Origin of the sequence: Filimonas lacunae, assembly GCF_002355595.1 — a bacterium.
Taxonomy (GTDB): domain Bacteria; phylum Bacteroidota; class Bacteroidia; order Chitinophagales; family Chitinophagaceae; genus Filimonas; species Filimonas lacunae.
Genome location: NZ_AP017422.1, coordinates 519043 through 634385, shown reverse-complemented (window position 1 = coordinate 634385; position 115343 = coordinate 519043). Strand labels below are relative to the sequence as shown.

Genomic DNA, 115343 nt, shown 5'->3' with positions numbered 1-115343 from the left:
TGCTGGGTAATTTATATTTAGTAATAGTACGTAGCGTATCAGTACCATTTACCACGTAAGAAGTCCAGTTAGCCTTCCGCAAATCAGCTGTATCAAATGAGCTGTATACAGCTTTGTTCAGATACCAGGGCGGTAAAGTAGTGGTAGTAAGTGTTACATAATTATATCCAACGGTAGAATAACCGTAATAAGACGGTATTTGCCAGATAGTTTCTGTACTTGCATTTTTAAACACCTTGGTCAGATCCTTCATAAAAGAATAAGTGCTGGTTTGCCCTATTACAGAAGCAGCCTGCGCCTCAGCATTAGCATAATCTTTCTGGTACAGGTATAAACGGGCCAGTAAAGCCGAAGCCACCGCCTTATTTACACGTCCTCTCAGCGTTCCGGTGTAGGCTACCGGCAATAAGCTTTGTGCCTCTGTAAGATCGGCAAAAATTTGCTTGAACATAGTAGCAGAGTCTGTTCTTGGCATGTACTTATTAGTCTCAGCGTCATTGGCACCTGCACTTACAATTAATGGCACGGGACCAAATGTATTATACATACTAAAGTATATATAAGCACGCCAGAATTTTAACTCACCCAGTAACAGGCTTTTAGTGCTGGCAGTAATACCGGTAGAGTTGGTTACGCCATCAATAGCCAGGTTTATCTGAGCCATTACATAGTAGGCATTTTTCCAGTGTGGAAGAAGTACTGTATTGCCTACTGTAAGGTTATTAACCGAAAACTCAGCATACGCTGCATCTGTAGTAGCAGATGACATGGTATACATTAACTCATCAGAAGAAAGTCCTGTCTGAATAGTCTGTGCCTTTAAAAACTCATATGTATAAGAGTAGCTGTATATAGCCATTACTGCTGAAGTAGCGGAGTTATCAGAAGTAAATACTGCATCACCACCTATTGATCCATTAGGAATACCCGGATCAAGGCTTTTAGAGCAGGAAGCCAGCAATACTACCCCGGCCAGCGCCATCGCCTGCATTTTTATTGAACGAACTGAATATGTAATAAACTTCATGTTACTTTTTTGTTTTAGAATGAACAACGAATACCAGCCACCATAGTTCTTAAAGGTGGCACAGCCATAGTACCGGCGCCCAGGCCAGGAGCTGCGCCCACAATAGAAGTTTCAGGATCTAACAGGTATTTTTGTTTAGACCAGGTATATACATTCTGTACCTGTACGTAAATGCTGCATGACGACATTTTCAGCTTTTGAATCCACAACTGTGGCAGCTGATAAGTAAGGTTGATGTTTTTAAATCTCAGGAAAGATGCATCACCCCAGAAAGCAGTAGATGTGTTTATTAAAGAAGCATTGAGTCCACCCGGTCCACTGGTAGAAGTAGTTGCTTTTCCTAACACGGTATTATCTCCCTCCTTTTGCCACCTGTTTACAACAGATGTATTCTGGTTGTACATGGAACCACCTATAGGACCAATAATATTGTTAGTATAGCCATAGCGATGTGCAAACTGGAAGAAGAAGCCTAACTGGAAGCCTTTATAAGTAAAGGTGTTGTTTAAACCTCCGAAATAAGGAGTACCCACTTTGGCATACTGACGGTCAGATACATAGTTAATAGTACCATCACTGTTTTTATCTTCAAAACGATAGCCACCGGTTTGAGGATCTACGCCCAGGTAATTATAAATCCAGATTAGATCTGCTGGTTGACCTATTGCATAAGATGACTCATAAGAAGAACCTTTTAAACCGGGGAATTTAGTAAGCCTGTTTTTGGTAATAGAAATATTGAAGGAAGAGGTCCATTCAAAATCCTTTTTACGAATGTTGGTAGTATTTAACTCCAGCTCCCATCCCTGGTTTACCACAGTAGCCGGGAAGTTACCCAGGTAAGAATCGGTACCCACCTGCGCCGGCAGGTTCACATTCAGCAGTTGGTTGCTGGCAACGTTTCTATAGTAAGTAGCATTAAATACAATACGGTTTTCTATAAAGCCCAGTTCCAGGCCTAACTCTGCTTTTTTGTTGCTTTCCCATCTTAAATCATTGTTAGGATATACACTGGAAACCGTAGGATAAGTCACTACTCCTCCCTGATAGTTGTAACCAGAACCTGCTACATTGTACAAGGTCATGTACTTATAGTTAGGTATCTGATCATTACCGGTAATGCCAAAGCTTCCTCTTAACTTACCAAAACTCAGGAGAGGCAATGCCTGCTTCACAAATTTTTCTTCAGAGAATATCCACGCTGCACCGCCGGCTCCAAAATTACCATGCGCATAGTTGGCGCCAAAACGGGAAGAACCATCCCTTCTGAAAGTAGCATTAACAATGTATTTACCCAGTATGTTATAGTTTAAACGGCCAAAACCTGAGTTAAACTTATAGATATAATTAGTGTTGCTGCTAACTGCAAAAGCGGCAGCACTGATAAGGCTTGTTAACAATGCATCATTGGTATACCCTGTACCAGTAATGCTGGAACCACTGGAAGTGGCTTTTTGAAAGGTACTTCCTACCAATGCCTGCAATTTACCTTTCCACACTTTTGTAGTGTATTCGAGCTGAGGCTCAGCTACCAATGTTTCGTTACGATTGTTAGTAAAAACCGATCTGCCGGTAGTGGTGGAAGCCGGGTTATAGGACGACATTGGCTGACGGCCATTCTGATTTAAAGTAACTACGTTATAACCACCGGTTACTTTGAAGAATAAACTTTTATAGATATTATACTTCAGGCTAAAGTTAGCCAGGAGGTTGGTGGTTTTACTCTCATTCACTTTAGCCTCATATGCTTTAGGGTTTGTGCTGGCATACGTAACAGGCGCCCAATATAATGAACCAGTGCTGGCATACATAGGGTAGTTAGGTGGTAAATTATAGAAGTTTGAACCGGCATCATACATAGGCAATATGGTGTTGTCGGTAGAATAACTTATATCCATACTAATGTTCAGTTTCTGATCGCGTGTGGTATGATCGAGATTTAACCTGTTAGAGAAACGATTGGAATGAAAATCGCCCTGGAACACTGTACCATTATGTGTATAGTTACTATTAAACAGGAAACGTGTACCACCGTTACCGCCACTTACTGTAGCATTAGCGCTGGTCATAGCTGCACTACCACCTATCAGGTATTTTTGCCAGTCGGTAGTTTTAGTGCTGTCCCATACCAGTAAATCAGGGGCATTAGTGGCTGTAGGAGTAGTGCCGGCATTCGCAAATGCTTCTCTGCGCATTTGTAAATACTGGTGAATGTCCATCATAGGCACAAATCTCCCTACCTTGCCTGCGCCCGAGCTAACATTTGCATCCAGCTTGGTTGTACCTGCCCTGCCTTTTTTGGTAGTGATCAAGATTACACCATTAGACCCACGTGCACCATAAATAGCGGTAGCATCCGCATCTTTCAGCACATCAATACGCTCAATATCGTTAGGGTTAATGTTGTAAAAAGGACTGATAGCACCGGCAGATGTGGTAGTTCCATTCAATGCCAGGTTATCAGAAGCTGGTTGACCGCCGTTAAAACCACTGAAAGTAACCCCATCAATTACATACAATGGCATGTTACCAGTAGTGCTGATATCTAATGAAGTTCGTCCGCGAATTTGCACAGTAGTCTGACTACCTGGTATACCGTTGCCTTGTGTCAGCTGCAAGCCTGCTATCCTGCCCTGTAAAGCATTCAACGGGTTATCTATAGGCTGGCTTTGAATTACTTCCGCTTTAACTGTTCCAACAGAACTGGTGTTGTAGCGTTTAGTGGTAGTACCATAAGCAATTACCACAGTTTCATCCAACTGATTTTGTTGAGTAACCAGCACAAAGCTCACTATTACCTGTTTGCCTTTTACAGTTAATTTTCTTTCCTGCTTTTTAAAACCAATCATGGTTACTTCTACCGTGTAGGTTCCTTCAGCAATATCGGCAAAGCTAAAAGCACCTTTGTTATTGGTTTGAGTGTTCAGGTTCAGTTCTTTTATTACCACACTGGCACCTTCTACCAGATTGCCCTTATCATCTGTTACATTGCCCGAAACAGCAGACACCACCGGTGGCTGAAAAGCCGCCTGCAACACCTGCTGTTGCTGCACTTCCTTTACCTTCACAATTACTGCATTATCCACAATATTGTATACCAACGGCTGATTTTTAAAACATTCGTCCAACGCCTGCTTCAAGCTTACGTTAGACAATGCCATATCCACCTTACCGGCTTTCTGCAGCATGGGATAGGTATATAAGAAAGTATAGCCTGTTTGCTTTTTAATAGCCGCAAACACTTCTTCCAGGGAAGCATCTTTTACATGTATCGATACCTGCTGGCTAAAGCCGCGGGCGTGAAGCTGTAACATACCTGCTAAAAGAAATACTATGGTCAGTTTCATCACTAACAGCTTTTGTTTAGAAAATAACTTCTCAGGTGGCATAGCATTGCCACGTACGAATAGATTCATACTTTTATACCGTTTGGTTTTGTTGATTAAGTGGTTAAGTCAATATCTCGCTTATCGCTAAACCTTTCTTCCGGGGGTGTTCGCAGCACTCCCGGTTTTTGTTTAGCCTGGCATCCGTAGTCTGCTCTCTCTAACTCTACATTGCTAAAAGGGGTTAAAAGGTGAAAAAAGTTTTTTGATCGTTATGGCTTTACAATCACTTTCCTGTCTTCCAATCTAAAATGCACAATACCGGTCAGCTCCAGCATTTTCAATACTTTCGACAGGTTTTCACTACAAGGTATTTCACCGCCAAAATCTTCATCACTTATCTTCCCTTCGTAAACTATTTCTACATTATACCAGCGTGCAATCTGGCGCATGACTTCTTTTATGTTCTGGTGGTGAAAGGCAAAGCGGCCATTTTTCCAGGCTACCGCCCCTTCTGTATCGGCGTTCTTCACCAGCAGTTGCTGTGAATAAAGGTCCAACGCCGCTGCCTGTCCGGGAGCTATACATTTGCTCTGGCTGCCAATACCTACTACAACCGAGCCTTCCAGCAGTGTAGTGTTCACTTGCTGCTCTTCCTCATAAGCATTGATATTGAAATGGGTACCCAACACTTTTACATCCATTTTACGCTCGCCTGCTCTTTTCACCGGCACTATTACGTGAAAAGGCTTGGCTGAATTTCTGGCTACTTCAAAATAACCCTCGCCTGTTAATTCCACTTCGCGGGTGGCGCCATTAAAAGCAGTAGGATAACGTAAGGAACTGGAAGAATTTAGCCATACCGTGGTGCCATCAGATAAGGTTACCTGGTAGCGCCCGCCTAAAGGAGTAGACAGCAGGTTGTATTGCATGACTAAAGCACTGGCAACGCTATCCTGCTGGTAAGCAATTTTGCCATCACTGGCTTTAATAACACTGAAATTATTTTGTGAGGTAAGTTTCCCGTTACCGGCATTGTCCAATACAATTACTGACCCATCCGCCAGGGTAAGGGTGGCTTTGTTTCCACCTGGTGCAACATCCTGCTGAGCGGTTGCGGTATGTTTGTTGTCTGTGTGCTGCGATGCTATGTAGATAGCCGTGCCCGTTGCCAGTAATAGTACGGCAGCGGCTATTTTAAACAGGCTACGTTTGTATAAAGGCACAACAGGAACCACGGGCGTGCTTTCCTGCTCAATTTGCAGGTTGATGCGTTGCAGCAGGTTATTTTCCAGTTGTTGTTTGTGATCGTTGTTCCATTGGGCAGATGCCTTCTCCTGTGTGTGAAAGTGCTGATAGTATTGTTCAATAAAATCCTTTTCGGCAGGAGTAGCAGTTCCCTCCTGGTATTTTTTTACCAGCTTAAGCAGTTCAGTTGGATTTACCGGTAACATAAATGTTGCGTGTGTCTGTTTTATAGTATGTCACACGAACCGGAAAAACTCCCAAAAAAAATTTAACTTTTTTTATTTGAGGGTGGAAGTCAGTAATATCAGCAGTGGTAATACACCTGCGCGCAGGTCCTGTAAGGTAGTTCCCAGCTGGTTTTGCACTGTTTTTTGAGAAATATCGAGCATATCGGCTATTTCGCGGGTAGAAAGTCGTTCGTGAAAGTACAGTTGAAATATTTTGCGCCGTTTGTCAGGTAAAGCGGCTTCGTAGGCAGCGAGTAAGGCGCTGAGTTCTTTTTCCAGCAATTTATCATCGGCGTTTGCCGGGCTGGCAAGGGATTGGAAAGGTTCTAAAAAACTATGTGCAGCCCCCCGCTGCACATAGTTGAAAACTTTAAAACGAACAGCTGTATGTAAATACCCCGTTACGTTGTCTATATTAAGAGAAGCACGGCGTGTCCACAAACTGGTAAACACATCCTGTACTATATCTTCCGCCTGGGCATCGTTTTTTAAACGTTGATAAGCAGTATCATACATCTCTACCCATAATCGCCGATACAATATTTCAAAGGCCATCCGGTCATCCTGCTGTATCAGCTGAACCAGTGCTTCGTTACTATATGTAGGATATTCGGACAATAGGGTATGCTTATCTAACAGCGGGCGAAATTAGCCAAAAAAAGATAATTCCACCAATCTTATCGCCTATCTCCTATATCTGCTTTCCTGGATATATTATTGGCTTCTTTTACCAGCCCTATAAATTCAGTACGGTATTTTTCTTTGTCTTCACCCTTGGCTTTTTCTGCTATTTCGGCAATTTCTTTATAAGAGATACTACCGGCATATTTCGATTCTCTCAGCTTCATGCCAAACGCAGCTACTGCGGCGGCAAAGCGTAAATTTTCAGAAGCCTTTTCAAATGATAACTGGTTATCCAATACCGGCTTTTCCAGTAAACGGCTGGTGTTGCCATCGGGTTGTTTGTAACGCAGTTTGATGTTCAATACTTCGCCGGATACTGTTGCAGGTGTGCTGTTGGCAGCAGCAGCCACTACAGGCTGATAACGCAGTTTGTCAACGCTGTCCAGCTCTGGTGCATCCACGCCGATTGGGATAATTTCATATAAAGCCGTTACCGTGTGGCCGCTGCCTAATTCACCGGCATCTTTTTTATCGTTGTTAAAGTCTTCTTTTGCCAGTACCCTGTTTTCATACCCGATTAAACGGTACCCTTTTACTTTAGCGGGATTGAATTCCACCTGCAGCTTTACATCTTTGGCAATGGTAAACAGTGTACCTCCAAACTCATGTACCAGCACTTTTTGCGCTTCGCTGATGCCATCTATATATGCATGGTTGCCGTTGCCTTTATCGGCCAGCTGTTGCATTTTACTATCCTGGTAGTTGCCCATGCCATAACCCAGCACAGTTAAGAAAATACCTTTCTCTCTTTCTTTTTCAATGAGCTTGATTAAATCGCCTTCGCTGCTGGCGCCTACGTTAAAGTCGCCATCGGTACATAAGATAATACGGTTGTTGCCTTCTTTTACCAGGTTTGCCATCGCTACTTTATAAGCCAGTTCAATACCCTGGCCACCTGCGGTAGAGCCACCGGCACTCATGTTTTTAATAGCCTTTTTAATGGTAAGCTTGTCATCACCGCTGGTAGAGGGTAACACCAGGCCTGCATTACCAGCATAGGTTACAATGGCAACTTTATCCTGTGGTCTTAATTTATCGGTTAACAGTTCCAGGGAAGATTTTACCAGTGGCAGTTTGTTATCATCTTCCATGCTACCGCTTACATCTATTAAAAACACCAGGTTCGAAGCAGGCAGTTTATCTTCTGCCATCAGTTTACCCTGCAGGCCAATTAAAGCCAGCCTGTGCTTGCTGTTCCAGGGACAAGTAGCTATTTCGGTGTTTACGCTAAAAGGATGCGCATCGGCGGGCTGTGGATAATGATAAGTAAAATAGTTAATCATTTCTTCTACGCGAACTGCATCTGTAGGTGGCATCATGCCATCGGTAATGAACCTGCGTATATTGCTATAGGAAGCGGCATCTACATCAATCGAGAAAGTAGACAACGGATTATCACCTGTTTTCAGGAAATCGTTTTCTTTCATAGCGCTGTATCCTTCACCGTTGGTGTCGTATGCTTGTGGCGCGGGGTTGTACCATACATTTTCTTTATCGGCAACCGGCGATGTAGCAAAACTTTTTATTGCAAAATAACTGGCAGTACCTGCCGCTGCCTCTACTTTTAAACCCGGCACGCGACCTTGCAGCCTTTGTATAGATCCCTTAACATCTTTCTTCACCTGAGGTTGACGTTCTACCACAACCACTTCATCCAGCGCAGCTTCTGCTGGCTGCATTACAACCGTGATGCTCTTTTTACTGGTAACAGCTACTTCCTGGGTGACATAACCGATGTATGAAAAAATTACGGTTGGTTTTTCAACAGAGGTGGTAATGGCAAAAGCGCCTATATTATCTGTAAGCACCGTTTTCTTTGATCCTTTAATGCTTACACTAACGCCAGTCAATGGCTTGCCGGCAGCGTCCGTAACTTTACCACTTAACTTCCATGTGTCCTGCTGTTTAAAGGCAAACAGTAACAGCAGTATTAATAACAGGGGTGATGCGTATTTCATAAAACTACATTTGCTATAAGGATGCGGCTACGCTTTTGATTACATAAGAAAGAAAGTATTTTTTATGCTATTTCTTTTGCGATCATCTTCTTTTTCTTTTGCCGTGAAAAATCCGATGCCATAGAGAAGGCTTTTTAGAATAGACTACTACTCCCATGTAATCTATTTCTTCCAGTTTGCCTTGCAATTGTTCCTCCACTGTAACATTTTTGATTACAGGTAGTTTATTTTGCAACACCAACGTAACGGATGTATATAGCTGCGGATGTATGGTTTGTGTTACCGCAGCTGCTCCTGCACTTGCCATCAGTGTAACACTGTCTGCTATGCTATATAAATGAAGGGTAAATGCACCGTCAGCATTGGTAAAATCGGTGGCGCAGCTATCGGCTGTTGTAATAAAAGCATACTGCACAGGCTCGCCCAGGTTATTACGTACTATGCCTTTGATGGTGCCCCCTCCTATTCCGGGAATAAAAGTGGTATGCCCACCTTTAGGGGGATACGCCATTACTACAACTGGTGGTAAGTTATCATTCTCTTTCAAAGGTTGCTTTTGTGTAGTGCTATCTGTTCTTTTAGCAGGCATTTGTGCGGTTGCGCGATTCCACCAAAGCATCAAAGGCATAGTACACATCAGCCACCACTTTGCTTTAGGTGGCACTGGCATAGGCTGTAGCTCCCTTCCTGATTGGCTTTCACGTATACGGGCACAAATACCCCCTTTTGAATGTGATAAAAAATCCAATATCTGCTGATCGGTCATGCTGCTAAAATCCACTACCGTTTTGCTACAGGCGTTACAAAAGCGGCCATGCTGTACAGGCTGCATGCCCTGCCAGCTTTCGTTACAAGGGTTTTCAATGCCAATTCTTACTCCACTCATAATACTATTAATTTGTTGGTATATTGTTTTTGGGTTTGCATGTCTACCATACGCACGTAATACAGGCCTGGTATGCAGTTGGAGGGAAGTGTTATTTGCTGTGTTATTCCTTTAGCGGCTTTATAGGTTTGTGTATACATCACTACTCCACTGTTATTAATCACCTGTAGTGAATAGTTATCCAGGTCTTTTACATATACATTTACCTGCTGATGCCTTTGTACCGGATTAGGGGCTACTGTAAAACGGGGTTGTTTTACCAGTCTGGCAATGGTATCTTTTGTACGCATCAGTAAAGTGTCTACTTTCATCACACTTACACCGCCCATTACTAAACGGCCCACCACTTTTCCATAGCTTGCTACTGTAACCGGCTTCAGTGTGTTTACGTTTTCCTCTAATACTACATCTTTTGTTACACGGTTGTCAAGCGCAATAGTCTGGCGGTTGTTAAAGTATCCAAGGCTGCTTACTTCCAGTACAACCGAATCGGCCCAGGTAGCCAATTGTATGCTGTATTCGCCCTGTTCGTTGGTAGTGGTTCCATCCTGTGTAGTGGAAATGGAAAGTACTGCATAGGCTATAGGTGCGCCCTGTGCATCGGTTACTTTACCCGAAAGCTGCACCTTGCGGGGAGCCATTTTCCCCATTTTCAGTGTACGTTTTTCAGGCGCTTGCTGCTGGTCGGTGGCTGCCTTCGCTTTTATAGTTGACTGGGCTATGCTTCTATTAAAGAATAACAATAAAGGCATTGCCAGCGCCATCCACCATTTGGTTTTAGGCGGTATAGGCATTGGCTGTATATCACGTAGTAATTGAGTATTGTTTACCCTCCCGCAGGTACTGCCTGCTGCTTTTGCCAGGTGATCCAGAATCTGCTGGTCGGTCATAATACTAAAATCTACCACGGCCTTGTTACAAGCATTACAAAAACGACCCTGTTCCACAGGCGTCATTTCGTTCCAGTTTTCGTGGCAGGGCGTAGGAATTTGCAATCGTATAGTTGGCTTCATAAGCTGGTTTTTACAGCCAGATGCTTAAAAAATGGGGATTACATAAAAAAGGGGTTAAAAAAAGTCCACAATTCCTATGGGTTTGCTTGCCGGTTATGGATAATTCTCTAATTTGGTGTTCGCACATGAGAGTTATGCACGTGGAAAATACAGCACCCCGCAGCGATGAAGAATTGCTGACTGCTTTTCGCCATACCGGCGACCAGCAAGTGCTGGCCACACTTTACCTACGCTATGCCGATCTGGTGTATGGTGTTTGTTTTAAATACCTGAACGACGCAGAATCATCCAAAGATGCCGTAATGAACATTTACCAGGAACTGCTGGTAAAACTGCCTAATCACGAGGTAGACAATTTTAAAGGCTGGCTGTATGTGGTAGCTAAAAACCACTGTCTCATGCAGTTACGCAAAATGAAGCAAACTATTACCGTTTCTTTTGACGTCAACCTTGTGCAATCGGAAGATTTTTCGCATCTGGATAGTGTATTGGATAAAGAACAGGAATTTAAAAAACTGGAATCGTGCCTGGAAACGCTTCCGGAAGCACAGAAACAGGCGGTACAACTCTTTTACCTTCAAAACAAATGTTATAACGAAATAACCGGCATTACCGGTAACGACTGGAACAAGGTGCGAAGCCTGATTCAAAACGGCAGAAGAAACCTAAAAAATTGCATGGAAAGCAATGGCTGATCAAAATGCACATATCAATTATTCTCTTTCTGACATCGAAAGGTACCTATCCGGCAAAATGCTGCCGGGTGAGATGCACGATATGGAGAAAGCCGCCCTGCAGGACCCCTTCCTGGCAGATGCCCTGGAAGGCTATTCACACGCTCCCCTGCAGCTGGCAGCCAAACATCTGAACCAGATTGCCGCTTCTTTGCAACAGTCGAAAGAAGAGGCTATAATAACCCCTATTGCCCGCACCAGCTGGCAATGGTGGAAAGTTGCCGCACTAGTGATTGTGATTGCCGGCGCAGGTGCTATCAGCTACCAGATTCTGCAACCTTCTTATACACCGGATAGCCAGGCCAGTCGCGAACTGGCACAAAACCAGCCACAACAGCCTGCAGCTTCCACTGCTCCTGCCCCGCTGGTAACTCCTAAAATAGTTCCGGTAGTGGGCGATACTATCAAGCCCAGCCGGGAAACAGTAAAAAGGACACAAAAACTGCCTACACTTTCCAATAGCACAGCGGTTGAAGTACAAAGCATGGCCCCCAAAAAACAGCTATTGCCTTCTGAACAGAAGAAAGAAGAAGCTGCCGCGCCGCTGCTTTCGCTCACACCCGCTGCTATACCACCTCAAACTGTGACCTCAACATGGGCCGATACCATAGGTATAGGTGCGTATAAAGATAAGCTCAACGAGGTAGTGGTAACGGGCTATGCCGCCAACAATCAACGTGTAGCAGCTGCCTTACAAAACCGCACCGCTGGTGTTAGTGTTGAGAAAAGTGTAGCAGCCGCCGCGCCTGCTTCTTATAAATTATCAGGCACCATTACTGACCAACATGGCAAAGCCCTGGCAGGTGCTACTGTAAAAGCAGTAAACGGACATGCCTTTTCTATTACAGATGACAAAGGCCGCTTTGCTGTAAAAGCAATGGACTCTACCGGCAAGGTGGAAATTGCTTCGGTAGGTTACGAAACCACTGTAGCCAGCGTATCTGCTTCTAAAAGCAATGTTATTTCACTGGAAGAAGAAGGCGAATCATTGTCTGATATGGTAGTAACAGAATTACATACCCGCAGCAAAGCCAAAGAAACCGCTAAAAAATCAGGCACAGATAGCTTGTATCCCGATGGTGGCTGGCAATCGTTCCAGGAATATGTATATAAAAAGATACACCAGGAAATGGATACCACCGGCTCCAGCCAAAAGATAACCGGTGAAATAGAATTGGAATTTGCTATTGACGCTAATGGCAACCCTTACGATATGAAAGTGCTGAAATCGTTCAATAACTCCATGAATGATAAAGCTATTTCCGCTTTGGAAAATGGTCCTAAATGGATTGGGAATAAGAAGAAGAAAGGGCGCGTGATTGTAAGGTTTTAAAGGGTGTTACGCTACAAACTCAGGCTCCAGCCTGTTATTTACTTTGCCCTCCTGATTCAACAAAAACGACCCGCCAACAGGCAGGCCGCTTTACACGTTAAAACGCTATCTCTACTACGCTTATGAACGTCTTCCAAAACCATTGTTTCCCTTGTTGTCATTACCACGTTGTGGCTGACGGTCAGGTTGTTGATGGTTAAACTTTTCATTGGCATTATTATAAGCATTCCTGTTTTCAGCATGGTGCATATACGGTGCCTCCTGTCCTTTAATACCAATTACTCTTTTATTACGGAAGTCAAAGTTTTTGAAACGACCAGGTAACTGAGGCGCTTTTCTCCAGTTAGCCCCATCGCGGTATACATACATTTTTTCGTTAACGGAATAGTAGCAATCGGCATCAGGTATATAGTAATAATCCGCATCACGCGTGTTACTGTTATTTACCCAGGTAGGCTGAGCACCTACATTTATGCTTACATTGAATCGAACCTGAGCGTTAGCTGAATGGCTAAATACCAGGCTGCTGATGACTACTGCTGAGAGAACGATTACCTTTTTCATATTGTTTGCTTTTATACTGTACATATTTCAAAGCAAATGCCAGCCATCGTTAAATACAAAATGCTGCTACGCAGCCAGGGTATGTGTGTACCAAATGGTGAAATATTGCGATAAACAGGCAGAATTACCGCAAAAAGAAAAGCCGCATCCTTTAACAGAAGCGGCTTTCTTGTATCATTCAGCTAATAAACCCTGATTATAATTCTACTGGTTTGTGTGCAGGCACTAAAGCCTTCATAATCACCCATGCCAGTAAATAAGCAATGGCACAAAATGCAAACATGATAGTATATCCTGTTTCAATGTGTCCTACTTTTTTGTAATGATCAAACAGTGCTCCACCTACTTTAGAAATCAGCACACCACCTAAACCACCGGCCATACCACCAATACCCACAATAGAGCCTACGGCTTTTTTAGGGAACATGTCTGATACGGTAGTGAAGATGTTAGCACTCCATGCCTGGTGGGCAGCGGTTCCAATACCTATTAACAATACAGGAACCCAGAAGCTGATATAGCCTAAAGGCTGCGCCAATAACACCAGCAATGGCACCAGGGCTATTACCAGCATAGCGCGTCTGCGGCCTGCAAATGGGCTTAATCCTTTGTTGATGAAATAAACGGGGAACCATCCGCCACTGATACTGCCAATCATAGAAAGGCTGTATAAGATAGCCAGCGGCATAGAAATGGCCTGTCCGGTAAGACCATAGGCTGCTTTTAGGTAGGCAGGTAACCAGAACAGGAAAAACCACCATACACCATCTGTTAAAAACTTACCTACTACAAAAGCCCAGGTTTGATTATAACCTAACAGTTTTGTCCATGATATCTTTTGTTGAACGGCCACATCTTCAGAAGGGGCAACATGTACCGCTTCATCGCTATTAATATAAGCCAGTTCTTCCGGCGACAGTCTTTTTTGCTTCTCTGGTTTTTCATAGAAAAACAGCCAGAAGCCCAACCATAAAAATCCAAACAAACCTACTATCACAAAAGCCGCTTCCCATCCCCATGCTGCCTGAATAGCAGGAATGGAAATAGGCGCAATGATAGCGCCGATATTAGCCCCGGAGTTAAATATACCTGTAGCCAGGGAACGCTCTTTTTGCGGGAAGTATTCGGCTGTAGCTTTAATAGCTGCCGGAAAGTTACCAGCTTCGCCCAGGGCCAGCACCATACGGGAAAACATAAAGCCTAATACAGAGGCACTCCAGACAGTAATACCTAATAATTGAAGTATATTGGCAATACCTGATCCTATCGGGAAAGAAAATGCGTGCACTAAAGCGCCAATCGACCATATGGTAATAGCAAGGCCATATCCCCATTTAGTTCCTACTTTATCAATTACCCTGCCTGCAAATAACATGGCAATGGCATAGAAAAGCTGGAAAGCAGCAGTAATATCGGCATAGTCGCTGTTTGTCCAGTGGTATATTTCCTCCAGGTGTGGCTGCAATAAGCTTAGTACCTGCCTGTCTAAATAGTTAACGGTAGTGGCGGCAAACAACAGTGTACAGATCGTCCACCTGTATTTGCCGATTTTGGTTGAAGACATGCGAATCGTTTTAGCGGTTTTTCGTTAAATGGATTTTAAAGTATGCAGGGTTGTAGCAGTGGCTGCTGTAATAGCTGCTGCATAATCGGCCTGTGCCAATACTTTCTTATTAATCAGCTTGCTACCTAAACCTACTGCGTTTACACCTGCGGTAAACCAGCTACGTAAATTAGCTTCGTCCAGCTCTACACCGCCTGTTGGCATAAAGTACATAGCCGGGAACAGGGTGCGGATGGCTTCTACAAAACCAGGACCCAGTACGTTGCCCGGGAACAGTTTTACAAAACGGATACCCGCATTTTCTGCTGTGATAATTTCGGTAGGCGTCATACAACCCGGCACATACAGTAAACCAAATTCGTTGGCTACTTCCAGTACCTCAGGCACATAACCGGGGCTGATTAAAAAGTCTACACCGGCTGCCACAAAAGCACGTGCATCGGCTGCATTTTTAATAGTACCAATTCCTATTTCCAGGCCAGGCAGTTCTGCATCACGCAGCTGCTTCATGGCTTTAAAGTTATCCAGTGCTGCAGCGCCACGGTTGGTATATTCTACCGCGCGAATACCGGCTGCATATAAGGCTTTCAATACTTCCAGTGACACAGTAGTGTCGGCTTCAAAATACAAAGGCAGTATGCGTTGTTGCAATACGGCCTGTAACGAACTATCTTTTTTGCTCATAACGTTGAATAGTAGATTGAACAGCCGCAACATCCTGCCGTGTAGCATCGCCTACTTCCTGCAACTTACCAAAGGCTGCTGCTGCTGCATAATTAATAATATCCTGGGGCTGGTGGCTATTGTACATGCTGTAAATAAGACCACCCATAAAACAATCGCCGCTACCTACTTTATCTACTATTTTATCAATAGTAAAGGTGGGCGATACATATTGCCGGCCACCTGTTTGCAGGGCCGCATAGTATAAAATGCCACCGCCTTCTTTATCAAAACGGAAGGTGTTAGCTACTGTATGACAGGTAGGAAAATGCTGCATAATCGCATTAGAGGTTTCTACAGCGTGCTGTAGGTACTCGGTACTGTTATCAGCCGCCACCAGGGTTTCGTTCAAAGGCATGCCTAGTAAATTAGCGGCAGCCCAGATGTTGCCCATAATTACATGGCAGTATTTAGCCAGCGCAGGCATTACTTCTACCGGCTTTTTACCGTACTGCCATAATTTGGCGCGGTAGTTCAAGTCAACAGAAATAGTTAAACCTAAGCGGGTAGCAGCCTGTAGTGCTTCTTCCAATACGGCAACTGCATCTGTATTCAAAGCAGGACTAATAGCGCTGAAATGAAACCAGTTGGCATCTTTCAGGGTTTCGTCCCAGTTAATCATACCGGGTTTTAAAGAAGCGAAAGAAGAATAGGCGCGGTCGTAGATAACACCAGCGTTCTTTAAATCAGCTCCCTGTGGCAGGTAGTAAGTGCCAATGCGTTCACCGGAAAAGTGTACGCGGCTCATGTCCACATGCTTCTCGCTGATTAAATCGCATATTTCCTGCGATAAATAATTCTGTGGCAAAGCGGTACAATACTGTACCGGCACCTGCCAGCCGGCTAAAGCCTGCGCTACGTTTAACTCAGCGCCACCCACAAATACAGGCAGCACATTGGTTTTTAACCACTGCTGACCTAATACGGGCGACATACGTAACAACAACTCGCCAAAACAAAATACTTTCTTCATGTTTATCAATCTGGGGGTTAAAGGGCTTAGCGCATATCAGCTAACGGAGCAGGGTCCATATCGCTGTAAGTATAGTTTTCACCGGCCATGCCCCATATAAAGCCGTAGCTGGCAGTACCGCAACCAGAGTGTATGCTCCATGGCGGAGAAATAATAGCTTCGTTGTTGGCCACCAGCAGGTGACGTGTTTCAGTGGGCTCGCCCATGAAATGGAACACGCGCTGATCGGCTTTTACATCAAAGTAGTAATAAGCTTCCATACGGCGGGTATGGGTGTGTGATGGCATGGTATTCCAAACACTACCTTCTTCCAGTATGGTTAAGCCCATTACCAGCTGACAGCTTTGAATGCCATCGGCATGTATGTAACGGTAAATAGTTCTTTTATTGGCGGTAGCCTGGCTACCCATATCGCCACCAGACGCCTGGTCTTTGCTATACTTAACGGTAGGATAAGTAGCGTGTGCGGGAGCAGACAACAGGTAAAAAATAGCGGCATCGTTTGCGTTTACGCTGGCAAAAGAAACTTCTTTTACCCCTTTGCCTAAGTACAGGCATTCCAGTTTATTTAACTCATAAGTAACGCCATCGGCCACTACTTTTCCGGCGCCGGCAACGTTGATGATACCCAGTTCTCTTCTTTCCAGGAAATAATCAGCCCTTAATTCGGAATGCGCTTCCAGTTTCAACACCTGGTTCACTGGTTTGGCACCGCCCACAATCACGCGATCGTAGTGCGAGTATACCAGGTTCAGCTTGTCATCCTGCATTAAGTTCTCGATCAAAAAATTGCTACGCAGTTCCTGCGTATTCATCTGGCTGGTTTCCTTTGGACTTTGCTGAAATCTAACTTCCATCATTCTATATTTTAATCGGCCTGTAAGGGCCTAAAACTATTTACAATTTTCGTATTCACTATCCTACTCTATCTGCCCATCCATCCACCATCTACCGTAAGGATAGTTCCCTGTACGTAACTTCCGGCATCGGATGCCAGGAATACGGCAGGACCTTTAAAATCTTCCGGCTCGCCCCAACGGCCCGCTGGAATTCTGTCGAGGATTGACTTGCTACGGGTCGGATCGTTACGCAGCGCTTCCGTGTTATCAGTGGCAATGTAACCTGGTGCAATACCATTTACATTAATGCCTTTGCCAGCCCACTCGTTGGCCAGTGCTTTCACCAGGCTGCTTAATGCGCCTTTGCTGGCTGCATAACCAGGTACGTTAATACCGCCCTGGAAGCTTAACAACGAGCAGGTAAAGATAATTTTACCGCTGCCGCGCTGTAACATGTGTTTACCAATTTCCCTGGCCAGCACAAACGGCGCATCCAGGTTTAAAGACAGCACACTATCCCAATACTCATCAGGGTGTTCAGCTGCAGGCTTACGCATAATAGTGCCTGCGTTGTTTACCAGGATATCGATGTTCGGGTTTTCAGCCAGCAGTTTTGTAATAAACTCATACAGCTTTTCCCGGTCGCCCAGGTTAGCCTGATAAGCCTTGAACTTGCGTCCCAGGGCAGTTACTTCCTTTTCAATATCGCTGCCTTGTAAGGCTACCGATCCTGAAACCACGAGAATATCTGCACCGGCTTCCGCCAGCCCTACTGCCATTCCTTTACCAATTCCTTTGTTACCACCGGTAACCAATGCTGTTTTTCCTGTAAGATCGAATAGTGCTTTGCTCATTCTGCTTTATTAGAAGCAAGGCCAATGTTGCCACCGGCCTTGCTTTGTTTATCTTAAAATATGTAGTTCCTGCTTAAAGAATTACAGATGTTTTCGCTGATGATGTCGTTAAATAACTGTGTATTGGCATCTGTCAGCTTGGTAGCCACCAGTGAACGGATGGAGAAAGAACGTAAAGCGTCTTCTACAGACAAAGTGCCTTCCGCGCTATCTTTTCTACCGGTGAATGGAAATACGTCCGGACCACGCTGGCACTGACAGTTGATATTCACACGGCTTACCTGGTTCATCAATGGATCGATGAGGGAAGCTACTTCATTTTTATCATAACTGAAAATACTCACCTGCTGGCCATGCGTAGAGTCGATCAGGTATTGAATCGGCGTTTCCAGATCGTCGTAAGGCACCACTGGAATCACTGGTCCAAACTGCTCTTCGCGGTATACTTTCATCTGATCGTTCACGGGGAATAATACCGCCGGATATACCAGAGATTCTACCGTAGCACCACCATTTTCATTCATGATTTTAGCTCCGAACGATACTGCATCGTCAATGATATCTTTCAGATAAGCAGGCTTGCCCGGCTCTGGTAATGGCGTTAACGCCACACCTGGCTCCCATGGCATACCTACTTTCAATTTGTTCACCTCTTCGCTTAACGCTTTAGAGAACGCATGGGCGATAGAACGGTGTACGAAAATGATTTTCAGTGCAGTGCAACGCTGACCGTTGAAAGAAAGCGCACCCAGTACGGTTTCAGAAACGGCTTGCTTTAAATCGGCTTTAGCGGTAATGATAGCTGCGTTTTTAGCATCCAGCCCCAGTATCGCGCGCAGGCGGTTTACTTTCGGGTGCAGTTTTTTCAGCTCATTGGCCACACGGCTGCTACCAATTAAGGTAAGCACGTCAATTTTACCGGATTGCATTAAACCGGGAACAATACTGTTACCACGTCCGTAAATGGTATTTACCACACCTTTAGGGAAAGAATCGCGGAAAGCTTCCAGTAAAGGATAGTGCAATAAGGTACCATGCTTCGGAGGTTTGAACAACAGGGTGTTGCCCATGATAATAGCCGGTATTAAGGTGGTAAAGGTTTCGTTTAACGGGTAGTTAAACGGCCCCATACACAATACCACGCCTAAAGGCGAACGGCGCACCTGCGCCACAATGCCCTGCTCATCTTCAAAAGTAGAAGACTTACGGTCAATGCCTTTTAACGCTTTAATGGTAGCATCAATATATTCTACAGTTCTGTCAAATTCCTTTACAGAATCGGCATATGATTTACCAATTTCCCACATAATCAGCTTTACCACTATGTCTTTCTTCTCTTTCATTTTCTGCGTAAACTTCTTTACACAGTCAATGCGTTGAGCTACGCTCATAGTAGGCCATTCGCCGCGTCCGTTATCGTAAGCTTTTACAGCTGCGTCTAATGCTTCTGCTGCTTCTGCTTCGGTACAAATGGGGTACGAGCCAATGAGCTTACGCTCCAGGCCGTTAGGTGTTTGCACACACACAGGAGAATATACCGGGTGAACGGTACCATTCCACTGTTTCATTTCACCATTGCAGAGGTATTCACGCTGGTTTATTTCACCAGGCAAAGCAAAGCCCTCCGGAATGGCGTCTGCTGCCACAAATTTGCTGTGTAGCAGCTCCTCAAAAGTCAATTTAGTTTCTACCATCTTGTATAAAGGGTTATTTAATCAATTGCGCGTTAGCAGCACTTGTTTCCGGCGTTCTTAAATACTGCCAGTTAAAGTATTGCTTTGCATTGTTATAGCAGATGTCTTGTACCACCTGGCCAATCCATGCAACATCGTTTGGCAATTCACCATTTTCCACTTCTTTACCAAACAGGTTACATAATAACCTGCGGAAATATTCGTGGCGTGGGAACGACAGGAAGCTGCGAGAATCGGTAAGCATACCGATAAATCTGCTTATTAAGCCCATGTTAGATAAAGCGTTCATCTGGCGGGTCATACCATCTTTCTGATCCAAAAACCACCAGCCACTGCCAAACTGCACTTTGCCGGCAATAGAGCCGTCGTTGAAGTTACCAATCATGGTAGCCATCAGTTCGTTATCGGCAGGGTTCAGGTTGTATATAATGGTTTTAGCCAGTTTGTTGCCATCATCCAGTTTGCCCAGGAACTTTGCCAGTGCGCGGCCCTGTTGGAAATCGCCAATAGAATCCCAGCCGGTATCTGGTCCTAACTCACGCATTCTGCGCAGGTTGTTGTTACGCAATGCACCCAGGTGATATTGCTGTACCCAGCCTCTTTCCCAATCCCACTCAGCAAAGTATACCAGCATGGCCGATTTAAACTGTCTGCGTTCTTCCAGTGTCAGTTGACCGCCTGCCATTACTTTTTTGAATATCTCTGCTACACCAGCTTCGGTATAGTCTTCAGCATAGATCTCTTCCAAACCGTGGTCACTTACGCCGCAACCATTGGCAGCAAAGTAGTCGTGACGGCTTTTTAACGCATCCAGGTAGCTTTTGAAATCGGTAACGCTTACGTTAGCGGCTTTCTCAATACGACCTACATACTTAATGAAATTCTCTGTATTATCTACGTTCATTGCAGCATCCGGACGGAAGGCTGGTAATACAGGTGTTTCAAAGCTGTCTTTTGCTAAAAACTGGTGATCTTTTAAATCATCAGCCGGATCATCGGTAGTACAAACCATTGCCACGTTCATCTTGCGCAGCAGGTTACGAACGGTGAAGTCTGGTGTGCGCAGTTGCTCGCTACAGGTTTCGTAAATGCTTTTGGCAGTATCGGCGCTTAACAGCTCGTTTACACCAAAGTAACGCTGTAACTCCAGGTGTGTCCAGTGGTACAGGGGGTTACGTAAAGTATAAGGCACTGTTTTAGCCCATTGTTCAAATTTTTCATAATCAGGCTTGTTACCAGTGCAATAGCTTTCGTCTACTCCATTGGTACGCATAGCGCGCCATTTATAGTGATCGCCATACAACCACACCTGGGTCAGGTTCTGGAACTGATGATCAGTTGCTATTTGCGTTTGCGGCAAATGGCAGTGATAATCTATAATAGGCATATGTTTAGCAAAGTCGTGATACAGCTTTTCTGCGGTTTTATTTTCCAGCAGAAAGTTTTCATCTAAAAACTTCTTCATGATTATACGTATTCAAAAGTCAACATTACAGTTTCAACAAAGGATTATAGCGATACCCCTCTTTTCCATGGAATAAAATCATCCTGGTTTAACAACACCGCTTTAGGTATTATCTCACCGCTGGCTGCTTTGATACAATATTCCAGGATATCCTCACCCATTTCTTCAATGGTTTTCTCACCATCGATAACGGGACCGGTGTTGATATCAATTACATCACCCATTCTTTTTAACAGGGCTGTGTTGGTAGATACTTTAATAGTAGGACAAACGGGGTTACCGGTAGGTGTGCCCAGGCCTGTAGTAAACAGGATTAAGGTAGCGCCTGAAGCTGCTTTACCCGTGGTGGCTTCTACGTCGTTACCAGGCGTACATACCAGGTTTAAACCGGGCTTAACCGCAGGCTCGGTATAATCCAGTACATCTTCTACCACAGAGGTACCGCCTTTACGTGCTGCACCTGTGCTTTTGATAGCATCGGTAATTAAACCGTCTTTGATGTTACCGGGAGATGGGTTCATGTGAAAGCCGGAGCCTACTTTATGTGCCGCATCGTTATAGGCTGTCATCAGGTGAATAAACTTCTTGGCCGCATCTTCATTCCTGGTACGGTCAATCAGTTGTTGTTCTGCACCGCATAGCTCCGGAAACTCAGCCAGTAATACTTTACCGCCTAAAGCCACCAGTAAGTCGGAGGTGTAGCCTACAGCCGGGTTGGCTGAGATACCGCTGAAACCATCACTACCGCCACATTTCACCCCTAAGGTTAATTTGTCCAGCGTAGCAGGTTTGCGGGTGAACTTGTTTATTTCTATAAGGCCTTCAAATGTTTTGCGTATAGCATCAGCAACCAATTGCTCTTCACTTTGCGATTGCTGTTGCTCGAAAATGTATAAAGGCTTGTTGAAGTTAGGATTGCGCTGTTGCAGGTCGTTTTTAAAATCCTGTACCTGCAGGTTCTGACAGCCCAGGCTTAATACGGTTACACCTGCTACGTTTGGATGATCGGCATAAGCAGCCAGCAACTTGCTTAACACTGCCGCATCCTGACGAATGCCACCACAACCACCCTGGTGGTTCAGGAACTTAATACCATCCACGTTTTCAAACACACGCTTTTTGCGTGCTTCTTCTGAAGTTTGCGGGGCTAAGTTCAGGTTATGAATATCTTCTCCTTTTTTGTAAGCTTCCACCAGTTCGTGTGCGTAGCTTTTGTACTTCTGGGTAACAGCATAGCCTAATTCGTTATGTAAGGCTTCTTTAATTACATCCAGGTTTCTGTTTTCGCAAAACACAGTAGGGATAAACAGCCAGTAGTTGGCAGTACCTACGCGGCCATCTTCACGGTGGTAACCGTTAAAGGTTCTGCCTTTGAATTTATCAACGTTAGGTGCAGTCCATGTGTAATGGAAAGGCTTGTAGGTGAAAGGATCAGAAGCGTGTTTTACGTTGTCGGTGGTCATTAACCTGCCCTTCTCAATAAAATGCTGCGCCTTTCCTACCAGCACACCGTACATGATAATTTCATCACCGGTTTGTAAATCGGTAGTAAAAAATTTATGTTTAGCATGCACGTCATCGGCAAGAATATATTTTTCTCCGTCCAGCTCTACCTGCTGTCCTTTGTGTAAATCAGTCAGCGCCACTATCACATTGTCGGCTGGATTCACTTTTAAAACTATCTTTTTCATCTGGGGTTTATATTAAAGGTTATATCTATCCTATCACTTTCTTAGTATCCAAATCAGCCACAATACTGCTTACGGGTTGTGTGCTTAACACATCCAGGTAGTGTGCCACTGCGTCGGCAAAGCCGTTGAGTGCACTTAAATCGCTACCCCATAAAGCGGTATCGCTTAACACCTGCTGTACCAGCGACAGGCCGCTGAACTGCTGCCATTTTTCGTACAGGATGCCTGCTTTATCATCATTAATAATGTATGTTTTACCGTTGGCAGTGCCTTCAAACTTGCCTTCCGCATTTTTCTGGCTGCGCATAAACAGCAGGTAGGCTGCCATACCCAGGGCCATGTGTGCAGGTACGCTTTGTTTTTTCTCGTAGTACCAGTTGATGATAGGCACATTACGCATAGCCATTTTAGAGGTGTACTGCATGGTAATGCTCAACCACAGATGCTCGATATGCGGGTTTTTGAAACGGTCAATTACCTGGCTGGCAAACTTAGCAGCTGCTTCCGGGGTAATTACTTTGCTGGTAATAGCACCGGCAATTTCTTCCTGCATCAGTGTGCTTACATATTTTTCAAATGCGCTATCCTGCATGGCTGCTTTTACAGTTACAAAACCTGCCAGCACGGCTAAGCCGCAGCTAAAGGTGTGTGTGCCGTTTAAACAACGTAGTTTCAGTTCTTTAAACGCCAGGATATCATCTGCAATTACTACACCTTCGTCAACAGTGCTAAAGCTTAATGCTGCTTTGCTGCGTGCAGTTTTGGCTTCAATAGCCCACAGGCTGTAACACTCTGACATAATACCCAGGTCGTCTTTAAAGCCAAGTGCCGCTTCTGCTGCCGCCTGGTCTGCCGCAGGCAGTTTACCCGGTACAATACGGTCTACCAGTGAATTACAGAATTCGTTTTCTGTGCTTAACCACTGCAGGAAAGAAGGCTCCAGCTGGTTAAAGCCTGCCAGCTCTTCTATAATACCGCGCAGTTTGGTACCGTTATCGCTGATTAATTCCGTAGGTATAATTACCAGGCCCTTTCCGCCTTCTTTATAACGCTTGTATAATACCGCCAGCAGTTTACCAGGGAAAGAAGCAGGAACACCTTCTGTAACGCTTTCTTTTACCAGGGTAATACCCACTTCGGTAGTGTTGGATATCACCACTTCCAGTGCAGGGCTTCCAGCCAGCGCCAGAACTTCCTGCCACTGATCCTGCGCAGATAACACACGGCTAACGGAGCTGTTGATAACGGTTTCTTCTACCAGCTGACCGTTTACAATGCCTTTGATGTGATGGGTATATAAATTATCCTGTTGGGTAAACGCAGCCGAATCGCCACCCTGGCTGGTTGATTTCACAATCACCACCCTACCATTAAACACGCCCTGCCTGTTGGCTTTATCAATAAAATAATCAGGCAAACCACGCAGTAACACTCCCGTTCCAAACTGTAATACTTTTTCTGGTAAAGCAAATACGTTTGCAGGCGGCATAGATACGCCAGGCTGTGCCTTAATTGCCGGAAGAGTGGCTTTTGATAAAATCATATAAAAATTGCTTATGAAGTTGACTAATTGTTTTTGTTCTTTGTTTGTGTTAATGCCCATTTTACCAGGTCTTTGGCAGCCTGGTAGTTCTGATATTCTGCCGGCAGTTTTCTGCCATCTGTATATTCGTTATAAAACCATGGATCGCCTACTGCAAACACAGTACCCTTGCCATATTTAGCCGTAGCAATCAATACGTTTTTACCATCCGTTAAATTGGCTTTGGCACTACCGCTTAACTGTAATGTAGAAATTTCTTTGATATACACTTTGCGTGTAGTAGCGAAAACCGGGTTGCCTGCGGGGATAGTTAATGCCCCCATTTCAAACTGCTGGCCGGTAACTTTATTACGGCTGTCTTCATTGAAGTGAATACCAAATACATCAGACAGGGTAGTGAATTTTTTCAGCTCCGCATTGCCTGCATCGTTTGCCAGCAATACTAACACACCACCTGCTTTTACCCACTCTGCAATATTTTTCACCGATGTTTCATCCATATAATTAGGCTTCGCCGTTTCTTTTTCGGTGTCGGCATCCACTATAATGTATACATCGCTTTTCTTTAAATTGGCGGCAGTAGGCGCTTCGTACAGGGTGTTGGTTTTAGCACCTGCATAGTTAAACGCTTCCCTGAAAAACCAGAAACCGTTGTTATCACGCTCTTCCCATTTGTAGTGAAAAGAAGCCATCTGACCGGTAGCCGGCTCTTTATAAAATTCGTTGTTGAAGTAAGAATCCAGTGTTACGGTTTTGCCTTTGCCGGGTTTAGGCATAGCCGCTATTTCCATTTCGCTGCTGGCCAGTAAAAACGCACCCATGCCTTTAGCATCGTTGGTAATTACTTTTTCTTTTAAGTAATATTCATAGCTGCCATCGCGGTAAGGTTTGCCACCTAAACCAGCTACGGCTACCGTGCTTTTCAGGTTTACCCAGCCACTATCGTTAGGCTCTATAAATTCTTTTTTAATACCTGCATAACCTTGCTGTGCTACTTTGAAGAAGCTGGCAGGTAAGTATTCTTTACGCACGCCTTTGGCAATAGCATATACAAACATACAGGCGGCAGATGACTCGTGGTAGTTGCCTTTGCCCTGTGGCTTATCCAGCACCTGGTACCATAAACCGGAAGAAGCTTCCTGGTGCTTTTGTATAGCAGCGGCGGTACGGCCCAGGATGGCTAACAATGCGGCACGCTTAGGATGGTTCACCGGAAAATAATCCAGCACATCTACCAAGGCCATCGCATACCAGCCCATAGCCCTGCCCCAGAAGTTGGGAGAAAGACCGGTGGTTTTGTTAGCCCATTGCTCTTGTTTAGATTCGTCCCAGCCATGATACAGTAACCCTGTTTTGGCATCACGGGCGTGGTTTTCCATCCAGATAAACTGGTTGGCGATATCGTCAAATGCTTTTTCGTCGTTGATTAAAGCGGCGTACTCCGTGTAAAAAGGCTCACCCATGTACAAACCATCCAGCCACATCTGGTTAGGATAGATCTTCTTGTGCCAGAAGCCACCTTCCTTGGTGCGCGGCTGGCTTTGCAGCTGTTGCCATAAAGTGGTAGCGGCTTTCAGGTAGTTTTGCTTGCCGGTTACCTTGTACAGGGTTAACAGCGAGCGGCCATTCTTTACATTATCAATGTTGTAATCTTCCTGCTTGTAGGTGTTGATGTTGCCATCGGCATCAATGTAATGGTCCATACTTCTTTTAATGTAATCGAAGTATTTCTTGTCGGCAGTACGTTCCCAGATGGCATCGATACCTTCCAGTATAACCCCCTGGTCATACGACCATTTTACTTGTTTTCCAGGTGTAGTACCCATAGAGTCCTTCCAGGTACTCATTACAGTAGCAGCCAGCTTTTCTGAAAGCGATTGGGCACTTACTCCCGTAAGTGGTAATGCTGCAATGGCAAAAGCAATCTTAACGAAGTTCTTTTTCATAATACGTTTCAATTTCCAAATGTCCACCTTCTTTCACAAATCGCACTCCCCCCGTTTATCCATCCGGTAACCTTATTTAACCTGTTATTGAATATTAATTACGTTCGCTGCCACACCTTCTCCCAATTCCAGCTTTTTAGCAGCTTTATTGGTGTCGGTACCTGTAATGGTAATGCCACCGGCGTTAGCCCCACTTACATTTACCAGCACATCGGCCTTGTTATAGGTAATATTGGCAAGGTTAATTTTGTTGCCATTATTAATGCTGATTAACGGGGTGGTTTTGTCGGCTATCAACTGCACGCCTTTCATGTTAATGTTCTTTGCTTCCTGAATATCAATACCTTTCTCTGCTTTCAACACTAAATTCGACAGGTAAATATCGCTAATATTCATTTCCGGCAACCCCCTTATAAAAATGGCCTTGGAAGCGCCATCGCATACCACATCTTTTATGTAAAAGCCGCGGAACACGGGCGTAGCTTCTGTAACGGGTAATAATTGTACTTTAGGTGCATCGCGTTTTTCACCTGCCAAAGGCACGGGGTCCTGTGCTGCATAGTACATATCAAACAGGATGGCTTCACCAGGAATATCTTTCATCACAATGTTGCTGCAATAAATGTTCTCTACCACACCACCACGGCCACGGGTAGTTTTAAAACGCAGGCCAATATCAGTGCCGATGAAAGAACAATCAGATACATATATGTTACGGGCTCCGCCGCTCATTTCGCTACCTATTACAAAGCCACCGTGTGCATGATACACAGCACAATTGCGTACAATTACATTCTCGGTGGGCATACCGCGTTTACGGCCTGCTTCGTCACGGCCCGATTTAATACAAATGCCATCGTCGCCCACATCAAAGGTGCTGCCTTCTATTAACACATTTTTGCACGATTCCAGGTCAATACCATCCCCGTTTTGTGCATACCACGGGTTTTTAACATACACATTACGTAATGTTAAATCCTGGCACATTAAGGGGTGCAGATTCCAGGCCGGTGAATTTTGAAAGGTTACACCTTCCAGTAATATGGTTTTACAATTGGTGAACACCAACAGGTTGGGACGTAAAAAGTCTTTAATGCTTTGGTAAAATTCCGGCGTTTTATCGGCAGTGATTTCACCGGGGTTCTTCATTTTAGAAGCCTTCTGGTTCTGTTCTGAAGGATACCATATTCTATTGTCTTCGCTTACAACGCCACCAGAGGCCACCAGTTTTTTCCACTGTGTGTCGGTTAACTTGTCTTTTTTCACCTGGCGCCAGGCATCGCCACCGCCATCAATGATACCAGCACCGGTAATGGCAATGTTCTGCTGGTTATCAGCGCTTAAAGGCGATTGGTTACGCATTTGATCCAGTCCTTCCCAATTGCCTTTTACTAAAGGATATTGCGAAAAATCTTTGGTAAACTGTACCAGCGCATTGGCCTGCAGGTGCAGGTTTACGTTGTTTTTAAGTACAATAGGCCCCGTTAACCAAAAGCCACCGGGCACCACTACTACCCCACCGCCTTTTTTACTGCACGCATCAATAGCGCCGTTAATGGCCTGGGTGTTTAAAGTAACGCCATCGGGTTTGGCGCCGTAACGCGTAATGTTAAATGTGTCTTTTCTGAATGATACCTGCTTTACTTTAGGTAAGGGCTGAGCCTGCATAGTTGTATTACACAACACGCCTGCTAACAATGTGACTACGCAATAACCTTTTAAATTCATTACAATCGTTTTTACATAAACAAAAAGCTACACAGGACGAACCCGTGTAGCCATGCTTTCCAATAACAACCACTTTATTCTAAAACCAGTAAACCTTGAACACGTATTTAATGTTTGTCCCATCACCGCACCATTCAGATATTCCATGACAAGCGCTTTAGAAAGGGCAAGTGTAGGCATATATTCCTGAACATATCCAGTTATAAATCAATTTATTTGTGCAAACGTTACCGCAATCGATCCCGAAAGGGGTTTGATATATTATTCATTGAAAATCAACCAAATACAACTAGTCATCCAATTCCCTTATCTTTAAGCCGTGTTCAGGACCTGACTAAACTTCTTTATACCTGTTTGTTCGATATGAAATTTGAAGCGGTTACCATTAAGGATATTGCCAAAGCGCTGGGTTTATCAACTTCTACCGTGTCAAGGGCATTACGTGACAGTTATGAGATTAGTGAGGACACTAAAAAGCTGGTAAAAGAGTATGCCACCAGTATCAACTACAGACCCAACCCCATCGCTCTTAGCCTGAAGGAAAAGAGGAGCCGGAGTATTGGCGTAATTGTGTGCGAAATTGCCAACAGCTTTTTCTCGCAGATTATAAATGGTATAGAATCCATTGCCTACGACCAGGGCTATAATGTTACCATCTCCCAAAGCCACGAATCGTTTGAACGGGAGGTGCTGGATGTAAGCCACATGGCTTCCCGCTCTATTGACGGGTTGCTGATTTCCGTTTCGGCCGAAACCCAAAACTTCGACCACCTGAAAAAACTGCACGCCCAGGGCTTGCCGATTGTATTTTTTGATCGTATTGTACACGAAATAGCCACCCATAAAGTAACAACCAACAATGCGTCGGGCGCTTATGCAGCTACCACGCACCTGATTGAAAACGGTTACCGCCGTATTGCCAACCTGGCTGCGGCTGATTATATGACCATTACCCAGGAACGTTTAAGCGGCTACAGAAGCGCACTGGCCGACAAGGGCATTGCCTACGACGAGCGCCTGGTAAAACATTGCACCCACGGTGGTATGCTGGAGCAGGAGGTGCAAACTGCGCTGGACGATTTATTTGCCCAGCCGCAAAAACCCGATGCCATAGTTGCCAGCGCCGATAAACTCACCACCAACTGTTTGCGCTACCTGCACAAAAATGGCATTACCGTACCAGATGATATTGCCCTGGTAGGCTTTAGCAATTCAGACCTCACCGAACTGTTAAGTCCACCTTTAACTATTGTAAAGCAACCGGCCTTTGAAATTGGCCGCCAGGCTACTGAAATGTTATTGCAGTTAATAGAAGCGAAGCGTCCGGTAAAAGACTTTGAGCATACCGTATTGCCTGCCGAATTATTCATTCGCGAATCTTCTATAAGAAAAAAATAAACCCCACTTAAACAAGCAGGGTTTTCTTACCTAATATAACATACAAACAAAAAAACTTAGATTAATATCATTGTGGCAGGTTTAAACCGCCATTTTTATTCCCATTTGAAAGGCAAAAACCAATCTTTGGCTAATAAACGCGCACGGGTAGCAGCAGCACTGCCATTACCATCCTTCACCAGTTTATTATATACTTTATCTGCCACAAAAGCAGGCTCGTTTCTACGTATAGCTATGCGCAACAGATCGGCCCAACGGCTGCCTTCATATGCCAGCTCCAGGCCAGATTCGTCTACAATCATATTTTCAATAAGCGTAGTGCTATCAGCACCATTCACCGGCAACGCTTTTAAATGCGCCCGGCCCCTGATTCCTACGTTTCTGTGCCAGGGTGCGCGGAAGGTAGGGTTATCGCCATAACGGGCATCGAACTGGTAAGCAGTTTCCGGATCGAAGGTTTGTTGCGTGTTGGTAACATCGCGCTTGGTGCCTGCACCAGGGCTGTTGTCAAAATTGTAAGAAAGCCCGTTATTCACCAGCGCATAAGCAATTTTATGCCGGCCATCCCTGTTAGCAGCTTCTGCATAATGCAAATGCAGTTGGGCAGCACGATACAAAAACCATTTGCCGGGTTTGTTGAGTAAAGAAGTAGGCAGGTAGGTGGTTTCATCCACATAATTATACAGGTACTTCATAATTACAGGCTGGCCATCCAGGGTTTTATACGTTAGCCTTTTACGGGCATCGTAAGGAAAGTTATTATCTGATTGCACCTGTGCATCCCAGCCATCTATGGCAGCCTGTGAAGGCTTTACCAGGTAGCTGCCACCACGGTTGGAGAACAGATCGATAAAAGGATTTTCAGGGCTAAAGCTGGCATTGAAATACAACATCCAAATCCATTCCGTGTTATACAATGCATCCTGTCCCCTGGCAAAAATAGATCTCCAGCCATAGTCGTTATCATCCACCAGCATATTCTCGCTATACTGGTTTACACGACCATCGTTCCAGTAACCTACCGCAATATCATTATTGGTGGTTACTTCCGACCATTTGATGCGATAGGTATCATAATCGCCGTTACCACCGGTTTCCATTACCTGCTTGTAATAACCCGCAGCCAGTCTTGCATCTATATCAGACTTGGTAAAAGCAGAACGCCACAGGTATAAATCGCCCAACAGGCATTTTTTATTAATAAAGAATTTACCTGTGTTATAGCCATCAATGGTAGTTACCAGGCTCGAACCAGTTACATACACATCTTTATAAGGAATAGAGTCCGTTACTTTAATAAGCGTATCAATAAGCTTATCCAGGCTCAGGCGTGGAAACTTACTTTCATCTTTTACGTCATCAATGGTTTCCAAAGCACTGGTTACATAAGGAACGGTACCATATTGTATACCTGCCTGCAGGTATACCCACGAACGCAATGCTACCACATCGCCATAGCGTTGGTTGAATTCATCGCGGGTAAACTTTTTATTCGCTACCATGATCTGAAAATTCTTGATCACATCATTACAGTTCAGTATCACCTGGTAGTAAGCACGCGGATCGGCATAGGTGTTATTTGACGCTACGTTGTTAAGGGTTACCTGCTTTAGCGCGTCATTGGCGTTATCAGTAACATCCATTAAATCGGCACGCAGTTCGTTTAACACCACATGCTGTTTAGCCAGGTTCATCAGTTTACCATACAATCCCAATATAGCCGCATCGGCATCGTTCACGTTCCTGTACATCTGGGTTTGATCTACCACCTGTTCCGGCTTTACATCAAACATTTTTTTACAGGAAGCTGCCAGCAAGGCTACCACGGGCAGCAGCATTAATATCTTTATTCTATCTATCGTTAGTTTGTTCATATTCATATATTAAAGCGCATCCTGTTTATAAACCAATTTTTACACCTGCCTGTGCTGATTTGAATTGCGGCTGCAATCCCATGTCAACACCCTGTCCCAGCGGTGAATTAGTAACGCTGAATTCAGGATCGTAACCCAGGTATTTGGTAATAGTTAATAAATTGTTGGCTGCTGCATATACGGTCACATATCTTAAAAATCCGGGCTTCAACTTCAGGTTATAGCTTAGAGATATCGTTCTTAAACGGAAATAAGAACCATCTTCTATCCAACGGTCAGAGAAACGGCTGTTGCCTAAAGGATCGCCGTAAGTGGCTTTAGGCATGTTGGTTAACTGGCCTTCTGTTTTCCACCTGTTCAACATGCTTACTAACTGGTTGCTGTAATCGGCACCGGATTCCAGTTTGGCACGTGTATAGTTATATACGTCATTGCCTTTGCTGAAAGTAAACAGGGCATTCAGTGAAAAGCGTTTCCAGGTAAGTACCGTATTGATATTGCCGGTGTAGTCAGGGTTAGGATTACCAATTACCTGCTTATCCTTCTCATCAATAGCTTTATCTCCATTTACATCGGTGAACATCATATCGCCGCCGCCAAAAGAGCCCTGTGAGCCATCCGGACGGTTGGTAGTATACCCTTCTGCCACTGCCGCCGCCTGGGTAACATATACACCTCTGGTTTTATAACCATAGAACAGGTTAGCTGCCTGGCCTGGCGCAGTGATAATTTCGCCACCGGCAAAAGAAGTGATGATACGTGATTTAGGCAGGCTGGTGATCTTGTTGCGATAAGCAGCAATGCCCACGCCCAGATCCCACTTTAAATCGCGCTGGTTAATGATACGTGTATCTATGTTTAACTCCACACCATTGTTTTGCAAGCTGCCACTGTTGCTGTACAGCTTATCTACCCCAACAGCTACATTGGCATCTTCTATCACCAGCATATTGCGCGTTGTGTTATGGAATACATCTGCACTCACACGAATGCGATCGTCCCACACACCTACATCCACACCCAGGTTTAATTTTTTATGGCTTTCCCATTGTAAATGCGGGTTAGCAACATTACCTCTTACCAGCCCCTGCATACCATACAGGTTTTGTGATACATAATACTGACGGGCAGTGTAATCGCCTATATCGTCATTACCTGACAGGCTATAAGCCGCACGTACTTTTAACAGGCTAACAATAGGCAGTGAGCGCATAAACTGCTCTGACGAAATTTGCCAGGCCGCGGCCACATACGGTAACACCGCATAGTTGTTGCCATTGAAAGTAAATGCACCGGGAATATCATGTCCAAAACGGGACGATCCATCTGCGGTAAGGCCTGCTGTTACAAAAAAGCGGTTATCATAAGCGTAATCGCCATTGATATACGTATTCAGCCACCTGTTCCTGGCTTTATCGCCCCCTACTTCCCGTAAGGCAGCTGCACCATAACCAATGTTAATCAGCTCATCGGTGGCAGAGTTATAACCCAGCGCATAGTCCTGTTCAAAAGACTGTTGCTGATAACGAACACCTGCCTGCGCACTTATCACATGCTTTCTTTTGAAAGTTTCTTTATACTGCACCCAGGTATCGCTAAATACAGCCAGCAGGCGTTTTACATTACTACCTGAGCGGTTGTAAGCAATAGCCGATTGCAAAGTATCATGTACAATGCCTTTGCTGGGTACAAATGTATTTTCCCTTATTTTATCATTGGTAACACCAAAACGGGTGCTGATGGTAAAGCGGTTGTTTACCAGGTAATTGAACTGTAACGATCCCACAAAACGGTAGCTACTGTTTTTGGCAATGATCTTTTGCACCAGGCTTGCCGGGTTACCATATCCTAAAGTATCTACATCGGCCAGGTTGGGCGATACAGCACCTTTATCGCTGATGTCGTTTACCGCCATAAAGGGCGATTTTACCAGGGCATTGAATATAGGATTGAGTTTAGGAGAGATTCCTGTATGACGCAGCTTTTGTTGCGTATAGGTAAAAGACAGGTTACTATTGGCAGTAAGACGTTTGGTTAAATTTAAATCGGCATTGAAACGGGTGCCCAAACGGGAGAAATCCGTTTCTTTAATCACACCTTCGTTACGGGCATAGTTCATTGACAGGCCATAAGAAGCAATGTTATCACCACCACTGATTTTCAAAAACGCGTTATTGGATGCACTGTTATCGAATACCTGTTTTTGCCAATCGGTATTATAATGGTAACGGGCATATTGCGTGCTGTTCACATCATCTGTCATGTAAGGCTGGCTGGCAATTTCCTGCTGGCTCAGTCCCTGCGATTGCAGCACATCTGCCAGGTAAGGCCTGTACTGCTGCGCATTCATTACCGGTAAGTTCTTAGGCGCAAAGTTTACGCCGGTATATAAACCTACATCAATACGTGTTGCTTTTTCGGTAGCCCTTGAAGTAGTAATATAAATAACACCATTGGCGCCCTTGGTACCATAGGTAGAAGTGCCATCTTTAATAATAGAGATATCATCAATATCCTGCACATCCAGCCATTGCAATGCGTTGTGCTCGTAGCCTGAAATCAATGAACCTCCAAAATCCCTGGTTTCAAAAATAATTCCATCCACCACTATCAAAGGCATATTGGTAGTATACAGGGAGGAAATGCCACGCAGGAACATAGAAGCCCCCATGCCGGGTGTGCCGGATTTGCGCACAGTTCTTAAACCGCTGGCAATACCCTGCAGCAGGTTATCAGGCGTTTCCTGATTACGTGCCCAGGCTCCACCGGGACTTACGTAAGCCGCAGGTGCAGACACTTCGTTACGGGAACGGCTACCGGCAGGTAATGCAGAAGTAGCATAATAAGAATCGAACGATTCATCGTAGATGCGCACATTTACCACCGAATCGCCCCTTAAAGGCACCTGCCTTTTTTGAAAGCCATCGCTGCTGATAAACAGGGTAACATCTTTAGCAGGAATTTTAATACTGAACTTTCCTTTTTCGTCGGTAATAGCGGCTGAAAAGCCTGGTACAGATATATTCACACCCGCCAGTGGCTTACCGGTAGCTGCATCGGACACGGTGCCTGATGCACGGCTTACCACCACACTGTCTTTTACCACCTTTACTGTTGGCTGCTGTGCCGCTCCTTTTTGCATGCAACATCCAGCTATAGCGAGGAAGAGGAATATACGTTTTACTATATGTTTATGTAACTGCATGTTTATAATTAATACAATACTTTAATAATTTCCTATCGAACAGGTACCAGCCTTATATAATCCAGCAACAAGGCATTTAACGTGGTAGAAGTAATAGTTACATCAGCACTTACCAGAAACATATACACCATACCGTTTCTATACTGTGTTCGCTTATATTCGCCCAGGTACACCTCGTTATAATTATTAGGTGTAATAGCGGTGTAAGCAAACGTGGCAGAGTTGGCGGAGTCCATAGCCAGCTTCTGGTTATAAGGGTTGGCCAGCAAGGTGGTGCTGTTTACTGCACGCCAGTATACTTTATACGTAGTGGTATAAATTTCAGGCGCCCGGTAAATAACGTTAAACTTGTTAACATTGGGTTTATAAGCAAACAGGTCGGTAAACTTGCCGCCATTCAGCGAGTCGTATTGCTGACGGATAAACATACTGGCCGCACCACCACCAACACCCAGGTAAGATTCGCCCTGTATAATCTGTTCAGGAATTTTGCTGGTAAGGCTTACCGCCATTTCGTTCATTACATATACATATCCATTGCTCGTATGATAGGTAGCTACTATGGCCGATTTGTTCACCGCCACACGTACCCCTGTTTTCGCAGTGATACTATCCGGCAGTTGATCTGGTGCATAAGCACCTTCTACCGCCAGGTCTTTTACCACGCACCACTGCGACAAATCTTTTGTACTGTCGGCTGTAGTAGCTGTGTTAAAAGGCGCAAGCCGGTCGGTTTCTGTGCCAAAGGGTGTGTTAGCCAGCACAAACACCGTATATTCTTTCTCTTCTTTATTTACGTCATATACGCTATTGGTAAAACGGTTAAGGATAACCGAATCAGTACCTTCTTTATAAATGGCTTCGCCTGTTTCCGGATTTACCCCCACCTGCACTGCGTTGGTTAAATCACGTACTTTAAAGGTTTTGGTAAACAGATAGGCGGCCATTATGTTACCTTGCCTGCTTAACGAGTCAATGTAATTCCAGCAGTTGCCTACAGGCGCTGCACTGGCTGTAATAGCATGCAACACTCCGTTAGCTGCTACCCTGTCGAACAGGGTTATTGTAGCATTCTCAAACGCATCCGGGCTAAACCAGGCATATTTACCATCCAGCAACGCAACACGCTTAGCGCTATCGCGCACGCTGGCAATAAACCAGCTTTGCGTAGCTATATGGTGCGCTACAAACTGCTTTAAATTGGCAGCATTGTTTACAATGGCTGTATCCAGGTTTTTTAAAGCATTATTGGTAGGTGCCCATACGGTAAAGTTTTTAGAAAGGCTTAGGGTATCGGCATATCCTGTTTGCTTTAAATAGCCCGCAAACGTACTTAGTTCTGCATTGGCCGTTACCTGCTGAAAAAGGTTATTATCTACATATACTGCCTTGGCATCATGGTCTTCCCATTTACGCGTACATCCCATAGCCAGCAGCAATACGGCAGCAAAACTTATTTTTATGTTCCTCAACATTTTATTCTGTTATATCATCATTTGAATTAGTATACCATTGTGCCATCTATCGCAAAAGTGGGCGAGTATTGGTTCATATTCTCTGGTATAAAATGGATCATGTCAATAGTAACCGCACCGGCCGCATCACCTGTTGGCACAAATTTTACTATATGCCTTCCTGTGTTGGTAATGTCAATAGTACCAATCAGCTTGCTACACATAACGTTGTTATTGAAAGCAGCGGTAGCAGAATAACGTTTCCAGCCTTGCGCATGAATTTCATCATCTGTAAGATTCTGACCATAACGGTAATCGCCAAAGGTTACCAGTCGTGGCATCAGCACACCATCGATATAAGTTTGGGTAAGGTAGCCCCCGCCTGGCTTTGTGGCGGTACCACCACCACTTCTCCAGCAAATCCAGACTTTATACTTGCCCTTAATAATGATAGGCGATTTAAATTGTATCCAGTTAATGGTTTTACTTGCTGAGCTGGTTCTTAAAGATGGAATACTGAACAGGTCGTTATAATAGTAACAGTTTTTGCCATCAGAGGCAGAACATACGTATTTGATAGTGGCTTCATCCCAGGTTACATCTGCCAGATCACCCACGTTAAAATCCTGACTGGCACCTGTTTTACGGAATACAGAAGTTAATTTCCTGATCTCTGGCTGATCTGCCAGATCCCAATAAACCGGTGTGGGATAGCGCACTTTAATATAAATATTACCTGCCAGATCGTTCAACACACCATTGGTGGCCGACACATCACTGGTGGTACGGTTTACATCAATTCCTTTTTCAAAAACGCCAGCCATGGTTTCTTCGTTAATACGAACAGTATCGCCTCTCAGGGTAATAAGCAATACCTCCTGTGGAGCCAGCGTATTGTGAGAGGGAGAAGAAACCAGGTCGGCTACATATTTTAAACCATCCAGAATGTGATAAGCCATATACAAATGCAGGCTATCGGAAGCCAGCAATGGATTGCCCGTGTTGGAGTACTTTGCTTTCAAGGCATCAAAACTGCTGATACCAGCAGCCTGAAAAACAGCATTCTTCTGCGCCATTACCGAAAGCCAGCGCGGTGTGGTATCATTGATATACTTCAACGAGCTTAAAGTATCGTAGTAACCGGTAGCTTTCAGGGCTTGTGTAAATATGCTGTAATCGCTGTTTTCTTCCAGCAGTTGTGCCAGCGATTTAGTGCTGGGTACCAGCATATGATCAACAGTGTGCAATATACCATTCGCCACGCGGGTATCTGGCGTAAGCACCACCGAAGTACGGTTTACTACATACTTAGAAACACCATCAGTATTTACCACACCCATTACCAGGTATTCGCCATACATAGTAGGTACCGGCAGTTTACCATCGGTGAACGATGTAGAAGGAATGGTATCTTCCAGCAGGTGGTATTTCACCAGCTTCTTTGCTTCTTCTTCTGTTAAATCACTTGCAGAGGTTTTGCCCAGTGTTTTCATATAGGCATCTACTGCAGCGTTGTTAGGTGCAAATAAGGTATAGGCACCATAAGCATTTAAGTAAGAAGTGGTTTGGGCCTTATCCAATACTTTCAAAAAGTTGGAATAAGTGTCCGGATATCTTTCCATATATCCCACCAGGTTTACATCTTCTGTAGTGGTGGTTACTATATTAATCTTCTTGCAGGAAAACCAGCCGATTACTGCTACCAGCAGTAAGGCTACTTTAATGATATTGGCAATCGCTTTCATACGCAAGTTTTAGTGTTATTGATAGAATGGGTTTTGTACAAGTTTTTTATCGGTTTGCAGCTCGTAGTAATATATCGGGAAATAATGGCTGTTAAAGTCTTTATACTTATTGATGGCCGACTGCTGCCTGTCGGGAGATACCGTATTAATCACCATGGTTAACAGCACCGCCTGCAAACGCCTGTAATTATCTCTTTTAGCATTGCGCAGTAAATCATACCACCGTTTTCCTTCAAATGAAAACTCCCGGGCACGCTCTTCCAGTATAAAATCAGCCACGCCATCCTTATCATCCGGAGCCGGGCTTAGATCTGTTTGCTCCAGTGCATGCGCGCGTCTTCTAATCTGATATACAATATCCAGTGCATCCTGTCCTTTATCCAGCTGGTTTAATGCTTCTGCTTTCATCAGCAGCACATCGGCATAGCGATAGATAATCCAGTGGTTGAACGAGGCAGCAGAAGTAGCGTCCCACGCATATTTTCTGATGCCGTTGTTATTGGATTGTACCGCATAGTACCCCCTTACGTCTACACTATCTTCATTTACATAATCTACGGTGTATATTTCATCTATTACCCGTGGGGCTACCTGGTAGCGGCGGGTAGTATTGCTAAAGAGATTATAGAAAGGGTTTTGAGCCTGCGCATCATATTGAAACTCAAAAATGGCTTCATTGGAATTACCTCCGCCTGCAAACAGGTAATACATGCTTCCTGATGACAATAAACCAAACTGTCCTGCATTAATGATCTTATCACAGGCAGTTACCGATTCGGTGTATTTCTCCATCCACAAATACACATCGGCCTGTATGGCATTGATCGTGTACTTAGTAACACGGCCTTTATCATACGCTTTAGTGCCATAAGTAGTTACTGCCATAGGTTCGGCTTTGGTAAGATCGGCTACTACCTGGTCCAGTATCTCAGATTGTTTGCTTTTGGCCAGTTGCTCCACATTATCATCGCTGGTAACCGCTTTCAGCTGCAAAGGCACATCGCCAAAGCTGCGCGCCAGGTAAAAATACATCAGCGCTCTGATGGCATAGGCTTCTGAAAGGTTCGCATTCAGCTGATCCTGGGTAAGCGTAGGATCTTGCTCCAGCACACCAGGCCCCAGCTCTATTACCGTATTGCAATAGTTAATAGTGCGGTATACGCTGGCCCATTTTACCGTGGTGCTGGTAGGCAGCAGGTTTACATTATAAATGTCGTTATCGTCGTTACTGGCAGTACCTGTGGGAATAACCATATCGGCCCTTAACTCACCCCACATAAAAAGATACTCTGACAGTAATTTATCAGAAACTCCATCGGGTAAGCCTATCATAGAGGCATAAATACCTGTTACGGCTGCCGATAACTGCTCTTTTGTTTTCCAGTAGTTCTCTCCCACAATACCATCTACCGGCTTTAACTCCAGCCATTTGTTACAGCCACCCAAAGCAGCAGTAAACAACAGCACCAGTAAACTTCTATATATATATTTCAAATTCATTTCCTTCTTATTTACCATTTAGAATGTAGTGGTTAAACCAAATGTAAAAATCATGGGTGGCGGCGTCATACTGTAATCGGTAGCCACACGGAAAGGATCACTGCCTTTCAGCGTTACCTCAGGATCTTGCCCTGTGTATCTGGTGAAAGTGAGCAGGTTTTCTGCCGTGATGTAAGCGCTTAACGCTTTCAGATGCAGCTTACTTACTATATCCTGTGGCAGTGTATACCTGGCAGTTACTGTGCGTAAACGCACAAAAGACGCATCTTCCACATACCGGTCGCTACCCAGCCAGTTGTAGCCGGAAGCGTATAAAGCACGTGGCATATCGGTAACATCCCCTTCTTTCCTCCACCTTCTTAAGGTAGCAGTACTTTGGTTGCTGTAGCCATACATGTTGGTGGTGGTCATTTTAGTGCTGTTAATTACGTCAGCACCCATACGGTAGTTAAAGAAGGCCGTTATTTTGAGGTTGCGCTTTAATGTAAGCGTTGCACCAAAACCGCCACTGAACTTAGGGTTACCATTACCCAGATACACCACATCCATATAGTTAATAGTACCATCGTGGTTAACATCTTCATACATAGCATCGCCCGGCTGGAACACATAATCCGTTGAAGGATAGTTAAAGCGCATGTATACCGTTTGGCCATTAGGACCCACAATCGGCTTTCCACCTTTGTCTCTTGCAATGGTAGAAGCTTTGTCTTTATACACACCTTTGTAGCGATAACCATAGAAAGAACCAAACGGGTTACCTACCTGTAATATCGATTTATAAGAACCGTTGGCAGTAACACTACCGCTTTCTTTAGGGTAGAATTCTGAAATTTCGCGGATGACGTTATCGTTGTGGGATATGTTGAAATTCAGGTCCAGGGTAATATCCTTTTTCCTGATCACTGTTGCCGTTAAACCTAACTCCCATCCCTGGTTATCCATCGTACCTACGTTCATATCCACGGTATTAAACCCGGAATAAGTAGGTATTTGTAAATCGCTGTAGAACATGTCAGAAATACGGTTGCGGTAAAAATCCAGATCAACCATTATTCTGCGCTGAAACATCGACAGGTTAAAGCCAAGGTTCAAGCCTTTATTCACTTCCCAACGCAGATCGTTCAGGCGCATGGCAGAAGGGAACACAGCCGATTGCCCCAGGTAGGTAAAGTTATAAGAGCTATAGGTATTGTAAAAAGTATAATCATATTTAGGCGCCCGTCCGCTATGGCCGTAGCTTGCACGCACACTAAAGTCATCCATCCATTTAGCATGTGCTTTTGCCAGAAACGGTTCGTCAGCTGCCCTCCAACGGGTAGACACTGCCGGGAACAAACCGTAGCGGTGGTTAGGACCAAAACGGGAGTTACCATCGCCCCTGATACTACCATTGATGATATAACGCTTTTTATAATCGTACTGACCGCTAAACAACAAGCCTACTGTACGTGTTTGTGTTTGGCTGGAGCCAATAGCCAGACCTGTTCCGGAAGTACGGCCCGGCACAGAAGGATCCTGCGTTACAGAAGAAGCGATATTGGCTGTTTGCGACTGGTGCGATACATATTTATAATCACTCGTCATTAAAGAAGTAAAGAACGAGGCGGAATGATCTTCTGAAAGCTCCGGTGTATAGCTTAACGAGGTTTTGGTTTGCACGCTAAATGCATCGCCATCCCCATCGTATGCGCGGTTTACCGTAGTTTCTATCCAAGGGCGTCCGGTTGCTTCCTGTGGTAAAAACGTATTGTTTTTGGTATTATTAATATCAAACTGCACATCTGACACCAGCATCAGCCTTTTAGGCTTGATGTCGTATTGCAGATTAAAGTGGGGCACTATACGTTCACCTATAATTTTGTTAATAGCCGTTTCTGCCATCGCCAACGGGTTGTAGGTGCCTGGATAATAGCCTTGCGTATTAGCTACAGGCGATAAATAGTTAGGCGTAAGGTTGCCGTATTTATCATACTCGTAAATAGACATGTTGGGCATTTTCAGGTAAGCGATGTTACGGATACCATCAGAGCCATCTGTGTTATTTACATAGTTACGTGCCGTATTGCTATGGGTATAAGATAAATCGGAACGGAAGCGGATGCGGTCAGATACGTTATAATCGAGGTTAATACGCGCATTCATCCGGGTTAAGCCCGTTCCAATGGTAATACCTTTATAATCATAGTAACCTACCGAAGCATAATACTTTGCTTTTTGTCCACCACCTGACATAGACAGGTTATGATCCTGTACATAGCCCATGCGGGTAATAGCTTCTACCCAGTTCGTGTTATTGCTGTAATTATAATACCAGTAAGGATCGGTAGGATCGTAAGAAAATTCTTTTTGTGTTTGCGTGTTCAACGGTGATCCGTTACGGTTCATCACCATTTCGGGCATCAGGGTAGAATACTGATCGCCATTTAACATGGGAATAGCCTTTGGCGCAAAAGTGAGGGACGCCTTCATGGTATAAGTAAGAGAAGGACTGCCCATTGCACCACGCTTGGTATTGATGATTAACACCCCGCTGGCTGCCTGCGAACCCCATACCGCAGTAGCGGCCGCATCTTTCAGCACGGTAATATCTTTAATATCCGAAGGTGCAATATTCAGTAACGACGCGTAGCCTTGTTCATCAGCCGTACCAAAGTTAAAGTCAGAAGGCACTGATGTTTCGTAAGGCATACCATCTACTACAATCAACGGGTTATCGTTAGAGTTAATAGAAGCCGTACCACGTATTTTAATAGACATAGCCGCACCAGGGTCACCGGAAGCTGCTGTAATGTCCACACCTGGTAACCTTCCCTGCAAAGCCTGATCAATAGAGCTGGCCTGCATCTCTTCCATTTCTTTGGCGCTGATAGATGCCGCAGCTGTAGTACGGTATTTGTCGGATATCGACATCATACCATTGTTATTCTTTTTATCCGCTACCACAATTACCTCATCCATGTCTTTACCGGAATGCGTTAACTGGAAGTTGTGTACCGCCTTACCGCCTATTGACGAAACCTCCGATTTGTAGCCAATGAATGCTACCGAGATCCTGTTTTTAGGGTTAGATACTTTTAAAGCATAGTTACCTTCCAAATCGGTAGTTACGCCTTTAATAATCCGGTCGTCTTTATCAATTTCGGCCACCAGTGCGCCATCAATAGGCGTTTTATCTTTTGCATTAATTACCTTTCCACGTACCAGGGTTATGGGCTCGGCCGCATTCTGCGCATATATCCGTTGCACAGGCATAAAGCAGCACAGTAGCAGCAGTGTATAGATAACAGGAACAATTCTTTTCAACATATATATCATTTACCTGTATTATCAATTAGAATATTGTAGATAGTTTGATAAGGAATGGATCACCATCCTGTCGGCCAGGATATAGCTGTAAGCTGGGTTAATAGCGGCACTGCGGCCATTATCATCCTTGAAATACAGGTTGGCATCTCCTCCCGGATCCTGTATAGAAACATAACCAACCTTATCTGTAAGTAATGATCTGTATAACGATTCGCCTGTTTCTGCATTATTGGTACCGTTCGCTATTACCGCTTTCTTAATAATGTGATACTGTATAAACTTGGCAACCATGTCTTTTTCAGTAGCATCTGTTGGCGCAAAATTGGGCACTTTGTTAGGCGCTGTTCCTGTTCCGGGAAGTAAGCCAGCATTCACCGCTGCCACAATAGCCGCGTTGTCAGGAATTAAAAAGCTACCTATAAAGCCTAACGCAACACCACTGATAGCATAGGTGGCAGGTGTAAACAGTGTAGAGTTTTGTAAATACTGATAAAAATTATAATAAGGTGAACTCGCATCCGTTGCCAGGTCCGCTATCCGCTTGCCTACAGGTTTGGTACTGAAATAAAGCAGGCCATCGGTATAAAACACAGTACCATTGGTCATTACTTTAGAGCCTACCACATTCACAAAGCGGCTGCTATCAATGTTACCTGCGGCAAATACCTGCCCGTTGTTATAGCGTATCATTTCCCCGCCATATCCTTCTGCTATACCGCTGCCGGCAACACTTGTTAATTCTTCTCTTGCTTTAGGCACTATGCTCATGTTGAGTATGCGCAGTAAAGCACCTTTAGGATCGGAATAACCCAGTGATGCCAGGTTATTACATACCCAGCTGCTGGTTTGTGTGCTATAGTCAAAACCCAGCTCGTTCAATACCTTGTCGCTCATCATAAACACGGTGTAACGCATGTTTCTATTCGTGATTAGTGATTTCAGCTCTTCGTTCAGCAACCTCGTCATTAAAGTATATTTAGGATCGAGGTAAGGACGTGCATACACCGTTGAAAAAAGATCGGAGTTTTGCACCTTGCTGGTTCCGTAAAAAAATCCGTTACTTAAAATTTTCTTGTCAATAATATCAGCAGAAGCATCAAAGCGGGCATCTTCGTTCAGGAAGCTGGATGCTCCGGAAAACTTAGTAGGCCATACCGGTGTTTGAAACATATGCGCGTTTACAAAATCGGTGATGATTTGTGTAGGCAACAAACGCAGGTTGGCTGTATCATTATTGTAATGTTCCAGTATCACGCTTTTTAAATAATCAACCAGCGGTTCATTCTTAGGCGCAAAAAGCGTCCAGCAGTTGGCCTGGCCATCATTATCCTGTTGTTTCAGATAGTTTTCGTTGTTGGGCGAAAAGGCGAGACTGCCACTAAACAACTTTGCATATACTTTATCAGCACTGCCATACAATACATTATACCTGTCGGTAGCATCGGCATTCACCGTATAGTTTACCAGGAAACGTTCCATCAGGTTTCTGAATACACTGTACTCTGTTTTGGCAGCCAGGTATTTATCAATACTCGGCTGTGTAATCAGCACCTTATCCACTATATGTATAGTTCCATTTTCTGCGGCAATATCTGCCCCCGTAATAGTGGCGTCCATTACATTCAGGCCTGTAAAGGTGGTATTGGGATAGAAATAATTATAGTCTTTCGCTGTTAAACCAGCATAAGTGAAATAAGGAGTAGTGAAATAAGTGATATACTTATTGTTATTATCTGATGACAGATAATAACCATTTCTATTGGCAGCAATAGTTACCATTCTGTTGCCAGCTACATTTACGGTATCAAACAAATCGTAGTAAGCCGTTCTGCGACGAAAAGCAATATCTGCCTGCCAGCCGGTAGGCGCCTGGTAATCATCCAGGTTACTTTGATTAAAAGAATTGTATATCAAACAGTAACGCACTATCTGGCGTGCTGTTGCAGAATCCATTTTATCCACACCGGAAATGCCACTGGTGGTAAAATAAGTTTGGAAGGCTTCATCTGTTGGCGCAAACAAAGTCCAGTACCCCGCCGAACTTAATGTGCTTTTATATCCTGCTTTATCAATGCAGGAAAGCATATGATTAAAATTACCTTTTGACTGCAACACCTGGTAAATAGGGGATTCCAGTGAGTCGGGACGTTCGTAAAAATCGTCCCATGTCTTTTTTCGACAGTTCACCATCAGGCACAGCAATGCAGACAGAAATAGCAAGCGTTTAAGGAATCTGTTCATAATACAAACAGTGTGAGGTTGGGTTATTTTGATGAGTGTTTACAATACATTACCAGGACGGTATGAGCATACCCTCTGCACTTCGCACAACAATTCTATTCACCTATGGGTATAGCAATGTATAAACCAGCAGTTACCGGTTTACAGCATTAACAATACATACCGCAATGTGTAAATAGAAAAGATAAATGAGTTCGCTTACGCGATGCAATAATACCAGGTGGCTTTACGGGATAGAATGGCTTCGGTTTCATACAGCTAAAACAGTTGAAAAAGCAGTTAATAAAAATCGTCTTGTCGGAAAATCAGCAATCGGTTACATCCTCGTCAATTCTTTTAACATTTCCTTGACGCGGTAAAGATAGCTAGATTAACCCATCAACTGTCCTGCTGTATCCTGCTTTTATGGAGGAAATGTTTAAAATTCCACCATAGCTTTGATAACCCCGTTGGCGGGATTCATCCAGTTTTTAAATTCAGAAGCGGTTTGTGAAAACGTAACTCTATGAGTAATATAGGTTGCAGGATTTACCAGGCCATTTTTCATACTGGTAATCACGTGGTTAAAATCGGCACGGGTGGCATTGCGGCTGCTCATTAAAGTGGCTTCGCGTTTGTGAAATTCAGGATGGCTAAAACTGATCTCCCCTTTTTGCAAACCTACCAGCACATACCTGGCACCGTGTGCCATATATTGAAAAGCATTGTTGATGGCCTTTAAGCTACCAGTGGCATCTATTACCACGGTAGGCATATCGCCATGTGTTATTTGTTGTAACTGTGCAGTAACATCCGGTGCATTGGCCTGCACCACGTGTTGTATACCCAGCTTGTCTTTACAAAACTGTAAACGTTGTTCGTTAATATCCATTACTATTACATGAGCCCCGGCTATACGTGCAAACTCTGCAATACCCAGCCCTATTGGACCTGCACCTATTACCAGCACAAATTCACCAGGTTCAACCCCTGCCCTTCTTACACCATGTGCGCCTATCGCTAAAGGTTCTACCAGTGCCAGTTCATCGTACGACAAACCACCACCCTGTATTAAAGAAGCTGCCGGCACATTCAGGTATTCACGCATGCCCCCATCTACATGCACACCGCATACCTTTATACTGGTGCAGCAGTTGGGCTTGCCTCTGCGGCAGGCAATGCAATGACCGCAGTTAAAGTAAGGGATTAAGGTAACCTTATCGCCTGCTACCAAACCGGCAGCACCATTGACATCAGCAATATCTGCTGCCAGCTCGTGCCCCAATATACGCGGGTATTCAAAATAAGGCTGTGTACCTTCAAACGCATGCAAATCGGTACCACAAATACCTACACGTTTGATACGCAGCAATACATGGCCGGGTTCCGGCACAGGCATATCCATTTCCTTATATTCAAAACTACCCGGGGTAGTACAAACAAGCGCTTTCATTGTAACAAGCTATAGAGTAAGTAATAGAGAATTATTTTTATTATGCATTAGCCAGTGCCCTGTCTAAATGCACATAACCACCATCTACATGAATTAACTGGCCGGTGGTGTGGCTTGACCGTGGCGACAACAAAAAGGCCGTGGTATTGGCCAGCTCTTCTGCTGTGGTCATGCGGTTTTCCAAAGGAATTTTGCTATTGATCTCGTGTAATTTTTCTTCGGGATTATCCAGTGTTTTAATCCAGGTAGCATAGGCAGGTGTCCAGCATTCTGCTACTACTACCGCGTTTACACGAATACCATATTTCAACAGCTCTACTGCCCATTCGCGCGTTAAAGCATTACGACCGCCATTGGCTGCTGCATAAGCCGAAGTATTGCCCTGGCCTGTTTCGGCTGTTTTGGAAGTAATATTTACAATAGCACCTTTCGATTTTTTCAGTTCAGGTAAAGCAAAATGCGCCAGTAAATAGTAGTGTACTACATTCTTGTGCAGGCTGGCCATAAAACGTTCGTAGTTACCATGCTCCAACCCTACCCCATCGTTTACACCGGCATTGTTCACCAGCCCATCAATGCGGCCAAATGCTGCTTTTACCGCTTCTATCACTTTTTCGCATTCAGCGGGGTTGCTCAGCTCAGCAGCTACCTGAAAGGCTTTGCCGCCCGCAGCTTCTACCGCCTGCTGCACCACCTTATTATCACTTTCGTTTCTACCCACAATTACCGGTATAGCACCTTCGGCGGCCAGCACTTTTACAATGCCTTCCCCAATGCCTTTAGCTCCACCGCTTACTATAATTACTTTGTTTGTTAACTGCAAATCCATGGCGCGTTCGTTTAAGCAAGTTGATAAAAACGGGTGGCGTTTAACCCAAAAAATAACGCCTGCTCCTGTTGTGAAAAAGAAGCATAGTAATGCTGTACAATCGACAACATTTTTTCGTACGAACCAGCTACCTGGCAAACGGGCCAGTCCGATCCGTACATGAGCCTTTCCATGCCAAAGGCTTCGGTAACTACATCCAGGTAAGGGCGGAAGTCTTCTTCTTTCCAATTAGCCCAATCGGCTTCTGTTACCATACCGGATACTTTGCACCATACATTGGGACATTGCGCCAGCAGCTTCATATCTTTCTTCCACTGCGCAATGTCGCCCTTTTTAATGTAAGGTTTTGCTATATGATCTATCACTAATTTCTGCTGAGGAAATGCCTTAGCCAGCTCCGGTATATAAGGCAGCTGATCGGGAAAAATCAGAACATCGTATGTAAAGCCATACTGTTGCAATTGACTGATGCCATGCATAAAAGCCGGCTTTAACATCAGTTGCCTGTCAGTTTCGCCCTGCAGCACATGTCTGAAACCCTTTATCAGCGGGTAATGGCTAAAGTAAGCCAGCCTGTCTGCAATAGCAGCAGCCTGCAAATCCACCCACCCCACAATGCCTTTAATAAAAGGATGGCCGTTGGCCTGTTGCAACATAAAATGATTCTGTGCTTCAGACTGATCGGCCTGTACCAGCACACTGCCATCAAACCCGTTGGCTTCCAGCACAGGGGCCAGATGTTCTGCAAAAAAGTCGCGCTGAATCACCGACATATCATCGGTTATCCAGCTGTCGCGCACAGGATCAAACTGCCAGAAATGCTGGTGGGCATCAATTCGCGGTATAGGTGTAGCTACTGACATATACTATTTTTTCCAGGCTATTACATGTTGTGTAGCTTCGCCTAATCCATCAATACCCAGCGTTACCACATCACCTGCTTTCAGGTACACCTGTGGGTTCATACCCAGGCCAACACCTGCCGGAGTACCGGTTGAAATAACATCACCTGGCAGCAATGTCATAAACTGGCTTACATAAGAAACCAGGAAAGGTATTTTAAAGATGAAATCGGACGTGTTGCCATCCTGCATCTTTTTATCGTTTACCGTTAACCATAAACGCAGGTTATCTACATCCGCCACTTCATCTTTGGTTACCAGCCAGGGACCTATAGGCGCAAAGGTGTCGCAACCTTTCCCTTTATCCCAGGTGCCATTACGCTCTAACTGAAACTCGCGCTCGCTTACATCGTTGTGTAAAGCATAACCAGCCACATAATCCAACGCTTCTGCTTCTTCTACATAAGAAGCCTTCTTGCCTATTACTACTGCCAGTTCTACCTCCCAATCTGTTTTTACAGAATTGCGGGGTATCATAATATTATCAAAAGGTCCGCACAGTGCGGTGGTAGACTTCATAAACACTACCGGCTCAGGCGGTAAAGCGGCGCCTGTTTCCTTAGCATGGTTCGCATAGTTTAAACCAATACATACCAGCTTGGAAGGACGGGCAATAGGACTGCCTAAACGCGTACCTTCTGCTATTGCAGGCAGGTTGCCTTTATTGCTTTCTACAAAAGCCTGTAAGCGGCTTACACCACCGGTTTCAAAAAACTGTTCGTTATAATCTTCTCCTATAGCCGATACATCATAGGCTTTACCGTCTATTAACACGCCTGCTTTTTCCTTATTCAGTTCGCCAAATCTGATCAGTTTCATGGTATATTATTTTATCGCCGCTTAATTGTTGAGTTTAATAAATCCGCCGTCAATAGGATAATCGCAACCTGTTATAAAGGAAGCTTCATCTGAACACAGGTATAGTATCAGTCCGGCAATTTCTTCGGGCTTTGCCATACGGCCTATCGGTTGTGTTTGCGACAGCTTTTCAAACATCTCCTGCTCTTTACCAGGATAGTTTTTAGCCAGGAACCCATCCACAAATGGTGTATGCACCCGGGCAGGAGAAATAGAATTGCAACGGATACCTTCTTTTACATAATCTTTAGCCAGTGAAAGCGTCATAGCATATACCGCGCCTTTGCTCATAGAATAAGCAAACCTGTCTGGTATACCTACTACAGCTGCAATAGAAGCCATATTTAAAATAGCGCCGCCACCTGCTTTTTTCATTAACGGTACAGCCGCGTATAAACAATTATACGTGCCTTTTACGTTCACTTCGTATATACGGTCAAAATCTTCTTCAGGCGTATTTTCCAGCTTGCCTATATGCGATACACCCGCACTGTTTACCAGGATGTTGGGAGTAGCTATTTTTTCAAATACTGCTACCACTTCTTTCTGCCTGGCAACGTTTACCACATGCGCTGTGGCCTGGCCACCCGCCTGTTGTATTTCGTGTACTACGGTGTTAGCGTTTTCTTCGTTCAAGTCCAGCACGTGTACGTGTGCACCCTGACGGGCAAATAACAAAGCCACTGCTTTGCCTATGCCGCTTCCACCACCTGTAACTACCGCCGTTTTGCTTTGCAAACTAAAAATACTGCCTGCCATATATCATGTATTTTATACTACTTCTGTTTCCATTGAGATGCCAGTGAAAATATCCGGTTCATCCGGGTCCATTTTTCGCCGGGCAGTGCAGCGGGTATAGCCTGCTGATATTTGCCCATTAAGGTTTCCCACTCCTGCACCTTAGCATTGGCTGCATCGGCCGCTGCTTTTTCTATGGCATCAAACGTTTCACTTACCGTCATGATCATAAATAACCGGTTGCCTGCACGGTAAATTTCCATATCCGTAATTCCTGCCTGCGTAATACTTTGCAGTATTTCGGGCCACACCTGCTGATGATAGGCTTCGTATTCCGCTATTGCCTTTACATCATCTACCAGGTCCAGGGCAAAACATCGTTTATTATTCATACCGTAGGTTTTATACTACCCGCAACACCTAATGTGCCACTTGCACTTCACCTTCGTCTACTGCTTTTATTTTAAACTGGCTTATTGCAAAAAACAATATCACCACAAAGCAAACGATAGGTACACTGTAACATAACTGGAAGCTTTTTACATCAGCCACCTTAGCCATAATAGTAGGCACTACCGCACCACCTACAATAGCCATGATAATGAATGATGCCCCCCTTTTGCGCTTAGTGCCCAACCCGCGAATACCCAAAGAGAAAATGGTGGGGAACATAATGCTCATGAAAAACTGGGTAGCCATCAGGGCGTATAAACCCGGTTTACCACCTACCGTAAATGCTACTATCAGCAACACAATATTGGCAACACCATAGACTGCCAGTAACAAATGCGGTTTAATATATTTCATTAAGAAAGTACCAATGAATCTACCACCCACAAAACCTATCAGCGCTATTGATAACAGGTTAGCAGCATCTTTTTCACCAATGCCATTGGTTTCTTCGGCATACTTGATAAAAAAGCTGGCAATACCTACTTCTGCTCCTACGTAACAAAACTGGGCCAGCACGCTAAACATCAGGTTCTTTTCTTTGAAAATAGAGCCCTTCACTTCTAAATCGGCATCCGCCGCTTCGTTAATTTCAGGCAGTTTTATCATCGATAATAACAACGCTACCAGCAATACTACGCCACCGATAATGAGGTAAGGAATTTGAACGGTAGAAGCTTCTTTGTTAAGGTAAGCATCCCACTGTTCCGGTGTCATGTGGGCTTTATCTGTAGCGGTTAAATGCACTCCTGTTAAAATGAATAATCCCCCCAATTTAGGCGCTATGGTTTGCGCCAGGCCGTTGAACGACTGTGCAAAGTTTAAGCGCTGTGTAGCAGTTGCCGGATCGCCCAGTTCATTTACATAAGGGTTGGCTGCTGTTTCTAAAAAGGTTAACCCACAGGCAATAACAAACTGTGCCAGCAAAAAGAATTCAAAGCTGCGCACATTGGCCGCAGGATAGAATAAAAACGCGCCTGTTGCAAATAATAATAAACCTATTAAAATACCTCCTTTATACCCAATACGACCCATGATAAGGGAAGCAGGTATGGCCATAAGAAAGTAGGCCAGAAAGAAAGCAGAATCTATGAATGCTGACTGAAAATTAGTTAACTCACATGCCTTTCTTAAATGCGGCACCAGTATGGGATTAAACTTGTGCGCGATGCCCCATAAAAAGAAAAGGGACGTAATCAGTATGAATGGCAATAGATAGGGGTTCTTTTTTGTAGTATTCATATAGCAATGTTATAAAATCCTGATTACTTCTGTTGTAAATATGATCGCTGACAATGATATGGCCACAAATTAACAGCGAAACGGGGTGGGCCTATACCCGCTAATTAACCTGTCATTAAGCTTAATTGGCATTTTCTGGCTTCCAATCGCCCAATATCTGCTCTAAAGTGTATAAGCCTGCTTCGGAAGCAGTAAGCTGGTGGCTCCACGGCACTCTGGCACCGTTATTAGCTCCTGCTCCTGTGCTTTTATACTCGGCATAATACGTTGTTTTTTCGTTGTCTTTTTTGCCCCAGTTGTCCCAGCCTTCCGCCTTTACCTGGTTACCTAAGTTACAGGAAATATATACGGTTTTGGCATAAGGCCGCCAGGGACGACCCAGGAAATAGGAACCGGCAGGCGCATCGCCTTTAATAGTGCAATAGCGAAAAACGTAGCCATATTTTTTATTTTCAGGCGTAGAAGCAGCTGTTACATACCCTGCTTTTTTGCAAAAAATGGTGCAGCTATCAAACACGGCTGTGGAAGCGCCAAAAATAAAATCAACCGTCCCCTCTATATAGCAGCTGCGGTAATACTGGCGACTTTCTACCCCGTAGGTGTACAATGTATCCTGGAAACCTAAAAAACGGCAATTAGTAAACTTTACCCGGTCGCTCCCCACAAACACCGCTACCGCCTGCCCTACAGGACCGGCAGAGTTTTGAAAGGTGATATTGCTGGCAGAAAAATCTTTACCATAGATAAAGAAGCCGGAAGATCCAGAAGTGCCCATGGCTTCACCCAGTATATTCTTTTTACCGGCAAAATCGTCGTAAGTGATAATAGTACTATCAACATTCTCCCCAATAAAAGTGACCATGTTTTTAGATTCCGGCAGTACCAGTTTCTCTTTATACACCCCATTTTTAATGTAAATAACGGTTTCACTTTTACGCATGTCGGGGATAGCGTTAATAGCTTCCTGCACCGTAGTAAATTGCCCGCTGCCATCTTTAGCCACTACAAAATCGTATTGCTTTTTCTTCAGGTGCTTTACCAGGCTTTCGAGCTTTAACTCCTTAATCCCCTGCACGGCCAGTTCGGCCATGGCAGTTGCGCCAGCGGGGCTAAAATGCGTATTGTCTTTATTTCCTTTAGGATAGTTTACATGACCTGAATCAACGTAGTTGAATAATTTTTTAGAAGGTTCATCGCCCATGCCATTCAGCAGTGCTTCACTTTTCAGGTGCATGTCAATTAAAGGCACTTTCAGGCTGTCAGCCACGCGTCGTACCACGGGCGGATATTCTCCGTGCGTATCTTCCAACACGCCGTTTTTAAAGTTGCGGCGCATGATGGGCGTTAACAATACAGGGATGGCTTTTTTAGCCCTTACCTCCAGCACAAATTTTACCAGGTTGGCGCCATAAGCTGCCGGGTAAACCCCAACCCCGGGTTTATTTACCTTTTCATCGTTATGACCAAATTCAATAAACACATAATCCCCTTCTGTAGCACTGTCAATAATGGCCTGCCAGCGTTTTTCGTTGATGAAGGATAAAGTACTGCGGCCATTTTGCGCACGATTGGCTATAATAACGTCCTCATCAAAAAACTGCCCCAATGCCATCCCCCATCCTGTTTCGGGATAAGTCTTGGGCGATTTGTTGGCCATAGTGGAATCGCCGGCCATCCATATGGTTATCTTTTTGCGCTCCGGTGCCGCAAAAGCCAAAAGCGCTATACATAGAGCGCCTATCCAGTTTCTTTGCTTCATCAACATAAACTTGTTCTTTATTGTATCGTATGGTTATAAACACCATCGCCGGAGCAAGTGAATGTCCGGCGATGGTAAAGTTGTTATTTATTAACTATACATGCTGTTAAATTGCGAATCAAGCCTTTTAATAGCCGTAGTCTTGCTTCAAAATACCACTATATGAATCCAGCACTGTTTGCGGAATAGGCAACAGTTCGCTGTGATTGTTTTGAAAAGCTATAGCGTAGTAAGTAGAAATAGTAGTAGTGATGCTGGGGCTTAACCAGTTTACAGACGTGTAACCGCTAGGTGTAGTAGAACTTCCTGCATCATAAAAAGAACCTGCCCATAATAAAGAAGTAGACGCAGTTTTATAATACATTTTAGCCGGATAGTTATTCCATGGAGCTGCTCTGCCAGCCATAGCTGTTAATTGCGTTTTTACAGCAGCCAGCCTGGTAGAAAGCAGGTTCCAGCGTATCAGATCGTATTTGCGTATGCCTTCGCCGCCTAATTCCAAAGCTCTTTCTTTTACTATAGCATTAAAAAAGCCAGTGTAATCGGTGGGGGTAGTGCCTATCAGGCTGGCATTGCCTCCATAAGCACGGGTTCTCACTTTTTCCAAAGCCGCAATAGCCGTAGCACTTGGCGCACCACCCAATTCATTATCTGCCTCAGCATACATCAGCAACACATCTGAATAACGCAGGATAGGCCAGTTTACGCCAAAATACTGCGCAGCTGAATTCACCAGGTCTGTACCACTTAATATCCAGTCTCTTCTGAACTTACCATCCACTAACGACTGTCCCGCCCGGCCCGTATAAGTAAGGGTAGCACTTAAATCGTAAGGGGCAATCATTACATCCCTGCGGGTATCAGTAGAGTCGTACATATAGAAGTAACTAGGCAGTACGGTAAGAGCAGCATTGCCTTTACTATTGGTTCTTGGACCGTTGTAGTAACCCAGTTTACTATCGCCCAGCGCACTGGTGCCCCCATCCATAGACACTTCAAACAGCACTTCTCCGTTTGGTTCTATGGCCTTTGCACATATAGCATCTTTAAATACCGATCTGAAACTACTATTCAGCTTATGCTGATCTTCCCGTTGCATGATAGCAGCACATTCATCCTTCGCTATCTGGTAATAGGTTTTATAGTCAGCAGGACGTGCCATTGTTTGTCCATAAGAACTGCTGGCTCTTCTTAAAGAATATCCTCCTCTGAACAAGGCAATACGGGCACGCAAGCCACGTACTGCACCTTGGGTAATTCTTTCGTCTTTGGATACTTCTGTACGCCATGGCACCAATGTTTCAGCCAATGCCAAATCGTCCAGTAAATGATTATAGATAGAATCACGATCTGTTTTAGGCTGGTACAAATCGGCTACCTGGAAAGCAGGCTCATACTGAGCCGGCAAGTCGCCCCAGTTGCGCAACAATTCCAGGTAAAACTGTGCACGCAATGTCAACGCCTCGCCATGCAGCCTTTTCAGGTCTTTTTTCTGTTGCTCAGAACCGCTGGAGTACAGCGCCATTTTGGGAATATAATAGATACAGAGGTTGGCACGTTCTACTCCTGCATACAATTGTAAGAAAGGGGCTGCCAGCTGTGTATTACTGGCGGTTACATTATAGTGGGCAATATCCCTTCTTTCATTATCCGGATAGGGAGTAGAGCCCTGACCCATCATCAGGTCATCATCGTATGAGTAATACATACTGATACGAATGCCATATCCCTGATCGCCCGCCAGGCACGCGTAGGCCCCCAACACAGCTTTCTGCGCATTCACAACATCACTGAAAACATATTCCGGTGCAAACGAAGATACCGGGTCGTTGGTTAAATATTTTTTACAGGAAAACACACTGGTGAGCAGCACCAGCATGCATATCGGCTTAACGATGTTCTTATGTATAATAGATAATTTCATTTTGCAAGCTTTTGCTGTTACAGGGAAAGATTAATACCAACAATATAGGAACGGCTTCTGGGGTAAGCAGAGTAGTCAACCCCCGGCGTTTCGGGGTTACCACGTCTTACACTTACTTCCGGATCGTAACCTGAATAACCTGTTATCAGTGCCACATTGTTCACCGTAGCATATACGCGGGCTTTAGACACTTTTATTTTCTTCAGCAAAGCATCGGCAAAAGTGTACCCCACAGTAATGTTGCTGATACGAACAAATGAACCATTTTCTATAGCCCAGGAATGTACCGTAAAAGAGTTGGAAGCAGTACTTGGCGACCATATGGTAGCATTCTTATTTAACTCAGCCAAACCTGCCGGATCGGTAATGGTTTTGCCAGTGGCATCCACGTTACGCCAGCGGTTATTCATAACGGCCAGCATATTGGCATCGCCAGTATAGGCCGATGTAAATTCCAGCTTGTTGGCGTTGTATACATCATTACCAAACTGGTAGTTCACAAATACACTCAGATCAAAGTTTTTATAACTGAACTGTTGGTTTAAACCTCCTAAAAACTTAGGCTGTGCCACACCTATCACCGTTCTGTCATAGTCATTCACTATTCCATCAGGCTTACCATTAGGTCCGCTGAGATCCTTAAACTTTAACACACCAGGCTTGGGTGCAATAGCCGTAAGCGTTGTATTATCAGGTACGCCGGACTTTAAAGTATAAGCACCTGTACCAGAGTTGTAATCGAAATCGCTGATCTGATAAAATCCATCAGTTTGTAAACCCCAGATAGAGCCCACTGCATCTCCTACCCTGACAATATAATCGCTTGGACTGCTTGATAAGGCCCAACCTGAGTTTTTCAGGTAGTAGTTCTGGCGGCCACCCAGGCTTTTTACCACGTTTTTATTAGCGGATATATTGAAATTAGCCGTCCAGGAAAAATCTTTGGTTTTTAATGGCGTTGCATTTACCTGTAATTCCAAACCCTTGTTTTGTGTAGAACCTACATTCTGTACCTGGTAAGGATATCCCGAGGTTGGTGGAATGGGCACGTTTACCAGCAGGTCTTTAGTTGTGTTAATATATGCATCTATTGAAAATTGCAACCTTCCTTTTAATACTGTGGCATCAATACCTAAATTGCGTGAAATAGTACGTTCCCATTTCAAATCAGGATTCGCTAAAGTAGAACTGGCATAAGACGCTATTTGCTGACCCGCCAGGTAATACTGTGTAGAAGAAGCGTACAATGTTCTAAACAGATTGTCGGCAATACGGTTATTTCCTGACTGACCGTAGCTTACACGTAGTTTAAGATCTGTAAATGTTTTGCCTAACCCTTCCAGGAATTTTTCATTTAGCGGACGCCATGCAACGGATGCAGAAGGGAAATAGCCCCATTTTTTAGAAAGTTCTTCTCCAAACTTAGTAGAACCATCTGCACGTACAGTGGCAGTGAGTAGGTATTTCTTGTCAAAGCTGTAGTTTACACTGGTAAAGAAAGAAGCAGAGTGGTAATCTGTTTGATAAGAAGCAGGATAGTTAGTGGCATCCGTATAAAAAGTACCCAGGTTCATATTACCCAAAGCCTTGGTAGAAGAGATTCCATTTTGAAACAATTTTGCCAGCGTGTTCTGACCAGTAATTCTGGTTTGATAAATCTCCTGCCCCAGCAACCAGCTTATTTCATTGTGTTTATGAAAAGCTCCCTTCATTTTAGCGTTACTAAAAGTAAACACGTTGGAGTTATTCAATGTTACCGTTTTACTGGTGGCAATAGCAGCCATAGGCAAACTACTTCCGTTCAAACGGGAGTTATTGGTAAGGCTATCATCAAAAGAATCTTTACGCTGTGTGTTTACATCTACCCCTAAAGTAGACTTAAAGCTGAGGAAGGGAGTAAACGTAATGGTTACATAACCACTGAGGTTAATGATAGAAGTATTGCTTTTCCGGTAGCTTTGATCGTTCAGCAAAATAGGATTGATCAATGCCAGACTGCTACCATTGGTTTCATCCAGATATGACCTGTCAAAATCTGTAATGTTTTGTCCTGGCACCAACAATGGCCTGTAACGAATGGCCTGACGCAGGTTGTTGGTTGATGCAGAGCCTACACTGGAAGTACCAGCTCCATACACTATCGTATTGTTGTAACGGGTATTAAACCCAATTTTAACAGCAGGACTATAAGTATGCTCAAACTTAAAGCTGGCCAGCTTACGATCGAAACGGGAACCACTCATGATAGCATCTTCTGTGTTGGAAGTAAGGCTGAGGTTATATACATTTCCTCCACCCATGCCACTTAAGCTGATGTTATGGGTTTGGTTAAAGGCTGACCGGCCAAACATTTGATCCTGCCAGTCTACTGCCTGCGCATTTTTGTAATTACTTAATGTATCCCAGGTAGTACCATAGTTGTTGGCAAAGTTGGTACTGTCTGTAGCATTACCCCTGCTGCGCTCATATTGGAAAGTAACAAACTCATATGGGTTCATCACCTTCAGTTTACGGGCCAGTTTGTTGATACCTACAAAGCCATTATAGCTCAGCACCGATTTACCATTGCTGTTTTTACCGCTTTTGGTAGTGATGATCACCACGCCATTCGCACCACGGGCACCATAAATGGCCGTAGTAGACGCGTCTTTCAATACATCAATGGTTTCAATATCCTGTGGAGAAATGGCGTTTAAACCATTTTCTACCTGTATACCATCAATGATGTATAACGGGGAGTTGTCTTGTGTAATAGAACCGCCGCCCCTTACACGAATGGTTACAGCAGCATCAGGAGACCCTTCTGTTCCGGTAATTTGCACACCAGCCAAACGGCCAGCCAGTGCCTGTGCCGCTGAGTTCATAGGCACATCCTTTAATTGTTTGGCACCTACAGAAGATACAGAGCCAGTAAGATCTTTCCGCCTTACGGTTTGGTATCCCACCACAACAATGTCGTTCAGATCATTGGCATCCTTATCCAGCCTTACCGACACATCTTTGCCATCGGTTGACACGGTAATACTCTTGTAACCGGTATAGCTAAATACCAGTTCCACAGTACCTGCGGCAGTAGTATTTAATGTGAAAGTACCAGCATCATTGGTTTGTGTACCCACTTTTGCGCCTTTCAGCATTACACTTACTCCTCCAAGGGGAGCGCCTTTTTCGTCAGTAACTTTTCCCTGTAACGAACGCGTTTGTGCAAATAACGCGCACACTGATAGAATAAACGATACAAGCAAGGTCGTTTTTTTCATACAACAAGCGATTTATGATTTGTAGTTTCGGTTTAACAAGCAGCTTTTTCTATGGCAAGAAATTAGCGGCAACCTTATAGCATAATTAGCGATTTTATTAACATATCGTTAGTTTTTTTACGCAATCGTTACCGTTTGTTAGTTTTCTCCGGCAACCTCATAGATAAAGGATTGAAGTCCCTGTGAAACACTTTCCTCCCAGGGGAGCAACGCATTTCACTTAGCTAATTAAACTAATATATTCCATTATTGAAACAAAACTTACGCAATCGTTACCGTCTGAGATAGCTCTTTAAGAGCACTAAAAAAACAGTTGGCTACTAATAATCATCTTCATCCTCTTCTTCATCAATGTCATCCGGGTTAATAGTCGTGTTCAACAGTTTTTTCATTGCGGATGAAAATTCTTTCACTTCCGGTTTTAAACGACGATAAAAGGTTTTGATGTCACCACGGTTTAATCCGTATTTCTTAATCAGCAACATTACCTGCTGTGAAGCTTTTAGTGCAGGAGATAATTTAATAAAATAGCGGGCAGTTTCATGTTCGTCCAGTTCTTCGAAAAAAGGCTCCCAGCCTTCCATCAACTGGGCAGTAAGCAAAATCAGGTTTTCCAGGTGATCCTGGATATCCAGCATTACCGACGGGTCCTCATCTGCGTCTTCCACAATAGATTCCTCCGTTGCTTCGTAAGCAGCTACCAGTTGTTCTATAGTAATATCATTGATTTCAACGGACATGAGTACAAACAGTGCATTTGGTTTGGGTTGAACAGCTAAAATACTGTCAGGCCGGCAAGTTAAAGAGAATTATTCATTTGTTAATGCAATACCACAGCGCCTTCTACGCCAGCTACCTCATTTTTAATTTTCCTGCGCCCCAACAACAGTACTGCCAGTGCTAAAACTGCCGAACAAGCCATCAAAGCCACCATAGGCAACACATTTTTGGCTGTAAACAGGCTTAAACTTGCTGAAGCCAGCGCTCCCAGCCCCATTTGTATTGCCCCCATTAAGGCCGAAGCACTACCCGCATTTTTAGCAAAAGGCGCCAGGCTTAAAGCGGCAGTATTAGGATTTACAAAGCCCAAACAGCACAAAAACAGGAATAAAAGGATAAGCAGCACAGGCAAGGTTAATACACCTGCCAGGGCCGTTGTCACTAACAGCACCCCGGCTGCCGACTGGCACACCAGTGCTACCGGCACAATTTGCTGGCTGCGAAAACGCTTGAGTAACAATGTATTTACCTGGCTGGAGCCAATAAAACCAATGGAAAGGAAAGCAAAAATCCACCCATATACTTCCCCACTCAGCTGGTAAATATCCATAAATGCCTTGGGCGAGCCGGACACATATACAAACAACCCCGAAAAACCGAGGGCGCCGGTGGCCGCATAGGTATAAAACTGAGGCTCTTTCAGCACTTGCAGGAAATTAGTTACAATGGGACCCGGTTTTAAAGAATAAGAAGGATCGGGCTGATAGCTTTCCGGCAAGGATAACAACACAGCCACCAGTATTACTGCCCCCAGAATAGCCAGTATAATAAACACGGAATGCCATCCAAAAGCCTTGGTAATATATCCACCCGCAGTAGGCGCTATCATGGGCGAAGCCCCTACTACCAGCATTAATAATGCAAACACCTTGGCATTATCCTGTACCGGAAACAGGTCGCGCACCATAGCCATAGCCGCTACAGTAGCCGCACAACTGCCAATGGCCTGTATAAACCGTAACCAGATTAAACTTTGAATAGAAGTGGACAATACACAGCCAATGGTAGCTATAATATATACCAGCAGCCCCAGGTATAAGGGCTTTTTACGGCCATACTTATCCAGCAGGGGGCCATATAATAATTGACCGGCCGATATACCAATGAAAAAACTGGACAAAGACAAGCCCACCTCTTCTACGTTAGTATTCAAATCTTTGGCTATGGCACCAAAACCAGGTAAATACATGTCGATAGAAAAAGGAGCCAATGCGGTGAGGGAACCTAATATCAGGATCAGGAAAAAATACCTGCTTTTTGTATGCTGCATACTTGCTGTATGTGTTTATAAGGAACTGTTATATACTTCGGGGTTCACAATATTGGGTAAACGTTCGCCTTTTACCCCTGCAATAATATTCCGGGCCGCCAGGATAGCCATGGCACTCCGGGTTTCTACTGTAGCAGAGCCTATATGTGGCAACACAGCTACAGACGGCATTTGTAATAAAGGATTATCTGCGTGCATAGGCTCGGGATTGGTAACATCCAGCCCTGCACCCCAGATGGTTTCGTTTTGTAACGCTTCTATTAAATCGCCCTCGTTATGAATACCACCACGAGCCGTGTTGATAAAAATGGCGGAAGGTTTCATCAGGTTAAAAGCCGCTTTATTAAATTTCCCTTTGGTTTCACTGGTAAGCGCCGTGTGCACGCTTAGCACATCGCTCTGTTGCAACAGTTCTTCAAAAGACACTTTTACTGCTCCAAAAGCTTTTTCGGCCTCTTCATTCCGGTGGCGATTGTGATAAATCACCTTCATATCATAAGCGGCCACACATTTCTTAGCCAGCTCATAGCCAATTTTTCCTAATCCGTAAATACCCAGCGTTTTGCCTTGCAGCGAAATGCCCAGATCGGCAGTGGGTTCAGTAAAGCCCCACTGGCCATTCAAAATCTTTTTGTGCAGGTAAAAAGCCTTCCGTGCAGAAGATATCATTAATAAAAAAGCGGTTTCTGCGGTAGACTCGCTTAATACATCAGGAGTATTGCCAATGGGTATTTTTAGCCGGGTAGCTGCCGCTACATCCACATTATCATAACCTACGGAGTGCAGGGCGATGACTTTTAAGTGTTTACAGGCTTCCAGAAAAGGAGCATCTACGGTATTGCTTACACATAAAAATGCATCGTATTGTTGGCAAATATCTATCAGCTCCTGCCCTGCCAGTTTCCGTTTTTCTGTCCATTCTGTTATTTCCAGACCTGCTTCTTCCAACAGCCGGATACCCGGCTGAGGGATAATATTTGATACAAACACCCTCATTTTCCTGCTTTTTAACTGGTTTTTCACCGCAAAGGTAGGCCTACGTTCCCGGCCCCCGAAGTTCATTTTTCCGTAAAAGGTAAATTGTTTTCCCGCTTACACGCATGACATTTCTATGACAATTGTATCTTGGTACTGAATTTAATCACTGATGACCGAAAATACTTCTTCTAAAAAAAGCCGCATGGTGGCCTGGCTTAAACGTTTAGGCTTTTGGGGCTTCGTTTTCTTCCTGGTAAAAGGGTTGATATGGCTGGCCATTGGCTATTGGGTGGCCAAAAAATAGCACTTTTAAGATATTTGAACTACCTTTATAGTGGTTCCGTTTGCGTTAATAGGCATTTTTGATAGAGATTGTTAGCTAATCTGTTCATCCTTCTGCTTTTTACTTCAGTTTACCTGGTAGCATGATGTAGTGTACTGTGCAATAACACAACCGGTCCCAAACAACTTTGCATAAACTTAATAACCCAAATTGCAACATTTGCGTTTTCGGTTGTTATAATAAACACACAAATTGTAATCAGAAATATGGGAAAATCGCAGGAATCCTTTAACAAAAAAGAAAAAGAAAAGAAAAAACAACAGAAGCTACAGGAAAAGCAGGAGAAAAAAGCAGAAAGACAAGCTAACTCTTCCAAAGGCAAAGGCCTGGAAGACATGATGGCTTATATTGACGAAAACGGCAATATTACTAATACGCCACCCGATCCGAGCAAAAGAAAAGAAATAAGTCTGGAAGACGTGCAGATCAGCGTAAGCAGACAGCAGGAAACAGACGATGTGCCGGTAATAAGAACGGGAATAGTAACTCACTTTAATATGGGCAAGGGCTATGGCTTTATCCGGGATTTACAAACCCAGGAAAGCATATTTGTGCATATTAATGATGTGGTAGGCCGAATTCAGGAAGGAAGTAAGGTAAACTTCGAAACTACTATGGGCCATAAAGGACCACAGGCCATCCAGGTGAAATTAGCAGTATAACTACTGTAGTATTATATATTACCATTTCCGGAAAGGAGATATGTCCTTTTTTCCGGAAATGGCCTTTACTTCCTGTTAAGGCAGGAACTGATTTTTTATAGCCGAAACCTCATTATCGGCATTGAATGTCAGGATAAACACATAATCCTTCTTTGCCTTTTCCTTCAGCTGTTCCAGCGGTGTTTTATGGTTCACCTCCTCCTGCGGAGAAGCACTTACCGATATATACTTAAAATCTTTTGACAGCTTTAATTTGCGTACCTGCTTATTATCATTTACAATGTAATAATCGTCCATTACCGCCCAGGTAGTATCCCCATTTTTTACAATGGGCTCTGCATCGCCTTTTTTACGGGCAGCTGCTACCGCTTCTTCTCCCATTAAAAACTGGATATAATCTGCATCAATAAAACTGCTGTCTCCCACAGTGTAAACCTTATCAATATAACAATACTGTCCGGCTTCCGGCTTTTCCTGCGGCTGCACTTCTACATGCTCTACTGCATGCGAAGCCCCGGCCACTATACCACTGTCTTTGCTGGCTTCCGTATCTGTTTGCGATTCATTGCCAGTGTTGCAGGCTGTTACTAACAAGCCTGAAAAGGCGAAAAGGGTAAAAAGGTATTTCATTCGTTGTGTTTATAATTCTGACAGCTGGCGAAACAAAGCTTTCTGTTGCTCGGTAAGGCCAGTAGGTATTTTAATATTATACGTAACAAAAAGGTCGCCATAAACACCTTCCTGTTTATAGACCGGAAAACCTTTCCCTTTTAAACGAATTTTAGCACCGTTTTGTGTTTCGGGCTGCACTTTCAGCTTCACCTTGCCCCCTGGTGTATCTAACACCACTTCTCCTCCTAAAACAGCCGTGTATAATGGTAAATCAATGGTAGTGTGTAAGTCGTTGCCTACCCTGTTAAAATTGGTATTATTCAGTATCTGGAAAGTAATGTATAAATCACCATTACTGGCCCCATTAGTGCCCGGCTCGCCATGACCTTTCAGTTTAATGATCTGCCCGTTTTCCACACCTGCAGGAATAGTAATACGGATGCTTTTACCGTTTACAGTAATCACCTGCTTGCGGGTAGTATATACATCTGTAAGATGGAGTTGCAAATTGGCGTTTATATCTTCGCCTTTATACCTGCTGCCACCTGAACGGCCACTACTTTTGCTACGGCCAAACAAGTTTTCAAAAAAGTCAGAAAAACCACCGCCGCCGCCAAAATCTTCAAATCCGCCAAAACCGCCACCTTGTCCGCCGCCAAAGCCCTGACCACCATGGCCACCTTGCTGACGAGCCTGCTCAAACTGATCGGCATGTTTCCAGTTCTCACCGTACTGATCGTATTTTTTACGTTTGTCCGGATCGCTCAATACCTCATTGGCCTCATTAATCTGCTGAAATTTCTTTTGGGCTTCTGCATTGCCCTGGTTTACATCGGGGTGATACTTGCGCGCCAGTTTTCTGTAGGCCTTTTTGATTTCATCCTCTGTTGCACTTTTTCCTACCCCAAGAATTTTATAATAATCAATAAAGTCTGCCATACGCTTGTATTTCTTCCTATCTGATTTACAAAAAGTGATCCAGCCGATGATAGAAGAAATACTTGCCAATATTGCAGAAAAACTGGTATATAATGACAGGCGGTTACACTTTCTGAAGTGGGGGGATAGTACGGCTTATCTCTTTTTTATCCTGTTGAATTCCATACATACGCATGGTTAAAGAAAAAGCACCGGCGGGAGCAGGTAACCAGTTGCTGGCTTTATTATTACCCGGATGTTCTTTTTGAATATAGATATCGAGCGATCCGTCTGCGTTATACAGCAACCGGTCTCTGTTGCCGATAGCATACCGGCCAATAGCATTTTGAACCAGGCGCGAAGCAGGTTTATACATAGTAAGGCTCCAGAAGGCTTTAGCCAATGGCACCTGGCTTCTCGTAAAATGCAACAGATAACGACTATTGCCATCCAGCCTGCTTCCGGTTACATCTTCTTTAACAGTAAGCGCAAAAGCATCTCCCTGCACATTGGCACACTGGCAGTTCACCCACACCGGCAATATCTCACCGTCCTCCCATTTATTCGGATGTTGTTGCCTGTTACTGCAGGCTATCAGCACCTCTTGCTTCATCATCTCCGGCAACTTTACCAATGCTTTATTTACTGCTGTACTGTATACGGCAGTATCAAAATGCAATCCGGCGCCAATGTTTACCATGGACATACGGGCCAGCACATTGGTATCAATGCCGCTATGGGCATAACGTTGCATTAACCGGTTGCCAAGATTGAGAAACGACATTACAGACATATTAGCTGCCTGAACAGTAGCAGGCTGCATATTCACTTCGTTATCAACAGCACACACAGGCGCCTGGTAAGGTTGCCCCCACTTTGATAATGGAATCAACGCATAGCGCCGCATTAAAAGCTTCACAATCTCTCCATCTGTTTCATCATTCACCTGTGTACGACCTGCAATCCATACCATATCAGAAGGCGCTTTAATCTGCTTTATACCTTTGGGCAGCTCGCCCTGCCAGCCTGGTGCAGTGATGGCATAAGACCCCGCACCTGACTGACTGGCTGTAGCAAACACACGCCCCCAGGCATCTACCATGGTAAACATATAGTAACGCCCCATTTCGTCAGGCACGGTGAGTACCATAGGACTATGTGAAATATCTAAAAAGGCGGAAGAGTAAAACATATCCAAATCAGCATTCTCCTTGCCTGAACTGGCATCAGGATATTCACATCTATGCCCCATTTGGTTAACAGGTGCATATCCATTATCGTCAGGCGTTGCTACATTGGTACATACCCGTTTATTCAATTCCATCATAACCAGCGGATACATAGTTGTATATGCCTGCTTTACGATAGCAATAATTTCATCGTCTGTTAAAGTGCTGTATTCTTCTACGGGTTTACGCGACATCGCCGCAATAGAAGCGGGTGTTGTGCTGTTACAGGAATGCAGTATAATGGCAGCCAATACCATTAAAAATCCGAAAGTAGCTTTTTTCATAAGATTGCTGGTTGTAATGATAGAATTTGGATTCTCTTACAAGTCCAGGGCTGATTACTCTCTGCTATTCAAGGGGTAGGATGATCATGTCTATGTCCTTAGTATTCAGTTCTTCTATCAAAACCATCAGATAGTTCTTCTTTACCTATATACTTACTAATATTTATTTTAACTAATTATCCTAAAACAAAAGTATTCTATTGAAATACTTGCAATCGCAAACAGTGTTACTGTTAAAACAGCAATTGCAGGCAAACAATAGAATACAAATAATAGTATCAATAAAAGTCACCATCTTAAAACAAAAACCATGCTAAAGCGCAAACGGTTTTTCTTCCAGGTAAAATTTATAGTCTTTTATGATGCCCGCTGTGCTTTTATCCGAACGCGGGAGAATACGAAAGCCTTTTACTTTAACAACAGAACCCAGATCTATAACCACCTGGTGGGGATGGCGCGGTTTATTACCGGTTGTTTGTGTTTGCCAAATAAGCGATTCCTGCGCATCGTATAACTTATCGGCAGCATTATTAGCAGCAGTAACTTCTTCACTATCTGCATATAACACCTTCCAGGGCAAAGTAGACAGTACACTTCCATCTTCTGCCAGCAATTCTATTTCGGCAACAGAGGCAACCGGATCGTTTTCATTTTGTGCGCTGATAGCTTCCAGGCAAAAATACCTGCCCTGCTTCACCGCATCAAATGTTACCGTTTTCCATCCATTTCCTGCTGCGAAGTTACCAGTTATCACGGGTTTATTATTTTGTAACTGTAACATCTGGCCTGGTTTGCGATGCAGTAACGATTCGTCCTGACTGGTTTTATTGAGTATCGGCTTTTCCAAACCAGCCACTACTGCACCAGCTGCCGGCCGATCAACATCCAGCACGATTATTTCGTTAATTCCTTTTTTTAACCAGCTACCCGGGCAATACAATGTTTGTTGCGGGCCAATTTTCCAAAAACGACCCAGATTATATCCATTTACCCATACCATTCCCTTCCCCCACTGACTCATATCTAAAAATGTGTTGCCGGTAGTAGTCAGTATAAAGGAAGTTTTATACCAGGCAGGGCCATTAGCCGGGCTTTTAGCATATTTTGCCTGCTGTTGAAATGCATAGTCTACTGGGAAATTGTATACCTGCCAGTTATGTAATACCGTGCTATCCGCATTTTGCACCAGCACCACTTTTTGCGTAATTCCTTTTCTATCTATAATAGCCTGCCCATAGTTTACCCTACCTGTGGCCTCCACTAATATATCTAGCCTGGCCACTGCATTAGTAGCTGGCAGGTTTACACTATTATCACCGCGGCGACGATCCAGCTTGCCCACAGCTTTCCCGTTTACAAAAACAGTGGCCCAGTCATGCACCTCACTGATATACAATTTTCTGGCAGCATTGCCGGCAGGTAATTGCGTACGATAAAGTATACGCCCCCAGCCCTGGTTAAATTGCTCCATAGAAGCAATATCCACACTGGTATTCGCTACAGGCAGGTTGGCAAATAAGCCGGCTGTTTGCGTAAACCGCATAGCAGGTATAGCAATTGTTTTTTCCGGATTCTCCGGAATATCTCCCAACACTTCGCCTTCCTGCAAATAGTTCTTTAACAGGTTACGCACTGCAAAAAACTTATCGGTAGTGTTACCCGCTTCATCAATAGGCGCATTGTAATCGTAAGAGCTGGCAGTTGGCGCATAGGGCGGCGCATTAGCGCCAGCCCACTGACCAAAAGAAGTACCGCCATGAGCCATGTACAGACTAAAGGAGATATTGCGATCCATCATATCCTTTAAGCTGCCAATGAATGAGTTGATATCACGGGTTTCGTGCGGACGCCCCCACTGATCAAACCAGCCTGTCCAGTATTCACTGCACATTAAAGGCGCATCGGGGTTCATCTCTTTAAACTTTTTAAACTGGTTATCAATGTTAGAACCTGCGCCAAAGTTTAAGGTGCTGGCTACGCCCTCCAGTTTATAACGGTGAAAATTGCTGGACCAGTCGCAACGGAATAATTGCACCTTATCAAAGCCCGCTGCACGCACCTGGTCGCGTATAGCACTCATATACACTTCATCATTGCCCCAAACGCCATACTCATTCTCCACCTGCACCATAATAATGTTGCCGCCGTTTTGTATTTGCAATGGTGCCAGTTGTTTGCCTGCCTGCTTCAGGTAGCGGGTGGCTTTTTGCATAAACAGGCTGTCTTTAACAGAACGCACCTGCAAATCTTTCTTTTTCAGCAGCCACCAGGGCAAACCGCCCATATCCCACTCCGCACACACATAAGGGCCAGGCCGTACTATACAATACATACCATTCTTCTGCACCAGCTTTACAAACGCCGCCACATCCTTTTGTCCTTCAAAATCAAACACGCCTTCCTGTTGCTCGTGATAGTTCCAGAACAGGTAAATACAAATAGTATTCATGCCCATAGCTTTGCATAACTGAATACGATGCTCCCAGTATGCTTTAGGGATGCGGGGATAATGCAATTCGGCCGCACGTACCACAAAAGGCTTTCCGTTGAGTATAAAACTGTTTTTACCGGCTTCAAAAGTGCCGGGTGCTGCAGATTGCGCAAAAAGCGTGGTAAGAGTAGCCAGTAATAACCAGCATAAGCTTATCCGTTTAATTATATGGCTCATAGTAGGGTAAAAAATGGTTGCCGAAGATATCTTTTCCCGGGCATTTACACTACCTGTATATTCACCATTAACATTTGCACACGTATTATCTTTTTACAACCTGCTGAAGGACAGCTGGTTTAATATGCTTTGGGGATAGGTAAAATGAGTAAATTGCGCACTATATTCCAATCTATTTATTAACTACTATCACATGCAAAAAAGATTTGTACATTTTTTAGCAGGATGCACACTGGTAGCAAGCCTTGCTTCTTGTGGCAACAATGCCCCTACTACAGAAGGTAAAAAAGACAGCACCAAAACATTTACTATTACCGAAGACACTGTTGACATTCAGGCCGACAGTGTGGTGTTGAAAAGCGTAGTAGCCTACAGCTCTGACACCTCCGTTAAAAAACCAATCGTGTTAATAGTACCGGAGTGGTGGGGTTTGGATGGCTACGTAAAAGGCAGGGCGCAACAACTGGCTGCGCTGGGTTACTTTGCTGTAGGTATTGACATGTATGGCAATGGTAAAGTGGCCGACAACCCAGGTTTGGCTGGTGAACTGGCCGGTGCATTTTACAAAAACCCGCAATTATGGTACAGCCGCTTACAGGCTGCTTTAGCTAAAGCTAAAACCTATCCTGGTGTAGACACCAGCAAAGTAGCGGCTATTGGCTACTGCTTTGGCGGTTCTGCCGTATTAAACAGCGCCAAACTGGGCTTACCGGTTAACGGCGTAGTAAGCTTTCATGGTGGACTGGCAGGTGTAACACCTGCAAAAGGACAAACCAAAGCCGATATCCTGGTTTGCCATGGTATGGCCGACAGTTTTGTACCTGCTGCTGATGTAGCTACTTTTAAAAAGCAACTGGATTCTGTAGGCGCATCTTACACTTTTAAAGAGTATCCTGATGCTACCCACGCATTCACTAACCCGAATGCTACTGAAAAGGGCAAGAAATTTAACATGCCTATCCGTTATAACGGTGCAGCTGATTCTGCATCTTTCAACGACATGAAAGTGTTCTTTGACAAGATCTTTAAATAAGCAGTACTGCTATTTTTACAAAAGTCTCCTGTTTATGCAGGAGACTTTTGTGTTTTATACCCTTACTTAAAAGCTGCTAAAACTTTCAGAACTTTCATTACATATTATAGCAGCTAAAACATGCATGGGATAAAGCTTTGCAGTCCCTTACAATAAGGGACTACTATTACTGTCTGTTGAGGAAAAACGGTTAATATACACCATAGATTCCGTAAAAAATAGCACGCTTTCCCATTGTGCGTTAGTAACTTCGCGCTGAATTAAAACAATCATTTCATGAATGATTTTTTAGCAGCCCGCTCACAAATGGCCCTGTCCCTCGGCTTTCACATTGTTTTCTCGTGTATTGGAATGGTGATGCCCTTTTTTATGGCAGTGGCGCACTACTACTGGTTAAAAACCGGTAACGATGTATATAAGAATGTTACCAAAGCATGGAGTAAAGGAGTAGCTATCTTTTTTGCTACCGGTGCCGTATCCGGCACCGTGTTATCGTTTGAACTGGGTTTGTTATGGCCCAACTTTATGAAACATGCAGGGCCCATATTTGGTATGCCATTTTCACTGGAAGGCACCGCCTTTTTTATAGAAGCTATTGCACTGGGCTTTTTCCTGTATGGCTGGGGCCGCTTTAATAAATGGTTTCACTGGTTTACGGGTGTTATTGTAGGGGTGAGTGGTTTGGTATCGGGCATACTGGTAGTAGCAGCTAATGCCTGGATGAACAGCCCTGCCGGTTTTGATTATATCAACGGCGAGTATGTAAACATCGATCCTATCAAAGCTATGTTTAATGATGCCTGGTTTTCGCAGGCATTGCACATGTGCCTGGCAGCATTTGCCGCTACCGGTTTTGCGGTGGCAGGCGTGCATGCACTTATGATTGTGCGTAAAAGCCATGTGCAGTTTCATACCAAAGCATTTAGAATAGCCGCCATTTTTGCTGCTGTTGCGGCCATACTACAACCCTTAAGCGGTGATATCTCTGCCAAAGATGTAGCTAAAAGGCAACCCGCTAAACTGGCTGCCATGGAAGCCCATTTTCACACCGGTAAAAAAGTGCCGTTGATTATTGGCGGTATACCAGACGAAAGCACCCAAACCGTAAAATATGCAATGGAATTGCCCGGCCTGTTAAGCTTTATGATTGCGGAAGACTTTAATGCAGAAGTAAAAGGCCTGGACAGTATCCCTAAAGAAGATCATCCACCTGTTGCTATTACCCACTACGCGTTCCAGGTAATGGTGGGTATGGGCATGATTATGATGCTGGCTGGTGTGTTATACCTGATAGGCTTATGGAGGAAAAAGCGATGGCTGGAAAGCAACTGGCTGTTGCGTTTTTTTGTGATATGCACCCCGCTTGGTTTTATAGCAGTGGAAGCTGGCTGGACGGTAACCGAAGTAGGCCGGCAGCCCTGGATTATACATGGCATTATGCGCACAGCAGATGCCGTAACCCCTATGCCCGGCATCAATTATTCGTTTTACCTGTTTACAGCTGTGTATATGTCGCTGGCTGTGATAGTAACCTTTATGCTGTACCGCCAGATTAAAATGGTAGGCAAACTGTATGATATAACTCCTGCTTCACACTTAACCACCCATTAAGCTTATGCTGTACGTTATTATCTGTTTTTTATGGGCATCTATCTGGCTATACCTGTTATTAGGCGGCGCCGATTTTGGAGCAGGTATTCTGGAACTGTTCACCTCTAAAGGCAACCGCGATAAAACACGTGATACCATGTACCAGGCCATTGGCCCGGTGTGGGAAGCCAACCATATGTGGCTGATCATTGCTATTGTAATACTGTTTGTAGGGTTCCCGGTTATTTATTCCACTATGAGCGTGTACCTGCATATTCCGTTAACGGTAATGCTGCTGGGCATTATAGCACGCGGCACTGCTTTTGCCTTCCGCCACTACGACGCTGTGGTAGATGATATGCAGGTGTTATATAACCGCATTTTTACCTGGAGCAGCCTTATTACTCCCCTGTTCCTGGGCATTATAGCAGGTAGCACCGTAAGCAGCACTATTAACCCGGATGCCAATAATTTTTTAGATGCCTATGTATTCAGCTGGCTCAGCTTTTTCTCTGTAGCCGTTGGTTTATTCACCGTGGCCATCTGTGCCTTTCTTGCTGCTATTTACCTGATAGGCGAAACCAATAACGATACCGATAAAAAACGCTTTATCAGCAAAGCAAGGATAGCCAACATTGCGGCCGTTATTTTTGGCGGCATGGTGTTTACAGCCGCCTGGAAAGAAGGGATACCACTGGTAGACTGGATTTTTGGCAACGCCGTAGGTATTGCCGCTATTACAGCCGCCAGCCTGTCGCTGGTGTTATTATGGTACCTGTTACTAAAAGGCAAAACCAAAGTTTTGCGCATACTGGCTGGCTTCCAGGTAACCATGATATTAATTACCACCACCTTTAAACACTTTCCCAATATTGTAATACTCAAAGGTGGCGGCCATTTATCATTGATGGAACATCACGGGCACGATAAAACCCTGCAGGCCCTGGGTATGGCCTTGTTGCTGGGTAGCCTATTTATATTGCCAGCGTTATTTTACCTGATATACAGTTTTCAGAAAAAAACAGCTGCCGGTACCGATCATCATCATTAAACCGGAGTTTATAAACAAGTTTGTAGTTTTACGCTGTAATATCCCCCTTCATGAGCAGTACCTCTGTATTACGGCATACGGTAAATGAGTTAATTGAAACAATAGGTGAAGCCCCTCAGCCCGACGGGCTTCACGTGTATATACAGAAAACACCTGAATTCATCCCGGAAATCCCGATCCTGTATCCGCATCGCATGGCCGACCCTTTGCTATTTCTGGTGCTGGACGGAGAAATGACCCTGAAGATGAACCTGGTAGAATACACCATTCGTAAAAACGAATTCCTATTTATATCACCCAACACCATCAGGCAGTTTATTAGCCATTGCAACGACTCTAAAATGGCTTGTATGTGCTTTAGCATAGACTTTATGCTAAAAACAGGGATAGCCAAAAGTTCGCTGGACCCTTCGGCATTTATTTCCAGCAAACAATCGCCGCACCTTGTTCTCACTTCCGAAGAAGCCAATACCATATCGCAGCTGATGCAGCTTTTATATGAGCGCAATATTACACCTGCCAACTACCCTTTTCGCGAAGAAAGGCTGATACACTGCTTTGGTACCTTAATGTATGAGCTGGCAGCCATACATACGAACCAACACCAGAAGCTACCGCTAAAGCTTACCCGTAAAGAAGAGATTAGTGCTTCTTTTTTAAACCTGCTTACGCAACATTTTAAAGAGCAGCGCAGTTTGCAGTTTTATGCCGACCTGCTGTTTATTACCCCCAAATACCTGACACAAACTATCAAGGACATTCTCGGGAAAACCGCCGGTGAAATGATTGATGAAATGGTGATTACCGAAGCCAAGGTATTACTGCACAGTACCTCACACTCTATTGCCCAGGTAGCAGAAAGCCTTTACTTCAGCGACCAGTTTTTCTTCAGCAAGTTTTTTAAAAACCAAACCGGACTTACCCCTACCGAATACCGCAAGGTTTCTTAAACAGGCTTACCATTCCAGGAAAAAGGACTTTTAGACATATTCCGTAGCTATATAGACATTGCGGCGGCTGTTTATTAACGGCAGCTTTGCACTATCATTTAACAGATAGTGTATCACGTATGAATAAGCAGCTGAGCGGAACTGTTACTATAGTTGCGGGCGGAAACACGCCCATAGGCGCCGGAATAGTTAAAACTTTTTTATTACACAATGCTTTTGTAATAGCCCCGCTGTCTACTGCCGAGGAAATTATTCAACTACGCAGCAGCCTTTCCAGCGTGCAAACAGGCCAGCTGATTACCCTGCTGCACGATCCGCTGGATTACCGGAAAGCAGAAGACATTAAAGAATGCATTAAGCAGGTATATGGCCATGTAGACCTGGTGGTATCCGCCTTTGACAATAACTGGCATGGCCGTGCATTGCTGGATATTGAAATAGATGAATGGCAAAAAGCCATTGATGAGAATATTACCGCACACTTTATTATTAACCGGGTAGCGTTGAAGCTGATGAAAGAGCAGCACAAAGGCATGTATATCAACATCTGCAATGCCGATGTGCTTTGTGCCCGGCCTTACGCCTCGCTTACCCGCCTGATTACAGAAAATCAAACGGAGTTATCGGTTATGCTGGCCGAAGAGGTAAAACATTATAATATCCGGTATTATCATTTGTTCCTGCATAACATTGTAACCGGGCAACCGCTTTCAGAACAAACCTATCCTGATTTAACTACCCCCTTGATGACAGGCGAACATATCATTAAACTATATCATCATCAACTGCATAACACTGACCAGTTGTTTCAGTATTATCCCGCCGCTGTAGCAGCTGGTTAGTACTTACCCGCGCATTCATTTACACAATATATAAAAGCAAGTATTATTTATGACAGCATTAAAATGTTTAATGCCCTGTACGGCACTGTATGCCCTTTTGTTAAGTAGCTGCGGACACAGCGAAAAAGCCCCGGAAGCTGAAACCAGGGCTAAAGTGGCTGTTAAACAAATACAGACCACCGGCCAACAGGAAACCCTGTTATATAGCGGCACTATTGAAGCCGACAACACCGTTTCGCTGGGCTTTACCATATCGGGCCGGGTAACTTCTGTGCTGGTGCAGGAAGGCGAGCATGTACATGCCGGGCAATTATTGGCCACCATAGAAACCAATGAATATGAGAATGCCTTAAAGGTATCGGAAGCCAGCCTGGAACAAGCTATGGACAATTTTAAAAGGTACAATGAACTGCATGCAAAAGGAAGTTTACCCGAGCGTGATTTCATTGGCGCCAAAGTGGCACAGGCACAAGCGGAAGCCAACAAAAGCGCTGCTGCGAAAAGATTGGCCGACACCAAACTGTATGCCCCTTTTGCCGGTATCATCTCTTCAAAAGCGATTGAAAAAGGCGCTATAGTAGCCCCTGCTGTTACCGCTTTTACCGTATTAAAAACAGACGTGGTATATGCCCGTGCCTCTGTAACCGAAAGCGAAATAGCTAAACTGAACATTGGCAAAAACGCACAGGTAATCATACCCGTATCGGGCGATACCTGCAAAGGCACTGTTACCATCATTAACCCACAGGCCGATGCTACCACCCGCACCTTTAATGTAAAAATCCGTTTGGCCAATAATGCCGGCAAACTGTTGCCTGGTATGCTCAGCGACATTGCTATACATACCGGCAGGCAAGTGAATGCTATTACCGTTCCGGCTGAAGCAGTAATACGTGATGCTGACGACATCACCTATGTGTTTGTAGTAAACGAAAGCAACAGGGCCATTCGCAAAAGAATAACCACCGGTGGCTTAACCGCCAATGAGGTACTTGTTACTAACGGCCTGCAACCAGGCGATAAAGTAGTAACGGAAGGACAAAACAAATTAAAAGACGGCCAGGCAATAACCCTGTAGTTTATATCACGCTCACATTACCGAGATGAAGAAAAGAAGAATCAATATTATAGAGGCCGCTATGAAGTATAAGCAGATAACCCTGGTTATGACGCTTATATTGGTAATAACAGGCATCATAGCCTTGTTAACCATGCCGCGGAGTGAAGACCCGCGTATCACCGTAAGGCAGGGCCTGGTAATAGCCAGCTATCCCGGCGCCGATGAAGTGCAAATGGAACAGCAGGTAACTAATAAAATAGAACAATACCTGTTTAGCTTTGAAGAAATACGCAAGGGCAAAACCAAATCGGAAACCAAAGAAGGTTTAACGGTAATTACCGCCGAGCTGAATGAAAATGTAAAAGACCCCAAAAAATTCTGGAGCACGCTACAACACGGGCTTAATACCAACATGCGCGGCGTGTTACCTTCCGGTGTACAAGGACCGATGGTGAACAGCGACTTTGGCGATGTGGTAGCGCAGATGATTACTGTATCGGCCCCATCACGCAGCTATGCCGAAATTGAGAAATACCTGGATAAGCTGGAAGACGGCATCAAAACCATTCCTGCCGTTTCTAAAATAAAACGCTATGGTGGACAGCGCCAGCAGGTGTATGTGACTGTAGAAGATGAAAAGCTGCGGCAGTATGGCTTTGACTTCTCTACCATTGCCAATGTGTTACAGGCACAGAATGTAACTAATCGCACCGGCGACATCACATTATCAGCCAGCAGCATTCCCATTTTTGCCAATAGCCGCCTGCATTCAGAAACAGAGATCGGTAACCAGATCATCTATAGTAACCCCAATGGCAAAGTAGTTCGTTTAAAAGATGTATCCCGCATAGAAAGACGTTACGAAGAGCTAAACAGCTTTATACAGGTAGACGATCATAATGTAATGATGCTTACCGTGGAAATGCAGCCGGGCAACAACATTGTAAGCCTGGGCAAAGAGCTGGATGAAAAGCTGGAAGAAGTTAAACGTACGCTGCCACCCGATGTAAAGGTGAACATTATTGTAAATCAGCCCGAAGTGGTAAAAGAACGTGTAAGCCACTTTATGGTGGAATTTGCCATTGCCATTGCTTCGGTAATTATAGTGGTAATGCTGCTATTGCCTTTACGTATAGCCACTATCTCGGCCATTGCAGCGCCGGTTTCGGTTGCCGTTACCTTTGGCGTACTGAATATGATTGGCATTGAAATACACCAGGTAACACTGGCAGCCATGATTATTGTACTTGGTATGGTGGTAGATGATGCTATTGTAATAGTAGACAACTACATTGAAAAACTGGATGAAGGAGTACCCCGCTGGACAGCAGGCTGGCAAAGTGCTACCCAATTAATGGTACCCGTGTTTACGGCTACTGCCGCCATCATCTTTGCCTTTTTACCGCTGGCCTTTTGCCTGAACGGGGTAGCCAAAGAATTTATACAGGCGTTGCCTGTTGCCGTAGGCGTAGCATTATTTGCCTCTTTTTTAGTGGCCCTGCTACTTACCCCCTACCTGTGTTTCCTGTTTTTGAAAAAAGGACTGAAACATAAAATAAGCGACCGTCCGGCTAAGAAAAAAATGCTGGATCATTTGCAGGATGCTTATAATAAAGCCGTTGAGTTTTGTTTCCGTTGGCCTAAAATCACGCTGCTGGCTGGTGTTGCATCAGTAATATTGGCTATGGTAGCAGGCTCTAATACCGAACAGGAATTGTTTCCTACCGCTGAACGAAACCAGTTTAACATTGAAATATGGATGCAGAACGGTACAGACATAGCTGCTACAGAACAGGCGGTAAAAAAAGTAGAAGCTGCTATTAAAACCGATAAGCGTGTGGTAACCACCGCCAGCTTTATTGGCACCAGCTCACCCCGCTTCCATTCTAACTATGCCCCGGAAACACCGCGTAAAAACTTTGCACAGATATTCATTAACACCATAAGCCCTGAAGCTACAGAGGAAATGGCGCATGAATACTTAGCTAAGTTCAACAACTTTTTACCCAATGGCTATGTACGTATCCGCCAATTATCATTGAAGGAAACACCTGCCCCCGTAGAAATACGCGTGATTGGTGATAACCTGAACGACCAGAAAAAAGTGGCTGAACAAGTGAAGGCCATACTGGAGAAGACAAAGGGCACCAACTGGATACGCACCGATTACCAGGATGATTATTTTGGTATTAAAGCCGTAACCAAAGAAGATGCAGCCAGCAGGCTGGGTGTTACCAACAACATGATCACCCAAACACTGGGCGGCGAAATAAAAGGATATACCGTTTCCACCTTCTGGGAAGGCGATAAACCTATTGACATAGTGCTGCGACTGGATGCCAAAAACAGGGCTGATTTTAACCAGCTGGAAAACATGTATATCAGCACCCGCTACAATACAAAAGTGCCTTTAAAAGAGGTGGCAGAATTACAACCGTCGTGGCACACCGGCGTAATTGCGCACCGTAATGGCCTGCGCACACTTACCGTACGTTCCGAAGCACAGATGGGTATTAAAGCCACTACTATAGTAGCAGCCATTAAACCACAGATAGCCGCACTTTCCTTACCGGAAGGCATACGCATTGGTTATGGTGGTGAAGAGGAATCATCTAACGAAACCGGACCGGGTATGGGTAAATCGCTGGGTATAAGCCTGGTGCTTATTTTCCTTACCCTGCTGTTCCAGTTTAAAAACATAGGAAAAGTATTGATAGTACTGGCCACCTTCCCACTAAGCCTACTAGGCGCCATGCTGGGTCTGTTGCTTACCGGTAACCCCTTTGGCTTCACTGCATTCATGGGCATCATTAGTTTGATGGGTATAGTAGTACGTAATGGTATTATACTGGTGGATTATGCAGATGAGTTAATACTTGAACATGGTTACACTATTAAAGCAGCAGCATTGGCATCGGCCAAAAGAAGGATGCGTCCTATCTTCCTCACCTCTTCTGCTGCTGCCATAGGTGTAGTGCCTATGATATTAAGCAAGTCGCCCTTGTGGGCACCATTGGGTAGCGTGCTGGCAGTAGGCCTGCTGGTAAGTATGGTAATGACCTTGTTTATTGTGCCGGTGTTGTATTACAAGTTTATTAAACCGGCTCCCGTAACTGAGCTGGAAGCACAACCCGATGCCGATGAGCATATTCAATACAAACCATCGCATTAACCATTTACGAGCGTTTCAACTTTTTAATACATGAAATTTCTATATTTTATTACTGCTGGTCTTTTACTAACAGGCACAGCCAGGGCGCAACAACTGCTAACCCTGGAACAATGCCGGCAAATGGCCACAGAACGCAACAACAACCTGAAAGCGGCACAGCAAAAAATAGAAGCAGCCAAAGCACGCAAGGCACAGGCCTATGCCGGTGGCAAACCCACGGTGGATGTATCCGCTACCGGCTTTTACTTTGGCAAGCCACTTAACTCATTACTGCCAGAATATGGTATCAGCCCTGGCGTAAGTGTTTCACAATCTATATATGCAGGCGGCAAGGTTAAACTGAATAAACAGCTGGGCGATAATGGTGTACAAACGGAAGAGGAACAAAAAGTGTATACTACCGCCGAAGTTTTGTTCAATACAGAGAAAGCATACTGGCAGGTAGTGCAGGCCGGTGAAAAAATAAGACTGGCCCGGCAATACAGTAAACAACTCGACGCTTTGTTTACCGATTTAAATAACCAGTATGTAGCCGGCATCACTTACAAAAATGATGTGTTGCGCGTAAAGGTGCAGCAAAACGATAACGAACTGAACCTGCTAAAAGCGAAGGATGCGCTGTTGCTGGCTAAACTAAACCTGGCCCAGGTAACAGGCATGTCCGATACCACCGGTTTTGCTGTCAGCGATAGCATAACCGGCAGCTTTGCACAACAACTGGCCGATACGGTGCAGCAGGGTAAAGCCGCCAACCGGGCCGAAATACGTATTCTGCAGCATAACCTAACAGCGGCCAAAATACAGGAAAGCATGTTGAAGGCCGATACCCGGCCTTCCATTAACCTGGGCCTGAACGGAGTTTCTGCCTTTGGTAAGCAAGGTATCAACCCTACCAGCAATGCTAATTTCATGGCCAGCTGGTACAGTATGCTTAGCGTAAACATTCCCGTATTCGACTGGAACAAAAGAAAGCAAAAGGTAAAAGAACAACAATACACCGTTGCTGCCCAACAGTTTCAGCTTAAAGAACAGGAAGAACTGATTTCACTGGAAGTGCGCCAGGCAAACTTACAGCTGAACGAAAGTGCCCGACGCGTAGAGCTGTCCGGAGCATCGCTGGAACAGGCGGAAGAAAATTTGCGGTTAAGCGCCGACCGTTTAAAAGCCGGTACTATTATAGGAAAAGACGTACTGGAAGCGCAAACGCTATGGCAACAGGCATACAGCGATATGATTGATGCAAAAGTGGCTTATAAAATAAGTGAAGCCACACTTAGAAAGGCTTTAGGCAACATGTAACAAAGAGGATAAAAAAATAAGGCGTCTCAAACATTGAGACGCCTTTTCAATTAGGGGAAGGTACTAAATAAAGTGTAACTAACTATTGTTTGGTTACTACTACTCCATCTGCCAGATCGGCATTAATGCTTACTTTAAAAGCATTTTCGATTTTCTGATTACCGGAACGGATCACAAACACAGGATTCATTTCTGAGTCATCTTTCAGCAGGTGAATGGCCTTGCTAAAGTGTGCATCATTAAATTGTCCATTATATAATACGTCACCTGCATCATTCTTTATAATCAAGGTGAACTTTTGTGCTGTTGGATTGTCGAACGCTACGCGAAATACGACACCGTTATCTTCATTGCCTGCGTATTGTACGGTCACTTGCTTTTCAGAGATAGTAGTTTCCTCTTTTTCTTTGCCAGAAAGCACGTTTGCCTTGCTGGTGAAAGTGGCTGAAACCATTACTAATAAAAGAACAACTGCGGCAAAATAACTTGTTTTCATATATTTTTTTTTATGTTGATTGGTGCTTTTCAGAGGTTGTTATTTTCTTTGACGATACAAAAGTAGAACGTTGAACAAGCACATGCAAACCATCTTTTATTGGTTTTTATTATTGGCAAACTTATTTCCAACATACACAACGAATTGAAAATTAGATTATTACAGGTGTGATTTTCTATGATCACCAACGCTGAAATGTTAAGCAAATGATAAAGCATTTGTATTTGCTTTTCACATGTATGTGTATAGCCCATAAGCGCTTCTATGGTTATCAATAGAAGATTTTGTACTTTTGTGCTGCGCATGCACAAATACTGGTACATACTACTGTTAGCAATAAGCGGGTTATTAATACTACCTGTTGTAAGTAGTTATGCCTGCCAGCCACAACATGCCTGTTGCAAGAAAAAGAAGAGCACACATACAAAAGTGGTTGCCAAACAAAGCAACAGCCAACATCACTGCAAAGGTTGCGGCAACTGCAAGCACTCCGGTTGCCAATGCACCCCTCCTTTTAATAGCCTGGTAAGCGTGTTACCGCCTGCACCACTTTCTTATCCTGCCCCTAATCATTCACAGGTGCTGTTATGGTTTTATACCGAAAACCTACCTCCTTCTGTTTACCTGTCCAGCAAGCAACCGCCTAAGTTAGCCTGATTCGTTTAGCACAGCCATAGTTGTGTTCTGCCGGCAAGTAACTATTGCCGGCCCTGTTTGTTATTTCATTTATCCTTTAACGAATTAGTATGAAAGCAATACTTCTGTTCATAGGCATAAGCCTGTGTACCTATACCTCTTTTGCCCAGGTAAAACATGCTGCCACCGCCACTGTAAAAGTGTATGGCAACTGTAATCAATGCAAAACCGCTATTGAAAAAGCCGCCAACAGCAAACACTCCCAGGCTGTATGGAACAGTGACAACCAAACAGCTGTTATCACTTACGACAGCACCCGCACCACGCTTAACACAGTGCTAAAGCAAATAGCCCTGGCTGGTTATGATAACGAGCAGTTTCTGGCGCCGCAAAATGTGTATGCACAATTACCTGCCTGCTGCCAATATACACGTGTGGCTAAAAAAGCCAGCTTACCCGAAACTGAAGAACATAGCGCTCATACAACAACCTCCTCAGCCACCATCCCCGCACATGCCCTTGGCGCAGTTGCTGATGCTTATTTTGCAATGAAAAACGCACTGGTAGCTGGCAATAGCAGCCAGGCCGCTGTAGAAGCCAACCGTTTGCAGCAAGCTATTGAACAAGTAGCTATGGCGCAGCTGGCGCAAGAGCAACATATGGCGTGGATGAAAGCCGGCAAAGACCTGGCAGCTTCAGCTGCTGTCATTGCAAGCGTAAAAGACATTGACAAGCAACGTATGGCATTGGCACAGCTTTCCACTCATTTATACCCGGTGATAAAAGCAGGTGGTATAGGCCGGCCTGTATATTATCAACACTGCCCTATGTATAACGATGGCGCAGATTGGTTCAGCACAGAAAAAGCCATTAAAAACCCATACTACGGCAACCAGATGCTTACCTGTGGTAAAACAACAGAAACTATTCAATAACCTGCTTTTGACTCATCCACGAATGAAATATTGTATACTGCTTGTAGCAGCCAGCATGCTGTTATGCACTGCTATGGCGCAAAAAACGGTGCGTTACGATTTGTATGTAACCGACACCTTGCTTAACTATACCGGAAAGCAAAAGAAAGGCTATGTGGTAAACGGACAAACGCCTATGCCCACACTCACTTTTACAGAAGGCGACACGGCATTGATATATGTACATAACCAACTAAAGAAAGAACAAACCAGCTTACATTGGCACGGCCTGATATTGCCTAATCGTTATGATGGGGTGCCGTATTTAACCACCGCCCCTATTGAACCAGGCGAAACACATGAGTATAAGTTTCCGCTGGTACAAAGCGGCACCTACTGGTATCACTCACACACCGGTTTGCAGGAACAGAATGGCATGCACGGCGCTTTCATTATCCACAAGCGCAACGAGCCTGTAATGCCGGAGTACACCTTAATACTGAGCGAATGGACAGACATGAATCCCATGCAGGTACACAGAAGACTGCACAATGCCGATGACTGGTTTGCCATTCAAAAAAGCGGTGTACAAAAGGGAGCTACGCAAAGCTATGCAGAAGCCATAGGTGCCGGACATTTAGGTACCAAGCTGAAGAACGAGTGGAAGCGCATGGCTGCTATGGATGTAAGCGATGTATACTACAATCGTTTTTTAGCAAACGGCAAACCCGAAACACAGGCGCCACAGTTTAAAGCGGGCGACAGGGTAAAACTGCGCATTATCAATGGAGGAGCCAGCACCTATTTCTGGCTGCAATATGCCGGTGGAAAAATGGAAGTAGTAGCCAGCGATGGTGAGGACGTGGAACCCGTGAAGGTAGACCGTATGATTATGGGTGTAGCCGAAACCTACGACATCATTGTTACCATTCCTGCCGATAGCACAGCCTTTGAACTATTAGCAACCTCCGAAGATAGAACACGCTCTACCTCTTTATGGCTGGGCAAAGGCATCAAACAACTGGCCACACCACTGGCTCCGTTGAAATATTTCGAGGGCATGAAGATGATGAACGGCATGATGAAGATGGATGGCACACTGGATGACATGGGTATGAATATGAGCCTGCAACAAATGGATATGAACGTAGTGATGTATCCTGAAATCACCGGTGGTAACAATAAGCACCCGTTGCACAAAGGCATGCATATGGATAGCGGCGTTACTATGGAAAACCAGTATAACAGCAATGCTATTTCCAACATCGTTACCCTCAACTATGCCATGCTGAAAGCCACCCATAAAACCACTCTACCACAAGCCCCGGTGAAAGAACTGAAATTTGAGCTTACCGGTAATATGAACCGCTACTTATGGAGTATTAACAACAAAACCATTTCGGAAACGGATAAGATAATGATTAAAAAAGGCGAGAACGTACGCCTGATATTATATAACAACTCCATGATGCGCCACCCCATGCACCTGCATGGACATTTTTTTAGAATAGTAAACGGTCAGGGCGATTACGCTCCACTGAAAAATGTACTGGATATTATGCCTATGGAAACCGACACGCTGGAATTTGCAGGCACGGAGGATGGTGACTGGTTTTTCCATTGCCACATACTCTATCACATGATGAGTGGCATGGGCCGCATTTTCAGTTATGAAAATTCAGCCCCCAACCCCGACCTACCCGATGCGTCTAAAGCCTGGAAAACCTTTTTACGGGAAGACAAAGGCATGCACCTGATGGCACAGAACGATTTTGCCAGCAATGGCAATGATGGGGAAGCTATGCTGCAAGGCAACCGCTGGAAGCTGCAAACAGAATGGCGCTTAGGTTACAACAACATGCACGGCTACGAATCGGAAGTACACCTGGGAAGATACCTGGGCCGCATGCAATGGCTATTCCCTTATATAGGCTTTGACTGGCGCTATCGCAAGATGGAAGAAATGGAAATGGAGAAAAACATATTTGGCCAGGTAAACACGAAGGATAAACGAAGTGTGCTATGTGCAGGTATACAATATACCTTACCCATGTTGCTGGTGGCAGATGCCCGTATTGATACGGAAGGAAAAATACGCATGCAACTGATGCGGGAAGACATACCAGTATCCAGCCGCCTTCGCTTTAATTTTATGGTAAACTCCGACAAAGAGTATATGGCAGGGTTCAGATATGTAACTACTAAGTTTATGTCGTTATCTACCCATTACGATAGTGATATGGGCTGGGGAGCAGGTATTACATTAAACTATTAATGCAGTTCCCTGCTTATCATTACAAAAGAACAGGCAGCATCACATTGGAGACACTGCCTGTTCTTTTATTTTGCTTTCATAAATGACTGATGTACTCGTCAGTACATCGAACATATTATCAATACGCATTTATAGAATATTCTTACAGCGATTCTGGTGCAGGTTCATGCTCTTCTATATTTTCATACTTCACTTCACAAATCATGGCAGCAGCTTTCAACAGGTTGCTGGTTTTGTAATCAGGTTTACGAAAACGATTCATCACCCATTCGGTTTCGTTACCCACATCATATAACACGCTTTTACAACCTGCAAGATGACCGGCTTCTACATCATTCAGATTATCTCCTATCATCCACGAATTTTTTAAATCAATCTGCAACTCCTGTGATGCCTGTAACAACATGCCTGGCGCCGGCTTACGACAATTACATTTTTTAGCAAAATCAGCAATCACACCATCCGGGTGGTGGGGACAATAGTAAAAAGCATCTATGAACACATCTGATGCAGCCAGCAAGCCTGCCAGGTGTGCATTCGCTTTCATCAACTGCTTTTCGTTAAAGTAGCCTTTGGCTATCCCTCCCTGGTTAGATACCACTATTAACAGATAATCGTTCTGCTGCAGCATTGACAGCGCCTCTACTACCCTATTTTCCAATGCTATACGTTCCAGGTCAACGTTATAGGGAACATTTTTAATCAATGTTCCGTCTTTGTCAATAAAAACTGCTTTATTCATGTGTTATAGGTTACTGGGTTTATCTGGCCGCTGACTTGCCATCAAGGCCTGGTGATAAAAAATCATGTATGAATGCCCGATATCATTTAATAACAAATTACTATGCCACTTGTTTGCGCAGGCGCAGGAATATTCAGCATTTTATTATATAATCATCATATAATTCGGGCCATTTTATATGATACAAAGGAACCGTTTACAGGCATCTTTATTTCGGTAGGAGCATTTGTGTAGAAGCCTTTCCACAGTGCTCAAACAAAACGTTTACACACTGTTACATTCGATTTGATGAAATACCCACTATAGGCATGGATCGCAATTTGTAATGCATTTTAATGCTATGTTCCTTTTACGGGATTTCCCTGGTATAACTTTATATAAATAGCGCCTATGAGCATAAAGATATCCGGAATTGCAACCAAGAAGCAAGCACCGTTACAACAGACGCATCATCAGAACGCATCTTTACCTAAGCCTGCCCATCCGGTGTTGCCGGAGGTGGAGGAAGAAGTAAAGAAATTATATTTACCAGTAATACCCAATAGCTACATATGTATGCATCCAGGCAGCCGCGGAAGTAGCTATCAATGGCCACCCCATTACTTTGCCTATATAGCAGATTCCTGCATTGAAAAAGGCTACACCGCCATTATCACTGGCACTAAAGAGGAAAAGGATATTACACGGGAAGTGATCAAATGCATGCGGCATTCCGCTATTGATTTAACCGGATGCACAAGCACAGAAGCAATGGCCTGGCTTATCAATAATTCGTTTATGCTGGTAGCCAATTGCACTGGCGCGTTATATATGGCATCTATAATACAGTCGCCTGGAGTGATTATTTGCATGGACGGTAAGCCAGAACGCTGGAAGCCGGCTAACCGGCGGTTGCACACAGTAATAGATTGGATGAAAACACCTTATCCCGAAGTTGTATTTAATGCAGTAGAAACCATTTTTACAAAACAAAACGCCCTTAGAGCCTGATGAATCCTCAGCACCTTCCTATCCATTTCACCTTTGGAAATATTATTTACAAAGTGTCTTATACTATCGCAGATGATATTGCGGATGTTTTTACGCGACCTGTAGAAATACCCAGCTCGGGTATCCCTTATTCGTTTGACATAAGCACCAAACAGTTTAAATACCGCGAGCTGGTGCACATTCCTCAAAACACTCGCTTTATAGATGCGTTAACGGATTTTTTAAATGAACACATTATCTTATCATAAAAAAGCCAACCATTATTTACCTTCTTTTTGATGATAAGCTATATCCCAATTTAACATGGCTTCTTCCATAGTAGCCCCTTTCGCTATTACATTATCTGACGGGGGAGCTCCCAACACACAATAAAACACATCTCCATCCCGGTAAATATCTGGTCTGAAATTTTGCACCGAAGCCGGCACCCCCTCCCTGGTATAATCCACACGAATACGTTCTTTTTCCAGCGACATAACAATTAGTTTACTTATATAAGATACAAAAAAATATGCTAACAGCATACCCTCCGGATCAATTCCTAACGGCTCTGTAACCACATTTACAGTAAAGTAACGCCATAGCAGTACTACTGTCAGTTGCCCCAATATATTATAAACAGTACTATAGATATAATTCCGGCCCCTTACCCAAAGAGTAAGAGGCTTTTTCGTACCCGGTATTTTGCTTATTGATCTCCCGCGAGAACTTGCGCATAATCTCAGAGAGTTGTAGCATGCTTCCAGCAAGTACATGCAATCGCTGCAGAAGTTCCGGCATTTACCGGAAGAACTTTCAGAAGACTTCCAACAGTACTGGCATCATTCCGGCAAGTACTTGAATAAGATGCCAGTACTCGCCAGACTTTCCAGCAAGTTCCGGCATTTGCCAGACAAGTTTTTTGAACTAATCCCGGAACTTGCCGGACACATGCACCAACTTACGGAGCAAATCCATGAACTCTTGCGGCAAATTCTCCAACCTTCTGGCCATTCCAGAGAGTTGCCTGGAATGCTCAGGCAACCTTCCGGGCAAATCAGGGAACTCCCCGAAAGGATGCCACAACCTTCTGGGCATTCCAGGGAGTTGTCTGAAATGCTTAGGCAACTCTCTGGACAAATCAGGGAACTCCCCGAAAGGATGCCACAACCTTCTGAGCATTTCAGGGAGTTGTCTGGAATGCTCAGGCAACTCTCCGGAGTGATGGACCAACCTTCTGGAGAAAAACTAAAGTGCCAAAATCGCAAATATTGACTCAATTTACAGTGACGGGAGTTTTTGACTGTCGCAATTAATGCAAATTGAGCTATTTAGTGTCCAAATTGATGAGAAATGGAGATTACCCGTCGCATACAAAAACAGATTGAAGATCAATGGGGGGGCAAAAAAAAATCCCGCATAAAGCGGGATTATATGAGCGGAAGACCAGGCTCGAACTGGCCACCCCGACCTTGGCAAGGTCGTGCTCTACCAAATGAGCTACTTCCGCATTTCCTGTAAGAACTTTCCTTTTTCGTTTGTAACCTCCTTTTGATCAGTGCGTTACTGCGAATCGGGTTGCAAATATAGGATTAGATTTAATAACGACAAATTTTTGGGATTTTTTTTCCGAGCTTTTTTATTGAACAGGCATTTAAATCTTGCCTACACCACTCTTATCCTCTTCTCTCACAGTCCTTTTTTCTTTTTTCGACATCTTTTTTCCTGTTTCCGGCAAGATTCAACCCTATGCTCCTGTTCCTTTGCGCCCACCCTTTAATAAATATCAAACACAATGTCATTAAAAAAAATCGGGGCACTACTAACTGCTTGCCTCTTCACTACTATTCTGCTGGGACAACAGGGTAGCGTTTCCGGAAACGTTAAAACAAGTACAGGAGCACCACTCTCCTCAGCTGTCATCAGCATTGCCGGTAAAAACATTCATACCATTGCCAACGATAGTGGTTTCTTTCGTATTAATGACCTTGCTTATGGCAATTACAGCCTTGCAGTCATTTACCTGGGCGAAGTGTTATTAACACAGCAGATTACCGTAAACCAACCTACGCAGGAATTACAACTGCTGGCTTCTCCCAGTGCCCGCATGATTGATGAAGTTAAAATCATTGGTGTAAAGCCTGTTATTGCACGGCAAAGCGAGTATGTAAGCAAAATGCCATTGAACAGTATGGAAAACTCGCAGGTGTACACAGGCATTACCAGCACTTTAATTACCCAGCAAAAAGTGTACAACCTGGATGATGTAGTACGCAATGCACCCGGCATTAATAAAAGCAACGACAACTGGCCTGGCAGCCTGATGTATGGCGGTGCAACTTATGTAAGCCGTGGTTTTGGTACAGAGGTACGCGCACTAAATGGATTGGCCTGTAACGTAGTAATGCCATCGGATGTGCAAAATGTTTCCAGGATAGAAGTGATCAAAGGCCCTTCTGCTACTTTATTCGGCAGTGTTATTACCTCTTATGGCGGCCTGATTAACCGTGTTACCAAAAAGCCTTATGAAGAGTTTAGTGTGGCAGCAGATGCCAGTGCAGGATCATATAACTTTCAACGCCTGGGACTGGACGTTAACCTGCCTTTGAACAAAGACAAGACTTTTTTATCCCGTTTAAACGTAGCAACCAGCACCCAGGGTAATTTTACCGATAATGGCGGGTATACGAAAAACACCATGATAGCTCCTTCTTTCACTTACAAGCTGAACGACAAGGTAAGAATTGACCTGTCCAGTGAAATCTATAACACACTCAGTGCCGGCAACAGCATGGGCGTGATGTTTACGCTGATGCCTAGTGCCATTAAACAATATACAAGGCAGATACTAACCGACAATCATATACCAGAAGCCAACATCAATTACATCATGAGCCAAATGCCCTCTACGGTGAAAGAAGCTTTTGGTACTGAAAACGTAAATGAATTCGGGCTGGACCGCTTCCGTTCTTTTATGAACAAAAATATAGAAGCCAAAAGCCAGGCAATGAACCTGAACGCTACTGTGCAGTATAAAATATCACCACAGTGGACTTCCACCACTTCTGCATTATATCTTTCAGGTAGTGATGATGGCTATGAAGCCCGCTATGTGTTACTACCCAATGTGGTGCCGGCATTGCTCAATAGCTTATCATCAGGCGTTCCTAAATTTGGTACACCTGGTGCCGATTACCTGGGCCGCAATTCCCGTCATTTTGAATCTTCTGTCAGTTCCAGCCAACTGCAACAAAACTTTACAGGTGACTTCAAAATTGGCGGCATGCGCAACAGAATGGTAATTGGCCTGGATTACTATTATTTCAGAAGCAGTTCGGTATGGCGCAATTTTACCGGCACTTTATTTACAGTGCCTTATGAAGGCTTTTTTGATGTAGTAAAAATCAGGGACTCAGCGGCCAACTACTACGACTTTGAAAAAACGCGCCTCGACAACATATTCGCCACTAAGCAAAATAAAAACAACACTGACTACGGAGTAAACAACAGCATTTATAGCGTGTTTGTAAATGATGTGTTGAATATTTCAGACAACCTTTTAATCAACGCAGGCGCACGCCTTGACAGGTTTGTAGCCAAAGGCAATTATGATGGCGTTAGCAATCAATGGAAAGATGGTTATAAGCAAAATGCGTTTTCACCTAAAGTAGGTTTGGTATATCAGCCGCTGAGAGAGAAACTTTCCTTGTTTGCCAACTACCAAACCGGTTTTAATAACAGAAGTGGTGCAGGAGAAGATAACAAGCCATTTAAACCGGAACACTCCTACCAATGGGAAACTGGTGTTAAATACGCCTTGTTTAACGGCAACTTTACCGGTACTGTAAGCTATTACAATATCACCGTAAACGATATAGTACGCACTAACCCTAAAAATGTATTCTTCAGCATCCAGGATGGAACACAAAAAAGTAAAGGCTTTGAAGCAGAAGTACTGGGCAACCCACTACCTCAGTTTAACGTAATGCTGGGCTATGCCTATAATGATAGCAGGTACGTACGCGCCGATTCTACTGTAAACGGTTTAAGACCTACTACAGCAGGCCCTTACCACCAGGCTAACCTATGGCTGCACTATCATTTCATTACTAAAAACTTCCTGAATAACTTTAGTATTGGAGCCGGCGGCAATTATGTAGGCCAAACCTTTGCCATGAACCTAAACCCGGATGGCGCTTTTATTGTACCAGCCTATACTTTAGTGAATGCGAAAGTATCTTACGACCGTAATAATTACTCATTCACACTACGGGTAAACAACCTGTTGGATGAAAATATATGGACAGGTGCTAACAGCATTCGTCCGCAGATGCCACGCCAATTTGTAGGCAGCGTGGCCATCAAGCTGTAACCAGCCATTATAACCAATCCAGTAACGGGTGTATCTATAATTAAGATGCACCCGTTTTTTATATCCTCCTCTATTCTTTTTCCATATTCAGTTTTAGCTAAAACAGTTTTAGTTCTTTTTTGATGGCTTTTTAAGAGTACATCAGGTTTATTTAAGTCCGCATTTTGTGCATATATAAACTATTACTTAACAGTATAATAGATATTATTTATTACAAAACATACTTATACAAAAACGCCCTATAGCAAGGTGGGTGAGGTTTGCATTGCGTCTGCGAATAGTGAACTGTCGTAACTATGCAGTGTAAACAAGCTCTGAACAAAATGAACAGAGGTGATCGAAAAACAAACCACTGATGTTCAATAAAACTAAATATTATGAAAACTACATTATTTGCCGCTTTGTTCACCATCTTCGCTACTACCGCTGCTTTTAGCCAAAAACAATTAGGCGTATTTGATGCAGTAAAATTAAACGACTCTACCACACTGGTAATGTGCCTGAATGGTGGTTTAAAAGCGAACACCACTAACACAGATGGTAACACCCTGTTAATGGAAGCCAGCAAAAACGGAAGCTATGCAGCAGCTAAATTATTGTTGGCACACGGTGCTAAAGTAAATGCTCAGAATGAAATGGGTAACACTGCACTGATGGAAGCTACTTTAAGAGGAGATAGCAAAATGGCCGCTATACTGGTACAGGCAGGTGCTAACATCAGCGTTATTAACACAGTAGGTGAAACAGCTTTAAGCATTGCAGAAGGTTTTGACAAAAATGACATTGCTCAAATGTTCATAGCAAAAGATCCACATGTAAAAGACGGTTACGCTAAAACACGCTAATTATAACATCTACCAACAATCCATATTTAATCAATCATTCACATACCACTATAAATACTATAATTATGAAAACTACAATATTCGCCGCGCTTTTTACCATATTCGCAACTGTATCTGGCTATAGCCAAAAGCATTTAGGTGTATTTGATGCAGTAAAACTGAACGACTCTACTACACTGGCTATGTGCTTAAACAGTGGACTGAAACCTAACACAGCAAACACTACCGGCAACACACTACTCATGGAAGCCAGCAAGAACGGAAGCTATGCAGCTGCTAAATTATTACTGGCACACGGTGCAAAAGTGAATGCACAAAACGAAATGGGCAATACTGCATTGATGGAAGCTACTTTAAGAGGAGATGCACAGATGGTAACAATACTGATGCATGCAGGAGCAAACGCCAGCATCATTAACACTGTAGGCGAAACAGCATTTACTATAGCAGAAGGTTTTGATAAAGCAGATATTGCCCAACTTTTTACAGATAAAAATGAAGGTAGCAAAGAAGGTTATGCTAAACTCCGCTAGATAGCTTATACACTACCAATTCACCTTAAGCCCCGCAAGCATTTATGCTGCATCCCCACCAGCGCATTACCTACTATTATATAAGCGCCACACTAACAGATCCAGGCTATCTATTCTTTTATCATTCCTGATTTACCAGCACATCGCCTTCCAATGCAAGCGTGTAGCTCTCCAGCATTTGTAATACTTTTCATTCCCCTGATTGTAAACAGCAACTACATAACTCAACAAACGTTGAGTTTTTTTATGCCGGTTGCAATTTCATTAAAAGATAACATGCTCCCCCCTCAACATAGGGCAGTACTCAAATTATTTGTTTTATTAGCCTACTATTCATGTCGGTTTACTACTTTTGCCCGCCGAATACCCTTTTCTGCTCTTTTAAAGAGCACAACTATAGATAAACATGAGCGTAGATAAACCCGAAGGAAAACGACATTTATTAACACATGAGAGGCTAGATATCCTGCAACCTATAGCAAGATAACTTCCTTAACAAGCAAAGATTGATCAGGTATAATGCTCCTCAAAAAAGGAGTTGTAATTTCTTTTGCCTGAAACGAGCCAATACAAATACCCACCAAACCGGTGCTGGTAGTGTATTGCCCATATTGTTTGTAAACAACCAATATATATGCTAAAAACAGTACTAGGCACTTCATTGCTGCTATTGCTATGCGTCGTAACACTGGCGCAAAAGCCGCATGTGATTACCGGAACGGTCCGGGCTGCGGAATCTAATCGCCCTTTGCAGGGGGCTACAGTCACTTTAAACAAGTCGGCTGTATATGTTACCACAGATGAACAGGGAAACTTTACCTTAACCGCACCAGGCGATAAAAACGTGCTGAGCGTTTCTTATGTAGGTCGCGAAACCATGGAACTACAAGCAAAGGATGGTCCGGTGAATGCATTACTCAGCCTGTCTAACAAAGAGCTGGATGCGGTAGTAACCGTTGCCTACACTTCTGTAAAACGCTCCGGTTATCCCGGCGCCGTAGCAACCATTACATCCGACAAACTGGAAGCACGCCAGACACCTAACCTTTCCAATGCTTTACAAGGATTGGTACCAGGTTTGCAAACCGCTTCCTCCAATGGTCAACCAGGTAATAGTTCCACTTTACTGGTTCGTGGTGTAGGCTCTATCAATGCCAGTAGCAGCCCGTTGATAGTAGTGGATGGCGCTCCCTTCGATGGCGACCTGAATGCTTTTAATGCTGCGGATATTCAAAGTGTGAGTGTGTTAAAAGACGCTACCGCAGCCAACCTGTACGGTTCACGCGCCGCCAACGGTGTTATATTGATTACCACCAAACATGGCCGCAAATCGGATGACGTAGCCATCAACGCTATTGTTACACAAGGCTGGAGCGGACGCGCTATTAAAGACTACGACAAATTAAATACGAACGATTATTTTGAGCTGTATTGGGAAGCTTTACGCAATAAACAACTGACCAACGGACTTTCTGCAGAACAAGCTGCTGCCAATGCCAGCGCTAATATCGTTTCTAACCTTAACATCAATCCTTATGGCAGTGCTTATCCACAGCCCGTTGGCACAGATGGCAAAATTGTTGCCGGCGCCAAACCTTTATGGAACGACGACTGGGAAAAAGCAATGCGCCGTACAGGAAAATATACACAGGCACAGCTGAGCTTTAGCGGTGGAACGGATAAAAGCACCTATTATGTATCTGGTGGTTATGTGAATAATGATGGTGCTTATATAGGTTCAGGTTTCAGAAGATATAACCTTCGTACCAACTTCACTGTTCAGGCAAAAAAATGGTTACGGGTGGGTATGGACCTGAGTGCTGCCAGCACTTTGCAAAACTATCCTACCTCTTCCGATTCCAAAACCAGCAATATCATTTTATATGGCCGTATCATGCCTGGTTTTTATCCTATCTATCAAAGGAACGGAGATGGCAGTTATGTGCTGGATGAGAATGGACAAAAGGTATATGACTTCGGCGCTTATCGGCCCAGCTCTGCATTACCTAAAAGCAACCTCATTGCTACCCTTCCTATGGATAAGTCGGATATTAAGCGCGAAAACGCCTCTGTACGCAGCTTTGCAGAAATCAGTATACTGCCTGCCCTGAAATGGAAAACGACTTACAACCTGGATTATGTAAACGGAAACACACTTTATTATACCAACCCTGAATTGGGCGAGAATGCAGCTATAGGTGGCACTATCAGCAAAAGTAATACCCGCACCCTTTCTTACACCTTCAATAACATTGCTACTTACAATCAGAACTTCAAAGGAGGACATCACCTGGATCTGTTAGCCGGACAGGAGTACTATTCCTTTACAGTAAGTGATTTAAGTGGTGCCCGTCAAAACTTTGTACTGCCTGGCCTGTATGAGCCTGTTGCAGCTTCCCAGTTAAACGACTTTACCGGCAGCAGCGATTATTATAACAAACTGAGCTTTTTTGGCCAATCACAATACAACTTTCTGAACCGTTACTTTGTAACCGCTTCTTTACGTACAGACGGCTCATCCCGTTTTTCACCACAAAGCAGGTGGGGCACTTTCTGGAGCGCTGGTGCATCGTGGCGTATTGCAGAAGAAGCTTTTCTCAAACCTGTACATTGGCTGAATGTATTAACCTTAAAAGCCAGCTATGGCGCATCGGGTAATGATAACCTTACCGGTTACTATAATTACCTGGCCTTGTATTCTATTTCTAATAACCTGGGTACAGGAGGTACTATCACTTCGCGTTTGGCTACCCCAAAACTACAATGGGAAAGCAACCTGAACCTGAACATCGGTGTAGACTTTGGCGTGCTGAATAACCGTATTTCCGGTACTATTAACTATTATAACCGTACCAGCAAAAACCTGTTATATGCACAACCTATGGCGCCATCAACAGGTTATACCTCGTTCAGTGCCAACATTGGAAAGCTGCGTAATAATGGGGTTGAACTGGAACTAAACGCTATCCCGGTAAAAACCGCTGCTTTTAGCTGGAATATCAATTTCAACATTGCACATAACACCAACAAGATTACAGAATTACCGCAGAAGGAAATTATCAGCGGCACTAAAAAGCTAATGGTAGGTAAAAGCATTTATGACTTTTATATCCGCAAATGGGCGGGCGTAGATGCCAAAACAGGCAACCCGCTCTGGTATGTAGATGGCGCTAATGGCCAAACCACCACTTCTACTTACGCCAATGGTTCGTTATACTATGCAGGCTCTTCACTGCCCACCTACATTGGCGGTATTACCAATACTTTTAACTATAAAGGTATAGAGCTGTCCGTATTATTTTCCTATAGCCTTGGTGGCAAAGTATTGGATGGCGATATGCCCACCCTGCTTACCGGTGGCACCAGCCCAGGCCGTTCATGGAGCACAGAGTTGCTGAAGAGGTGGACTCCCGAACATACAGCTACAGATGTTCCACGTTTAACTACCGACAACCTCAACTGGACCTCTACCTCAACACGTTTCCTGTACAACGCCAGCTATGCCCGCTTAAAAGTAGCTACGCTGGGTTACTACCTGCCTAAGAAAATGATTTCCGGAGCCGGTATTTCCAGCGTAAAAATTTACGCTACAGGTGAAAACCTCCTGACCTTCTTCGGCCACAAAGGAATGGACCCTGAGCAGTCAGTAGGCGGAACAACCTACTATCAATATCCTGCTATGCGCACCGTATCAGTAGGTATTCAATTAGGTTTATAACAGAACAATTAGCAAAAAATGAAAAAAAGATATTTATTCTATAGCCTGATAATGGCCACCGGTTTCAGCGTTACTGCCTGCCACAAGCAACTGGAAACAGCCCCTACCAACGCAGTACCGGAAGAACTGCTGTTTAAGAATGTAACTACCCTCAACTCTATCCTGGAAGGCTCCTGGGCTTCTATGATGGATGAGTATTATGGTGGAGTATATGCCAATCCTGGTTTTAAAGCCATTGGTTTAACCAGTGATGCCATGGGGAATGATGTAGCCATCAACACCAGCAAGTATGCCTTTAACCTCACCTATCCGTTTTCTCAGATGAATGATAAAACGCAGAGCAGGGTAAACGCCTTCTGGACACAGTTGTATAAGCTCATCAACAACATGAATATTATACTGGCGCATGTAGATGCTGTACCAGGCGATGCTGCAGCCAAGAAAGCGTTAAAGGGGCAGGCACTGGCATTACGTGCACACCTGTACACCACTCTTGCTTCTTTCTACCAGTTCTCTTACCTGAAAGATCCGCAGGCAAAAGTAGTACCGCTGTATACCACCCCTTCTGCAGATACCACAAAAGGACGTTCACGTGCTACTTTGCAAGAGCTATATACATTGGTTATAGGCGATCTTACCGAGGCAGTAACACTGCTGGATGGCTACAGCCGCACAGCCAAGTATAAAATAGATAAAGATGTAGCCAACGGCTTGCTGGCACGCGCTTGCCTGTTTACTGGTCAATGGCAGAAAGCAGCCGACGCTGCCGGAGAAATTTTGAATAATTACTCCTTGATGGCCGCAGCAGACTATGGCAAAGGCTTTAATGATATTACCAACAAGGAATGGGTTTGGGGACACCCTGAAATTCCAAGCCAGAATGTAGGCAGCGATGCCTTTCATTTTCTGGATGTAAGTTCTGCATCTTCTGGTTACTACAGCTTCAATGCAGACCCTTATTTTATGGAACTGTTTGAAGAAGGTGATATCCGGAAAACACTGTTCCAATGGAACGGACAAACAGGCCGTGAAGGTTACCTGTTATATAAGAAGTTTTTGTTTCGCCAGGATCAGACAGGCGACCTGGTGTTAATGCGCAGTGCAGAAGCCTACCTGATAAAAGCAGAAGGTTTGGCGCGTAACAATCAATTAACCGACGCAGCAGCAGCCTTAAATCAATTAAGAGCAGCCCGTAATGCACAACCATTTGATGAGTCAACCGGCACTCAGCAATCACTGATTGACGCCATCCTGGTAGAGCGCCGTAAGGAGCTTTGGGGAGAAGGTTTCAGCCTTTCTGACATTATCCGGAACCAGTTGCCGGTGGTTCGTAAAGCTTATGTAGATGCAGATGGGAAAGCCATACAGGTAAGTGTAATTGCTTCGGATGGCAGCACCAAAACTGTTGCAGCGAAAGGACATACCAGCCTGAAGTTTCCTGACGGCACCAGCTTTGTAGCCAACAGCCCTTATTATCTGTTTGCTATACCGCTGACCGAAGAGCAGAACAATCCGAATTTATATAAATAACCTCCCTTCCCCCCTTGAGGTATTTTTGAAAAACCAACTGATCCTCTTCTATAGCTTTACAAAAAACTATGGAAGAGGATTTTTTCAGTTTTTATCTTCTATATAAAGCTTGCTGATACCTTTCTACTGTTCACGACTCCCCCTTTCTCTTATCCAATTAAGACAAAGCAACCTTAAACACCCGTATTGCTCATGCTTATTCTCTATCCACATCCATTCATTCACGAAAAGCTAAAACTGTTTTAGTTCTTTTTTGATGGCATTTTAAGAGTGCATCAGGTTTATTTAAGTTCGATTCCCGTGCATATATAATCTATTACTTAACAATATAATAGATATTACTTATTACAAAACAAACTTATGCAAAAATACCCTGTTTCAGTCAGGGCAAGGCTCGCACTGCGTCTACGAATAGTGAACTGTCGTAACTATGCAGTGCAAACGAGTTCTGAACAAAATGAACAGAGGTGATCTGAAAAACAAAACACTAAAGTTCAACAAATTTAAATATTATGAAAACTACATTATTTGCCGTTCTGTTCACAATTATCGCAACCGCTTCTGCTTTTAGCCAAAAACATTTAGGCGTATTCGATGCAGTAAAATTAAACGACTCTACCACGCTGGCGATGTGCTTAAACAGCGGTTTAAAAGCCAACACTGCCAACACCGACGGCAACACCCTGCTAATGGAAGCCAGCAAAAACGGAAGCTATGCTGCTGCTAAATTACTGTTGGCACATGGCGCTAAAGTGAACGCTCAAAACGAAATGGGTAATACCGCATTGATGGAAGCAACATTAAGAGGAGATACCCAAATGGCCGCTTTACTGTTACAGGCAAACGCCAACACCAGCATTATTAACTCCGTAGGCGAAACAGCTTTAAGCATTGCTACCGGTTTTGAGAAAACAGATATCGCTACACTGTTCACTGAAAAAATGCAACATTCAAAAGAAGCCATCGTTAAAGCTCGCTAATTCCAATAACCGATCGTAATCAGCTATTATTATCATCCAATTAAACAGTATAATTATGAAAACTACAATATTCACCACTCTATTTATAATCTTAGTAAGTGTATCAGGTTTTAGCCAAAAACATTTAGGCGTATTTGATGCTGTAAAACTGAACGACTCTACCACACTGGCGATGTGCTTAAATAGCGGCTTAAAAACTAACACCGCCAATGCAACCGGCAACACCCTGTTAATGGAAGCCAGCAAAAACGGAAGCTATGCAGTAGCTAAATTACTGTTAGCCCACGGAGCCAAAGTGAATGCACAAAACGAGCTGGGCAATACGGCACTGATGGAAGCTACATTAAGAGGTGACGCACAAATGACAGCCTTACTGTTGCATGCAGGAGCTAATGCCAGCATTATTAACTCGGTAGGTGAAACCGCATTCACTATTGCAGAAGGTTTTGACCAAACAGCTATTGCAAAACTACTTACAGCAGGCAACCAGAACACGAAAGAAGGCTATGCGAAACTGCGTTAATAATAACCCAATTAAACACACTTAATAAGCCTTAACGAAAAACACCAGGCGTGAAATAAAACCTTACCCAAGCAACACTCCACTGAAAATCGATCAGCTTTAACAATAAGCACTGAAACTCGTTGAACGAGCGCTCAATTCAGCAAAAGGGGCATTAAAAAAAAGAATACAGCTTCCGTTTATCTTTGTCTCCAGCAATATCCATTATATAGTTCATGCACACTCTAATGTAGACAACCTTACGTTGCGGCTAAAAACTGAACAACAATTTTCAGCAATATCAGGCGAGTAAAAGGCTAAGCTAATCTTGCACAGGGCACAAGCGCTTAAAGGTTAGAAAAGGAGTGTATTTATTTCCGTAAAAAAATAATCAGATAGGCGCAGGTGTAAGTTAATTTGTGGATTAGTTATTTTAGTAGCAGGAAGCATTGTTAGACTTTTGTTGGACTTTTCTAAAAACAACAAAGGCCGCACAATGTGCAGCCTTTGTAACTAATTAAAAATCTGTGCCCCGGAACGGACTTGAACCGTTACTCGCATTGCTGCGAACAGGATTTTAAGTCCCTAGCAATAACCTTTTTAGGGTTTATCCAGCTGAACTCCCCTTAATCCACTTTAACCTAATTATTTAATTTTCAACAGATTATACCATTTCCCTAACTTCACAAAACCCCTCTGGCTAACCTTTTAACCTGGCTTTGTTTGAATTTTGTTTGAATTTTTGTTTGAATTTATGGAGGGTGAAATCAAGTTTTCGGGGTTTTAATCGAGTTGTTATGTCTGCAACATTTAAACTTTTTCACGAAGAAGGCACCACAAAAAAAGAAGATCAGCAAGTAGATCAGAAAGAAAAGCTTCGCCCTATTAAGCTAAGGGTAACTTTTAACCGTAAACCACGGGAATACTCAACCGTGCATAATGTAACAGCGGAAGATTACGACAAGCTGGATAAACCACACATTTCAGATAATCTGAAAAAAATAAAAACGGCCATCCGTAAAATTATGCTGGAAGCAGAGGATATAGCGGAACAGCTTGAACCGTTTAGCCATGATGCCTTTGAAAGATCATTTATTCTTAATAACCCCCTTTTCGATCAGAGAAAAAGAAAGACCAGAAAGGACAATCAACAAAAGAAAGGGGATGATTTTAGTAAACACGAAAAGAAGTTTATGATCCTCCGTACCCCTGGAATTGATTTAAAGGGCACAATAGGCCATTCTTACCTAAAATTTGTGAAAGAGAAAATTTTGGATAACAAAATTGGTTCAGCCCTTAAATACAATTACAGCTTTGCCAATATTTACAATTTCAAAGGCAACATCCAGCTAACAGAGATCACCACCGAATTTGTAAAAGAATTTGAACGACATAAAATCAAAAACAACGTCCGCAAAAGTGCTGTTGGTTCCACCTTACGACATTTACGGGCAGTATTGTTAGATGCCTTTGATGCTGGGTTGCTGGTACAAAACAAGAAGACCTACCCTTTTGGTAAAAAGAAATACAAAATTGGGGAACATACAAAGAAGAAACAGAAGCTTACCGAGGATGAAATGAATTTGTTTTTTAATACTGCCACCGATTGTGAAAACGAAACAATGGCCAGAGACTTTTGGTTTTTCTTCTACTTTGCTAATGGGATGAACCCAAGAGACGTGTATTTTTTAAAATATGGTGACATTTCGGATGAGTTTATCAAATTTGTACGGGCCAAAACAGAAGATACCACAGAAACTACAACTGAAATAGTTGCCTATCTAAACGATGATATGAAAGCAGTTATTGAAAAGTGGGGAAACAAAGACAAAGACCCGGATAACTATGTATTCCCGGTTTTAACACCTGGGTTAGATGCAACTGATATAGATACAGCAGTCACTAAACGCACCCGCCTTATTAGAGACTGGACAAAGAAGATAGGCAAAAGACTGGAAATACCATTGACAATTACACCGCAGCTGGCAAGAGTTCAATTTGCTTCTGACATGAGCGCTGCCGGATCAACAACATCATTCATTAAAGGATCATTAGGCCATCAAAAAGAAGCAACGACAGAAAAATACCTGGCATCCATTGGATTTGATGAAGTAAAAAAACAAGCTAATATCCTACAGAAATTCAAAAAGCAAAATAATAAAGCTAATTCCGAGCGAACAGCTGCTTAAAAACATAAAACGCTCCCTTAAAGTCTCACTAAAGGGAGTGTTTTTTTCTTTTTTAAAGCGAATAATAAGGCCAATTTGTTAATTTTTTTAACAAATAAAACCAACCCTCTTACTTATTACCAGCCTGTAACGAACCGTTGAAAAGGAAAATCTATTCATATTCAGTTCATTCCAACTATCCTAGCAATCAGACGGACAGATAAATTTTATCAAGTTCGGGGGATAATGTAATCCTTTATGCTTTTTTCCAAGTCTAATGCTACCAGCCGCAGCAAGTCCTGTGGATCAGAATAACTTTTATACATTATCCTATTCTGTAGTTCCTTTTTAAAATCCTGCAGTTTAAACCACTGCTCTTCCTTTGCCTGTTTATCAGGTGCATCCAGAGAAATTACAGGTGCGGCATGAAAAAAATATGTCATACCGATAGGTTTATCCAGCTTTTTTATATCCAGCGATTGCAGCAATTCTTCTGCTGTTCCAGAAGGAGCCCTTACTGAACCATCCGAATTTTTAGTAGCAGAACCTAACTTATGTTTAAAAACAGCTATCACAAAATCACACTCATTTATCAGCTTTTCATTGATCACATCCTGAGCATACCCTGGCTGAGAAGCCAAATCCTCCCATCCATCAGCCACTATACTAAATCCACAATGTTCCTGATGATTATTTTTATAAAATGTGCTACTCAATCTATGAAGCAGTATATCCCTTTCCTTTATCACATCTTTATTTATATTCCCCGTAATCAAAATTTAAAATCATAACCCCTCTAACAACCACCATAATAAAAAACAAATCCTTACATCCCCAAAAAAGCGAATCTCCCCCCTTCCACCGCCCCGGCACAAAATCCCAATATAAAAAAGACAGCGCTAGGTAAAATACACAAACAACTATCAAATGCACCACCACCACTTGCACTATCCCCCTTTTCTTACCAGGCTTTTTAAACCCCTTAATTAGATAGCTAAAAAATAAAAGAACAAACATAAAGGTTGACTGTAGCCATACAAATAACAACCAATCCTTCATTGCAAAATGGGGCAAAAAGAATGTGAAGGAAATGGTGTAAACCATAAAAATTGGCGCTTTAAAAGCATAGCCCTTAAAAGTCACTCCAAGAGAATCTTTTAGAATACTTTTAATCTTTGGCCACTCAGTCTTACTAACAACTAATACAAGTTTACCAAAACCCAGCATGCGTGTATGTAATATTGCTATTCTCACAAACGCCTATTTTACTTTCCCAACAACTGCGATTTCAACTGGCGAAGCGCCAAATACTTTCTTTGATATACATTGTGTTCGGGAATCCGCTTAATATTGGCAATTTCCTTTAGTGTATGCCCGCAGTCGTAGTACAGGAAAATAATTTCACGCATCCACTCTGGCAGCTGCTTCACCTCATACGATACAACATTCCATAACTCCCGCTTTTCAATAACAGATTCTACATTTTCGGTTCTGTCAACAACAGTCAGCTTATAGCAATTCTCATGATTGCTGTGCTTTTTCTCCTTACGTATATGATTGATTATATGATTACGGCAGGCCTTAAAAAGATATTTCCTCAAATGCTCTGAACTAGTTGCAGCAAACTTTGAAGCATTCAACAATGCACTATCGACAATGCCACGGGCAACACCATCATCTTTCAGTTTCATATATACAAAATCGTACAGCACCTTGCTATACTGATTGTACACTTCCTGAAAGGACAATACATCTTCACCAACTTTGAATACAGACGGGGACATTACACTGTTAATCATAGTCTATCCAGTTTAAAAGATTAATACTGGATAGACTAATGATCTTAGTGGGCTCTAATAACCCACCGTCTGTAAATTCATGTAATACTTGAAAAACTCTACAGTACATGACTTGTTCAATTAAAAAAAACAAGCCTGTCTGGAAGCATTAAGAACGGAAGTAAGAGGTAGTATGCCAAATATAAAATAAAAAACTAGAAATATAAAATAAAGCCACTACTAAAAAGATCGCGGCGTTTTCACTATCAATACTTATATAATGTTACCAGCAATCACACAACTGTTACGAGTTTCATCATATTAAGTATTTTATAGCAGCAGGGCAAAAAGTACAGCTTGTGGAGAAAAAACTATATTTTAAAAAGTTTGTCTCTTGTATTATAAGGATATTCAAAAATCACACCCATCGTATTATTATCACATATTCTAATTACAAGTACTATATCATACCAATAACTATTTAGCTTCATCTTATCAGGATCATAAAAACCATAGTAAAACACTTTCCAGGCAATAGAATCTACATACCTGACTTTATACTCTTCTTTATCAAACACATTCTCCTTGACTATTCCATAATACAATACAAGTTCCTTTCCCACAGTATCATACATCATCAAGGAATCCCTAAAATACCATGTATTCTTTAAAAAAGTCCAATAGGTAATACTGTCCATATAACCACGTGGCTGAACAGGATTAACAACAGGAGGTACAATTATATCTTTTTTCTTCTTACATGCTATACAAAAGAAAAAAGCCGTAACAAGAATAATTATTCTGCATGTGCGTATATCCATTGTCTTCCTTTAGGGTTAATAACATTTAATACGGAATATAAAAAGTCCCCGTCCTAGAAAAGACAGGACCTTGCTAACCTATGAAAAACACCTTCTTAAATCTCTTTATTATAGTATATTTAAAACGAGTTCCTATCAACCTAATTCTTTTTTTTCCTATAAAGTCACGAGCATACACTTTACCCCAAAACCATATCCATTTCGCTTTCCTTCTAAAAAAACCTAAAAACTCCCGCACCCTCCCCTTTAACCCTAACACCTTCCTTGTAGCTCTTAATATCCTATCAGTGTTTTGCACATCCAATTCCATTTCGCCACTTAACCTCCTCTTTTCAAGAAAAGTAACCATAGCATTTTGGAGTTCATCTGTATCTATTAAAGCAAAAAACTCCTTTAATTCCTCAGCAGTGGATTCATAGCAATAATACCTTTTACACAAATATTCATTATGAGTTAACTCTTCCATCAATTATGGTAATTAAATAAATATCCCAAATCTCACATTTTGCAGAAATTCTACAAACAAGCACATATATTACTACATACAAGAAAAAAGAATCTCAAGTAAAAACGACACTTTTTTTTAAAAAAAAAGAGAGCGATTGCATCATATAAATATTTAAAAGAACAACGACGCATCACGCGGAGAGTATTCAAAGTCAAATATTGTCCCCATAGAATTTGTATAAACACGAATGACCAGCTTAATATCATTCCAACTAAAATCAAAAAAAGGCATGATAACACCTGACTCAATCTCCCTATATTCATGAAAACCAAGCTGATATACCCGCCTTGCAATAGGATCAACACTTTGCTCCCTATACGTTATTGACGATAAGGAATCTATTATTGACCGCCACACTAACACCCGAACATACCTCCCCAAAGTATCAAGAGAAATATAGTTTGAATCGTAACGAACTCCCATTTTCAGCAAACGCTTGTATGTCACCGAAGACAAATAGCCTTTCTGAATTTGTGGCTCCGCTGGCATTGTAATGGCTGCATGCTCTTTTTTGCATCCAATGCCTAAAAAAAACACCATCAGCCAAAGCACACTCCTATTGCTTTTTATATTCATATATCTTCATAATTTCATTTCAGGATAATATACGTACCCATTCCAAAACGATACATCTTATGCAATTTTCACTAACAACTTAAAATAGAAAAGGCCAGGCCATAGACATGGCAGCCCCCTTTGTTTGAAAAACCATAAAATCTGCGGTACTATAACAAAATCTATTTCTTGCACATATTCATTACGCACGCCAACAGAATATCTCTACCAAAATCCTAAAGTTTTTTTTGGGTAAACCAGTAAAAACATAATACCTGTGTAAATAACAGGTAACCACCCGAAAGCAGAATTAAAACACACCATCCCCCAGCGCCACAGCAACCATTTTATTTTTTTACTACCAGTTTACGTGCAAACTGTGAAACACCACCTAACTGCACACATACCTTCGATTTGTAAATCAGTAAAAGGAGTACCTATAAACACCATACCATGTATTACATCTGTAAATTTTCCGAATCCTGGTCTTTATACGATTCGTCCAAAAGCAGCAGCCGGCCACTGGAAAAAGAGGAAATAACCATTCTCAAAAAATTGTTCCCGGCAGTGCTTTCCAATAACGTGTTACAAGCCGTTGCTATAAGTTCCATTCAGCCTAACAAGCTGATGAACCTACCTATGAAGCCAAACACCAGTAACACGGCAACAGGCGAACCGGCTAAAACGTCCCCACCACCCACGCAGTAGCCCATCTCACAGGTTCTTTTGTTCCGTCCCCATCACTGCGGGGCGGAACACCTGTTGTTTCCATCTCTTACCACCGGGGAGAGGGTATACCCGTTCTTGTGCGAACGGGGCAAGATGTATAGTTGTCAGCAAAAACCTAATTAAAAGCAATATGCCCAGGCCAAAATTGGACGATACGGAAGCATTAGCCTATAAAATTTTCACCCGCGTAAATCGCCAGAAATATGAACAGTTGCAGAATTGGGCCGAGGGCTCCCGCCAGGATATGAGCGGTTTGTTACGGGATATTATTTATAACCGGCCTATCAGGATTATCACTCATGACAACACATTTAATGACACCATGCAGGAACTCGTTAAAATCAGAACTGAGTTAAAATCCATAGGTATCAATATTAATCAGATCACCAGGCTTTTCAATACCTACCCGGAAAAAACCAGAAAGGAGTTTTATGCAAAAACAGCCTTCCATCAGTACACCGCCATCCATAACCAGGTAAACCGCCTATATGTGCTTACCGAAAAACTCACTTTAAAATGGTTATCAAAATAACAAGCTCCAAACGTATGAACGACCCGCTGAACTATAACGAAAAGAAAGTAAGCGAAGGTGTTGCTCAATTAATAATGGCATCCGGTTTTGGCTGTGACATTGAAAACTTAAACACTAGCCAGAAACTACAACGTTTTCAGCACAACATCAGCCAAACCCAAAAAATCAGAACAAAGGCCCTGCATATTTTTATCAGCTTTTTGCCGGAAGATAAAATAAGCCATGATTCCATGCACGAACTGGCCAGGAAATACATAGATCGTATTGGCTTCGCAGAACAGCCCTACCTTATTTACCAACACAACGATACACACCATCCACACCTGCATATAGTAACTACACCTATAAAACAGGATGGCACCACCATCAACCTGCACAATATCGGCTCACGGCTTAGTAATCCAGCCAGACAGGCACTGGAAACAGAATACCATTTGATAAAAGCAAATGGCCGCAGCCAGGAAACGGAAGCCCATGCTTCCATGAACACCATTATCAGCAACACCATAGACAACTACAAATTCACCAGCCTGGTAGAATTCAATGCCATCCTGCGGGAGCACGGTATCATTGCCGATCCGGGGAAACCCGGAAGCTTCATGCACAAACATGGCGGGCTTCAATATTTCCGGGTAGACGATAAAGGCCGCAAAACTGGGAAACCCATCAAATCAAGCAAATTCCTGGGTAAACCAACGCTTGCCCGCATCACCCGTAAATTCCAACCTAACAGTTTTGCAAAGAATGCTTACCAGAAAAAAGTACAGGAAAAAATTGTAAACATTCTGCAACATACCCAGTCCCTCCAGGCATTGAACCAACAGCTGAAAAATGCGAACATCGGCTGTTACATAGAATACAACAGACAGGCAGAGATCACAGACATATCCTTTATTGATCACCGGTCAAAAACGGTTTACCATTCTACAGAATTGGGTTTAACAACAGATCAGGTTATTCATGCAGGGCAACAAAGATCCCCTGTATCTAAACCCACTATCGCATCTTCCAACAGAAGTTATGAATATCCTGTCTCCCTTTATTCTACCAAAGACTTCCTGATTAATCAGTTCGCGCTACTACTCACCAGTCAGCCGCAGTCAGAAGGTATGGCCGGTGACACTAACCAGAAAAAGAAAAAGAAGAAAAAGCTAAACAGATAAACAATACCACTTTGCTAACCTTAACAAGCCACCTATGCAAACCAGCGAAAATCCACAGGCGCTGGGTAAGATTATCGACTTTACCCGCCTGGTCAGCATTCTACTTTTATTCATCCACTTCTATTGCACCTGCTATACCACATTCCAGCAGCTGCACCTTACTGCAACAATCGTTGACAATGTTGTATTCAACCTGGTTACAGGCATGAAACCCTTATCACCTGGTTTCATTAAATCATCCGCATTATTGTTATTGACTGTAGCCCTCATAGGCAACAAAGGAAAAAAAGATGAAAAACAAACCATCAAACCAATAATCATTTTACTCATTTCTGGATTGATCCTTTATTATTCAGCAACATTCATTCTTTCACTATCCCTTACTGATCAAACACAGGCTAGTCTCTATATATCTATTACCGCAACTGGGTATTTACTGGTACTAACAGCAGGTAATAAAATAAGCAGGGTCATACATATTAAGTTGAACAATGACCCTTTCAACAGCTTAAATGAAACATTTCCCCAAGAAGAACGCTGGATTGAAAATGAGTTCTCAGTAAACATGAGAACCGAGTATAACCTGAAAGGAAAAATCCGTTCCGGGGTATGCAACATCCTTCAACCCCAAAGGGCAACGCTTTTGTGCGGGACGCCCGGAAGCGGTAAATCGGTATATCTCGTTCGCGCATTCATAGAGCAACACCTGGCCAAAGCCTTCACCATGTTTGTGTTTGATTACAAATTTCCTGATCTATCTAAAATCACCTATAACCATCTTTTAAAGAATATCCATAAATATAAAATACCACCACACTTCTGCGTTATCAACTTTGACGATCTCAGCAGGACACACAGGTGTAATGCTATCCCACCGCAACAGATGACGGACATAACAGATGCCACCGAGAGCAGCCGAACAATTATGCTGGCTTTGAACAGGCTCTGGATTCAACGCCAAGGGGATTTTTTTACCGAATCACCAATAAACTTTGTTACCGCCTTATTCTGGTTTCTTAAAAAATATCAAGGTGGTATCTACTGTACACTTCCGCACACAATTGAACTTTCATCCGTAGCCTATCCTGAGCTCTTTGCAGTGATGGAGCAGGAAGAAGAAATACAGATATTAATGAATCCGTTCTACTCAGCCTGGAAAGCAGGGGCAGCTGAACAATTAGAAGGACAGATAGCTTCAGCCAAAATTGGGCTCTCCCGACTGGCATCCCCTCAATTGTATTACGTACTAAGTGGCAATGACTTTACCCTGGACATAAATAACCCGGAATCACCCAAAGTCGTGGTTATGGGAAGTAACCCGCAACGCCAGGCTATCTATGGCGCAGTGCTCAGTTTGTACGCCGAAAGACTACTCAAACAAATTAACAAACCAGGCAAATTGAAGAGTTCGGTCATCATAGATGAAGCACCCACAATATATATAGGCGGTCTTGATAATCACATCGCAGTGGCCAGAGGGCGAGGTTGTTGCACCACTTTAGCGATCCAGGATTTATCGCAGTTCAGACGAGATTATGGTAAGGAACAAGCCGATGTGATCGTGAACACATGCGGCAATATTATATTATATCGGGTCAGGTATTGGGAGACAGCGCCAAGCTTTTATCTGAACGGATCGGGAAAATTGTGCAGGACAGGCAATCTATCTCAATCAACGCGAACGATACTTCCATCAGCAACTCAACTCAATTAGATTCCGCTATACCTGCTTCTAAAATTGCCAATTTATCAGCAGGCTATTTCGTGGGGGCTGTTGCAGATACGCCACAGCAACCGATGGAACACAAAACCTTCGCATCACGCTTCCTTATCGACTTCGACAAAATACAAGCAGAAGAAGCGGCATATGAAGAGATACCAGTTATACGCAATGTAACCCAGGCTGAAGTGATGGAAAACTACTACCAGATAAAACAAGATATAAAGAACCTCATTGCGTATGAACTGGCAAAGCTAAAAAAACAGTCACCGAATAATAACAACAATAAAAACAATGGCAACAATCCAGCAGTAAGTACTTAACAACTTTTACCGTTTGGTACTTCCGGTATAACGAATATCACTATCCATAATCTAAAACATAATACCATGATTTTAAAAAACCTAGAATACCTAAACCATGATGTTTTAGGTGTAACCTTTGGAATGAAAGATGTTTACAAAGATGACCTCCAGGCCAACATGAAATTAGGCAAGCCACTCTTCGATGTAGCTAAACAAAAAGATGTGGACTTTCCCACTGGTGAAGTTAACCAGAATGGTAAAGCGATATTCATTAAACAAAATGTCGCTATTCAATTTAAAAATTTCAAGAAAAAAGATGAAATGTATTTTTTAGATGGCCCCGTAAGATTCAAGGTTACCAATCTGAAAACAAAAGAAAGCAGAACTGGCAGATTCGGCGTATACTACCAAAAAGGATTTAACATGGACGAAATGCACAAGATGATGAATGATAAGATTATTTATAAACACTCAAGAGTTGGAGATAAAGAATTCGACCATATATACTACCTCAATGATCAACCAGGCCCATTAACTAAACAAAAAGAAAGCGAGGGCGAAAAAGAGCAGAAAGAAATTACCCACAAAGATTTATTCGACCCTAAGAACAATCAGCCAATCGCAGGCACCAACCCCACAGAAGGAATAGACACGGATTACCGTGTAGTAAAAAGATCATTCCAACTTAAAGACCTTGCCAGGCAAATAAGCACAGATATTCCTACCCTTGATTTTTCCCAGGAATCCAAAGAAGATATGTTGAGAAAAATATTACAAGGGGAAAAAGTTGTAACCAAATTTACAAACCAAGTAACCGGCGAACAGGAAGACATTTCGCTTGTATTAAATAAGAAAGCCGCTATATCGTACTACGACAAAAAAGGAGAAGAAATAAGAATAAATGTGAAAGAAGCTACACTAACAAACATTGGCCAGCAGTTTGCCAAAGCGGAGGATATAAAAAATGAAAATAGACCAGCAGGAACCACCCAAAGAGCCTAACAACAAACTAGCGGAGAACATCCGCTTGTTTTATTTACAAGATCATACATTAATGAATTTCCCACATACCTACAACTGGGTAAATACACAGTTCTACTCATTTGTAATAAAAAGCAACTTTTTACGTTAAGAAGCTGTCTTTATTCTTAAAATGTTAAATATTAAAAGAATAGAGGTAATTTTTGTAAATTGTAATATTCAGGAACTACTTAAATTATGAAAAGGAATTACCATATTCAACCCATTGCTGCCAATTATTGTGCAGGCTTATCCCCTCCCGGCACCTCCCGTAAAAAAAAGCCATTCTATAAATACAGCATACCAACTCCCGATGATATGGAATTATGAATTTTGTAACTACTGTATCATGCGTAATAACCTTTTTGTCTTAGAAACCCTGCTAAAAAACCATCCAACCAATGCGCAAGCGAACGCATTCCCTGAACAGAAAATTGATGAAATCACAGCACAATTCGGAAAAATCAAACAGGAATGGATGGAAAGCGCAATTCAAGTTAATAACTCCAAAACCTTGCAAAATGAAACACTTCAAACACAGTACACACTTATCCGATTGCAGTTCGTACTAGCAGACTACATGGAGATAAACTTTCCAGCCAATGCTGTTACACCTACAGAAAACATTCCAGCACTCACCCGTCTGGCTAATACCCTGGAAGAACTACAGTACGCATTACAGGAATGCTTTCTGCCATATATTGATGTTACACAACGGATACCATTAATTATAATGGACAGATTTAAAAAATCTGTGCTTAAACAACTGCCGGAGATAAAAAGATTATTCACTACCAAAAAAGTAAATACCAAATTAGCGAAAGCCATTCTACAACCATTTGAAGCTATCCTGGAGCCCATTACCGGGCAGAAAATGGCTACCGGAAAGCTTGTTACCTTGTATGAACTCATGGACAGCCTAACGGAAATGTTGAACCCCGCCAACCAGGCACCTGATATGACTATGCAACTGATTAGCTACGCCTGTTATTGTAACCTGAACAGCAGCACCGTTATTACAGCTATACAGGAAGTAATGACCCAGTATATGAAAAGTATGGAACAGCACAAAACTATACTGTATACCATAACCTACTATACCAGACATTTCGAGGAACTGAACTGTAAACCCCATTTCATCTACGACCATACCAACAGGCATGCAAAATCAATCATCCTGGAATGGCTAAAAGAATACCACACGATCTATCAAAAAGAAATGGAAGAATGGGAAGCGATTTCTGCTATACTGCCAGGCTCCAAAATACTTACCAGTTTAAAGGTGGATGAACTAGGATTTTATCTGAAACTGCTTACTGACAGGAAATATATCATGAATACTAACAAGAAGCAAATAGCAAAACTTACATGTGAATCAGTGCAAACCATCAGTAAATACCCGGTAAATCAACCGATTTCTGAATACAATCTATACAATGCCATGTACACATCAAACTATACATCTATACAGGCAGTAAGAAATATGCTGGCAGAACTACAGGCTGACGCTACAACTGCATTAAAAGAACTAAACAAGAACAATGTGGAATAAAATAAAAGTCAATCACTTATAAAGTATACTACCCCAATTTTACAACCCCAACTACAACCCCGCTACAACCCATAATAATTTCGGGTATAACCTTGTTGCAACCCATATAACCAACTCAGCAACAACCGACTATTTTGCATGTACCACATGTAAGGTATTGTTATTGTTCATATTTTACCAAATAACATTCCTCACCTGAAAATGTGGAACCTATGCACTTATCCAATACTACTACGAATCTCCATCACTCTCTCAAAGATGAAATTGACGAAATAATGTCACAGCCGGAAACGCTCACATTACGCTATGGGAAAATCGCGCAAACAGCATCAGATAAAATAGAGCAAATAAACCAGCTGCTCTTTACCCAGGAATTTAATAATGAAGCGGAAGAAATCAATTTCTTTAAAAACATTCTTCCTCCCTTGTATGCCACCTATATGCGGTATGTTTCATTTTACCATATTGAAACCCGCAAACCTATTGGCATCAAAAAAACACTGGAGCGCTATTTCAAAAAAGAACTGAAGAAAATTGAAGACTATAGCACACAACATGCTGAACTTTCCTTCTATCTGAAATCAGGTAATACCCACCTGGATCACCTGTATTTCGTTCGAGCCAGAAGCATCAACGACCACTCCGTAGATAACTTCTTTCCAGCCATCAATAAAAGATGCTGTACCATTTACTCCTTACGTATTGCTTTATTACTAGCGAATGAAGTAATTAAAGATTACCTATATCAATCCCTCACTCATATTAAAGAAAGCTACACCATAGGTAGCATCTTTGACAAATCAACTTTCCCATCCGTAAAACCGCTTACATGGACAGGTAGCAAAACAGACCTCATAGAACTGGCTTATGCCCTACAGACAGACGGCTGTTTCAACGAAGGCAAAGCACAGTTAAACCAGATCATAGAATACCTGGAGACTATCTTTTATATCAACCTGGGTAATACAACCCGCGTGTTCCAGGACATACTGGCACGTAAAATGGGCTATACTAAATTTATCGACAGGCTGAAAAACAGGCTTGAAAATCGAATCGAGAAAATAGAAGAAAAGAATAGAAAATAACCCCACCCTAAACCCTTAATAAACTTACATTTTTCTTCCTGATGCTTTCTCTATAATCATCCTCCAGCTTTTTCGCTAAAACTGGATTCTTTACTCTCCAGGCCATTTCTTCCATAATAATATTCCCCTGATGTTCAAACAATTTTCTCCCGGTCGATAAATGTAGTTTAATCATATCTTCTGCATAAACCGTTTTAGGAGAGGGGAAATTAGGGATAATATTAGGCAGGTGAATATTCTTAATAAGCCTATATTTTGTAAATATCTGATACCATTCCTTATCATACATTGCATAGGCATTGTAATAAAGTAACATCTGCTCTTCTACACTTAGCTGCGCCCGTAGAATTTTCATAAGCTCATATCTATCTTCTACAGATATATCATGTTTGGAAGTAGTTATATAATGAGCAGTTTGAAACAAATGCCTGAGATAAGTACCCAACTGAGAAGAATGCCCCTCAAATCTACGATATACTTTTATATCCAAGTTTAACTCTTTCTCATAAATATGCCAATCCTCGGCAGACTTACCACCACTCCATACTTCAAAAGCCTTTATAATCTGCCTAACTCTCCCCCTATTCTCATACCCCAAATAACGATTCCTGTAAAAAAGCTGTCCTTCTTCACTAATACCAAAAAATAATATCCAGAAAGCCAACTTCGCAGGATGACCTGGCAGTTTCGTTTTCCCTTCTTCGTTCCAGTAATGGAATACCACACGATATATGTTTGCGAATTCCTTTAACAATTCAGGAAAACACGCTTTCCCATTCACACGGCCACCACGGCTCCAAGTAGACATAGCAGCAACATTCTCCTTATGTAATCTCAATAGCTCAAAAAAACGGGCTTCTACACGCTCCTTATCAGAATCTGCCTGCTGCTTTGCAAGCTCCTGTTTCTGTAATTGGTTCGCCCGATACTGTACGTAGAAAGCAACAAAGGTCAGAAACGCACACAACATACTTATCCAGGGAGCGGTCGTTCCTCCTATAAAATCACCAACAGGGCCATTTGTCCTAATGTCCTTATCATGAAATACACGATTCATGATAAACGGAAAGGCTATTGTACAAAGCATCCATATGAAAACAATAACCGAAACAACGGACAAGGTTTTATTATCTTCTATAAACTTTACAATCCGTTGTGCAAGTGTCTTCTTTTGCTCTTCCTTATTCATACAAGCAGCAGTGTAAAAGGATTCTGAATTAATTTGAAACTTACCAAATATAAGACTGCGTAATATTTCAACCATCAAATAATAAATAATTATATCCCAGTCTGCGAGCAAACTGTGAAACACCCCTTTCCCACCAACGCATCTTTGCTATAGAAACAATTCACGCACACTAAATGCTAACAGTATGCAAAACACCATCTTTATCATCTCCGCTATATCAGCTGCCCTGATTATAGCCGTAGTCATCCCCCTACTAATCGCGCAGAAACTCAAACTCGCCATCGGGCATATTACCAGGACTGAAGAACCCACAGCCACTGCCAGTAATAATCTACGCCATGAAATCATTGCGCCCATTAGCACCATGACACATGCCACACAACAGTGGCGTATTGAAATAGAAGAAACACCAGAAGAAGAAGAGTTCTCTTTGGAAGATGGAGAATGGCTTCCAATGGCAGAAAGCATTCTGTTAAAACAAGCGGAAGAAGTGGTAGACGAAGTTCAGGACACCATTAATCACATGGCTTCTTTACCGGTAAACCCCGAAGAGCTTACCAGCAAATTGAATGCTATCCTTTCCAACTATTCCATATTCAAAAACACAGAATACTTCCAGGCTATAAACAATTATGTAATCCTTGCTGCTAAACGTGATTGCGATATTGAACTATCAGACGCTACCGTAAACCAGCTATGGCTATAACTACCCCTCTCATCCACAAGGCCCGTCTGATCCGTCTCCTATAAACACCCATCACAGGCGGGCCTTCTCTTCCAGTCATCATTTACAAATAACCTATAAAACACCTATTATGTATCACAAAATACGTAAACGCTACCGCTATGTCCGTCCTCTAACACTTTTCGTTTCCGCTTTACTTATCGTAGCAATGGCAAAAGCAGGAACAGCAGACGGAGACACCGGCATTAAAGCCGCTACCGATTTATTAAACAAGTATTTCAAGACCGGCACCATACTACTCTATTCCATAGGCGCAGTTGTTGGCCTGGTAGGCGCTTCAAAAGTCTACTCGAAATGGAGTAACGGTGATAGCGATACCACCAAGGTTGCATCCGCATGGTTCGGGGCATGTATTTTCTTAGTGGTAGTGGCCACTGTATTATCATCATTCTTTGGCGTAGAACAATAAGGCATGTCTGTATTAGAAGTCAATAAAGGAGTAAACAGACCTATTGTTTTCAAAGGCTTCAAAGCACAGTATATAAGCTTTTTGGCCATCGGACTGGTAGCTATACTTCTCATATTTGCTATACTCTATGTGATAGGTGTAAACATATATGTAACATTAATAGTAGTGCTACCATCCGGGGCCGCCTATATGGCCTACATACAAAACCTCAGTAAGAAATACGGACAACACGGACTAATGAAAAACATGGCGAATAAAATACTCCCTGACAACATCACCACCAACTCAGCCAACATCTTCCAACAGATAAATACCACCTATGAAATCAACACCACTGGAAAAGATATTCCCCATACTAAAAGTTGAGAACAACTGTATCATCAATCACCAGGCAGACATTACGGTAGCGTTTAAAATCACTTTGCCGGAAATCTTCACCATGTCTGCCAGTGATTATGAATCTATACATAACACGTTCGTGAAAGCAATCCGTATACTGCCACCTCACTCACTGCTTCATAAACAGGATTGGTTTGTGGCTACAGATTATACACCGGATTTTGACAAAGAGCAGTCCTTCTTTTCACGAGCCAGCGAACGCCACTTTAACGAACGCCCATATCTCGACCATTCCAGCTATATATATCTCACCAAAAAAGGAGAAACAAAAAGGGCTGCATCCCCCATGAATTCCTCCCTACTCAAAAAGAACCTGGTGCCTAAACAGGCCATGAACGAAAAGGATATTGAACAATTCCTGGATAAAACAGGCCAGTTTCAAAAAATCCTGGAAGACAGTGGCTTTATCAAAATGGAAAGGCTCACCACCGAACAGCTGGCCAGTGGTGACAACCCCGGCCTAATTGAAAAATACTGTTACCTGCAACTGGACGGCCAGCCTATCATACGTGATATTGAGCTAAAACCCACGCTGAAAGTAGGAAACCTCAACTGCCAGATTTTTACCCTGGCAGATATGGAGGACATGCCTTCGCTGTGTGGGCAAAGCATTAACTACGAAAAGTACTCTACCGAACAGACACGCTTTTCGGTAGGTTTTACCGCCCCCATATGCCAGCTGTTAAGCTGCAACCACATATATAACCAGTATATCATTATCAGTGATGCACAGGAAACCATAAAGAAAATGGAAGCAAAAGCCCTTCGCCTGCATTCATTGTCTACCTACTCCCGTGAGAACACCATCACCCGTGATGCTACTAATAAATTCCTGAATGAAGCGATTGCACAGCAAAGGCTCCCAATAAAAGCCCACTTTAACATCCTTACCTGGAGTGAACGTAAAGAAGATGGTAAGGAAATACGCAACCAGGTATCTGCTGCATTGGCTCAGTTGGATGCCAGGACAAAAGAAGAATCCGTAAACGCTGCGCACCTGTATTGGTGTGCCATACCGGGCAACGCTGGTGAACTTCCCGCTAATGAAATGTTCGACACATTTGCCGAACAGGCCGCATGCTTTTTTAATACAGAAACGAACTACCAGAGCTCCATCAGCCCTATAGGCATACGCTTCGGGGATCGGCTGTCAGGAAATCCCCTGCATGTAGACATATCGGATGAACCCATGCGCAAAGGTATCTGTACCAATCGCAATAAGTTTATCCTGGGCCCATCAGGTTCTGGTAAAAGTTTTTTTACCAACCATAT

The 115343-nt window shown here is 43.4% G+C and carries 93 protein-coding genes and 1 tRNA gene (2 of these 94 only partly in view); 40 read left to right on the top strand and 54 right to left on the bottom strand.

Annotated features, from left to right (window positions below; genetic code table 11):
* The 7 genes from FLA_RS02620 to FLA_RS02590 form a co-directional block, all read right to left on the bottom strand.
* Nucleotides 1-1027, bottom strand: partial view of a RagB/SusD family nutrient uptake outer membrane protein gene (locus tag FLA_RS02620; RefSeq protein ID WP_084206478.1) — the 5' portion only. 383 nt of this gene lie to the left of the window's left edge; 1027 of the gene's 1410 nt are visible here — the first part of the coding sequence; its start codon is at nt 1025-1027; its stop codon lies beyond the left edge, outside the window.
* Between the two features lie 14 nt (nt 1028-1041).
* On the bottom strand, nt 1042-4443 hold the full coding sequence (locus FLA_RS02615) for a SusC/RagA family TonB-linked outer membrane protein (protein ID WP_084206477.1): 3402 nt from the start codon (nt 4441-4443) through the stop codon (nt 1042-1044).
* A 182-nt stretch (nt 4444-4625) separates the two neighbouring features.
* A complete protein-coding gene (locus FLA_RS02610) occupies nt 4626-5807 on the bottom strand; it encodes a FecR family protein (protein WP_076381841.1) in 1182 nt (393 codons plus the stop codon).
* Nucleotides 5808-5879: 72 nt separating this feature from the next.
* A complete protein-coding gene (locus FLA_RS02605; protein ID WP_076381840.1) occupies nt 5880-6446 on the bottom strand; it encodes a sigma-70 family RNA polymerase sigma factor in 567 nt (188 codons plus the stop codon).
* 59 nt (nt 6447-6505) lie between these two features.
* Nucleotides 6506-8470 carry a vWA domain-containing protein gene (locus tag FLA_RS02600; RefSeq protein ID WP_076381839.1) on the bottom strand — a complete coding sequence of 655 codons (1965 nt, stop codon included), beginning with the start codon at nt 8468-8470 and terminating at the stop codon, nt 6506-6508.
* An 82-nt stretch (nt 8471-8552) separates the two neighbouring features.
* Complete coding sequence (locus FLA_RS02595; protein WP_076381838.1) at nt 8553-9356, bottom strand: hypothetical protein; 804 nt, start codon at nt 9354-9356, stop codon at nt 8553-8555.
* Entirely contained in the window at nt 9353-10369 is a 1017-nt protein-coding gene (locus FLA_RS02590; protein WP_084206476.1) for a carboxypeptidase-like regulatory domain-containing protein, read from the bottom strand. The genes FLA_RS02595 and FLA_RS02590 overlap by 4 nt, the downstream gene beginning before the upstream one ends.
* 125 nt (nt 10370-10494) lie before the next feature.
* Here FLA_RS02590 and FLA_RS02585 point away from each other — a divergent pair, with 125 nt between their 5' ends.
* Together FLA_RS02585 and FLA_RS02580 are read left to right on the top strand one after the other, a co-directional pair.
* Nucleotides 10495-11064 carry an RNA polymerase sigma factor gene (locus tag FLA_RS02585; RefSeq protein ID WP_076381836.1) on the top strand — a complete coding sequence of 190 codons (570 nt, stop codon included), beginning with the start codon at nt 10495-10497 and terminating at the stop codon, nt 11062-11064.
* A complete protein-coding gene (locus tag FLA_RS02580; protein ID WP_076381835.1) occupies nt 11057-12436 on the top strand; it encodes a carboxypeptidase-like regulatory domain-containing protein in 1380 nt (459 codons plus the stop codon). Before FLA_RS02585 ends, FLA_RS02580 begins: the two co-directional genes overlap by 8 nt.
* Nucleotides 12437-12556: 120 nt before the next feature.
* On the opposite strand, the gene FLA_RS02575 is transcribed toward FLA_RS02580, so the two are convergent.
* The 12 genes from FLA_RS02575 to FLA_RS02515 form a co-directional block, all read right to left on the bottom strand.
* On the bottom strand, nt 12557-13000 hold the full coding sequence (locus tag FLA_RS02575) for a hypothetical protein (RefSeq protein ID WP_076381834.1): 444 nt from the start codon (nt 12998-13000) through the stop codon (nt 12557-12559).
* 196 nt (nt 13001-13196) lie between these two features.
* A complete protein-coding gene (locus FLA_RS02565) occupies nt 13197-14564 on the bottom strand; it encodes an MFS transporter (RefSeq protein WP_076381832.1) in 1368 nt (455 codons plus the stop codon).
* 24 nt (nt 14565-14588) lie between these two features.
* Nucleotides 14589-15248, bottom strand: coding sequence for a bifunctional 4-hydroxy-2-oxoglutarate aldolase/2-dehydro-3-deoxy-phosphogluconate aldolase (locus FLA_RS02560; protein ID WP_076381831.1), 660 nt, complete (start codon nt 15246-15248; stop codon nt 14589-14591).
* Nucleotides 15232-16260, bottom strand: a complete 1029-nt coding sequence (locus FLA_RS02555) for a sugar kinase (RefSeq protein ID WP_076381830.1) — start codon at nt 16258-16260, stop codon at nt 15232-15234. Before FLA_RS02555 ends, FLA_RS02560 begins: the two co-directional genes overlap by 17 nt.
* 26 nt (nt 16261-16286) lie before the next feature.
* Nucleotides 16287-17120, bottom strand: coding sequence for a 5-dehydro-4-deoxy-D-glucuronate isomerase (gene kduI / locus FLA_RS02550; RefSeq protein ID WP_231940381.1), 834 nt, complete (start codon nt 17118-17120; stop codon nt 16287-16289).
* Between the two features lie 65 nt (nt 17121-17185).
* A complete protein-coding gene (locus FLA_RS02545; RefSeq protein WP_076381829.1) occupies nt 17186-17953 on the bottom strand; it encodes an SDR family oxidoreductase in 768 nt (255 codons plus the stop codon).
* Nucleotides 17954-18006: 53 nt separating this feature from the next.
* Nucleotides 18007-19647: an NADP-dependent glyceraldehyde-3-phosphate dehydrogenase gene (locus tag FLA_RS02540; RefSeq protein WP_076381828.1), complete on the bottom strand. Its 1641-nt coding sequence runs from the start codon at nt 19645-19647 to the stop codon at nt 18007-18009.
* 13 nt (nt 19648-19660) lie between these two features.
* Entirely contained in the window at nt 19661-21112 is a 1452-nt protein-coding gene (uxaC, locus tag FLA_RS02535) for a glucuronate isomerase (protein ID WP_076381827.1), read from the bottom strand.
* Between the two features lie 44 nt (nt 21113-21156).
* Nucleotides 21157-22803: a UxaA family hydrolase gene (locus FLA_RS02530; RefSeq protein WP_076381826.1), complete on the bottom strand. Its 1647-nt coding sequence runs from the start codon at nt 22801-22803 to the stop codon at nt 21157-21159.
* Between the two features lie 25 nt (nt 22804-22828).
* Entirely contained in the window at nt 22829-24346 is a 1518-nt protein-coding gene (locus tag FLA_RS02525; RefSeq protein ID WP_076381865.1) for a tagaturonate reductase, read from the bottom strand.
* Nucleotides 24347-24369: 23 nt separating this feature from the next.
* Nucleotides 24370-26292 (bottom strand): glycoside hydrolase family 88 protein, encoded by a 1923-nt coding sequence (locus FLA_RS02520; RefSeq protein WP_076381825.1) that lies wholly within the window; start codon nt 26290-26292, stop codon nt 24370-24372.
* Nucleotides 26293-26376: 84 nt separating this feature from the next.
* Nucleotides 26377-28020, bottom strand: a complete 1644-nt coding sequence (locus FLA_RS02515) for a glycoside hydrolase family 28 protein (protein WP_076381824.1) — start codon at nt 28018-28020, stop codon at nt 26377-26379.
* A gap of 363 nt (nt 28021-28383) precedes the next feature.
* Here FLA_RS02515 and FLA_RS02510 point away from each other — a divergent pair, with 363 nt between their 5' ends.
* The gene (locus FLA_RS02510) at nt 28384-29418 is read left to right on the top strand and encodes a LacI family DNA-binding transcriptional regulator (RefSeq protein WP_076381823.1); all 1035 of its coding nucleotides are present in this window, start codon (nt 28384-28386) and stop codon (nt 29416-29418) included.
* 95 nt (nt 29419-29513) lie between these two features.
* Here the strand turns inward: FLA_RS02510 and FLA_RS02505 are convergent, their stop codons facing one another.
* From FLA_RS02505 to FLA_RS02410, 20 genes are all read right to left on the bottom strand, one after another.
* Nucleotides 29514-31292 carry a RagB/SusD family nutrient uptake outer membrane protein gene (locus FLA_RS02505; RefSeq protein WP_076381864.1) on the bottom strand — a complete coding sequence of 593 codons (1779 nt, stop codon included), beginning with the start codon at nt 31290-31292 and terminating at the stop codon, nt 29514-29516.
* 25 nt (nt 31293-31317) lie between these two features.
* On the bottom strand, nt 31318-34497 hold the full coding sequence (locus tag FLA_RS02500) for a SusC/RagA family TonB-linked outer membrane protein (RefSeq protein WP_084206474.1): 3180 nt from the start codon (nt 34495-34497) through the stop codon (nt 31318-31320).
* 32 nt (nt 34498-34529) lie between these two features.
* Complete coding sequence (locus FLA_RS02495) at nt 34530-35972, bottom strand: fasciclin domain-containing protein (protein ID WP_076381821.1); 1443 nt, start codon at nt 35970-35972, stop codon at nt 34530-34532.
* A gap of 26 nt (nt 35973-35998) precedes the next feature.
* On the bottom strand, nt 35999-37696 hold the full coding sequence (locus FLA_RS02490; protein WP_076381820.1) for a fasciclin domain-containing protein: 1698 nt from the start codon (nt 37694-37696) through the stop codon (nt 35999-36001).
* Between the two features lie 15 nt (nt 37697-37711).
* Nucleotides 37712-39196: a RagB/SusD family nutrient uptake outer membrane protein gene (locus FLA_RS02485; RefSeq protein WP_076381863.1), complete on the bottom strand. Its 1485-nt coding sequence runs from the start codon at nt 39194-39196 to the stop codon at nt 37712-37714.
* An 18-nt stretch (nt 39197-39214) separates the two neighbouring features.
* Nucleotides 39215-42505 (bottom strand): SusC/RagA family TonB-linked outer membrane protein, encoded by a 3291-nt coding sequence (locus FLA_RS02480; protein ID WP_231940380.1) that lies wholly within the window; start codon nt 42503-42505, stop codon nt 39215-39217.
* 21 nt (nt 42506-42526) lie between these two features.
* A complete protein-coding gene (locus FLA_RS02475) occupies nt 42527-44746 on the bottom strand; it encodes a fasciclin domain-containing protein (protein ID WP_076381818.1) in 2220 nt (739 codons plus the stop codon).
* A 418-nt stretch (nt 44747-45164) separates the two neighbouring features.
* Entirely contained in the window at nt 45165-46178 is a 1014-nt protein-coding gene (locus FLA_RS02470; RefSeq protein ID WP_076381817.1) for a zinc-binding alcohol dehydrogenase family protein, read from the bottom strand.
* 40 nt (nt 46179-46218) lie between these two features.
* Nucleotides 46219-47007 carry an L-fucose dehydrogenase gene (locus FLA_RS02465; protein ID WP_076381816.1) on the bottom strand — a complete coding sequence of 263 codons (789 nt, stop codon included), beginning with the start codon at nt 47005-47007 and terminating at the stop codon, nt 46219-46221.
* Nucleotides 47008-47018: 11 nt separating this feature from the next.
* Entirely contained in the window at nt 47019-47870 is an 852-nt protein-coding gene (locus tag FLA_RS02460; protein ID WP_076381815.1) for an amidohydrolase family protein, read from the bottom strand.
* A gap of 3 nt (nt 47871-47873) precedes the next feature.
* Nucleotides 47874-48728 (bottom strand): fumarylacetoacetate hydrolase family protein, encoded by an 855-nt coding sequence (locus tag FLA_RS02455; protein ID WP_076381814.1) that lies wholly within the window; start codon nt 48726-48728, stop codon nt 47874-47876.
* A 21-nt stretch (nt 48729-48749) separates the two neighbouring features.
* Nucleotides 48750-49526, bottom strand: coding sequence for an SDR family NAD(P)-dependent oxidoreductase (locus FLA_RS02450; RefSeq protein ID WP_076381813.1), 777 nt, complete (start codon nt 49524-49526; stop codon nt 48750-48752).
* A 17-nt stretch (nt 49527-49543) separates the two neighbouring features.
* Nucleotides 49544-49897 carry an L-rhamnose mutarotase gene (locus FLA_RS02445; RefSeq protein WP_076381812.1) on the bottom strand — a complete coding sequence of 118 codons (354 nt, stop codon included), beginning with the start codon at nt 49895-49897 and terminating at the stop codon, nt 49544-49546.
* A 28-nt stretch (nt 49898-49925) separates the two neighbouring features.
* Entirely contained in the window at nt 49926-51197 is a 1272-nt protein-coding gene (fucP, locus tag FLA_RS02440; RefSeq protein WP_076381811.1) for an L-fucose:H+ symporter permease, read from the bottom strand.
* Nucleotides 51198-51318: 121 nt separating this feature from the next.
* Nucleotides 51319-52956, bottom strand: a complete 1638-nt coding sequence (locus FLA_RS31790; protein WP_076381862.1) for a pectinesterase family protein — start codon at nt 52954-52956, stop codon at nt 51319-51321.
* 127 nt (nt 52957-53083) lie between these two features.
* A complete protein-coding gene (locus tag FLA_RS02430) occupies nt 53084-54880 on the bottom strand; it encodes a RagB/SusD family nutrient uptake outer membrane protein (RefSeq protein ID WP_076381810.1) in 1797 nt (598 codons plus the stop codon).
* Between the two features lie 17 nt (nt 54881-54897).
* Complete coding sequence (locus tag FLA_RS02425) at nt 54898-58140, bottom strand: SusC/RagA family TonB-linked outer membrane protein (RefSeq protein WP_076381809.1); 3243 nt, start codon at nt 58138-58140, stop codon at nt 54898-54900.
* A gap of 320 nt (nt 58141-58460) precedes the next feature.
* On the bottom strand, nt 58461-58880 hold the full coding sequence (locus FLA_RS02420; protein ID WP_076381808.1) for a hypothetical protein: 420 nt from the start codon (nt 58878-58880) through the stop codon (nt 58461-58463).
* Nucleotides 58881-58960: 80 nt separating this feature from the next.
* Nucleotides 58961-60190, bottom strand: coding sequence for a multidrug effflux MFS transporter (locus FLA_RS02415; protein ID WP_076381807.1), 1230 nt, complete (start codon nt 60188-60190; stop codon nt 58961-58963).
* A gap of 15 nt (nt 60191-60205) precedes the next feature.
* On the bottom strand, nt 60206-61186 hold the full coding sequence (locus tag FLA_RS02410; RefSeq protein WP_076381861.1) for a 2-hydroxyacid dehydrogenase: 981 nt from the start codon (nt 61184-61186) through the stop codon (nt 60206-60208).
* A 151-nt stretch (nt 61187-61337) separates the two neighbouring features.
* Here FLA_RS02410 and FLA_RS02405 point away from each other — a divergent pair, with 151 nt between their 5' ends.
* Together FLA_RS02405 and FLA_RS31785 are read left to right on the top strand one after the other, a co-directional pair.
* Nucleotides 61338-61472: an alanyl-tRNA synthetase gene (locus tag FLA_RS02405; protein ID WP_076381806.1), complete on the top strand. Its 135-nt coding sequence runs from the start codon at nt 61338-61340 to the stop codon at nt 61470-61472.
* Nucleotides 61473-61717: 245 nt separating this feature from the next.
* Complete coding sequence (locus FLA_RS31785) at nt 61718-62173, top strand: cold-shock protein (protein WP_076381805.1); 456 nt, start codon at nt 61718-61720, stop codon at nt 62171-62173.
* Between the two features lie 75 nt (nt 62174-62248).
* Here the strand turns inward: FLA_RS31785 and FLA_RS02395 are convergent, their stop codons facing one another.
* The 4 genes from FLA_RS02395 to FLA_RS02380 all read right to left on the bottom strand — a co-directional run bounded on the left by FLA_RS02395 (nt 62249) and on the right by FLA_RS02380 (nt 67884).
* Nucleotides 62249-62803, bottom strand: coding sequence for a hypothetical protein (locus FLA_RS02395; protein ID WP_076381804.1), 555 nt, complete (start codon nt 62801-62803; stop codon nt 62249-62251).
* 9 nt (nt 62804-62812) lie between these two features.
* Nucleotides 62813-63724 (bottom strand): DnaJ C-terminal domain-containing protein, encoded by a 912-nt coding sequence (locus tag FLA_RS02390; RefSeq protein WP_076381803.1) that lies wholly within the window; start codon nt 63722-63724, stop codon nt 62813-62815.
* Nucleotides 63725-63827: 103 nt separating this feature from the next.
* Nucleotides 63828-65216, bottom strand: coding sequence for a DUF1254 domain-containing protein (locus FLA_RS02385; protein WP_076381802.1), 1389 nt, complete (start codon nt 65214-65216; stop codon nt 63828-63830).
* Nucleotides 65217-65529: 313 nt separating this feature from the next.
* The gene (locus FLA_RS02380) at nt 65530-67884 is read right to left on the bottom strand and encodes a beta-galactosidase (protein WP_076381801.1); all 2355 of its coding nucleotides are present in this window, start codon (nt 67882-67884) and stop codon (nt 65530-65532) included.
* A 193-nt stretch (nt 67885-68077) separates the two neighbouring features.
* On the opposite strand from FLA_RS02380, the gene FLA_RS02375 reads away from it, so the two are divergent.
* The 8 genes from FLA_RS02375 to FLA_RS02340 all read left to right on the top strand — a co-directional run bounded on the left by FLA_RS02375 (nt 68078) and on the right by FLA_RS02340 (nt 78881).
* On the top strand, nt 68078-68917 hold the full coding sequence (locus tag FLA_RS02375) for a dienelactone hydrolase family protein (RefSeq protein WP_076381800.1): 840 nt from the start codon (nt 68078-68080) through the stop codon (nt 68915-68917).
* A gap of 276 nt (nt 68918-69193) precedes the next feature.
* Nucleotides 69194-70528 carry a cytochrome ubiquinol oxidase subunit I gene (locus tag FLA_RS02370; protein WP_076381799.1) on the top strand — a complete coding sequence of 445 codons (1335 nt, stop codon included), beginning with the start codon at nt 69194-69196 and terminating at the stop codon, nt 70526-70528.
* 4 nt (nt 70529-70532) lie between these two features.
* Complete coding sequence (locus FLA_RS02365) at nt 70533-71558, top strand: cytochrome d ubiquinol oxidase subunit II (RefSeq protein WP_076381798.1); 1026 nt, start codon at nt 70533-70535, stop codon at nt 71556-71558.
* Nucleotides 71559-71608: 50 nt separating this feature from the next.
* Nucleotides 71609-72508 carry a helix-turn-helix domain-containing protein gene (locus FLA_RS02360; RefSeq protein ID WP_076381797.1) on the top strand — a complete coding sequence of 300 codons (900 nt, stop codon included), beginning with the start codon at nt 71609-71611 and terminating at the stop codon, nt 72506-72508.
* Nucleotides 72509-72627: 119 nt separating this feature from the next.
* Complete coding sequence (locus FLA_RS02355) at nt 72628-73350, top strand: SDR family oxidoreductase (protein ID WP_076381796.1); 723 nt, start codon at nt 72628-72630, stop codon at nt 73348-73350.
* A gap of 49 nt (nt 73351-73399) precedes the next feature.
* Complete coding sequence (locus FLA_RS02350; RefSeq protein ID WP_076381795.1) at nt 73400-74428, top strand: efflux RND transporter periplasmic adaptor subunit; 1029 nt, start codon at nt 73400-73402, stop codon at nt 74426-74428.
* A 25-nt stretch (nt 74429-74453) separates the two neighbouring features.
* Nucleotides 74454-77582, top strand: coding sequence for an efflux RND transporter permease subunit (locus FLA_RS02345; protein ID WP_076381794.1), 3129 nt, complete (start codon nt 74454-74456; stop codon nt 77580-77582).
* Nucleotides 77583-77612: 30 nt separating this feature from the next.
* Entirely contained in the window at nt 77613-78881 is a 1269-nt protein-coding gene (locus tag FLA_RS02340) for a TolC family protein (RefSeq protein WP_076381793.1), read from the top strand.
* An 82-nt stretch (nt 78882-78963) separates the two neighbouring features.
* On the opposite strand, the gene FLA_RS02335 is transcribed toward FLA_RS02340, so the two are convergent.
* On the bottom strand, nt 78964-79377 hold the full coding sequence (locus FLA_RS02335; protein WP_076381792.1) for a hypothetical protein: 414 nt from the start codon (nt 79375-79377) through the stop codon (nt 78964-78966).
* Between the two features lie 264 nt (nt 79378-79641).
* Between FLA_RS02335 and FLA_RS02325 the strand changes: the two genes are divergently transcribed.
* The 3 genes from FLA_RS02325 (at nt 79642) to FLA_RS02315 (ending at nt 83202) form a co-directional block, all read left to right on the top strand.
* Nucleotides 79642-80034 carry a hypothetical protein gene (locus tag FLA_RS02325; protein ID WP_076381791.1) on the top strand — a complete coding sequence of 131 codons (393 nt, stop codon included), beginning with the start codon at nt 79642-79644 and terminating at the stop codon, nt 80032-80034.
* A gap of 89 nt (nt 80035-80123) precedes the next feature.
* On the top strand, nt 80124-80948 hold the full coding sequence (locus FLA_RS02320; protein WP_076381790.1) for a DUF3347 domain-containing protein: 825 nt from the start codon (nt 80124-80126) through the stop codon (nt 80946-80948).
* 22 nt (nt 80949-80970) lie between these two features.
* Nucleotides 80971-83202 carry a multicopper oxidase domain-containing protein gene (locus tag FLA_RS02315; protein WP_076381789.1) on the top strand — a complete coding sequence of 744 codons (2232 nt, stop codon included), beginning with the start codon at nt 80971-80973 and terminating at the stop codon, nt 83200-83202.
* Nucleotides 83203-83344: 142 nt separating this feature from the next.
* Here FLA_RS02315 and FLA_RS02310 read toward each other — a convergent pair whose 3' ends face one another.
* Nucleotides 83345-83944: a D-glycero-alpha-D-manno-heptose-1,7-bisphosphate 7-phosphatase gene (locus tag FLA_RS02310; RefSeq protein WP_076381788.1), complete on the bottom strand. Its 600-nt coding sequence runs from the start codon at nt 83942-83944 to the stop codon at nt 83345-83347.
* 390 nt (nt 83945-84334) lie between these two features.
* Here FLA_RS02310 and FLA_RS02305 point away from each other — a divergent pair, with 390 nt between their 5' ends.
* Together FLA_RS02305 and FLA_RS02300 are read left to right on the top strand one after the other, a co-directional pair.
* Nucleotides 84335-84934, top strand: a complete 600-nt coding sequence (locus FLA_RS02305; protein WP_076381787.1) for a glycosyltransferase family 9 protein — start codon at nt 84335-84337, stop codon at nt 84932-84934.
* Nucleotides 84934-85182 carry a hypothetical protein gene (locus FLA_RS02300; protein ID WP_076381786.1) on the top strand — a complete coding sequence of 83 codons (249 nt, stop codon included), beginning with the start codon at nt 84934-84936 and terminating at the stop codon, nt 85180-85182. Before FLA_RS02305 ends, FLA_RS02300 begins: the two co-directional genes overlap by 1 nt.
* Nucleotides 85183-85194: 12 nt before the next feature.
* Here FLA_RS02300 and FLA_RS31095 read toward each other — a convergent pair whose 3' ends face one another.
* Nucleotides 85195-85410 (bottom strand): hypothetical protein, encoded by a 216-nt coding sequence (locus FLA_RS31095; protein WP_144264149.1) that lies wholly within the window; start codon nt 85408-85410, stop codon nt 85195-85197.
* A gap of 277 nt (nt 85411-85687) precedes the next feature.
* Between FLA_RS31095 and FLA_RS02290 the strand changes: the two genes are divergently transcribed.
* Complete coding sequence (locus FLA_RS02290) at nt 85688-86188, top strand: hypothetical protein (RefSeq protein ID WP_076381784.1); 501 nt, start codon at nt 85688-85690, stop codon at nt 86186-86188.
* Nucleotides 86189-86350: 162 nt separating this feature from the next.
* On the opposite strand, the gene FLA_RS02285 is transcribed toward FLA_RS02290, so the two are convergent.
* Nucleotides 86351-86423, bottom strand: a tRNA-Gly gene (locus FLA_RS02285).
* 285 nt (nt 86424-86708) lie between these two features.
* Between FLA_RS02285 and FLA_RS02280 the strand changes: the two genes are divergently transcribed.
* The 8 genes from FLA_RS02280 (at nt 86709) to FLA_RS02240 (ending at nt 99582) form a co-directional block, all read left to right on the top strand.
* Nucleotides 86709-89285, top strand: a complete 2577-nt coding sequence (locus FLA_RS02280; protein ID WP_076381783.1) for a TonB-dependent receptor — start codon at nt 86709-86711, stop codon at nt 89283-89285.
* A 377-nt stretch (nt 89286-89662) separates the two neighbouring features.
* Nucleotides 89663-90130 carry an ankyrin repeat domain-containing protein gene (locus FLA_RS02275; RefSeq protein ID WP_076381782.1) on the top strand — a complete coding sequence of 156 codons (468 nt, stop codon included), beginning with the start codon at nt 89663-89665 and terminating at the stop codon, nt 90128-90130.
* Nucleotides 90131-90195: 65 nt separating this feature from the next.
* On the top strand, nt 90196-90663 hold the full coding sequence (locus FLA_RS02270; RefSeq protein WP_076381781.1) for an ankyrin repeat domain-containing protein: 468 nt from the start codon (nt 90196-90198) through the stop codon (nt 90661-90663).
* A gap of 634 nt (nt 90664-91297) precedes the next feature.
* A complete protein-coding gene (locus FLA_RS02260; RefSeq protein ID WP_076381780.1) occupies nt 91298-94381 on the top strand; it encodes a SusC/RagA family TonB-linked outer membrane protein in 3084 nt (1027 codons plus the stop codon).
* A gap of 18 nt (nt 94382-94399) precedes the next feature.
* Nucleotides 94400-95911: a RagB/SusD family nutrient uptake outer membrane protein gene (locus FLA_RS02255; protein WP_076381779.1), complete on the top strand. Its 1512-nt coding sequence runs from the start codon at nt 94400-94402 to the stop codon at nt 95909-95911.
* Nucleotides 95912-96423: 512 nt separating this feature from the next.
* Entirely contained in the window at nt 96424-96891 is a 468-nt protein-coding gene (locus FLA_RS02250) for an ankyrin repeat domain-containing protein (protein ID WP_076381778.1), read from the top strand.
* 55 nt (nt 96892-96946) lie between these two features.
* On the top strand, nt 96947-97414 hold the full coding sequence (locus FLA_RS02245; protein WP_076381777.1) for an ankyrin repeat domain-containing protein: 468 nt from the start codon (nt 96947-96949) through the stop codon (nt 97412-97414).
* Between the two features lie 776 nt (nt 97415-98190).
* Nucleotides 98191-99582 carry a tyrosine-type recombinase/integrase gene (locus tag FLA_RS02240; protein ID WP_076381776.1) on the top strand — a complete coding sequence of 464 codons (1392 nt, stop codon included), beginning with the start codon at nt 98191-98193 and terminating at the stop codon, nt 99580-99582.
* A 209-nt stretch (nt 99583-99791) separates the two neighbouring features.
* On the opposite strand, the gene FLA_RS02235 is transcribed toward FLA_RS02240, so the two are convergent.
* From FLA_RS02235 to FLA_RS02210, 6 genes are all read right to left on the bottom strand, one after another.
* Nucleotides 99792-100337 (bottom strand): hypothetical protein, encoded by a 546-nt coding sequence (locus tag FLA_RS02235; RefSeq protein ID WP_096510673.1) that lies wholly within the window; start codon nt 100335-100337, stop codon nt 99792-99794.
* Nucleotides 100315-100815 carry a hypothetical protein gene (locus FLA_RS02230; RefSeq protein WP_144264148.1) on the bottom strand — a complete coding sequence of 167 codons (501 nt, stop codon included), beginning with the start codon at nt 100813-100815 and terminating at the stop codon, nt 100315-100317. The genes FLA_RS02235 and FLA_RS02230 overlap by 23 nt, the downstream gene beginning before the upstream one ends.
* 11 nt (nt 100816-100826) lie before the next feature.
* Nucleotides 100827-101360, bottom strand: coding sequence for an RNA polymerase sigma factor (locus tag FLA_RS02225; RefSeq protein WP_076381773.1), 534 nt, complete (start codon nt 101358-101360; stop codon nt 100827-100829).
* A 350-nt stretch (nt 101361-101710) separates the two neighbouring features.
* Nucleotides 101711-102160, bottom strand: a complete 450-nt coding sequence (locus FLA_RS02220) for a hypothetical protein (RefSeq protein ID WP_076381772.1) — start codon at nt 102158-102160, stop codon at nt 101711-101713.
* Nucleotides 102161-102233: 73 nt separating this feature from the next.
* Nucleotides 102234-102626 carry a hypothetical protein gene (locus FLA_RS02215; protein ID WP_076381771.1) on the bottom strand — a complete coding sequence of 131 codons (393 nt, stop codon included), beginning with the start codon at nt 102624-102626 and terminating at the stop codon, nt 102234-102236.
* A gap of 153 nt (nt 102627-102779) precedes the next feature.
* Complete coding sequence (locus FLA_RS02210) at nt 102780-103244, bottom strand: hypothetical protein (RefSeq protein ID WP_076381770.1); 465 nt, start codon at nt 103242-103244, stop codon at nt 102780-102782.
* 432 nt (nt 103245-103676) lie between these two features.
* On the opposite strand from FLA_RS02210, the gene FLA_RS02205 reads away from it, so the two are divergent.
* The 9 genes from FLA_RS02205 to FLA_RS02175 all read left to right on the top strand — a co-directional run bounded on the left by FLA_RS02205 (nt 103677) and on the right by FLA_RS02175 (nt 111329).
* Nucleotides 103677-103931: a hypothetical protein gene (locus FLA_RS02205; RefSeq protein ID WP_076381769.1), complete on the top strand. Its 255-nt coding sequence runs from the start codon at nt 103677-103679 to the stop codon at nt 103929-103931.
* Between the two features lie 151 nt (nt 103932-104082).
* Entirely contained in the window at nt 104083-104484 is a 402-nt protein-coding gene (locus FLA_RS02200) for a plasmid mobilization protein (RefSeq protein WP_076381768.1), read from the top strand.
* Entirely contained in the window at nt 104469-105647 is a 1179-nt protein-coding gene (locus FLA_RS02195) for a relaxase/mobilization nuclease domain-containing protein (protein WP_076381767.1), read from the top strand. Before FLA_RS02200 ends, FLA_RS02195 begins: the two co-directional genes overlap by 16 nt.
* Before the next feature lie 34 nt (nt 105648-105681).
* Entirely contained in the window at nt 105682-107361 is a 1680-nt protein-coding gene (locus tag FLA_RS02190) for a YWFCY domain-containing protein (protein WP_231940379.1), read from the top strand.
* Entirely contained in the window at nt 107295-107690 is a 396-nt protein-coding gene (locus FLA_RS31780; protein ID WP_231940378.1) for a hypothetical protein, read from the top strand. Before FLA_RS02190 ends, FLA_RS31780 begins: the two co-directional genes overlap by 67 nt.
* Nucleotides 107691-107756: 66 nt before the next feature.
* On the top strand, nt 107757-108674 hold the full coding sequence (locus tag FLA_RS02185; protein WP_076381766.1) for a hypothetical protein: 918 nt from the start codon (nt 107757-107759) through the stop codon (nt 108672-108674).
* Between the two features lie 216 nt (nt 108675-108890).
* Nucleotides 108891-109022, top strand: a complete 132-nt coding sequence (locus FLA_RS31920) for a hypothetical protein (protein WP_262496025.1) — start codon at nt 108891-108893, stop codon at nt 109020-109022.
* 250 nt (nt 109023-109272) lie between these two features.
* Entirely contained in the window at nt 109273-110244 is a 972-nt protein-coding gene (locus FLA_RS02180) for a hypothetical protein (RefSeq protein ID WP_144264147.1), read from the top strand.
* 212 nt (nt 110245-110456) lie between these two features.
* On the top strand, nt 110457-111329 hold the full coding sequence (locus FLA_RS02175) for an RteC domain-containing protein (protein WP_084206473.1): 873 nt from the start codon (nt 110457-110459) through the stop codon (nt 111327-111329).
* A gap of 7 nt (nt 111330-111336) precedes the next feature.
* Here the strand turns inward: FLA_RS02175 and FLA_RS02170 are convergent, their stop codons facing one another.
* Entirely contained in the window at nt 111337-112518 is a 1182-nt protein-coding gene (locus tag FLA_RS02170) for a putative phage abortive infection protein (protein ID WP_159445175.1), read from the bottom strand.
* Between the two features lie 184 nt (nt 112519-112702).
* Between FLA_RS02170 and FLA_RS02160 the strand changes: the two genes are divergently transcribed.
* The 4 genes from FLA_RS02160 to FLA_RS02145 form a co-directional block, all read left to right on the top strand.
* Entirely contained in the window at nt 112703-113224 is a 522-nt protein-coding gene (locus tag FLA_RS02160; RefSeq protein WP_076381762.1) for a hypothetical protein, read from the top strand.
* A 187-nt stretch (nt 113225-113411) separates the two neighbouring features.
* Nucleotides 113412-113672 (top strand): DUF4134 domain-containing protein, encoded by a 261-nt coding sequence (locus FLA_RS02155; RefSeq protein ID WP_231940377.1) that lies wholly within the window; start codon nt 113412-113414, stop codon nt 113670-113672.
* A gap of 3 nt (nt 113673-113675) precedes the next feature.
* Nucleotides 113676-114038 (top strand): DUF4133 domain-containing protein, encoded by a 363-nt coding sequence (locus FLA_RS02150; protein WP_076381760.1) that lies wholly within the window; start codon nt 113676-113678, stop codon nt 114036-114038.
* On the top strand, nt 113992-115343 hold the 5' portion of the coding sequence (locus FLA_RS02145; protein ID WP_076381759.1) for a TraG family conjugative transposon ATPase. 1105 nt of this gene lie beyond the right edge of the window; only the first 1352 of its 2457 coding nucleotides appear in the window; the start codon lies at nt 113992-113994; its stop codon lies beyond the right edge, outside the window. The genes FLA_RS02150 and FLA_RS02145 overlap by 47 nt, the downstream gene beginning before the upstream one ends.

Coding starts and splice junctions, on each gene's coding strand:
- FLA_RS02615 (WP_084206477.1), bottom strand. CDS start 4,443: ATGAATCTATTCGTACGTGGCAATGCTATGCCACCTGAGAAGTTATTT.
- FLA_RS02610 (WP_076381841.1), bottom strand. CDS start 5,807: ATGTTACCGGTAAATCCAACTGAACTGCTTAAGCTGGTAAAAAAATAC.
- FLA_RS02600 (WP_076381839.1), bottom strand. CDS start 8,470: ATGAAATACGCATCACCCCTGTTATTAATACTGCTGTTACTGTTTGCC.
- FLA_RS02595 (WP_076381838.1), bottom strand. CDS start 9,356: ATGAGTGGAGTAAGAATTGGCATTGAAAACCCTTGTAACGAAAGCTGG.
- FLA_RS02590 (WP_084206476.1), bottom strand. CDS start 10,369: ATGAAGCCAACTATACGATTGCAAATTCCTACGCCCTGCCACGAAAAC.
- FLA_RS02585 (WP_076381836.1), top strand. CDS start 10,495: ATGAGAGTTATGCACGTGGAAAATACAGCACCCCGCAGCGATGAAGAA.
- FLA_RS02580 (WP_076381835.1), top strand. CDS start 11,057: ATGGCTGATCAAAATGCACATATCAATTATTCTCTTTCTGACATCGAA.
- FLA_RS02575 (WP_076381834.1), bottom strand. CDS start 13,000: ATGAAAAAGGTAATCGTTCTCTCAGCAGTAGTCATCAGCAGCCTGGTA.
- FLA_RS02565 (WP_076381832.1), bottom strand. CDS start 14,564: ATGTCTTCAACCAAAATCGGCAAATACAGGTGGACGATCTGTACACTG.
- FLA_RS02560 (WP_076381831.1), bottom strand. CDS start 15,248: ATGAGCAAAAAAGATAGTTCGTTACAGGCCGTATTGCAACAACGCATA.
- FLA_RS02555 (WP_076381830.1), bottom strand. CDS start 16,260: ATGAAGAAAGTATTTTGTTTTGGCGAGTTGTTGTTACGTATGTCGCCC.
- kduI (WP_231940381.1), bottom strand. CDS start 17,120: ATGATGGAAGTTAGATTTCAGCAAAGTCCAAAGGAAACCAGCCAGATG.
- FLA_RS02545 (WP_076381829.1), bottom strand. CDS start 17,953: ATGAGCAAAGCACTATTCGATCTTACAGGAAAAACAGCATTGGTTACC.
- FLA_RS02540 (WP_076381828.1), bottom strand. CDS start 19,647: ATGGTAGAAACTAAATTGACTTTTGAGGAGCTGCTACACAGCAAATTT.
- uxaC (WP_076381827.1), bottom strand. CDS start 21,112: ATGAAGAAGTTTTTAGATGAAAACTTTCTGCTGGAAAATAAAACCGCA.
- FLA_RS02530 (WP_076381826.1), bottom strand. CDS start 22,803: ATGAAAAAGATAGTTTTAAAAGTGAATCCAGCCGACAATGTGATAGTG.
- FLA_RS02525 (WP_076381865.1), bottom strand. CDS start 24,346: ATGATTTTATCAAAAGCCACTCTTCCGGCAATTAAGGCACAGCCTGGC.
- FLA_RS02520 (WP_076381825.1), bottom strand. CDS start 26,292: ATGAAAAAGAACTTCGTTAAGATTGCTTTTGCCATTGCAGCATTACCA.
- FLA_RS02515 (WP_076381824.1), bottom strand. CDS start 28,020: ATGAATTTAAAAGGTTATTGCGTAGTCACATTGTTAGCAGGCGTGTTG.
- FLA_RS02510 (WP_076381823.1), top strand. CDS start 28,384: ATGAAATTTGAAGCGGTTACCATTAAGGATATTGCCAAAGCGCTGGGT.
- FLA_RS02505 (WP_076381864.1), bottom strand. CDS start 31,292: ATGAACAAACTAACGATAGATAGAATAAAGATATTAATGCTGCTGCCC.
- FLA_RS02500 (WP_084206474.1), bottom strand. CDS start 34,497: ATGCAGTTACATAAACATATAGTAAAACGTATATTCCTCTTCCTCGCT.
- FLA_RS02495 (WP_076381821.1), bottom strand. CDS start 35,972: ATGTTGAGGAACATAAAAATAAGTTTTGCTGCCGTATTGCTGCTGGCT.
- FLA_RS02490 (WP_076381820.1), bottom strand. CDS start 37,696: ATGAAAGCGATTGCCAATATCATTAAAGTAGCCTTACTGCTGGTAGCA.
- FLA_RS02485 (WP_076381863.1), bottom strand. CDS start 39,196: ATGAATTTGAAATATATATATAGAAGTTTACTGGTGCTGTTGTTTACT.
- FLA_RS02480 (WP_231940380.1), bottom strand. CDS start 42,505: ATGTTGAAAAGAATTGTTCCTGTTATCTATACACTGCTGCTACTGTGC.
- FLA_RS02475 (WP_076381818.1), bottom strand. CDS start 44,746: ATGAACAGATTCCTTAAACGCTTGCTATTTCTGTCTGCATTGCTGTGC.
- FLA_RS02470 (WP_076381817.1), bottom strand. CDS start 46,178: ATGAAAGCGCTTGTTTGTACTACCCCGGGTAGTTTTGAATATAAGGAA.
- FLA_RS02465 (WP_076381816.1), bottom strand. CDS start 47,007: ATGGATTTGCAGTTAACAAACAAAGTAATTATAGTAAGCGGTGGAGCT.
- FLA_RS02460 (WP_076381815.1), bottom strand. CDS start 47,870: ATGTCAGTAGCTACACCTATACCGCGAATTGATGCCCACCAGCATTTC.
- FLA_RS02455 (WP_076381814.1), bottom strand. CDS start 48,728: ATGAAACTGATCAGATTTGGCGAACTGAATAAGGAAAAAGCAGGCGTG.
- FLA_RS02450 (WP_076381813.1), bottom strand. CDS start 49,526: ATGGCAGGCAGTATTTTTAGTTTGCAAAGCAAAACGGCGGTAGTTACA.
- FLA_RS02445 (WP_076381812.1), bottom strand. CDS start 49,897: ATGAATAATAAACGATGTTTTGCCCTGGACCTGGTAGATGATGTAAAG.
- fucP (WP_076381811.1), bottom strand. CDS start 51,197: ATGAATACTACAAAAAAGAACCCCTATCTATTGCCATTCATACTGATT.
- FLA_RS31790 (WP_076381862.1), bottom strand. CDS start 52,956: ATGAAGCAAAGAAACTGGATAGGCGCTCTATGTATAGCGCTTTTGGCT.
- FLA_RS02430 (WP_076381810.1), bottom strand. CDS start 54,880: ATGAAATTATCTATTATACATAAGAACATCGTTAAGCCGATATGCATG.
- FLA_RS02425 (WP_076381809.1), bottom strand. CDS start 58,140: ATGAAAAAAACGACCTTGCTTGTATCGTTTATTCTATCAGTGTGCGCG.
- FLA_RS02420 (WP_076381808.1), bottom strand. CDS start 58,880: ATGTCCGTTGAAATCAATGATATTACTATAGAACAACTGGTAGCTGCT.
- FLA_RS02415 (WP_076381807.1), bottom strand. CDS start 60,190: ATGCAGCATACAAAAAGCAGGTATTTTTTCCTGATCCTGATATTAGGT.
- FLA_RS02410 (WP_076381861.1), bottom strand. CDS start 61,186: ATGAGGGTGTTTGTATCAAATATTATCCCTCAGCCGGGTATCCGGCTG.
- FLA_RS02405 (WP_076381806.1), top strand. CDS start 61,338: ATGACCGAAAATACTTCTTCTAAAAAAAGCCGCATGGTGGCCTGGCTT.
- FLA_RS31785 (WP_076381805.1), top strand. CDS start 61,718: ATGGGAAAATCGCAGGAATCCTTTAACAAAAAAGAAAAAGAAAAGAAA.
- FLA_RS02395 (WP_076381804.1), bottom strand. CDS start 62,803: ATGAAATACCTTTTTACCCTTTTCGCCTTTTCAGGCTTGTTAGTAACA.
- FLA_RS02390 (WP_076381803.1), bottom strand. CDS start 63,724: ATGGCAGACTTTATTGATTATTATAAAATTCTTGGGGTAGGAAAAAGT.
- FLA_RS02385 (WP_076381802.1), bottom strand. CDS start 65,216: ATGAAAAAAGCTACTTTCGGATTTTTAATGGTATTGGCTGCCATTATA.
- FLA_RS02380 (WP_076381801.1), bottom strand. CDS start 67,884: ATGAGCCATATAATTAAACGGATAAGCTTATGCTGGTTATTACTGGCT.
- FLA_RS02375 (WP_076381800.1), top strand. CDS start 68,078: ATGCAAAAAAGATTTGTACATTTTTTAGCAGGATGCACACTGGTAGCA.
- FLA_RS02370 (WP_076381799.1), top strand. CDS start 69,194: ATGAATGATTTTTTAGCAGCCCGCTCACAAATGGCCCTGTCCCTCGGC.
- FLA_RS02365 (WP_076381798.1), top strand. CDS start 70,533: ATGCTGTACGTTATTATCTGTTTTTTATGGGCATCTATCTGGCTATAC.
- FLA_RS02360 (WP_076381797.1), top strand. CDS start 71,609: ATGAGCAGTACCTCTGTATTACGGCATACGGTAAATGAGTTAATTGAA.
- FLA_RS02355 (WP_076381796.1), top strand. CDS start 72,628: ATGAATAAGCAGCTGAGCGGAACTGTTACTATAGTTGCGGGCGGAAAC.
- FLA_RS02350 (WP_076381795.1), top strand. CDS start 73,400: ATGACAGCATTAAAATGTTTAATGCCCTGTACGGCACTGTATGCCCTT.
- FLA_RS02345 (WP_076381794.1), top strand. CDS start 74,454: ATGAAGAAAAGAAGAATCAATATTATAGAGGCCGCTATGAAGTATAAG.
- FLA_RS02340 (WP_076381793.1), top strand. CDS start 77,613: ATGAAATTTCTATATTTTATTACTGCTGGTCTTTTACTAACAGGCACA.
- FLA_RS02335 (WP_076381792.1), bottom strand. CDS start 79,377: ATGAAAACAAGTTATTTTGCCGCAGTTGTTCTTTTATTAGTAATGGTT.
- FLA_RS02325 (WP_076381791.1), top strand. CDS start 79,642: ATGGTTATCAATAGAAGATTTTGTACTTTTGTGCTGCGCATGCACAAA.
- FLA_RS02320 (WP_076381790.1), top strand. CDS start 80,124: ATGAAAGCAATACTTCTGTTCATAGGCATAAGCCTGTGTACCTATACC.
- FLA_RS02315 (WP_076381789.1), top strand. CDS start 80,971: ATGAAATATTGTATACTGCTTGTAGCAGCCAGCATGCTGTTATGCACT.
- FLA_RS02310 (WP_076381788.1), bottom strand. CDS start 83,944: ATGAATAAAGCAGTTTTTATTGACAAAGACGGAACATTGATTAAAAAT.
- FLA_RS02305 (WP_076381787.1), top strand. CDS start 84,335: ATGAGCATAAAGATATCCGGAATTGCAACCAAGAAGCAAGCACCGTTA.
- FLA_RS02300 (WP_076381786.1), top strand. CDS start 84,934: ATGAATCCTCAGCACCTTCCTATCCATTTCACCTTTGGAAATATTATT.
- FLA_RS31095 (WP_144264149.1), bottom strand. CDS start 85,410: ATGTCGCTGGAAAAAGAACGTATTCGTGTGGATTATACCAGGGAGGGG.
- FLA_RS02290 (WP_076381784.1), top strand. CDS start 85,688: ATGCAATCGCTGCAGAAGTTCCGGCATTTACCGGAAGAACTTTCAGAA.
- FLA_RS02280 (WP_076381783.1), top strand. CDS start 86,709: ATGTCATTAAAAAAAATCGGGGCACTACTAACTGCTTGCCTCTTCACT.
- FLA_RS02275 (WP_076381782.1), top strand. CDS start 89,663: ATGAAAACTACATTATTTGCCGCTTTGTTCACCATCTTCGCTACTACC.
- FLA_RS02270 (WP_076381781.1), top strand. CDS start 90,196: ATGAAAACTACAATATTCGCCGCGCTTTTTACCATATTCGCAACTGTA.
- FLA_RS02260 (WP_076381780.1), top strand. CDS start 91,298: ATGCTAAAAACAGTACTAGGCACTTCATTGCTGCTATTGCTATGCGTC.
- FLA_RS02255 (WP_076381779.1), top strand. CDS start 94,400: ATGAAAAAAAGATATTTATTCTATAGCCTGATAATGGCCACCGGTTTC.
- FLA_RS02250 (WP_076381778.1), top strand. CDS start 96,424: ATGAAAACTACATTATTTGCCGTTCTGTTCACAATTATCGCAACCGCT.
- FLA_RS02245 (WP_076381777.1), top strand. CDS start 96,947: ATGAAAACTACAATATTCACCACTCTATTTATAATCTTAGTAAGTGTA.
- FLA_RS02240 (WP_076381776.1), top strand. CDS start 98,191: ATGTCTGCAACATTTAAACTTTTTCACGAAGAAGGCACCACAAAAAAA.
- FLA_RS02225 (WP_076381773.1), bottom strand. CDS start 101,360: ATGATTAACAGTGTAATGTCCCCGTCTGTATTCAAAGTTGGTGAAGAT.
- FLA_RS02220 (WP_076381772.1), bottom strand. CDS start 102,160: ATGGATATACGCACATGCAGAATAATTATTCTTGTTACGGCTTTTTTC.
- FLA_RS02215 (WP_076381771.1), bottom strand. CDS start 102,626: ATGGAAGAGTTAACTCATAATGAATATTTGTGTAAAAGGTATTATTGC.
- FLA_RS02210 (WP_076381770.1), bottom strand. CDS start 103,244: ATGAATATAAAAAGCAATAGGAGTGTGCTTTGGCTGATGGTGTTTTTT.
- FLA_RS02205 (WP_076381769.1), top strand. CDS start 103,677: ATGTATTACATCTGTAAATTTTCCGAATCCTGGTCTTTATACGATTCG.
- FLA_RS02200 (WP_076381768.1), top strand. CDS start 104,083: ATGCCCAGGCCAAAATTGGACGATACGGAAGCATTAGCCTATAAAATT.
- FLA_RS02195 (WP_076381767.1), top strand. CDS start 104,469: ATGGTTATCAAAATAACAAGCTCCAAACGTATGAACGACCCGCTGAAC.
- FLA_RS02190 (WP_231940379.1), top strand. CDS start 105,682: ATGCAAACCAGCGAAAATCCACAGGCGCTGGGTAAGATTATCGACTTT.
- FLA_RS02185 (WP_076381766.1), top strand. CDS start 107,757: ATGATTTTAAAAAACCTAGAATACCTAAACCATGATGTTTTAGGTGTA.
- FLA_RS31920 (WP_262496025.1), top strand. CDS start 108,891: ATGAAAAGGAATTACCATATTCAACCCATTGCTGCCAATTATTGTGCA.
- FLA_RS02180 (WP_144264147.1), top strand. CDS start 109,273: ATGGAGATAAACTTTCCAGCCAATGCTGTTACACCTACAGAAAACATT.
- FLA_RS02175 (WP_084206473.1), top strand. CDS start 110,457: ATGCACTTATCCAATACTACTACGAATCTCCATCACTCTCTCAAAGAT.
- FLA_RS02170 (WP_159445175.1), bottom strand. CDS start 112,518: ATGAATAAGGAAGAGCAAAAGAAGACACTTGCACAACGGATTGTAAAG.
- FLA_RS02160 (WP_076381762.1), top strand. CDS start 112,703: ATGCAAAACACCATCTTTATCATCTCCGCTATATCAGCTGCCCTGATT.
- FLA_RS02155 (WP_231940377.1), top strand. CDS start 113,412: ATGGCAAAAGCAGGAACAGCAGACGGAGACACCGGCATTAAAGCCGCT.
- FLA_RS02150 (WP_076381760.1), top strand. CDS start 113,676: ATGTCTGTATTAGAAGTCAATAAAGGAGTAAACAGACCTATTGTTTTC.